A 112,900-nucleotide genomic window follows, 5' to 3' on the forward strand; every position below is an offset into this window, starting at 1 on the left:
TCAGCCCGGAGCTCAGCCAGCGCATCGAACAGGCGATCCGCGACATCGGCTACAAGCGCAATGCGATCGCGCGCAGCCTGAAGATGGGCACGACGCGCACCATCGGCTTGACGGTGCCGCACATTACCAACCCGTTCTTCACCGACGTCGTTTCGGTCATCCAGCAGGCATTCGACCGGGCCGGATATGCCGTCATGCTGTGCTGCACGGACGAGGATCTAAACACCCAGGACGACCAGATCAGGCTGCTGCTCGACCGCATGGTTGACGGGCTGATCGTGGCGCGTGTCGGCGACGGCGCGATCCTCAAGGCGATTGTCGATGACGCCAATGTGCCGGTCGTGCTTCTGGACCGTCTCTGCGAAGGCGTCGACACCGACGCCGTGGTCCTCGACAACCAGCGCGCGGTGTTCGACGCGATCACCTACCTGATCGATCTAGGCCACCGGCGCATCGGGTACATCACCGGAACATCGGATATTTCGCCCATGCATGACCGCATGGCGGGTTATCGCGAGGCGCTTCAGGCAGCCAATTTGCCGATAGCGGAGGAGCTGATCCGCTTCGGCAATTTCCATGAGATCGACGGCTACAACGCGACCATGCAACTGCTTTCGGCGCACGACCGGCCAAGCGCGATCTTCTCCGCCAACAACCCGATGGTGATCGGCACCATGAAGGCGATCCGCGATATCGGCCTGTCCTGCCCGGAAGACATTTCAGTCGCCTGCTTCGACGATTTTCGCTGGTCGGACGTGTTCCAGCCGCAGATGACCACCGTGGCGCAGCCGGTGCAGGCGATCGGCGAGCAGGCGGCCAATCTTCTGCTCGACCGGCTCGCCGGCAACCGGGAGGCGCCGCCGCGCAAGCTGGTGCTCAAGGGCCGTCTGATGATCCGTGATTCATGCCGGCCGCTGCGAGCGGTGGTGCAGAGCGTGAGCGCCTGACCGTCGCGTCCAGAATCAAGCGCCAAACGCCTCCGAACAAAGCTCGCGCAGCTTCGGAAACACGCCCTTGCCGCCCGTGATGACCAGCGCCCCGTCCAGCAGCACCGTCTGTGGATCGGGCTTCACCACCGTGCCCCCGGCCTCCTCGACCAGCAGCATGCCGGCCAGGCAATCCCAGGCGTTCATATGTTCCTCGACATAGCCAAGCAGCCGGCCGGAAGCCACGTAAGCGAGCATCAGGGCACCCGACGCGTTGCGGAAGAAAACGCCGCCTTGCGTCAGGATCATACGGACCAGCATAGCGACGTTTTCAGTATCGGCCCGGTTCGAAAATCCCGTCCCCACCGACCCTTCTTCGAGGCTGGTCGCCACGCTCGTCCTGATCGCTCTGCCGTTGACGAAGGCGCCGCCGCCGAGGCGGCCGTGGAAGGTCTCGCCTGTCGACGGCTCGTGGATGACGCCAACCACCGTCTCCCCGTCCTTGGCGCAAGCGATCACCACGCACCAGGCCGGGATGCCTCGCACGAAATTGGCGGTGCCATCGATCGGATCGATGACCCAGACGTGGCCGGTCGAACCCGCGACCGAGGCATGTTCCTCACCGACGATGCCATCTTGCGGATAGGCGGCGGCGACTGCCGCGCGTATGAACAGCTCGACTTCGCGGTCTGCTTGCGAGACCAGGTCCTGATGGCCCTTGCTCTCAATGGTCAGGTTTTCCAGGTCGCGGAAATATTTGAGCCCGAGCTCGCCGGCGCGCCGCGCCAGCTCGATTGCAAACTGCATGCGCGCGTCATGGTCATTCGTCACGGGGGTGCCCGATCTTCCTGAGGAATACCGGCCCATAGCAAAACGACGCCGTCTGCGACAGTGCCAGACAGCGGAAAGACGGTCACGCCGCTTGCAACAGCGATTTGTGGGCGTCAGCCAAAATCTCGAACGACCGCACCCGTGCCGCATGGTCGAAGATCTGCGCGGTGACCATCAGTTCGTCGGCGCCGGTGCGGCGCGCGAACGCGTCGATGCCTTCACGGACCGTTTCGGGAGAACCGACGACGGCGCAGGACAGCGCCTGGCCGAGCATGGTCTTCGCCATCGGATCGAGATCGCGATCATAGCCTTCGACCGGGGGCGGCAATTTACCGGGCCTTCCGGTGCGCAGGTTGACGAAAGCCTGCTGCAGCGATGTGAAAAGCAACCGCGCCTCGGCGTCGGTCGGTGCGGCAAAGACATTGAGGCCGAGCATGACGTGTGGCTTGTCGAGCTGTTCAGACGGCTGGAAGCGCGAGCGGTAGATGTCCAGCGCATAATCGAGCTCCGCCGGCGCGAAATGCGAGGCGAAGGCGTAGGGCAGGCCGAGCATGGCGGCAAGCTGGGCGCCATAAAGGCTGGAGCCGAGGATCCAGATCGGCACGTTCTGGCCCTCGCCTGGCACGGCGCGGATGCGCTGGCCTTCCTCGGCCGGCTGGAAATAGCCCGTCAGCTCGACGACATCCTGCGGGAAATTGTCGACACCGGCCTCGGGATTGCGGCGCAGTGCGCGCGCCGTTCCCATGTCTGTACCCGGCGCCCGGCCAAGGCCGAGATCGATGCGGCCCGGATGCAAGGCGGCCAGCGTGCCGAACTGCTCGGCAATCACCAGCGGCGCATGGTTGGGCAGCATGATGCCGCCGGCGCCGACGCGAATCGTCTTGGTGCCCCCGGCGACATGGGCGATGACGACGGCCGTCGCCGCGCTGGCGATGCCCGGCATATTATGATGCTCGGCCAGCCAGTAGCGTTTGTAGCCCAGACGCTCGGCATGACGGGCAAGATCGAGCGAATTGGCGAGCGAGTGCGAGGCATCACTGCCTTCGACGATCGGCGACAGGTCGAGAACGGAAAGGGCGGTCATGGGCGGAATCCTGTGTGGGAACCGCATGTAGGAAGCGGCCTGCGACGCCGCAAATTCAAAAAATTGATCAGCCCTTGGTGGATTCGGCGTCGGCCATCTCGTCCTCGTCCACCACCGCGGTATGCTGTGCGGCAAGAAAATTGCCGACATGGCTGAGCCCGTCGAAATGGTCGCAAAAGGCCTTGATGACGACCAGCAGCGGCACCGCCATCAGAGCGCCGACGAACCCCCAGAGCCAGGACCAGAAGGCGAGCGCGATGAGGATTGCCACGGCGTTGATCTCGAGGCGCCGGCCAACCACCGTAGGGGTCACGAACTGGCCTTCGATGATGTCGCATAGCAGCACGAAAGCCGGGGCCAGCAGCGCGTAGGAGATGGTGTCGAAACTGATCAACGCCATGATGGTGACGAGCAGGATCGTGATCAGCGCCCCGATATAGGGCAGGAAATTGAACAGGGCGGCGGCCACACCCCAGACCGACGGATTGGGCACCCCAAGCGCCCACAGGCCAAGAGCTATGACCGTGCCGAGACCGGCGTTGATGAGGGTGACGGTGAGCAGATAGTGCGAGATCTCGCGCTCGACGTCGTAGATGACGCGCAACGCCCGCTTCTTCTCGCTGAGGCTGGCGAAGGACTGGATGATCTTCTCATAAAACATGGTGCCCGAAGCGAGCAGGAACAAGGACAACACGAAGATGATGGTGAGGCTTGTTCCCGCCGACAGGAGATTGCTGGCGGCTGACGACAGAACGCCGGACTGCGCCACCGCCACCTTCTGGATGCCGGGTTCCTGCGATGTCTCGGTCAGCTGTTCGATCTGATGCGATATCTGCATGATCCTTTCGAAGGGCCGCCGCAATTGCGCCAGGCGCTCGGTCAGTTGCTGGCCGATCGACGAGGTGTTGTTGATGATATCGATGATCGGACCGCTGAGCAGATAGCCGGCGCTGGCGAAGACGCAGATCGACAGCACCACCAGCAGCGTCGCCGAAACCAGCTCGGGAATGCCGTGCCTGCGCAGCAGCCGGACAATCGGCGTCAGCGTCAACGCCAGAAGGAAGGCCAGGATCACCGGCATGAAGAAGGCGCGGGCGAAATACAGCGCATAGACGACCATCAGCAGAAAGATGCCGACGAGCAGCAAACGCACCATGTGCGTGTCCGCGCGCGCCGCGGCGCGCGGGTCTGGGCTTTCGGCGACGCCTGCGCTCAAGACAGTGGGTTCGGTTTTCATAGTCACCCCTCGAGCGGGCGTCCCTCCGCGCGGTTATTGCTTGCATGGAACGCGCAGTTCCGGACGCCGGTTCCATGAGCCGGCTTTGAACCTGGGCTGTTGGCGCTGGGGCTTGGCGGGGAACCAGACGGCAGCCGAGCCTACTGGTCTGACACAGGTCGGGCACATCGAACGGCTATCGGATGCTATCGAGACCGCGCCTTCGAAGGTCCAAGCCGTCCTGAGCCGGGACAAGCCCGGCCCGCAGCTCAGGCGACGGGCGCCGCTACCGCTGGTGCGGACTTCGCCGTTTCCTTGCGAACGATCGGCGCCACCTTGGTGCCGTAGAGTTCGATCGCCTTCATGATCTTGGCGTGCGGCATGGTGCCGATCGCCATCTGCAACAGGAAGCGGTCATTGTTGAAAATCCTGTGGTGGGCGACGATTTTTTCAGCCACCTGCTCGGGATTGCCGACGAACAGGGCGCCACCGGGACCACGCGACTGATCGAAATGCGCCCGCGATGTCGGGCCCCAGCCGCGCTCGCGGCCGATGCGGTTCATCACTTCCGCCTGCGGCCCGTAGAAATCGTCGGCCGCCTGCTCTGTCGTGTCGGCGATGAAGCCGTGCACGTTGATGCTGGTGGCGAGGCAGGCCGGGTCGCTACCGGCACGCCTGGCGGCCTCGCGGTAGAGATCGAACAGCGGCGCGAAGCGCGCCGGCTCGCCGCCAATGATGGCGAGCGCAAGCGGCAGGCCAAGCGCGCCGGCGCGGGCGGCAGATTGCGGCGTCCCACCAATGGCGATCCAGATCGGCAGTTTTTCTTGCAAGGGGCGCGGATAGACGCCGCGATCGTTGATCGGCGCGCGCAGATTGCCCGACCATGTGACCGTCGCCTGGTCGCGGATGGCAAGCAGGAGATCGAGCTTTTCAGCGAAGAGTTCGTCATAGTCCTCGAGATTGTAGCCGAACAGCGGGAAGGATTCGATGAACGAACCGCGTCCGGCCATGATCTCGGCACGGCCGCCCGACAGCAGATCGAGCGTCGCAAACTGCTGGAAGACGCGGACCGGATCGTCGGAGGAGAGCACGGTGACGGCGCTGGTCAGCCTGATGCGCTTCGAGCGCTCGGCAGCCGCGGCCAAAGCCACGGCCGGTGCGGATGCGGCATAGTCGGGCCGGTGATGTTCGCCGAGGCCAAAGACGTCGAGGCCAACCTGATCGGCGAGTTCAACCTCCTCGATCAGGTTGCGCAATCGCTCATGCGGACCAATGGCGCCCGGGCCGGGCTGCGGGCTGACGTCGGCGAAGGTGTAGAGACCGAGTTCCATCTCAATGCCATCCTGGTTCGGCGAATCGCGGTTCGCGAGGGGATTCAAAACGGCGCGGCGAATAGACCCGCCATGCCGGCTTCTGCTTCGCACCAGAGGTAGCGACCCGCCCACCGCGCCGCCAGAGGGCTGGACGGTGAACAGTGCATGTCGGTTTCGGCCCGAAAGGCGTCTCCTGCGCGCAACAGACCAGAATTTCATGGCTGGCATACCGTTTTGGCGCTTGAACTCTCGGTTTTCACGCGTATGTAAGCCTCGCGAATTGACTCTAGGGAAGTGGACTTGGCTATTTACAGGGAAAAAGACGTTTTCGAGCGGCGCAACGCCGCAAACGAGGCAAAGAAGGCGCTTCTCGAGCGCTTCAAGGCAAAGCCGGCCGCGGACGATCCCGCAGTGCTGGCACGGCAGGCAGAACGCAAGGCTATCCTCGCGGCCCGCGAAATCCGCGAGGCCGAGAAGGCCAGGCTGAAACAGGAAAAGCTGGCACGCGAAGCGGTCGAGAAGGCCGAGCGCGAGGCAGCAGCCGAAGCGGCACGCATCGCGGCCGAAGAGGCAGCACAGGCTGAAGCCAAGATTCGGGAAGCCGAAGAAAACGAGCGTATCGCCCGTTTTCTGGCCGACGAAGCCGAACGCAAGGCCAAGCGCGACGCGCGTTATGCGGCGCGCAAGCAGCGCACCGGCAGAACGCCTCCAGGCTTCTCCGCCCGCTAGCCTTCAGGTTACCGAAGCAATCTGCTTCGAGACTCAGGGTCGCCTCGCAGCGGCCCTGAAGGCGTTTGTCGTATGATCAGGCGGCGAACTTCAATCCCATGATACCGCAGACGATCAGCGCGATGCAGGCCAGCCTGATCGCAGTGGCGGGCTCGCCGAGCAGCCAGATGCCGAGCAGTGCCGTACCGACGGTGCCGATGCCGGTCCACACCGCATAGGCGGTGCCGACGGGAAGAGCTTTCAACGCCAGGCCGAGCAGAGTGAGGCTGACGATCATCGAGGCTACCGTAAGCACGGTCGGGACCAGCCTGGTGAATCCGTCGGTGTATTTGAGGCCGATCGCCCAACCGATCTCGAACAGGCCGGCGAAAAACAGCAAGATCCACGACATCGGGAACGCTCCATCAGCATCGGGCCGAAAAATAGCGTCCGGTTTTCGGACAATCCGATGCGCAATCAGCCAAGCACCAAGCCGGAAACGAAACCGGCTCTCGGGCGCTCGATGGACGGGTCGTCCCGGCCGAATTTCGGGGAGGTGCGGGGCCGCCCCCGCGCCACGCATATAGATCTGCCTAAACGTCCGATCAACAACCTGCCGGCGACACACTCGAATGCCGCCGGTGAAATCTCGCCGCGCCGGGGCTGCCGAGGCTTACTTTTCCTTGAGCCTCGTTGCCTTGACCGGCGGCGCCTTCAGGACCGGAGCGGGTACGGGCTTCTTGGCGTCCTTCTTCGGCTTGCGGGCTTCCTTGCCTGCCTTCATCGCACCTTTAGCCATGATTCGTTCCTCCAATTGCGGGAAGCGAAGTGAAACAAGAGAAACGCCGGTAAGCAAGGGGCTGTTTCCAGCTGGCTGCAGGGCGCGGATGGCTGTCAACCGGTTTCGTGGATCCGCACGGGCTCCACACGCAGGCGCGGCCTGACGGTCGATGGCCGTGCATCGCCGATAGCTATGGAGCTTCGGCGGGCGGGCCGCTAAGCTTCGCCTCATCGAGCAAGGCGAGAAAGCGATGGCGGGGCACGGCGGCTCTCGAAAGGTCATCTATGCGGCGCTGGCCGGCAATCTGGCCATCGCGGTAACCAAATTCGCCGCCGCTTTCTTCACCGGCAGCTCGGCGATGCTGTCGGAAGGCGTGCATTCGCTGGTCGATACCGGCAATGGCGGCCTGCTGCTCTACGGCATGCACCGTGCAGCACGCCCGGCCGACCGCACGCATCCGCTCGGTCACGGCCGCGAACTCTATTTCTGGAGCTTCATCGTCGCGCTTCTCGTCTTCGCGCTGGGCGCGGGCGTGTCGTTCTACGAGGGTATCATCCACATCATGGCGCCGGAACCGATCGCCAACGCCAAGGTCAACTACATCGTTCTCGGCCTGTCCTTCCTGTTCGAAGGCAGCTCCTGGCTGGTGGCGCTGAGGGAATTCCGCCGGCAGAAGGGCCAGCAGGGCTGGCTGCAAGCCGTGCAATCGAGCAAGGATCCAAGCGTCTACACCGTGCTCTTCGAGGACAGCGCCGCCCTTCTCGGCCTCGTCGTCGCCTTTGCCGGCATCTTGGCGGCGGAATTGCTTGAGATGCCGAAGCTCGACGGCGCCGCTTCGATCGGCATCGCGCTCATCCTCGGCGCGACGGCAATCTTCCTGGCACGCGAAAGCAAGGGCCTGCTGATCGGCGAGCCGGCATCGCCCGAGGTGCAGAGACAAGTGCTCGCCATCGTCCAGAAGGATCCTGCGGTGCAGCAGGCGAACGGCGTGCTGACCGTTCACATGGGACCGGAGGAGATCGTCGCCGCCCTGAGTATCGAGTTCGAGGATCACCTGACGGCGCCTGAAATCGAAGCCTGCGTCGAGCGCCTCGAGGCGCGGCTGAAAAACGAAATGCCGGAGATCGCCCGGCTGTTCGTCAAGCCGCAAACGACCGGCACCTGGGAAAAGCGTCGCAAGATCGTTGAAGCCGCGTCTGGAGACGAGCCGGACCGGGCCGGCTAAGATGCTGGTGAGACAGGAGGAGGAAGACGATGAAGATCGACGGCGGATGCCATTGCGGCGCCATTACCTACGAAGCGGAGGTCGACCCGGAAAACACCGGGATCTGCCACTGCACCGATTGCCAACAACTGACCGGAACGGCTTTTCGAGTGACTGTGGGCGCTCCGGAAGACCGCTACCGGATCACCAAGGGCGCGCCGAAGGTCTACATCAAGACCGGGTCCAGCGGCGCCAAACGCGCGCAGGGCTTTTGCGGCGAGTGCGGCTCGCATCTCTATGCCACATCGGTTGGAGATGGACCGAAGATTTATGGCATCCGGGTCGGCACGGCGCGGCAACGCGACGAGTTGGTTCCGCGACGACAGAGCTGGCACCGCTCGGCGCTGCATTGGCTGCCGGAATTTCAGGGCATGGCGACCATCGAGGAGCAGTAGCGCTCCTTCGGCCGAAATCAGTCGCCGTCCTCGACGACCCGCAGCCTGAGCTGTCCGGTCTTGGAATCGGCAACGCGCGTCGCCGTTTCGGTCTTGTCGCCGCGCGGCGGCTCGGCTTCGCTTTCGCCAAACTCCAGCGCCTCGATCTTCTGGCCGCGCTTGGTCACCTTCGACGTCGAGACGAGAATGTCGTCGATGTCCTTGGCCGACTGGCCGAAATGGACCTGCAATTTGCGCACCCGCTCGTCGACCCGCGCGACATCCTCCATCAGCCGGATCACTTCGCCCTGGATCAGGTGTGCCTGCTCGCGCATGCGGGCATCCTTGAGAATGGCCTGGATGACCTGGATCGACAGCATCAGCAGTGACGGCGAGACGATGACGACGCGGGAGCGGTGCGCCTTCTGGATGATCGCCTCGAAATTCTCGTGAATTTCGGCGAATACCGATTCCGACGGCACGAACATGAAGGCGGTATCCTGCGTCTCGCCCCGGAGCAGGTATTTTTCCGCGATATCGCGGATATGAACCTCGATGTCGCGCCGGAACGCCTGGGCGGCTACCTTCTGCAGGTCGGCGCCGTCGGCGGCGCGGATGGCGTTCCAGGCTTCCAGCGGAAACTTTGCGTCGATGGCGAGCGATGGCGCGCCGTTCGGCATCTTCACCAGGCAATCGGGCCGGCTGCCGTTCGACAGCGTCGCCTGAAATTCGTAGGCGCCGTGCGGCAGGCCGTCGGCGACGATCGCCTCCATGCGCGATTGGCCGAAGGCGCCGCGCGTCTGCTTGTTGGAGAGGATCGCCTGCAGCTGCACGACCTGGCCGGCGAGGGCCTGGATGTTGCCTTGCGCGGTGTCGATGACCGCCAGGCGCTCCTGCAGCCTGGCCAGGTTTTCATGCGTGGATTTGGTCTGCTCGGTCATGGTCTGGCCGATGCGGCCGGTCATGGCGTCCAGTCGCTGGCCGATCGACTGCGTCAGCTCCGCCTGCCGTGCCCCGAACACTTCGGCGATCGCCCCCATGCGGCCCTGCATCTCCGCCTGGCTTTGCAGAATGCCTGCCATCCGCGCCTCGGCGTCGCGGGCATGGTCGGCGGCTTCAGCGGCGGCGACGGCGCGCGCCTTGGCCGACCGCCACAGCGCGACGACAAGCGCCACGAACAGGCCGAGAAACAGCAAGGCGCCGAACGCCAAGGCATGGCCGAGCGTGATGGTGGTGGCGCCAAGCCGCGCGACAGGTTCGGAAAGGATGGTGCTCAGATCGTTCATGGGGACAGCATAGCCGATTCGCGCGGCCGGCACAGATCAAAACGTGAACGCCGTTCAAGCGCACCGGTTGACGCTTTTCGCTGGACGTCTTAGGTGGAACGCCATGCCGATCAAGCCGCTCATCATCCTTCCCGATCCCGTCCTGCGCCAGGTTTCCAAGCCGGTGGAGCGCGTCGATGCGCCTTTGCGCGAACTGGCCGACGACATGCTGGCGACCATGTATGACGCGCCCGGCATCGGGCTCGCGGCAATCCAGGTCGGCGAGCCGCTGCGCATGCTGGTCATCGATCTCGCCAAGGAAGACGAGACCCCGGCGCCGCACGTCTTCATCAACCCGGAAATCCTGGAAAGCGCCGACGCTCGATCGGTGTATGAGGAAGGCTGCCTGTCGATCCCGGATTACTACGCCGAGGTCGAACGCCCGGCCGCGGTTCGGGTCAAATATCTCGACCGCGACGGCAAATTGCAGGAGATGGAGGCCGAGGGCCTGATGGCGACCTGCCTGCAGCACGAGATCGACCACCTCAACGGCGTGCTGTTCATCGACCACATCTCGAAGCTGAAGCGCGACATGGTGGTGAAGAAGTTCAAGAAGCTCGCCAGGGACAAGGGGCCCGGCAAGTTGGTGGGATAGGGAGCAATGGCCGCCCAATCAGTCTTTCCGACGCCATGATTGCCGCGCTTTGTCTTGCCCATGACGCTGCGCTTGCGACTCGCAATGTTCGCGACTTTGAAGGCTTGACCTGAGGATCATAAACCCGTTTGAAGCGGATGCCTGAGCCGGCTCACGGCGGGGGCGCAAGACAGGATCCGAAGAAAATGCCTCTTCGCGTCATCTTCATGGGCACGCCGGAGTTTTCGGTGCCGACGCTGCGCGCGATCGCGGAAGCTGGCCATGATATCTCAGCCGTGTACACGCAGCCGCCGCGCGCCGCCGGACGGCGCGGCCTGGAATTGACGCCGTCGCCGGTGCAGCGCGAGGCGGAACGGCTGGGCGTCGAGGTGCGTACGCCGGCATCGCTCAGGGGCGAGGCCGAGCAGGCGGCATTGCGTGCCTTACAGGCCGATGTCGCCGTGGTCGTCGCTTACGGCCTGCTGCTGCCGAAGGCGGTTCTCGAGGCGCCCAGGCTTGGCTGCATCAACGGCCATGCATCGCTTCTGCCGCGCTGGCGCGGCGCCGCCCCCATCCAGCGCGCCATCATGGCCGGTGACCGCGAAACCGGCATGATGGTGATGCGCATGGATGAGGGCCTGGACACCGGCCCGGTGGGATTGGTTGCAAAATGCTCCATCGAACCCGATATGACGGCCGGCGATCTGCATGATCGATTGATGACCATTGGGGCCGCGCTGATTGTGGAAGCGCTGGCGGGACTGGAGGGAGACGCCCTGGCGTTTGCCGCACAAGCGGTGGAAGGGGTGACTTACGCCAGAAAGATCGATAAGTCCGAGACGCGCGTGGATTGGACACGGCCTGCGGTCGAGGTCCACAACCACATTCGCGGCCTGTCGCCCTTTCCCGGCGCTTGGTGCGAGGTTGAAATTGGCGGCCGCGTGGAACGGCTGAAACTGCTTCGCTCGACGCTTTCGCAAGGCATCGGCGAGTCGGGAGGAATTCTCGATGACCGGCTGACGGTCGCCTGCGGAACAGGCGCGGTCAGACTGGTCGAAGTTCAACGGGCGGGCGGAAGGCCCGCCGCCGCGTCGGAATTCCTGCGCGGGGCCAAGATCGAAAAAGGAACGAAGTTGTCATGAGCATGATGTCGATACGCGCGGCGACGCCGCGGGATCGCGAGGCCATCCGCCTCGTCGAGGAGCACGCTTTCGGCCAGCAGGCGGAGGCCGGGCTGGTCGACGCGCTGGTCACCGGCGGCGATGCCGTTGCCGAACTGGTGGCGGAAGAAGACGGACAGGTGGTCGGCCATATCCTGTTTTCGCGGCTGTTCGTCCAGAACGGCGGCAAGAGTTTTGCGGCCGTGGCGCTCGCGCCGTTGGCGGTCGAGCCCTCGTTCCACGGCAGCGGCATTGGCGGCGCGCTCATCCGCGAGGCGCATATCCGCCTCAGGGATGCCGGCGAGACGCTGGCCGTGGTGCTGGGCGATCCGGCCTATTACGGCCGTTTCGGCTACAGCCACGCTCGCGCCGAGAAGTTCGAGAGCAAATACCAGGGCGAAGCGCTGCAGGCGCTGGCTTGGGGCGACGCACCGCAGACCGGCAGACTGGTCTACGCCTCGGCGTTCACCGCGCTCGCCGCCTAGGCGCGCGCGCTCGTCTGCCATGCCGCGTTTTCGCCTCGACATCGAATATGACGGCAGCCTGTTCGCCGGCTGGCAGCACCAGGCGGATCAGCCTTCGGTGCAGCAGGCGATCGAGCAGGCGATCGAAAAATTCTGCGGCGAGGCGGTCCGGTTGCGGGCGGCCGGCCGCACCGATGCCGGCGTGCATGCGACCGCCCAGGTGGCACATGTCGACCTCGTCAAGGCGTGGCCCGACGACAAGGTGCGCGATGCCGTCAACGCCCATCTGCAGGCGGCCGGCGCGCGCATCGCCATCCTGAAGGCCACCATCGTCCCGGAGGACTTCGACGCGCGCTTTTCAGCCACCGGCCGACACTATCTCTACCGCATCCTCAACCGGCGCGCGCCGTCGGCGCTGGAAAAGGGCAAGATCTGGTGGGTGCCGAAGCGGCTCGACGCGGGCGCCATGCACGAGGCGGCGAAAATCCTGCTCGGCCGGCATGATTTCACCACCTTCCGCTCGACGCAGTGCCAGGCCAACAGCCCGATCAGAACGCTGGAGCGGCTCGATGTCAGCCGGACGGGTGACCTGATCGAGGTGCGGGCGTCGGCGCGCTCCTTCCTGCACAACCAGGTGCGCTCCATGGTCGGCTCGCTCAAGCGCGTCGGCGAAGGCGGCTGGACCGCCGCCGACCTCAAAACGGCACTCGATGCGCGCGACCGTGCAGCCTGCGGCCAGGTGGCGCCGCCCGACGGACTTTTCCTGGTTGGCGTCGACTATCCGGGCTAGAGAAAGAAAGCTCTATCCGGGCTAGAGAAAGCTCTATCCTGAGATGAGCCCGGAAAGACTCTGAGGCCCGACATCGTCCGGCACGCTGATGCCGAGCAGCATCTGAAGGCCGAACAGCACCACCAGCGACACGATGAACATGCCGACGAAAACCGCTGTGCCCACCGCCGCGCCCCTGCCGATCGTCGCATTGGTCATGCGCCAGGTCAGCACCATCGACAGCGCGAACAACAGCAGCGACACAAGGCTTGAAACCTGGCTTGCCGACGACAGGAAAAGCCTGGCCAGCGCCGAGGGCAGCATCAGCCAGGCGGTGATGGCCGAGGCCCAGTTGCTGGCAACGACGTAGTGGACGAAGCGGCCGCCAATGCCGGCGCGCGGCGCGATTAGCGCGAGCGCGACCAGCGGCAGTACCCAGGAGCCGATATCGACGGTCGCCAGACGCAACAGCATGCTGAAACGGCCCGCGAAGGCATCGGGATCGCCGATCTCATTGGCGATGCCGACCCAGCCGACGATCAGCGCGGGCGCCGCAACGACGATGGCGAAAAAGGAATTCCAGAAACCATCCGCCGACAGGTCGAGCAGGCGCAAGCCGTCGACCTTTCCCAGCATCAGCCGCCAGGCGCCGGTCAGCGAAGCTTGGGTTTCATCCGCCGAAAGCATGCTACTCAGTCCTGTCCGAACCAGTCTTCGATGAAGCGCTGGTAAATCTGCGTCAGCGTTTCGAGGTCGGCAATGGCAACGCGCTCGTCGACCATGTGCATGGTCTTGCCGACCAGGCCGAACTCGACCACCGGGCAGTAATCCTTGATGAAGCGCGCATCCGATGTGCCGCCGGAGGTGGAGAGCGCCGGCTGCTTGCCGACGACGGCCTTGATCGAACCGCCGAGCGTCTCGATCAGCCTGTCGTCACGGGTCAGAAAAACATGGCTCGGCCGGTCGCGCCAGACGAGATCGTAGTCGACCGGCGTTTTCTTGGCCTGCCGGTATTTCCTGCGCTTTGCCGCCTGGTCGAGTCGGTTGTGAATCTCGGCCTGCACGGTCTCCGCCGTCCAACTGTCGTTGAAGCGGATGTTGAAGGTAGCTAGCGCCTTGGCCGGGATGACATTGGTGGCCGGGTTGCCGACATCGATGGAGGTGACCTCCAGATTGGTCGGCTGGAAATCCCTGGTTCCCTTGTCGAAGACAGGATGCAGCAGGGCGTCGACCAGGCTCATCAGCCCGCGCACCGGATTGTCGGCAAGCTGCGGATAAGCGGCATGGCCTTGGCGGCCATTGACGGTGATGGCGCCGGAGATGGAGCCGCGACGGCCGATCTTGATCATGTCGCCCAGCGCGTCCGGGTTGGTTGGCTCGCCGACGATCGAGGCATCCCACTTCTCGCCCCTGGAAGCCGCCCATTCGAGCAGCTTGACCGTGCCGTTGATGGCCGGGCCTTCCTCGTCGCCGGTGATCAGCAGCGAGACCGAACCTTTTGGGCCGCCATTTGTTTCGACATGGCGCGCCACGGCAGCGATGAAGCAGGCAATGCCGCCCTTCATGTCGACGGCGCCCCGGCCATACATCTCGCCATTGGCGATCTCGGCGGCGAAAGGCGGATGCGTCCAGGCGGCTTCGTCGCCGACCGGCACCACGTCGGTATGACCGGCAAACATCAAATGGCGGCCGTTGCCGGAACGCCGTGCATAAAGGTTTTCGATATCGGGCGTGCCATCCTCGGAAAACACCGGCCGATCGACCAGGAAGCCGAGCGGTTTCAGCATTGTTTCCAGCGCGCTCAGCGCGCCGCCTTCGGCGGGCGTCACCGAAGCGCAACGGATAAGGGCGGCGAGGTTTTCGGCGGGATCGGTCGGCAGCGTCATGGCAAAAGCGATAGTCGAAAGCAGGGGGCCTGTCACGGCCAGACATGGCGACCAGCCCAATGGCCGGCGATACCGCCGACATTATGGTTTTCATGTCGTATAGTTGGTGCCGGTGCGGAGCGACGGGATGGTGGAAGCGGACAAGACGATCGTCATCGCGGGTGCCGGCAGCATCGGTTGCTATGCTGGCGGCTGCCTGGCGCTCGCCGGGCGCCGGCTTGTTCTGCTGGCCCGGCCCCGCATCAGGCGGCGTTGCGGCAAGGCGGAATGCGGATCACCGATCTCGAAGGCCGCGATCGCCCGATCAAGCCGGAGGCGCTTGTCGTCACCACCGACCCGGCCGTCGCCTTGCCGCAGGCGGATGTGATCCTGGTCACGGTCAAGAGCGGTGCGACCGAAGACGTGGCCGCGCTCATCAGGGCTCACGCTCGGCCCGACGCTGTTGTGGTCAGCCTGCAGAACGGCGTCGACAATGCCGACAGGCTGCGCGCCTGGCTTGACGGCCGAACGGTGCTGGCCGGCATGGTGCCGTTCAATGTCGTGCAATCGCCCGACGGCGAGTTGCCGCTGCGCATCCACCGCGCCAGCGACGGCAAGGTGATGGTGGAGGACGGCGCCGGGCTTGTGGGCCTTCTCGGTGTCGAAGGGCTTGCGGTCGAAGCCCATGGCGACATGAAGGCGGTGCTGTGGGGCAAGCTGCTGACGAATTTGAATAACGCGCTGGTGGCGCTCTCCGGTCTGCCGCTCGCAACCGAATTGTCCGATCGGCGCTGGCGGCTGATCCTGGCCGGCCAGATCGACGAGGCACTGGCCGCAATGAAGGCCTCCGGCATCGTGCCGGCACGGATCGCGGGCTTGCGGCCGGCACTGCTGCCGAAAATGCTTAGCTTGCCGGACTGGCTGTTCAGGCTGCTGGCGCGGCGCTTGCTGGCGATCGATCCTGAGGCGCGTTCGTCGATGTGGGACGATTTGCAGCGCGGCCGGCGAACGGAAATCGACGAATTGCAAGGCGCCATTCTGCGGCTGGCGGACCAAGCGGGCACGCCGGCGCCGACGATCAAACGGATCGCCGGCTTGGTGCGCGAGGCGGAAACGGGCAGGCATGGCTCGCCCGGCCTGACGCCGGAGCAGGTCAGCGCGCGGCCGGACGACCTTCGATCAGCGTGATCTTCTGCCAGATCTTGCGTGACAGGTTGGATGCCAGGTTCTCGATGTCGTTGACGCCGTCGATAACCACGTCGTCATTGACCGACTGGGCGAACAAGGCCGCGATCTTGCCGGTGATCGACAGCATTTCGGAGCAATAATCGAGGTAACGCGCCAGATCGGCGGGCTTGGTGATACGGGCCGGCGAATGCGTGGTCGGTTTGAAACTGGTGGAAAGAGCGGCCGGGTCCTTGGTCAGTTGGTGCATGTCGATGACGTGGATCAGCGATCGCAGGCCGTGCAACTGGCGAAAGACCTGCTTGCGCTTGATGCGCTCCTCGGAGCGGATCAAGGCGAGGAAGCCGACAATGGCGAGGATGAGCATGTTGAGCGAGGCTTCGATGCCTTGCACCGACTGGACGGCGTCACCGGGTTTGGAAATGCGGTCGAACGGCAGGACCGTGCCGACGAAGATGAACATCAGTGCGCCGGCGGCGACAGCGGCAATGACGAGGCCGCGCAACCACCAGATCGGCGCTTCCAGCGCCTTGGCGCCCTTTGCCAGATCGCGCGAAAGGGACACCAGCTCGGCGGCGACGCCGCGCAGGCCCGCCTCGGGAAAACGCTCGGCGACGCGTACCTCGAGCCGTTGCGCGGTCTCGATGATCAGTTCCGGATCGAGCGTGCGGTAGCGCATGGCGCCGGTCGCCCTCAGGGTTGGGCAGGCTCGTTGGTGCGCCGGCCATAGCGGTTGGGCCCAGGCTGCCCTGGAAACAGGCACAAGACAAGGAAGGCGACGATCGAGACGACCGGCACGAACAGGATGACCGCGGCGATACCCGGCTTGTCAAAATCATGCAGCCGCTTCACCGCCAGCGCGATGTTCGACCAAAGCGATGCGATGAAGGCGACGAAGAAGATGAACGACCACATGTTGCTCTCCGCCGAGCCTTCCGGCACCAGCGTGAAACGGTAGAGCGGAAAGGCCTGTATGATGGCGACGAGCAATCCGCCAAGAAAATAGGCCGCGCGACTGACGCGGCCCGATGTCTTGAAGAAAAGCCAAGTGAGATCCGGTCTGTCAGGCAAGCGGGTCCTGTCCATATTGATTGGCACCCCGGGTGCCTTCGAGAATGCCGAGTTCGACCAGCAGCCAGATGCCGCCGATAACGGGTACGAAGCCGATCAACGTCCACCAGCCCGACTTGTTGCGGTCGTGCCAGCGTTTGGCATAGAGGGCAATCGCGAAATAGATCGACGCCAGCGCAAACAGGATACCGAGGATGCCGATCTGGGCGCCGCTGGCCGTGGTGAAACGTGTGCCGAGGATCGCATCGAGAATGAACGCAACGACGCCGATAGCGAGGAATATGCCGATGCCGGCCCAGAACTTGGCGCGGTTGATGCGGCCGTCGAAACTTGTGAGCAGATATTTCCAGTCCATGTCACCCCTCCATATTGAACCAGCGCGACCGATTGTCGCGCCGGCGGAAGGTGCGCCCGCTTTGCGGAAAGATCAATCGCGCAACAATTCGTTGATCGAGGTCTTGGACCGGGTCTTGGCGTCGACGCGCTTGACGATGACGGCGCAATAGAGGCTGGGGCCCCAGTTTTCGCCCGGCACGTTCTTGCCCGGCATCGTGCCGGCGACGACGACGGAATTCGGCGGCACTTCGCCATAGAAAACCTCGCCGGTTGCGCGGTCGACGATCTTGGTCGACTGGCCGATGAAGACGCCCATGCCAAGCACCGAGCCTTCGCGCACGATGCAGCCTTCGACCACCTCCGAGCGGGCGCCGATGAAGCAATTGTCCTCGATGATGGTGGGGCCGGCCTGCATCGGCTCCAGCACGCCGCCGATGCCGACGCCGCCAGACAGATGCACGTTCTTGCCGATCTGGGCGCAGGAGCCGACCGACGCCCAGGTGTCGACCATGGTGCCCGAGTCGACATAGGCGCCGACATTGACGAAGGACGGCATCAGCACCGCGCCCGGCGCGACATAGGCGGAGCGGCGCACCACCGACGACGGCACGGCGCGGAAACCCGCCTTCTCGAAATCGACGGCGCTCCAGCCGTCGAATTTGGAAGGCACCTTGTCCCACCACACCGATTGGCCGGGGCCGCCCTTGATGATCTCCATCGGGTTCAGCCGGAAGGACAACAGCACCGCCTTCTTCAGCCACTGGTTGACATGCCATTTGCCGTCGGGCTGGCGCTCGGCGACGCGGGCGACGCCACGGTCGAGCAGGTCGAGCGCCGACTGGATGGCGTCTCGCGTCTCGCCGCGCGTCGCCGTCGAAATCGCGTCGCGTTCCGAGAAAGCCTTCTCGATGGTCTTTTCGAGGCTCGCCAGATCGGGTTTCGACATGATTTCGCTCCATTACCAAGCTGTTAAGGGCCTGAGCCTTAACCTGTCTAAAAGTCGCGCGGACCCTATGTTAAGGCTCAAAGGGGGTCAATCGCGTGTGCGTCACGGGACGGCGCAGTTAAGGGAATTGGACGGGTGGATTTGATGACTCCCATGGAAAAGGCGGGATGGACGCCGCTGCCGCACTCGGACGAGGATCTGGAGCGGTCGAAAAGCGTGCCGGACACGCCGCAGACGCGCGCCGAAACCTACCGGCTGGCGTGGAACGACCCCGACTTCATGACGCGGCGCGAACTGCGCGCGGTGCGCCTGCAGCTGGAACTCCTGAAACCGGAAATGATCCTGGCCGAACGCGGCATCCGTTCGACGGTGATCCTGTTCGGCGGCGCGCGCCTGCCCGAGCCCGGCGGCGAGGCCTGGGCGGCCAAGAACGAGACGCAGAAGAAGAACCTCGAGGAAAACAGCAAATATTACGAGGAGGCGCGCAAATTCGCCCGCCTCTGCTCGCAACAGTCGGCCACTTCATACTACCGGGAATATGTGGTGGTGACCGGCGGCGGGCCCGGCGTGATGGAGGCGGGAAATCGTGGCGCCGACGATGTCGGCGCACCCTCGATCGGCCTCAACATCGTCTTGCCGCATGAGCAGGCGCCGAACGCCTATGTGACGCCTGAGCTCTGTTTCAACTTCCACTATTTCGCTATCCGCAAGATGCACTTCGTCATGCGCGCCAAGGCGGTCGCGGTGTTTCCTGGTGGCTTCGGCACGATGGACGAGTTCTTCGAGACGCTGACCCTGATCCAGACCGGGCGCATGGAACGCGTGCCGGTGATCCTGTTCGGCAAATCGTTCTGGAAAAGGGCGATCGACCTCGACTTCCTCGCCGAACAGGGCACGATCAGCCCCGGCGACCAGGACATCATAGATTTCGTCGACACCGCCGACGAGGCATGGGGCATCATCAGCCAATTCTATAAGCTAGGTGAGTAGTGAGTAGTGAGTAGTGGAGACTGCAAGCGGCTCCTACTCACTACTCACTACTGCCTTATTCCCACAACTATCTCCGTCAGGAACTCGGCAAGATCGTCGGTGACGAAGTCGACGTCGTCTTCCTGGGCGGGATCACGTTCCCATATCTCGGAGAAGGTCGGTTCGAAATTGCGCGGCACCACCAGCACCGTGGTCATGCCAAGCGACTTCGGCACGGAAAGGTTGCGGGCGAGGTCCTCGAACATCACTGCATTGTGGCCGGTGACGGCGTGCAGCTCGGCGAACTTTTCATAGGTCTGACGCGCCGGCTTGGGATTGAGGCCGGCGGCGACGATGTCGAAGATGTCGTCGAAATGATCAAGGATGCCGAGCTGGCGGGCGGTGCGTTCGGCATGCCTGCGGTCGCCGTTGGTGAAGATGAACTTGCGGCCCGGAAGCTGGCGGATGGCGGTGCCGAGAACGGGATCCGGCACCAGCCACGAATAGTCGATGTCATGCACCTTTTCGAGAAAATCGTCGGGATCGATATTGTGGCGCGTCATCAGCCCGTTCAGCGTCGTGCCGTATTCCAGATAAAGCTCCTTCTGCAACTTGCGCGCCTCCTCGCGCGGCAGCGCCAGCAGTTCCCCGACATAGGCGGTCATCTTGACGTCGATCTGCGAAAACAGATTCGAATGATGCGGATAGAGCGTGTTGTCGAGGTCGAACACCCAGTCGGTGACATGAGCGAAACGGGCGGGATCAGGGAGCGTCGTCATGCGCTCCTTATCGCATGAAACGTCGGGACTGAAAGGAACTTTATCCACAACTTCTACGCGACGAGAGTGGCAGAAATGGCTTTAAGATTCAAATTTTAAGCATCCCGGAAAGGTGACATTCAGGGCTTGCTGGCACAGAGACAGTCCTGTGGGAGCCAGCGATGAACAGCATAATTCTGAAATCCGCCGCCATCGCTTTCGCCTCAGTCGCCGCCTCTCTCCTGCTGACGCTGATCATCGTTCCGGCCATGGGATTCCCGGTCAACCGGACGATCTGGTTGACCTCGACGCTTTGTCCGCTGGTGCTTGCATGGGCGGCCTGCGCCGGCACCGTCTGGCAGAGCGACAGGCTGAAAAACGCGCATCGCGAGCTTGCCCGCGCCCATGCCCAGCTTGCCGCCGCGCACCGCCGCCTGGCGGAAAAGGCAAGCCGCGACGACATGACCGGCATGCTCAACCGGGAGAGCTTCTTTGCAGCGCTCGACGGTTCGCGCCGCAAGTCCGATCGCGGCGCGCTGCTGATCATCGATGCCGACCACTTCAAGGCGGTCAACGACAGTTTTGGCCACCTGACCGGCGATGACGCGCTGCTGTTGATCGCCAGCGCCATTGAGCGCGGCGTGCGCGGCGGCGATGTGCTCGGCCGCATCGGCGGGGAGGAGTTCGGCGCGTTTCTCGTCGGCGCCACCGAACAGGAAGCCAAGCGCGTTGCCGAACGCATTCGCCGCGAAGTCGAGTTGATCCGCTTCCGGCCCGTCGACGAACGGACCATTCCGCTGACCGTCAGCATCGGCGGGACCGTCTGCGGCGAAGACGTCAACGTATCGGAGCTGATGCGGGCCGCGGACAGGCGCCTGTATCAAGCCAAGCATCGCGGGCGCAACCTGGCGATCCTCGACACCGATCTTTCCGAGGCGGCGTGAGGCTGGCCGATCCAGCGCACGCTCAATCCAGGGTCGCTAAGGGTTCTCTAACCCTGTTTGCATTCGGTTGTGCCGCTTGCACGCCGTTTTGGTGGGTTGCTGCCAAGCTTGGCACGATACTGGCGTCAGTCATTATGCGTGTGCCGTTTCGGGGAACAGTCGTTCCGGGAACGCCATGCGCCGATCGAGGCCCTTACCCGAGAGACCAGTCATGAGTTTCTTCATAAAAAACATATCGCGCCGCACGATCGTACAGGCGCTGATCGCACTGCCTGCCCTGTCCTTGTTCCGCAAGCTGCCTGATGCCGATCCTTCGCATGCCGGTCCATCCCGGGCCGGCCCATCCCGGGCCGACCCATCCAGAAACGACCCGGACGAGATCGTCGAGGTCAATGGCTGGATCCTGAAGCGCAGTGACCTGGCATGATCTTCGACAGCTACGAGGCGTATCGCGCCGCCGACTTCAAGCCCAGGGTCTGCATCCTCGGTTCCGGCCCGGCCGGCACCACCATTGCCCGCAAGCTTGGCGCCTCGGGCATTCCGGTGGTGGTGCTGGAGGCCGGTTCCAGGGACTTCAGCGACGAGTCGCAGGATTTCTACCGCGGCGCCACGGTCGGCGATTTCTATTTCGATCTCGACATCACAAGGCTGCGATACATGGGCGGCAGCTCCAACCACTGGGCCGGCTGGTGCCGTGTGCTCGACAAGCAGGACTTCGAGCCGAAGGCTTGGGTGCCGGATACCGGATGGCCTATCCGCCGCACCGACATCGAGCCGTATTTGCCGGAAGTGCGCGACATCCTCGACCTCCCCGACTTCCGCCCCGACATGCCGATCTCGGACGACATCCGCTGGGTGCAATTGATCAAGAGCCCGGCGGTGCGCTTTGCCGAAAAGTTCGGCGACGAACTCGACAAGAGCCGGAACATCGCCGTCGTGCTCAACACCTATGCCACCTCGCTCGCCGGCGACGGCAGGCGCGTGACGGGCGCCAGACTGTGGTCCGACGGGCAGGACGCCGGCTCGTTCAGCGCCGATTATTTCATCGTCTGCACCGGCGGGCTGGAGAATTCACGGCTGTTGCTTTGGTCGAACCAGCGCTCGAATGGCGGCGTGGTGCCGAACGCGACGGCGCTCGGCCGCTACTGGATGGAACACCCGACCTTCCAGGGCGGCAACGCCATCCTGTCAAACTATGGCGAGTTCGAGGTGGATGCCGTCAACGAGGCCTTCTTCTCGCCGACGCTTGCCGCGACGGAGCGCCTGCGGATCATGAATTTCGGGATCAGGCTGATCAAGACGCCTTATCCGGGTGTCAAGAACCTCATCGCCGATCTCGCCTGCACGGCGCCGAACATGGCCGAGTGGATGTCCTCCAAGCTCAGCCAGAACCTGCGCTGCGCGGCCCAGCTCTATGTCGCCTGGGAGCAGGCGCCGCTGGCCGCCAACCAGATCGACCTGTCAAAGACCGAAGTCGACCATGCCGGCGTGCCGCGCATCGAGCTGCACTGGCAGAAATCGGAACTGGAACGCCGCACCCTTCTCGAAGGACTGAGGCTGTTCGGCACGACGTTGATCGAGAAGAATCTCGGCCGCGTACGCATCGCCGACTGGATCATCAATGATCAGGACTATCCGACCGATGACGAGACCGCGGGCCACCACCATATGGGCGGCACGCGCATGGGTAGCGACGTCACCAAGAGCGTGGTCGACGCCAACTGCAAGGTGCATGGCATGGACAATCTCTATGTCGGCGGCTCATCGGTGTTCTGTACATCCGGTCAGGCCAACCCGACGACGACGATCACCGCGCTGGCCTGCCGGCTGGGGGAACACCTGAGCAAGGTGGTCGGCGCCTGACGGTTCCGCCGGCAAACTCGTCCGCATCGCCGCAACACGATGTTGGGCGATGCGAAATTCGCCAGCGTGGGTCAGACCGTCGCCGGATCGAGCGCCGGCTGGCCCTTGCGGCGGGCGACGATCGCCTCGAAATCAGCGGTCTGGAAGGCGTCGCGCAAGGCGTCGAAGGACGGCAGCACGAAATAGGCGCGCTGGAACTTGTCGATCTCGTAGCCGGTGCGCATCACCGTTTCCAGGTCGAAGGGCACATGGTGGGCGTCCTTGCCGTCGACGGCGAACTGCAATTCGGTGAAGGACGACATCAGGCCGGCGCCAAAGGCCTTCAGCGGCTGGCCGGCCTCCTGGATGAGGCCGTATTCGGCCGTGTACCAGTAGAGCCGGGTGATCATCTCGTCGCCGCCCAGCGCAATGATGTCGCCGGCCTTGCGGCCGTACATCTGCATGAAATCGGCGAACACCGGCTGCGACAGCACCGGCACGTGGCCGAAGAAATCGTGGAACATGTCCGGCTCGACGATGTAGTCGAGTTCCTGCCTCGTGCGCAGCCAGTTGGTGACGGGGAAGCGGCGGTTGGCGAGGTGGTCGAAGAACGGTGCGGCCGGAATGAGACCGGGCACGGCCACGATCTCCCAGCCGGTCAGCTCACGCAGCTTGGCGCTGACCTCGTCGAAGTCCGGGATGCGGTCCAGCAGGCCGAGCTTCTCGACACCGTCGAGGTAGGAGTGGTGGGCGAGCTTGCGCGTCAGTTTGGTCTGGCGGTCGCATAGCGTGCGCCACACCGCCTGTTCCTCGGCACTATAATCATAGCCTTGCGCCACGGTGAAATCGGCGCGGCAGACCGAATAGTCGCCGCGCAACCCTTGCGCCGCGCAGTCGCGGGCATATTCGGCAACGCTCATCGTCGTCATGGTTTTTCTCCTCGCAAATCATGAATGGCTGACGTGCAGCAAGACTAACCGGATTTGCCGAGGCAAATCGGTTTCGATGATGGCGCGAACGCGACATCTGGGATAATATTCACTCACAAAATAAATCAGGGGAGTGAAAATGCCTCAATTCGACGATTTCGAGATCAGGATGCTCGATGTGCTGCAACGCGACGGACGTAAGCCTGTGTCCGAACTGGCGCAGGAGGTGGGCCTGTCGACGACGCCTTGCGCGCGGCGTTTCGAGGCGTTGCAGGATGCCGGCATCATTAAGGGCTTTGCCGCCGTGATCAGCCGCCGCGCCGTCGGCCTGATGGTCGAGGTGTTCATCCAGGTTCGCCTTGTCAGCCATAGCGACGGTTCGCCCGAGAGCTTCATTGCCGCGGTGCAACGCATGGACGAGGTGTCGTCATGCTGGACGATGACCGGCGACCACGATTTCCTGCTGCATGTCATGGTGCCGTCGGTCGACGAACTCAACGCCTTCGTCATGCACCGGCTGATGCGGCTCGAGGGCGTGCGCGACGTCCATACGCAATTGGTGCTGCAGAACATCAAGGGACCCGGCCACGTGCCGCTTGGACATCTCAGGCGATGACATCGCTTCGCTTCGGCATTCCTGCCGAAAAGCAGCACGCAAACTGCTGAAACGGGCCAATCGGGCGTCCACATCGCCGGCCGGCATGCACGGACCAACCTCCCGGGGGTCCGCCATGGAAGGCCAGACGCTTGCCGAATTCTGGCTCGGGCCACAGGACGCGGAAGAGGAAATCGACGACCGGCGCGCAAGCCTGCCTGACCGGCCGGCGGCCGCTCAGGGCACGATCAGCGTGCCGGCGCCGTGTTCGGTGAACAGTTCGAGCAGCACCGAATGCGGCGTCTTGCCGTTGAGGATGACGACACCCTCGACGCCGCGCTCGATCGCCTCGATGCAGGTCTCTACCTTGGGGATCATGCCGCCCGAGACCGTGCCGTCCCGGATCAGCGCCCTGGCTTCGGCAACGGTCAGTTCGTCGATCAGCTTCTTGTTCTTGTCGAGCACGCCCGGCACGTCGGTCAGGAACAAAAGGCGCGAGGCCTTGCAGGCGCCGGCGATGGCGCCGGCGAAGGTGTCGGCATTGATGTTGTAGGTGTGGCCGTCGCGGCCCGGCGCCACCGGCGCCAGCACCGGGATCATTTCGGAGCGCGCCAGAAGGTCGAGCAGCGTGCGGTCGACCTCGACCGGCTCGCCGACGAAACCGAGATCGAGCACCCGCTCGATGTTGGAGTCCGGATCGATCATCGTCTTGCGGGCCTTTTCGGCGAAGACCATGTTGCCGTCCTTGCCGCACAGGCCGATCGCCCATTCGCCCTCGGCATTGATGAGAGCGACGATCTCCTTGTTGATCGAGCCGGCCAGCACCATCTCGACGATCTCGACCGTCTTCTGATCGGTGACGCGTAGGCCGCCCTCGAACTTCGATTCGATGCCCATCTTGGTCAGCATGGCGCCGATCTGCGGTCCGCCGCCATGGACGACGATCGGGTTGACGCCGGACTGCTTCAACAGCGCGATGTCGCGCGCGAAGGCCTTGCCGAGTTCGCTGTCGCCCATGGCGTGCCCGCCATATTTCACCACGACCGTCTTGTTCTCGTAGCGCTGCATGTAAGGCAGCGCCCTGGAAAGCAGGGCTGCCTGCATCTCGGCGGTGGCGGTTATTTCCGTCATCGGCGTGGTTCCCGGCTTTTGATTTTATGCATCTCGTTGTCCCAAAACCGCTAAGCACTTCTGGGCGACATGCACTTGGTAAGGACGGCGGCGTCTTAGCGGGAATTGACGCGCGCCGCAAATGGCTTTGCTGCCATATTCGAGCGCCTCACGACCTCGTCATCACGATGGCACCACCGGTGCCATCCCGGTGGCACCACCGGTGCCATCACGAGGGCACCATCAGCGGCGCCCTGCGGCCGAGCCATCCCGAGATCTTCTCCATCTGCGCGGCCAGCGACAGCAGTGTCTCCTCGTCGCCCGGGCGGCCGGCGGCCTGGATCCCGAGCGGCAGGCCGGCGTCGGTGACATGGACGGGCAGCGCGATCGACGGTTGGCCGCTGACATTCTGGATCGACGGCCAAGGGGTGAACCAAAGGCTCTTGTCCATCATCTGGCCGAAAAACGGCCTCAGCTTCAGCAGCGGCGTGAGGTGAAGCCTGTCGAGCAGGTTTTCGATGAGTTCATCGGCGCCTTTCGGATCCATGGCGCCGCAAGCCAGCGGCGGATGGGCGATGATCGGCATCAGCACGGCGTCATAGTGCGCGGTCTCTTCGATCACCCGCCGCGAGGCCCCGTGCAGCCGCTGCAACGCGGCATAGGTCTCGCCGGCCGAAACCAATTCACCCAATCTGCCGAGCACCCGCGTGGCGCGCTCGACGTCGCCGGTCACGGAACGGCCGACGCGCAGCGTTTCGGCCCGCATCGTGCCGGCGACGGCGGAAGCAACCGTCCTGCAGAAGTCGGCGACGAACTCGCGGCCGATGGAGGGCAGGTCGATTTCCTCGACCGTGTGGCCGCCCTCGCGGGCGAGCGCCACCGCCGTGTCGAGTGCTTTCAACGTCTCGGTCGAAATCGGCAGGCCGAGCGGCGATTTGCGGTACATGGCGAGCCTGAGCTTGCCGGGATCGCGCGCGGCGGCGGAAGCGAACGTCCCCTTCGGCGGCGGGGCGGCATAGGGCGACAGAATATCCGGACCATGAGTGAGATCGAGCAGCAGTGCGCAATCGCGCACCGAACGGGTGACCGCATGGTCGACGACCATGCCGTACCAGCTTTCGCTCACCAGGGGCGTCAGCGGGATTCGGCCCCGCGAGGTCTTGAGCCCGACAAGCCCGGTGCAGGCGGAAGGCACCCGGATCGAACCGCCGCCATCGGAGGCATGCGCCACCGGCACGACGCCGGCGGCGACCAGTGCCGCCGACCCTCCGGATGAGCCGCCGCTGGTGTGGCCGGTGTTCCACGGATTGCGGGTGATGCCGAAAGCCCTGGATTCGGTCATCAGCCGCAGCCCATGTTCCGGCGACGTCGAGGTGACGATCGGAATGAGCCCGGCGGCGAGATAGCGCTCGGTCATCACCGAATTGACGTCGGGTAGCCAAGCCGGAATGCGGCTGCCGCCATGCGTCGGCACGCCCTTGATGGCGATGCCGAGATCCTTGATGGCGAAGGGAACGCCGGCCAGCGGCAGCGAGCGGTCGATGCTCTTCGCCCGCGCCCGCGCGGCGTCATAGAGCGGCTGGGCGGTCGCATTGATTTCCGGCCTTGTGGCCTCGGCGCGCGCGATCGCCGCTTCGGTCAGCTCGATCGCGGACAGCTCGCCCTTGCGGACCAGCCCTGCGAGGCCGGTGGCGTCTTCTTGCCAAAGTATCCGTTCGACCGACATGCGCGTTCCCCCACTGCCGGCAAGCTAGCCAGTGGCGATTTCCTTGGCAATCAAAGGTTTGCGTGCGCGGGGCGACACCCGCGATGTTTGAGGTGCACAAGTCAATTTCCGCCGTTGCAAACACATTACAACAGCCTAATTTGCCTGGCCATGACGCCGCAGGACATCACCAAGCTGATCGTCCGGACCTCGATGAAGGATCGGGCCGCTTTCGATCTGCTCTACAGGCAGACCAGCGCGAAACTTTTCGGCGTGTGCCTTCGTGTATTGAACGACCGGGGAGACGCGGAAGAAGCGCTACAGGAAGTCTTCGTCAAGATATGGACGAAGGCCGACCGTTTTGCCGTCTCCGATCTCAGTCCGATCTCCTGGCTGGTGGCGATCGCGCGCAATCACGCGATCGATCGCGTGAGGGCGCGGCGCAAGCCTGCCGCCGATATCGACGCCGCGCTCGACGTGGCCGATCCGGCGCCGGGACCTGAAGCGATGGCGGTGTCGGGCGACGAATCCGAACGCATCCATCATTGTCTTGAGGAGTTGGAGCAGGACCGGGCGGCGGCCGTCCGGGGCGCCTATCTCAAGGGCGAAAGCTATGCCGAACTGGCGGAGCGCCACAGTGTGCCGCTGAACACGATGCGTACCTGGCTGCGCCGCAGCCTGATGAAACTGAGAGAATGCCTGGAAAGATGACGCTTGCAGAGGACAATGGACCGGAACGTGGAGGCGACGATTTGCTCGCCGCCGAATACGTTCTCGGCGTGCTGCCGGCGGACGAGCGGCAGCTTGCGTCCAGGCGCATCGACGCGGAAAGCGGTTTCGCGCGGCTTGTCGAAGGCTGGGAGGTTCATCTCTCGCCGCTGGCCGCCGCATATCCGGAAATCGAGCCCCCGGCTTCGGTGAAGCCGGCGATAGATCACCGGTTGTTTGCGTCAGGGGCGGCGACGCCCGCCGAATCGCGCGGTGGGCTGTGGTCGAGCCTCGCCTTCTGGCGCCGCCTTGCGGCGGCGGCGGTTGCCGCGCTGGCGATCTACATCGCCGTGCCCATTCTCAACCCGCCGGCCGTGCAGCCACAGACGCGCCTTGTCGCCTCGCTTGCCGCCGCCGGCTCCGACGTCAAATATCTCGCCATCTACGACGCCGCGCATCATGACGTCAGCCTGTCGCACGTTTCCGGCGAGCGCGCCGCCGGCAAGGACTTCGAACTGTGGATGATCGAAGGCAAGAATGCCCCGGTCTCGATGGGCGTCATCCCGGCCGGTACGACGGCACGTCTGGCGATTTCGCCGGCCGTGCAGGAAAAGCTCGCCATGGGCGCGGTGCTGGCCGTCAGCCTCGAACCGACAGGCGGTTCGCCGACCGGCCAGCCGACCGGGCCGGTGGTTGCCGCAGGCGATTTGAAGAGCATCTGAGCGACCGATCTCGCGCCAGCGATCAACAGAATATTTCAAGTCTATCCTCCGTTTGCCGTGACCTGTCGATTCTATGGCAGGAACATCCTGGCGCACAAAAAATCCGTCCAGCACCACGAAGGAACAAAAAACTGCGAACGTTCTGAAACTCTCGCTTTTGTGCTCCGTATCTCCTCGCGTCCCTAAAAATGGGAAGAGAAAAACCCGAGGAGTTTGACATCATGCGTAAATTCGCCACCCTTTTGCTTGCCGGTACGGTCGCCGTTTCAGCGCTTGCCACTGCGGCCTATGCCCAAAATCCGATGGTCGGCGGCGCCGCCATGTTCGCCAACAAGACCATCGTCGAGAACGCCGTCAACTCGAAGGACCACACAACGCTGGTCGCCGCTGTCAAGGCTGCCGGCCTGGTCGACACCTTGCAGGGCGCCGGTCCGTTCACCGTGTTCGCGCCGACCAACGAGGCCTTCGCCGCACTGCCCGCCGGCACCGTCGAGACGCTGCTCAAGCCCGAGAACAAGGACAAGCTCACCAAGATCCTGGCCTGCCATGTCATCGGCGCCAAGGCGATGGGAGCCGATGTGGCCGCCATGGCCAAGGCCGACGGCGGCGCGCATCAGGTCAAGACCGCCGGCGGCTGCGAATTGTCGCTCAAGGCCGAGGGCGGCAAGGTCACCGTCACCGACGAGAACGGCAATGTCGCCAATGTGACGATCGCCGATGTCGAACAATCCAACGGCGTCATCCACGTCATCGACAAGGTTCTCTTGCCCAAGATGTAACAAAGGGCCTGCCGCGGGCGAAGTTGCAGCAAGGGCTCTCGGTCGGTTGCAGGTCTCGCTCCCGTGATCCGCAACCGGCACGCGCTCCGCGCCGTTCAGATGTGGAACGGCGCGGAGTATCCGTTCCGGGAACTCACCCGTCACCGGCTTTTGATTTCCGACTGGCGGCATAGTTGGCTAAGAGACGACAGGAGGAACTGGTCATGAACCGTCGCGACTTTCTTTTGAGCGGCGCCGCGACGATCGGCATCGTCGGGGCCGCGGCGACAATGCTGCGGATGGGCAAACCTGAGGCCGCGCGGGCCGCCGAAAGATTCGAAGTCACCAAGACGGAGGCCGAGTGGAAGGCCATCTTGTCGCCGGCCGCCTTTGACGTTCTGCGCAAGGAAGGCACCGAATATCCCGGCACCAGCCCGCTTCTCAACGAACACCGCAAGGGCATCTTCGCCTGTGCCGGCTGCGACCTGCCGGTTTACCCGTCCGAGACGAAATTCGATTCCGGCACCGGCTGGCCGAGCTTCTGGCAAGAGATCGCCAATGGCATCGGCAAGACCGAGGACAGGTCGCTCGGCATGACCCGCATCGAGGTGCATTGCCGCCGCTGCGGCGGCCATCTCGGCCATGTCTTCGACGATGGCCCTGCGCCGACCGGCCTGCGCCACTGCATCAACGGCGTGGCGCTGACCTTCAAGCCCGCAACGGCCTGACAAGAACCGTTCACGGGAACGCAGGACCGCTCGATTTCCGACAGCCGCCGCCTTGGAATGAGGGTGTCTCGAGATTTCCACTGCGCTAGACTCCGCTTTGGCGATGTAGGATTATATTCTCACATCGGCGCGGATTTGTCAAGCCCATAATCGTCGTGGGACCAGATCCCGGCCGGAATACGAAAAACTCCGGGCTTGCGGCCCGGAGTTTTTGCGCGGTCAGAATTTTCGGGCGTGGACTGGAGGAACTTCCCGAAACCGCTGCCCACGTTTCCTTGTTTTGGCGCAATTCCGGACGGAAAACCGTTTCGCGGTTTTCCTGGAATTGCTTGGTGTCAGTGCCCGCCGCCGCCTCCGCCGCCGGCCGCGACCGGCTTGCGGATCAGCATGGTGAACAGGCCGAGCGTCGCGAACAGCACCGTCAGCATGTAGAACACGTCCATGAAGGACAGCAGCGCCGCCTGCTGATGGACCATGCCCGACAGCTTGGAGATCGCGGCGCTAGCGGCATCGAGGCCGGCGGTCTGCTCGAAATTGACCGTCATGTTCTGCAGCTTTTGCTGCGCGGCGGCACTGCCCCACTCCACATGTTCGGAGAGCCGGGCGTAGTGGAAGGCATTGCGGTCGATCAGCACGGTGTTGATGATGGCAAGGCCGACGGCGCCGCCAAGGTTGCGGGTGAGATTGAACAAGCCTGACGCATTCTTCAGCCGCTCGGGCGGCAAGGTGCCGAGCGCGATGTTGTTGATCGGCACCATGCACAGCATCATCGAACAGCCGCGCAGGATCTGCGGGATGAGCAGCTCGTAAAAGTCCCAGTCGGCGGTCAGATGCGTCATCCACCAGGTGCCGGTGGCGAAGCCGAAGAAGCCGATCATCATCATCAGGCGTGGATCCATCTTGTTCGACAGGATGCCCGAGATCGGCGCGGTGAAGAACATGGCCAGTCCGCTGACGAACAGCGCCTCGCCGATCATCATCGAATCGTAGCCGCGGATGCGCCCGAGGAAGACCGGATAGAGATAGGTCAGGCCATAGAGGCCGATGCCGATGACGAAGGAAAACAGCGAGCCGAAGGCGAAGTTGACGTTGCTGAAGGCCCGAAGGTCGACGATCGGTTCCTCGGCGGTGAAGACACGCCAGAAGAACAGCACCGCGCCAATAGTCATGATGACGGCGCAGATGAACACCGCCTGGTCCTGCAGCCAGTCATTGTTCGGCCCTTCCTCGAGCACATATTCCATGCAGCCCAGGAAGGCTGCCATGCCGGCGAGGCCCCACCAGTCGAATTTGCTGAACAGCTTGAGATTGGGCTTGTCGAAGTCGATCAGCGACCAGGCCGCGGTCGTCACCAGGATGCCGGGCACGACATTGACCAGGAACAGCCAGTGCCAGGACATGGCGTGGCTGATATAGCCGCCGACGGTCGGGCCGATGGTCGGCGCCAGGGTCGCGACAAGGCCGATCATCGGCGAAACGACGGCGCGGCGCGAGGGCGGGAAAATGGTGAAGGCGGCCGCGAACACGCTCGGGATCATGCCGCCGCCGATGAAGCCCTGGATGGCGCGGTAGACGATCATCTGATCGATGTTGGTGGCGGTCGCGGCGAGCGCGCTGGCCGCGGTGAAGCCGGCGGCCGAGACCGTGAACAGCACCCGCGTCGACAGCATCCGGCTGAGAAAGCCCGACAGCGGGATCATCACCACCTCGGCGATGAGGTAGGCGGTCTGCACCCACGGGATCTCGTCGGAACTGGCGCTCAGGCCCGCCTGGATCTCGGCCAGCGAGGCCGAGACGATCTGGATGTCCAGGATCGCCATGAACATGCCGAACACCATCGCCAGGAAAGCGATGACGCGCCGCGTCGAGATGGTCTCGGGGGCGGCCGGCCTCGCCGGCGGCGCTCCCGCGGTCAGGGTTGCTGTTGCCATGGCATTGCTCCCCGGCGTCCGATCAGTTCGACGACGCGACGGGTGCCGTGCGGCTGTCGACGTCGACGATGACGCTCAAGCCGGCGCGCAGCCTGCCGCTCTTCAGCACGTCGGCCGGCACGTCGATGCGGACCTGAACGCGCTGCACCACCTTGGTGAAGTTGCCGGTGGCGTTTTCGGGCGGCAGCAGCGAGAACACCGCTCCCGAAGCCGGCGCCAGCGACGAGACGGTGCCCTCGAAATCCTGGCCGCCGATCGCGTCGACCGAGATCTTGACCTTTTCGCCTGGCACGAGGCGGGCAAGTTGGGTCTCCTTGAAGTTGGCGACGATGTAGAGCTTGTCCATAGGCACGACGACGGCGAGCTTCTGGCCCGGGCTGACGAGATCGCCCTGTTCGACGGAACGGTTGCCGACGACGCCGTCATAGGGCGCCTTGAGCACGGTGAAGGAAAGGTCGCGGGCGGCCTTGTCGCGGGTGAGCTGCAGGGAGGCGAGCGTGCTTGCCGATTCGGCACGCTGCGCCTCGAGCACGCCGATGTTGGCCTGTGCGGCGGCGATCTGCGCGTCGGCGCCGACCAGGGCGGCATTGGCCTGGTCGAGCGCGGTCTGGGCATCGTCCAGCTGCGCCTGCGTGCCGACATGCGTCTTGAGCAGTTGCGCGGCGCGCTGCTGGGCGCGAGCGGCGTTGCCGGCGGCTGCCTGGTCGGCGACCTTCTGTGCCTGCGCCTGCTGCAGCGAAGCCTGCGCGGCCTTGGTCTGCGCGTCGATGCGGTCGAGCGTCTTCGACAGCGTGGCCATCTGCGCCTCGGCCTGGGCAACGGCTATCTTGTAATCGCCGCTATCGATCGTCAGCAGCGGGTCTCCAGCCTTGACCAGCTGGTTCTCGCTGACCTTGACCTGGTCGACATAACCGGAAATCTTGGGCGAAACGAACGCCATGTCGGCCTGGACATAGGCATCGTCGGTCGAGATCATGAAACGGCCCGTGGTCCAGTAATTATAGCCATACCAGGCGCCGGCGCCGAGCAGCGCGAGGCCGATGACCGGCAGCAGAAACGAACGTACGGAGCGCTTCTTCCTGGCCGGCGCCTCGACCGGCATAGCGACGGCAGGTTGGACAGGCACTTCCGGTGCTTCCGTTGCCGGGGCAACCTTGGCGGTGGGGAAGGGGCGGACTTCGGCTGACGTGGGCGCGTTCGAGGACATGACATCTCTCTAATTTAACAAAACTGAACCGTTCGGTTCGATCGAGCCGTTGACATAGCGCGGAAAGAGGACCATATCAAGAGCAATCGAACCGCTTGGTTCGAATTATTTCGAGGTGCGACTTTTATGGCCGAGACTACGCCCGACGCCGAAAACGATGCCTGCGGCGACCTGTTGGACAGCTTGCGCCGGGGCCGCCCCGCCGCCGGCCAGGACCCGGTCAAGCGCAGCCAGATCATCGAGGGCGCGCGTCGCGTGTTCATCGAGAAAGGCTTCGAGGCCGCGTCGATGAACGACATCACGCGCGAGGCGGGCGTTTCCAAGGGCACGATCTATGTCTATTTCGCCAACAAGGAAGAGCTGTTCGAAGCGCTGATCGAGGAAGAGCGCGGCACCATCTTCAAGAACATGTACGACGTGCTCGACAGGGCCGACGACCTTCGCGAGACGCTGGTGAAGTTCGGCAAGGTGCTCGCCATCAAGATCACCTCGGCCAAGGTCATCCAGGCGCAGCGCACGGTGATCGGCGCGGCCGACAGGATGCCCGAACTTGGCGCGCGTTTCTATGAGCGCGGGCCGCGGCGCGGCCATGACAAGATCGTGGCCTTTCTCAACACCGCCATCGAGCGCGGCGTGCTGCGGATCGATGATGTCGATCTCGCTGCCTACCAGTTCACGGATCTTTGCCTGGCCGGTCTTTTCCGCCAGTGCATTTTCGCCTACCGCACCAAGGCGCCCAGCCAGAATGAGATCGACCACATCGTCAGGTCCGGCGTCAGCATGTTCCTGAAGGCCTATGGCACCGAAAGCCTTGTCTCGGAAGAAAGCCACCAGACGATCGCTCTGGAGGCAAAGCGGTAACATAGCCGGTCATGCCTCGACCATAACGAGCGATCGGAGCGCCTCCCCATCCGCTGCATCTCTCGGCAGGCGTCGCGGCATGGATCCTAGGGTCTGCGCCGCGTCGCTACGCTCCTTGCTCCGCCCTAGGATGACGAGGCGTGGAGGGCCTGAGACTAATCGTAAGCGCTGGAGCTTGGCATCGGTGGATGCTTGGTATCAACGGAACTCGGTATCAATGGTCGTCGGCAACCTTCGAGATTAGCCGAACATCTCTCCCGTCGTCATCCACGGGCGGAGCAAGGAGCGAAGCGACGCGGCGCAGACCCGAGGATCCATGCCGCGACTTCAAACGACGACATGTATCAGCCGCCATTGGCGGCGAGCACGATTGCCGCGCGCAGCTCTTCGAGGCCCTCGGCCTTTTCCGACGACGTCGCCAGGACGAACGGAAACGCCGCCGGCCGCTTCTTGATTTTCTGCAACGTTTCCTCGATCAGCCGCGGCACGCCGGCGGCCTTTATCTTGTCGGTCTTGGTCAGCACGATCTGGTAGGATACCGCCGCCTTATCGAGCAGCGACAGCACCTCGTCGTCCTTAGCCTTGATGCCGTGGCGGGCGTCGATCAGCACATAGACCCGCTTCAGCGTGACCCGGCCCTTGAGATAGTCGAAGACCAGCTTGGTCCATTCGTCGACCTTCTCCTTGGGCGCGGTGGCGTAGCCGTAGCCCGGCATGTCGACCATCGCCATTGGCGGCAGGTCGGCGCCCTCGCCCGTAAATCCATCCGGCACGAAATAATTGAGCTCCTGCGTGCGCCCCGGCGTGTTGGAGGTGCGGGCCAGGCCCTTCTGGTTGACCAATGCGTTGATCAGCGACGATTTGCCCACGTTCGAGCGGCCGGCAAAGGCGATTTCCGGCGGCCCTTCCGGCGGCAGGAACTTCATTGCCGGCACGCCGCGGATGAAGATCCATCCACGCGTAAACAGGTCGATGCCGATCGCGGTGCTGTTCAAGGCGTTCAAGTTGCTGCCTCCAGAAGAGAAATATCGGCGCCTCTGATGGCGTCGAGGTTGCGGCTGACCTTGTCCGCGGGCCAGTCCCACCATGCCACCGAAAGCAGCCGCCTGATTGTCCTGTCGTCGAAACGCATCTTCACCACCTTGGCCGCATTGCCGGCGACGATCGCATAGGACGGAACATCGTGCGTGACCACCGATTTCGCGGCGATGATGGCGCCATGGCCGATTTGCACGCCGGGCAGAATGACCGCCTCCATGCCGATCCAGACATCGCTGCCGACCACGGTGTCGCCGCGCACTTCCCTCGACCATGTGGTCGGGTCGAAACCGTTCTCCCAACCATGGCCGAAAATGTTGAACGGATAGGTGGAAAAACCGGACATGGCGTGGTTGGCGCCGTTCATGATGAAGCGCACGCCCTCGGCAATGGCGCAGAACTTGCCGATGACCAGCCTGTCGCCGATGAAGGCGTAGTGGTGCAGCACGCATTTTTCGGCGAATTTGTCCGGCCCGTCCGGATCGTCATAATAGGTGAAATCGCCGATCTCGATATTCGGCGCGGTGACCAGCGGCTTCAGGAACCCAACGCGGGTATGCATCGGGATCGGGTGCTTGATGTTGGGGTTGGGTCCGTCCATGTCGGTTCGTCCAGGAATTGGGTCGGTTCGTCCAGGAATTGGTCGCCAGTTGCGTCGGATATCCGCACGCGTCGGTCAAAAATAGCGCGATCCGCCCTATAGCACCAATTGCCCGGCGAGCGAGCCTTTCCTGGGCGGCCAGGTCCTCTTATTGCCGCGGGCACGCCCCAGCAGCACCGGGCTTCACCTATCCGGCCAAGCCTGCCAGCGTCCCCAACCTGAGCCCAAACAAAAAGCCCCGAACGGGGCTTTTTGACGCAAGAAATGGCGTTTTATTCCGCTGGTGACGGTTTCTTGCGGAACAGCGCGACCAGATTGTCCCACAGCTCGATCTTGGCGCCCTGGCGCTTCATGATCACGCCTTGCTGGAGGATCGAAAGCGTGTTGTTCCAGGCCCAGTAGATGACGAGGCCGGCCGGAAAACCCGCCATCATGAAGGTGAAGATGACCGGCATCCAGGTGAAGATCGCGGCCTGGGTCGGGTCCGGCGGCGTCGGGTTCATGCGCATCTGCAAGAACATGGTGACGCCCATGATCAGTGGCCACACGCCGATCATCAGCATGTGCGGCAGCGTGACCGGAACGAGGCCGAACAGGTTGAAGATCGACGTCGGATCGGGTGCCGCAAGATCCTGGATCCAGCCGAAGAACGGCGCGTGCCGCATCTCGATGGTGATGTAGAGCACCTTGTAGAGCGAGAAGAAGACCGGGATCTGCAGCGCCACCGGCCAGCAGCCGGCAAGCGGATTGATCTTCTCGGTCTTGTACAGCTCCATCATCGCCTGCTGCTGCTTCATCTTGTCGTCCGCGTATTTCTCGCGGATCTCCAGCATCTTGGGCTGCACCTTCTTCATGTTCGCCATCGACGCGTAGGACTTGTTGGCGAGCGGGAAGAAAATGGCCTTGACGATAACGGTGGTGGCCAGGATCGCCAGGCCGAAATTGCCGAGGAATTTGTAGAGCGTATCGATCAGCCAGAACATCGGCTTGGTGATGAAGTGAAACCAGCCCCAGTCGATCAGGAGGTCGAACCGCTTGATATGGCGGTCTTCCGCATAGGCGTTGATCTTGGCTACTTCCTTGGCACCGGCGAAGATTTCGGTCTCGACGGTCGCCGACTGGCCGGCCTCGACATTGATCGGGTCGGTGAGGAAGTCGGACTGGTAGCGGTGGCGGCCGTCCTCGAAATAGGCATAGCGCGGCTGGAACGGCTGCTTCTCGGTCGGCACCAGCGTGACGGCCCAGTATTTGTCGGTGATGCCGAGCCAGCCGTCGGTCGATTTGCCCGGCTGGTACTGCTTGTCCTTCTCGACGGACGCGTATTTGTGCTCCTGCAGGCCTTCCGCGCCGGTGAAGCCGATCAGGCCCTCATGCAGCACATAGGTGCTGGCGACCGCCGGCTTGTCGTAGCGCGTGACGCGGCCGTAGTTGAACAGCGAAACCGCGCCGCTGCCGGAATTCTGCACCGTGTCCGAGACCGTGAACATATAGTCGTGGTCGACGGAGAAGGTGCGCTTGAAGGTCAGGCCCTTGTCATTGGTGTAGGTCAGCGTCACCGGCGTCGACGGGCTCAACGTCGGATTGCCCTCCACGCTCCACACCGTCTCCGAGCCCGGCACCGCACCGGTCTTGTCGTTGCCGACGAAGCCGATCTCGGCGAAATAGCCGGTGGGCAGCGCCTGCGGATTGAGCAGTTCGATCTCGGGCGAATTCTTGTCGACGGTTTCCGTGTAGTGCTTGAGCTTGAGGTCGTCGAGGCGCGCGCCGGTCAGGCTGATCGAGCCTTCGAGGCTCGGCGTGTCGATCTTGACGCGCTTCGAAGCCGCCAGCGCCTGATCGCGGCTGGCGGTGGTGACGGTTTCGCCGCCGGGCGCATTGGGAATGGCACCTGGAGCCGTGGTACCCGGCGCCGGCGTTCCCGCGCCCGGGTTGGTCGCCTCGGCCGTCTTCTTCTGTTCTTCCGTGCGCTGCTGTTCGACGCGCGCGGCCTCTCGCTGCTGCTCGACGCGCGGGTTCATGTAGAACACCTGCCACAAAGTCAGGATCAGCACCGACAGCGCGATGGTGATGAAGAAGTTCCGGTTGTTTTCCATCGAGAGCCCTTGGCCTATCGTGTTCCGCGAATTCGGCGGGAGAGTTCGGCCTTCAATTGGCCGAAGGGGGCGCGGAGCGCATCATCGCGCCCGACGATGACATAATCATTGCCGGGCATCATGTCATCGGCCGCATGGACGCGAACGGCTTCTTTCAGCCGCCGCCTGACGCGGTTGCGCACGACGGCGTTGCCGACCTTCTTGGTGACCGTGTAGCCGACGCGCGGCGCTCCGCCGTCGCCGCGGTCGAGAACCTCGACGAGGAAAAACCGCCCGCGGCGCTTTTCACCACGGCGGACGGCCAGGAATTCCGCGCGTTTCAGAAGCCGACTGGGGCTTTTCCCCTCTGGCTTGCCGGTTGCGGGCAACGATCTCGTCTCGCTTAGGCGCTGAGCCGCTTGCGGCCACGATTGCGGCGAGCTGCGACGACGCCGCGACCACCCTTGGTGGCCATGCGGGCACGAAAGCCGTGCCGGCGTTTGCGGACGAGTTTGGACGGTTGGTAGGTACGCTTCATTTGTTTTAATACCGCGGGGTGCGGCCCTTCTTGATTCTGTCACTCTGTAACAGGAGCTTAGCCGGGCCGGCTTTGGCGCGATCGAAACCGCGCCGGGACGAATGGCCCGAGCGTGTGCGGGCTTATAGAAAGAAGGGGTTTGGAAGTCAATCCGGCGTTGTCGTGCCGTAAACGCACGCGTTCCGGCACGAATTATCGCTTCCGACCAAGGATGAAATTGGCAAAAAAGCCGCGATCGCCTAATGTCGGCCGATCAAGTGATTGTGAAGACGGGACCGCATGAGCGAAGCCACGCAACCGGGGGAAGGGATCGGCACGGCGCCCGCCGCCGTCCGCACCGTGCCCTTGTCGCGCGGATTGTCGACGAAACTGCTGCTCTTGACCATTGTTTTCGTGCTGCTGGCCGAGGTGCTCATCTTCCTGCCCTGGATCGCGAGCTACCGGCTGAGCTGGCTCAAGGAGCGGCTGAGCACGGCCGCCGCCGTATCGATCGTCTTGGTGCAGGGCGAGCCGACCTCATTGTCGCGCGCGGCCCAGAACGACGTGCTGATGGCGATCGGCGCCAAGGCGATCGCGGTGCGCGACGGCGGCGTCTCCCGGCTGCTGGTGGTGGCCGACATGCCGCCGCAGGTCGATTCGCACATCGACCTCGCCAATGTCGGGATGATCAAGGGCATGACCGGCGCGCTGGACACGCTGTTCTTCGGCGGCGACCGGATGCTGCGCGTTTTCGGTCCGGTCGGCGACAGCGACAAGGAATTCGAGCTGATCATGCAGGACTACTCCCTGCGCAATGCCATGCTCATCTATTCGCGGAACGTCGCCTTCGTTTCGCTGCTGATCTCATTGTTCACCGCCATGCTGGTCTATGCGGCGATCGACCTCATCATGATCGGGCCGATCCGCGCGATGACGCGCTCGATGCTGTCCTTCTCCGAAGCTCCCGACGATCCCGGGCGCATCATCCACCCGGCCGCCCGCGCCGACGAGATCGGCGTCGCCGAGCGCGAGCTTTCGCAGATGCAGGTGCGGCTGCAAAAGATGCTTTCCGAGCAAAAGCACCTTGCCGACCTTGGCCTCGCCGTGTCGAAGATCAACCACGACATGCGCAACATCCTGGCCTCGGCACAGCTGATGTCGGACCGCCTGCGCCAGGTCAAGGACCCGACCGTGCAGGCCTTCGCGCCGAAACTTCTGCGCGCGCTCGACCGCGCGGTTTCCTATTCGGAAGGCGTGCTGGCCTATGGCCGCACGCAGGAGCCGCCGCCTTCGCGGCGCAGGGTGAGGCTGCGCCAGCTGGTCGAGGACGTGCACGGCCTGCTCGACATCGGACAAGGCATCGAGTTCGTCAACGCCGTCGAGACGACTTTCGAGGTCGATGCCGATTCCGACCAGTTGTTCCGGGTGCTCACCAATCTGTGCCGCAACGCGGTGCAGGCGATGGCGGCGGACAGCGAGAGCGCCCTTGTGCGGCGCCTGGCGGTGTCGGCCGAGCGCATGGGCAGCGTCAGCCGCATCGTCGTCACCGACACCGGCCCCGGCCTGCCGCCAAAGGCGCGCGAGAACCTGTTCGCGGCGTTCCGCGGTTCGGCCCGTAGCGGCGGCACCGGCCTTGGCCTGGCCATCGCCTATGAATTGATCCGGGCGCATGGCGGCACGGTGGAACTGGTCGAGAGCATAGGCGGACGCACCACATTCGCGGTCACCATTCCCGACCAGCCGGTGCGGCTCGATCAGGCCCGTGGCAATTTGCGCCGCCCGGCATGAGCTCCGGCGCTGGTTTCCAAAGGCCCCTGCCTCCCCGCCCAAGCCCTTCCCGGCCTTCCAGGTCCCGGTACTTTCCCATTCCCGGCTGAATTCAGGCGGTTCGAGCCGCCGGGGTCCGGGTTCGCCTCGCCGGATGAGGGATCTTGCGACAAAACTTTTGCCGGATCGGCTTGCTTTTCGCAAATTCAGTCGCTAGGGAACAGCTCACATCGCGGCCGGCCGTCAAGGACTGGACCGCGAGGTCATGAAAAGCATGGCCTGTTGCGCGCCCGTAGCTCAGCTGGATAGAGCACCAGACTACGAATCTGGGGGTCAGGAGTTCGAATCTCTTCGGGCGCGCCATTTCGGAATATGCTATCGCCGCCAAAATCAGCAGGTTCTTCGATTCACCAAGTCAAACTGTCGAATCGGCTCGGCGCATATTGTCGCCAAATTGGTCGGTCATATGGGAACTGTCAGTTCATGAGAGGTGAGAGTTCGAAGAAGGTCGGTCCAGTGTGCCGCCCGATCAGCATAGTCTGGTACGAGCGGCTCGCTGTCGCAGGGGTCGCTGCCGCTCTGGCATCCGCCGCCGCGGACGGGGCGACTCTCGCCAAGTATTACAGCCAGAACCCGATCTTCTATCCGATCTTGATCGCCTGCGTCTTTGCTGTGCAGTTGCTGTGGATCTGGCTGATCGCTCGCAAGCGACAGAATTGGGCCCGCTGGATCAGCCTCGTCGTGATGGTTCTCGGAATTCCAGCTGAAATCCTGGGTTTCGACGAACGCGTCCGGTTCAATGCAACCTCGGCAATCGTCTCTTACGCGGCATTCGTCATATGGTTGGCTGCCGTGTTGCTGCTCTTCCGCCGCGACGCCCGTGGGTGGTTCGCGGGCCAGCGCTTCGCACCGGACGCAGGTCAGCCGTCGTAAGAGACGGCTTTACCTGCATCTTTACCCGTATTTGTATCTTCGGTGCGCCTTCGGAAGAAAGATGCCCCATGCAGCCGCCTCGCTTACCTCGTTCGGGCAATGTCATCGAGTTCCGATTTCGATCCCATAATGCATCTCGGTAGACCTCGACGCGTTGCGCGAGCGCCCAAATGGTCCCGCCGATATGTCCATCAGCGCGCCGTCTCCTTGTGGTCGCGTGCCAGAGCCATCCAGATCGCGCGGGCAGCGTGCCCCATTTAGCTCAGCTCGGATCATATTCGGCGAATATTTCTCGCCCCATTCCGATAAATTCGACGATGTTGTCGTCGGATCCTCGACAAAGATGGTGCCGATGCCGAAGTCGAGCGGCTGCTCGATCCCACTTGACCTTCCAGCCGCTGGAACCCTTAGCGTTCCGGGGCGGTCATCCGGCGGGGCTTTCCAGTGAGGAGCAAAAGAATGCATCGACGCGGTTTTCTGGCGGCAGGCCTGGCGACGGTTCTGGCGAGCTCGCGCGCGCTGGCGCAGATGAAGATGGACGACACGTCGATGCCCGGCATGGACATGGGCGGCAATGCCGGCCACGACATGGGCGCGATGGCGCAAGACGCCGTTACCCTGCCGGATGGCCAGGCGTTGCGCGACCTGCCGCTGCTTGCCAACGAAACTGATAGACCTGGGCTGTTCAGGGCGAGGCTGACAGCGGAGCCGGCCGTCGCGAGATTTGCCGAGGGGCTCGACACGCCGATCCTCGCTTATAACGGCATGACCCCGGGGCCGCTGATCGAAGCCTTCGAGGGCGACCGTGTCGAGATCACCTTCGCCAACCGCATCGATGGCGAGGCGAGCACTATCCACTGGCACGGCATGCCGGTGCCGCCCGACCAGGACGGCAACCCGATGGATCCGGTCGCGAGCGGCACCGAGCGCGTCTACGCCTTCGATCTGCCGGAGGGCTGCGCGGGCTCCTATTGGTACCACCCGCATCCCCACAGAAGGACGGCGGAGCAGGTCTATCGTGGCCTTGCCGGTGCCTTCATCGTCAAGGCCAAAGCCGATCCCGTCCCGATCGAGTATGGCGACACGGTGCTGGTCTTCACCGATCTCAGGCTCGCCGCCGATGGCTCGATGCCCGGAAACGGCATGAGCGATCTGATGAATGGCCGCGTCGGCGACCACGTGCTGGTCAACGGCCAGAAGAATCCCAGGCTCGCCGTGGCGAAGGGCGCAAGGCGTCGCCTGCGCCTCTACAACGCCACCAATGCGCGCTTCCTGAAGCTCGCCTTCGACGGCGCGACGATGACGGTCATCGGGACGGATGGCGGGCTGCTCGCGGCGCCGGCCACGGCGGACGAGGTCCTGCTCAGCCCGGCGAGCGCATCGAGCTGATCGCATCCTTCAACAGGCCCGGCCCCGTCACCTTGTATACGCTCGATTACGACCGCGGCTGGATGGGCGCTGGCCGCCCGACCGATGCCGGGCTGACGCTGCTGACGGTCGATGTCTCTGAGGCGGAAGCCGATGGGATGCCGCCGCTACCGGCGCGGCTGCGCCCGATCGCACCGCTCGCCGCTCCTGCCCTCAGCCGGCGGCTGGTCTTGACGGAAACCATGGCGATGAACGCCACCGGCATGGAGATGGGCTTTCTGATCAACGGCAAGGCCTTTGACATGGCCCGCGTCGACATTGTCGCCAAGGTCGGTGAGACCGAACTTTGGGAGATCGTCAACCAGGCCGACATGGACCACCCGTTCCACGTCCACGGCACACAGTTCCAGGTGATCGAGCGCGAGCGCGACGGCATGGTCTTTGAGGCGCCCTACCTTGCCTGGAAGGACACCGTCAACGTAGCGCGCGGCGAGACGGTGCGGCTCCTGCTGCGCCAGGACCGCCCGGGACCGCGCATGTATCACTGCCACATCCTCGAGCATGAGCAGCTCGGCATGATGGGCGTACTCGACGTCGTGGCATGAAGGCCCTCAACGCGCCCGGGGCGGCCATGCTGGCGTTGGCCGGTTCGCTGACACTATCGTCGCCACAGGCCGTCGCCTCCGGCGATGGGATCGTGGCCGCGCGTCAGGCCTCCATGAAGGCGATGGCGTCGGCGGCAAAAGCCATCGCCGGGATGTTCGACGGCAAGCTTGCCTATGACGCCGCCGGATTCAAGACCGCGGCCAAGGCGCTCAGCGCCCGCACCGGCCCCGCCTTGATCGCGGAATTCCCTGCCGGCACCCTGGGCCCGCCGTCGGGCGCCAAAGCGGAGATCGAGCAGGCTCGGCCGGAGTTCGAGGCCCTCGCCAGCCACATCGACAAGCTTGCGAATACGTTGGCCGTGAAGGCCGAAGCGGCGCCTGCCCAGATCACCGGCGACATGCGCATGGGCGCGAAGGCGCCGATGGACGGCGGCAGCCTGCTCGGCAAGCGGCTGAGGGCAACGCAAGCAGATCCGGCCGGATTACCGGCGGAACATCTCCTGCACCTTATCCTCCAGGACTGCTCAAGCTGCCATTCCAAGTTCCGGCAACAGATCAAATGAGAATGGGGCGACGGCACCGGGCGCGGCCAGCGGAATCCATGTGCCGCCAAGCACAGGCTCGGCCAGATCACGAACTGGCTGGACTATGCTGCAATTCGGGGCTTCCGGCGTCCTACTCGGCCTATCGGCGGAGCCGCGAATCTGTGCTAAGCCGCCGCCCAACCAATTAAAGGACGACACCTGTGAGCGAACCGACCGTGGCCGAAGCGACCGAAAATATCTATGCCTCGCTCCGGGCGGACAATGCCGATATCGACGCACATATCGCGACGCTTAAGGCAGCGCTGACGCGAGAGGGTATAAAACAGGCGGTGTTCGATCCGACCAAATTAGCGCAAAGCAACCGCTCGGGCCGCAAGTTGATGCAGGCTTATTTTCGGCAGCGCGGCGTGAGCGTGAGGTTTTCGGACCAGTAGAACCGCGCCTGACCTCAAGCGCGCCGTTGCTCGGCCGGTCCGGTGGTTTGCCAACCAGAATCAGCAGGCCCGCATCGGGTCATACGCCGACGGAAAACCTCTAAAAGTGCCATATGTCCGGCTGCTTCCATAGATCGATCGGCGCTCGCCAAAGCCGGTAGCTAGCCGCCTGCTCGATCTGCTGGCTGACGGCCAGGTGGCCGTTGCCCGCAAAGAACGTCTGAAGACGCCTTCGGGCAAAAAGTTTCCGGCCTCTGGTGGTGTAGTTTCGAAGCGGCAGGCGGTGTGGGGCTATCCTGCATCCATTCCTGGACAGCGCGACGCCGATGCAAAACTGTTCCAGCGTATGCGCGCTTACGACACCAATCAGTTGCTCGATGGCGCGATAGGCGTCGGCCAGGGCGGGAAGAGCGGAGTTGTGGACGCCGAGGACCCCGCTGCTCCACATTGGCTCGTCGCCGGTCAGCATCTTGTCACCAAGCATGAAATGCCTGCCTTCGATCGCTCGATAAGGAACCTTTGGCCGTCCTTCCAATCTGTTCATTACGGAGTGTGACGGCGAAATCCGGTCGAAACAGCCCGACATGTCACCAACCGGGTACATGTCGGTATCCATGAGGAACAGGCGGTCGCAATGCTTGAGCAGGTCGACAAGGCCTGCCGCCTTTATGCCGAAACGATACCGGCCGCCGAAAGACATTTCGGTCATCCGGCTGGCCGTCAGCTCTACCGTCTGGATGGGATAGCCGTCGAAAACGCGCGTCCGATCGGTCAGAACCGTGACCTTCGCAGCCGGGCAATAATGCAGCAACCTCAGCGCGCTGAACAGCGCGCCGCGCGCGTATAACTCGTCATCGCCGAACGCGATATATCCGAAACTGTCGCCCATTTCCGCCCTGCAGGAGCACCGCACGCCTTGATTTCGCTTAAATCTGCAGGGGAGTCTATAAGCTATAACTTATACAGCTTGCCGAAATGTTCGAAGGCGATGATCGCCGATATCAGGATGCCTTGGCCAGGAAGTTCCGGTAGTCCGACTTGGCCTGCAAAAGGCGCAGCACATTGTTGCGCGATCCCCGTACATGGGCGCGTGCCAACGTGCCGGCGCGGCTGGCGTCGCCGGCACAGATCGCCTCGATAATCCCGGCATGCTCGTCGCGGGCGATCTTCCATTCGTCCAGCCACAGCAGCTCCGTCCAGACATAGTGCTGGCACTTGTCGAGGATGCCGCACAGCATGCCATGCAGCATGGCATTGCCGCTGATCTCGGCGATGACGCGGTGCAGGTCGATGCCGACCTCCAGCTCCTGGAATTTCTCCCTGGTGGTGCGCTCCGGGATGGCGGCCAGCCGCTCGCATTCGGCCAGCATGGCGCGCAGCCGCGCCTTGTCCTTCTCCGTCGCCGCGGCCGCCGCCAGTTCGGTCGCATGGCCGTCGAGCAGCTCGCGGATCTCGAAGGCCTCGCGAAACATGTTGATGTCGAACTCCGTGACGACATAACCCTGGCGCGGCCTGCCGGTGACGAGGCCATCGCGCTCGAGGCGGTTGAAAGCCTCGCGCACCGGCGTGCGGCTGACATTCAGCTTCACGGCGATGTCGTTCTCGGTGACGCGCGAGCCCGGCGGGATCTGACCGGTCACGATCATCGCCTTGAGCGATGAGTAGACCGAGTCGCGCAGCGTGTTTTTGGTTTCCTTGGCCAAGGTTCCGTTTCCCGTTCTCCGGGCTTTCGGCCGGAAGTAGATGTTTGCTCGATCGTATCTGTATTCAAAGCCGGCGCCATTTGCCACGTCTCGACGAGGCCGTTCCTGCATCCCTGTTGGATGCGTTCGCGACGCGCGCTCGATGGTGTTGACATCGCCGGTCCCGAAGCTACACTCAAAATTGTATACAAAATAGCATGCGAAATCAAAAAATCATGGGAACACCGGTCGGAGAGCCGAAAATGAACAGAACCAGAAGCGTTAGCATCGTTGCGATGGCGGGCCTCATGGCGTCGCTCGCGGCCCCCGCCATGGCGGGCGATACCATCACCGTCGCCTCTTGGGGCGGCACTTACCAGGAGGCGCAGACCAAGGCCTTCTTCAAGCCGGCCGCCGATGCGCTCGGCATCACCATCAAGGAAGACACCACCAACGGCCTCGACGACGTGCGGCTGCAGGTGACAGGCAATGCGGTGAAATGGGATATCACCGAGCTCGGCGCGGACGAATGCGCGCGCGGTTCGAAGGAAGGGCTGTTCGAAAAGCTCGATTACGCCGTGATCGACAAGAGCGGCATCAACCCGAAGCTTGTCCATGACGACTGGGTCGGCATTTCCTACACCTCGGTCGTGCTGATCTACCGGACCGATGTTTTTGGCGACAAAGGCCCCAAGAGATGGGCCGATTTCTGGAACGTGGAGAAATTTCCCGGACGGCGCGCGCTGAGCGGCAGCCAGGCGACCGAAACGCTGAGCGTCGCGGCACTCGCCGAAGGCATTCCGATCGACAAGGTCTATCCGGTCGATGTCGACGGCGCGCTGAAATCGGTCGACAAGATCCGCGGCCATGTCGACGCCTGGTGGACTTCCGGCGCCCAGGCCATGCAACTGGTGAAGGACGGCGAAGTCGACATGGCGAGCATCTGGAACGGCCGCGCCGGCACCTTGAAGAAGGAAGGCGCGCCGGTCAGCTTCTCGTTCGACCAGGGTGTTCTCACCGCCGACTGCATGATCATCCCCAAGGGCGCCAAGAACAAGGACGCGGCGATGAAGGCGCTGGCGATGTTCGTCAGCCCGCAATTGCAGGCCAATCTGCCGCTCTATGTCGACAATGGGCCGGTCAACGAAAAGGCCTTCGAGACCGGCAAGATCCCGCAGGAGCGGATCAGGGACATCAACTCGTCGCCCGAAAACGTCAAGAAACAGGTGCTGCAGGATGCCGGGTTCTGGCGCGACAATCTGGTCGAGGCGACGGAAAAGTTCGACAATCTGATTCAGCAATAGCCGCGGCCGGAACCAAACCACGGCAGGGCGTTAGCCGCCGCTTCGCCCTGCTGCCGCCCTGCCCTCAGGAGACGATGATCTTGTCCATTGCACCATCCGCGCTGCCGATCAGCATGCGCCGGATAGAGAAACGATTTGGCAGCGTCGCGGTGCTGCGCGACCTGAACCTCGATGTCGAGGCCGGCGAGTTCCTGACGCTGCTGGGGCCTTCCGGATCCGGAAAGACGACGCTGCTGATGATCCTGGCCGGGTTCGTCCGGGCCAATGCCGGCTCGATCAAGGTGGGCGCCGAAGAGATCATTACCACGCCGCCTCACAAGCGCAACATCGGCATGGTGTTCCAGAACTACGCACTGTTTCCGCACATGAACGTGTTTCACAACATCGCCTTTCCGCTGAAGCAGCGCGGCGTCGCGCCCGCCGAGACGGCCGAGCGTGTGGAGAAGGCGCTGGAGCTGGTGAAATTGCAGGGCCTGGGCGAGCGCCGGGTCGACCAACTCTCCGGCGGCCAGCGCCAGCGCGTGGCGCTGGCACGCGCCATCGTCTTCGAGCCGCGCATCGTGCTGATGGACGAACCCTTGTCGGCACTCGACAAGGGCTTGCGCGAACACATGCAGATCGAGCTGCGCGCCTTGCATCGCCGGCTTGGCATGACCACGGTCTATGTCACGCATGACCAACGCGAAGCCATCACCATGTCGGACCGTATCGCCGTCATGAATGGCGGGCGGATCGAACAGCTCGACCGGCCCGAGACCCTCTACGCCACGCCGCGCACGCGGTTCGTCGCCGGCTTCATCGGCGAATCGAATTTCGTTCCCGTCGAGTGCCGCAACGGTTCGGTCTGGTACGAGGACAGGCGCATCCACACGGCGGCGCCCGCACCCTCGTCGGGCCAGCACCTGATGGTGGTGCGGCCGGAAAAGCTGCGGCTGCTCGCAAATGCCGAACCGGCTAGCGGCGTCAATGTGCTCGACGCGACGCTCAGCGACGTCATCTATCAGGGCGACAGCTTCGTCTGCTACGCGGTGTTGCGCGATGGCCGCCAGCTGACGCTGCGCGACTATTGCCGCAGCGACGTGTTGGCGAAAATGCCGGCTCCCGGCCAGCCGGTCAGGCTCGGCCTCGATGCGCAGGACACCATCCTGGTGGCGGCCGACTGATGAGCGCGCAATCCGTCCTCATGGAGGAGACCGGCGGCCGTGCGGGTCAGGAGCTGAACACGCGGGCGCTGCACGCCGACGCCCGGCGCGAATCGCTGCGGCTGCTGGCGCTGCTGTCGCCAAGCCTGTTGCTCGTCTTCGCCATCGTCATCGTGCCGATCGGCTGGCTGTTCTGGCTGTCTCTGTTCGACGAAACCGGCGCCCTCAGCGCGGCCAACTATGCGCGCTTCTTCGAACAGGGCTCCTACATCAAGACCTTCGTCACCACCTTCAAGGTCGCCTTCATCGTCACCGGCGCCTGCGTCCTGCTCGGCTATCCCCTGGCCTACATGCTGTCGCAACTGCCGCGACGGGCGGCGTCGATCTGCCTGATTTTCGTCATCCTGCCGTTCTGGACGTCGGTGCTGGTGCGCACCTATGCCTGGCTGGTGATCCTGCAGCGCAAGGGCCTGATCAACAGCTGGCTGATGGACCTCGGGGTGATCAGCCAACCGCTATCCCTCGCCAACAATCTGTCGGGCGTCGTCATCGGCATGACGCATATATTGCTGCCGTTCCTGGTGCTGCCGCTTTATGCCTCGATGAAGACGATCGACACCGACTGCCTGCGCGCCGGGATGAATCTTGGCGCCGGTCCGACCGCGACCTTCCGGCAGATCTTCTTTCCGCTGTCGCTGCCGAGTCTTGCCTCGGGCGTGGTCATCGTCTTCGTGCTTTGCCTGGGTTTCTTCGTCACCCCGGCGCTGATGGGCGGCGGCAAGGTGATCATGTGGGCCATGCGCATGGAACAGACCACCAGCCTTTATTCCAACTGGGGCGCGGGCGCGGCACTTGGCGTCGTGCTGCTCGTGGTCACGCTGGCGCTTCTCGGCCTCTTCCAGTGGCTGCTCGGCGCGCGCGCTACCGGCGTGTGGAGTTCGCGATGAGCGAGGATGTCGGCCTGCCGATCTCGCATCGCCAACGGCTTTGGCTCTACGCGCTCGGTGGCCTCGTACTTCTGTTCCTGATCGCGCCGTCGATCATCATCGTCATCATGTCCTTCTCCGACTCGACACTGCTGCAATTCCCGCCGCAGCAATGGTCGCTGCGCTGGTACCAGACCTACTTCCAGTCGCTGGAGTGGCGCGACGCGACGATCGTCTCGGTCAAGGTGGCTGTCATGACAGTGCTCGTGGCGACGCCGCTGGGCACCGCCGCCGCCTATGCGATCAACAGGGGCACGCTGCGCTTCAACGGCACCATCAACGCGCTGCTGACGGCGTCGCTGATCGTCCCGGTGATCCTCATCGGCATCGGCACCTTCTTCCTCTATGCCCGCATCGGGCTCAACAACACACTGACCGGCCTGGTCATCGCGCATACGGTGCAAGCCCTGCCGCTGGTGGTGCTGACCGTGCTGTCGGGGTTGCGCTCCTACGACATGAACCAGGAGCGCGTCGCACGCAGCCTAGGTGCCGGACGCATCGCCGCGTTCTGGCAGGTGACCATGCCGCAGATCCGCTTCTCGATCGTTTCGGGCGCGCTGTTCGCCTTCATCACCTCTTTCGACGAGGTGGTGGTTTCGCTGTTCATATCGGGCGGCGAGACGACGACATTGACGCGCCGCATGTTCAATGCGCTGCGCGACCAGATCGACCCGACGATCGCCGCCATCTCGACTTGCCTGATCGTGCTGTCGATCATCCTTTTGTCGATTGCGCAGGTCTTCGGGCGGCGGCAATGATTTCATCCGACCAATTCGCTTCAAGTGAGAGGGGATATCCAGACAGAATGCGTGATTTCCAGTTTCCCGGCCGCTCGCCGGTTCGTGCCACGGAAGCGGTTGCCGCGACCTCGCATCCGCTTTCGACCCTTGCGGCCATCGACATGCTGCGCTCCGGCGGCAATGCCATGGATGCCGCTGTGTGCGCCGCCGCCGTGCAGGCCGTGGTCGAACCGCAGTCGACCGGCATCGGCGGCGATTGCTTCGTGCTTTACTGCCCGGCGGGGCAAGGCGACGTGCTGGCCTTCAACGGCTCCGGCCGCGCGCCTTCCAAAGCAACGGTCGACTGGTATCTCGAACGAGGCTTCGACCGCATCCCGTTGCAAGGCCCGCATGCGGTCACCGTCCCGGGCGCCGTCGACGCCTGGAGCCGCCTGCTCGAGGATCATGGCCGCAAGGGTCTTGCCGATGCGCTGGCGCCGGCTATTCATTACGCCGAGGACGGCTATGTCGTGCATGACCGCGTCGCCTTCGACTGGGCGGAACCGGAAACCGACCTTTCGGCCGACGAGCATGCCGCGCGCATCTTCCTGCCGGGCGGCAAGGCGCCGAAGGCTGGAGATGTCCATCGGCAGCCGGAACTCGCCGCCACCTTGCGCATCGTCGCCAGGCACGGCCGCGCCGGTTTCTACGAAGGCGCCGTCGCCGATGACATCGTGCGCCGGCTCAACGAACTGGGCGGGCTGCACTCGCACGAGGATTTCGCGGCGACCAAAGGCGATTATGTGACGCCGGTCAGCACCTCCTACGGCGGCTACGACATTCACCAGATGCCGCCGAACAATCAGGGCCTGACGGCGCTCTTGATGCTGAACGTGCTGTCGGGTTTCAAGCTTGGCGGGATCGACCCCAACGGTGCCGAACGCCTGCATCTCGAAATCGAGGCCGGGCGGCTGGCTTATCGCGATCGCGATCGCTACGTCGGCGACCGGGACCATGTTCCGGTGCCGGTGGAGCAGCTTCTGTCCGGCGCCTATGCCGACAGGCTGCGCGCCGAGATCGACCGCGACCACGCCATGACGCATCTGCCGCCCATGGAGTTGCCCGGCAGCGACACGGTCTACATTTCCATCGTCGACCGCGACCGCAACGCGGTCTCCTTCATCAACTCCACCTATTATTCCTTCGGCAGCGGCATCGTCAGTCCGAAAACCGGTATCGTGCTGCAGAACCGCGGCTCGAGCTTCCGCCTCGACCCGTCGCATCCAAACGCGATCGCGCCCGGCAAGCGACCGATGCACACGATCATGCCCGGCATGGCAACCAAGGGCGGCCGCGTGGTGATGCCGTTCGGCGTCATGGGAGGCGGCTACCAGCCGTTCGGACATGTGCATCTTTTGACCAACATGATCGACTTCGGCATGGACCCGCAGCAGGCGCTGGATGCGCCAAGGGTGTTCCATAATGACGGCATGGTGGAGGCCGAGCGCGGCGTTCCGGCCGAGGCGATCGAAGGCTTGCGCCGGCGCGGCCATCGCATCGCCGAGCCGCATCACCCGCTTGGCGGCGGGCAGGCGGTGCTGATCGACTGGGAGAGGGGAACGCTGACCGGCGCCTCCGATCCGCGCAAGGATGGGATGGCGCTGGGATATTGAGGTGGCTGGGGACTGCTTTCAAGGCGTTGGCGCTGCCCCTCATCCGCCCTTCGGGCGCCTTCTCCCCGTGAACGGGAGAAAGGAGATGGCGCAACCCGGCAGGGCAATGAGGGGCGGCGCCAGCGTCCACAATTGTCCGGGCGGAATCGTCCGCTGGACTTTCAAAAGCTGCCGTTTGAACCATAATCGGTGACCATGAGCACGAATTCAAAAGACCTCTCACGCCGTCTTGCCGCCGGCGCCGACGACGCCCCGGCGATCCTGGCACCCGAACGGACGACGCTCACCCATGGCGGGTTGCGCGATCTCATCGCGGCCACGGCGGCCGCCCTGCATGCGCGCGGCATCGGGCGGGGCGACAGGGTGGCCATCGTGCTGCCGAACGGGCCGGAGATGGCCACCGCCTTCGTCGCCGTGGCGGCAACCGCCTCGACGGCGCCGCTCAATCCGGCCTACCGGGCCGACGAGCTCGATTTCTATCTCACCGACATCGGCGCCAAGGCGGTCCTCGTTGCGGAAGACGAAACCGGACCCGCGGTGACGGTGGCCGAACGCCTCGGCATCGGTGTGCTCAGGCTTGTGGCGCAGCCCAACGAACCGGCGGGAAGTTTCACGATCGAGGGCTCGGCGATCGGTGCGCCGGCTGCGCCCGACATGGCGCGGGACAGCGACATCGCGCTTTTGCTGCACACGTCCGGCACCACGTCGCGGCCCAAGCTGGTGCCGCTCAGCCATGCCAACATCGCGGCCTCGGCCGTGCACATCGGCGCGACGCTTGGCCTGACGGCCGATGACCGCTGCCTCAACATCATGCCGCTGTTCCACATTCATGGCCTGATCGCGGCGGTGCTGTCGTCGCTGGCGTCAGGCGGCAGCATTTACTGCACGCCAGGCTTCAACGCGCTGCGCTTCTTCCAGTGGCTGGGAGAGGCGCGGCCAAGCTGGTACACGGCGGTGCCGACCATGCATCAGGCGATTCTGCCGCGCGCGGCACGCAATGCCGAGGTGCTGGCGGCGGCGCGTCTGCGCTTCATCCGCTCGTCCTCGGCGTCGCTGCCGGCGCAAGTCATGGCCGAACTCGAGGCGACCTTCGGCTGTCCGGTGATCGAGTCCTATGGGATGACCGAGGCCGCGCACCAGATGGCGTCGAACCGGCTGCCGCCAGACCGGCGCAAACCGGGCAGCGTCGGTGCCTCCGCCGGACCGGAAGTGGCTGTCATGGCGCCCGACGGGCGACTGCTCAAGGCCGGCGAGACCGGCGAGATCGTCATTCGTGGACCCAATGTGACAGCGGGTTACGAGAAGAACCCCGATGCCAACGCGACGGCCTTCGCGCATGGCTGGTTCCACACCGGCGACCAGGGCGTGCTCGACGAGGACGGCTATTTGCGCGTCACCGGCCGGCTCAAGGAGATCATCAACCGCGGCGGCGAAAAGATCTCGCCGCTCGAGATCGACGACGTGTTGATGGACCATCCGGCGGTGGCGCAAGTCGTCACCTTCGCCATGCCGCATGACAAGCTTGGCGAGGAGGTGGCGGCGGCAGTCGTGTTGCGCGAAGGCATGGTTGCCGACGAGACCGATATTCGCGCTTATGCCGCGATGCGGCTCGCCGACTTCAAGGTGCCGCGCAAGGTGCTGATCCTGGCCGAGATCCCCAAGGGCGCGACCGGCAAGCTGCAGCGCATCGGCCTGGCCGCCAAACTCGGGCTTTGACGATGAAGATCACCATTTTTGGCGCCGGTGCGATCGGTGGCTATCTCGCCGCCAAGCTTGCCCTGGCTGGCAGGACCGATCTGTCGGTCGTGGCGCGCGGCGCGCATCTGGAAGCGATCAGGGCAAATGGACTTCGCCTGATCGAAGACGGCCAGGAATCGGTGGCTGCCGTCCGCGCCGCGGCGGACGCCGAGGAGCTTGGCGTGCAGGACACCGTCGTGCTGGCGCTGAAGGCGCATTCGCTCACTCCCGCCCTCGACCAGATCGCACCATTGCTTGGACCGGAAACCGCTGTCGTCACCATGCAGAACGGCGTGCCGTGGTGGTATTTCCACAAATTGGGCGGGCCGCTCGAAGGCGTCAGGCTGAACGCGGTCGATCCCAACGGCGCGATCTGGCAGCGGATCGGGCCGCAACGCGTCATCGGCTCGGTCGTCTATCCCGCGGCCGAAGTCGACGCGCCTGGCCTCGTCCGCCATGTCGAGGGCAAACGTTTCTCGCTCGGCGAACCCTCCGGCGAGCGCAGCGAACGGGTCGTGAAACTGGCCGAGGAAATGGTCAAGGCCGGCCTGCAGGCGCCTGTGCGCGACGACATACGCAGCGAAATCTGGGTGAAGCTGTGGGGCAACCTCTCCTTCAACCCGATCTCGGCGCTGACCGGCAGCACGCTGGCAGCGATCGTCGCCGACGATGGCACCCGCACGCTTGCCCGCACCATGATGCTGGAAGCGCAGGCGATCGGCGAAAGCCTCGGCGTGCGTTTTCCCATAGCCGTCGACCGGCGCATCAAGGGCGCCGGCGATGTCGGCGAGCACAAGACCTCGATGCTGCAGGACCTGGAACGCGGCCGGCCGATGGAGATCGACGCGCTGGTAGGCGCGGTGCAGGAACTGGGGCGACTGACCGGGAATTCAACGCCGACGATCGATGGAGTGCTGGCGCTGGTAAGGCGGCTGGCGGTGGAGCGGGGATGTTACGGGTAAGGCAGTCCGTTTGGTCTCGACGCGCCGGCGGCGTACTGCGCCGAAGCGATCAAAGGCCGAAGCTGGGAACGACCCAAGGTTCCCCGATGTATCCCAAGCGCGGCTCGAGCTTTTCGTCTGCAGCGCCACGCCACACTGGCGATACGGTTCCTGTTGAACGGCAGTCCAGCCCTTTCCGCCCATTTAGAACCGTACGAGACAGATCGGCGCGTGGCGGAGCTATGATCTTTGTCAGTTTCTTCTCGTGCGCATCGGCGGCGGTGAATCCGGAAATCACGATGGCCGCGCACACAATAGCCGATCTCATCCTACATCTCCCATTACAGCACATCCCAGAAGAGGGGTGGTCCGCCCTTGCGGGCAGTGTCGTTGGGATGGGCGTTTGACCTCAGCCGGTCTTGAGGCGTCGGCTTGCCGGAGATCGTGGCGTTATATTAGCAATAGCGCAATTAGCTCTTTCGGCGTAGCACGGGGGCTCCTGGACCCTGGACGGGCCAGGCAGCCCGCCCCTCATCCCGCCACCAGATGCCCGCCGCCGACATCGCTCAGCACCAGCCTCCGCGGGCTTTCGCCAACCCTTCTCGTCGCGCTCGGGATCTCCTGGTCCAGCCTTGCGAACCGGCTCCTGCGCTGCGCCGGGTCGGGCACCGGCACGGCTTCGATCAGGCGTTTGGTGTAAGGATGGCGTGGGTTGGAAAAGACTTGGTCGCGCGTGCCCATCTCGACGATCTGGCCGAGATACATGACCGCGACGCGGTCGGAGATGTTTTCCACCACCGCCATGTCGTGCGAGATGAAAAGGTAGGCGACGCCGAATTCGCGCTGCAATTCCTTCAACAGGTCGAGCACGCGCGCCTGCACCGAGACATCGAGCGCCGAGACGCTTTCATCGGCGATGATCAGCTTAGGCCGCAGCGCAAGCGCCCGTGCGATACAGACGCGCTGGCGCTGCCCACCCGAGAATTCATGCGGATAAAGCTCCATCTGGACGGCCGACAGGCCGACGCGCTCGAACAACGATGCCACACGCTCCCTGCGCTCTTCTTTTGAAGCGATGCCATGGATGACGAGCGGCTCGGCGACGAGATCGCCAACGCGCATGCGCGGATCGAGCGAAGCGAAGGGGTCCTGGAAGATCATCTGGACGTCGCGGCGCACTGCCTTGCGCTCGTCACGGCCGAGACCGGACAGATTGCGCCCACCGATGACGATGCCGCCGCTGTAAGGCACAAGCCCGGCCAGCGCCTTGGCGGTGGTCGACTTGCCGCAACCGGACTCGCCAACCAGTGCCAGCGTCTCGTTGGGTGCGATCGAGAAGCTGACGCCCTCGACGGCATGAACTCTGGCGTTGACCCGGCCGAAGACGCCGCCGCGCAGGTCGAAGCGGACATGCAGGTCGTTGACCTCGGCGACATTGGCCGGCGTCGCCGTCTCGGCGTCCCTGGACTTCTGGCGGCCGACGCCGCTGCCGATGCGCGGCACGGCGGCCAGCAGCTCTCGGGTGTAATCGGCTTGCGGCCGGGCGAAAATGTCAGCGGTTTTCCCCTCCTCCACCATGCGGCCGTGCCGCATGATGATGACGCGGTCGGCCATTTCGGCGACCACGCCCATGTCGTGCGTGATCAGGATGACGCTGGTGCCGTGCTGGCGCTGCAGGTCGCGCAGCAGTTCCAGCACCTCGCCTTGCACGGTGACATCGAGCGCCGTCGTCGGCTCGTCGGCAATCAGCACGTCCGGTTCGAGAGCCAGCGCCATGGCGATCATCACACGCTGGCGCATGCCGCCCGACAGTTCGTGCGGAAACTGCTTTAGCCGGCTTTTCGCTTCCGAAATACGCACCGCTTTCAACGCCTCGATGGCACGCTGACGTGCCTGCGCCGGTGACAGGCTGGTGTGCGCCTCGATGGATTCGGTGAGCTGCCGACCGATCGACAGCACCGGATTGAGCGAGGTCATCGGCTCCTGGAAGATCGTGGCGATGCGGTCGCCGCGAATGCGGCGCATCCGGCGCTCGTCGAGCGCTGTGAGTTCCGTCTCACCAAGGTGGATCGCGCCTGAGGATATGCGGGCGGCAGGCTGCGGCAGCAATTGCATGATCGCCAGCGCGGTCATCGATTTGCCGGAGCCGGATTCGCCGGCAATGCAGAGCGTCTCGCCGCGTTTGAGCGTCAGCGACAGGTTGGAGACGACATCGCGCTCGCCATCCTCGCCACGCACGCTGACGGAGAGGTTGGCGATGTCGAGGATTATTTTGCCGGCTGAGGTCATTGCAGACGCAGACCTGCAGGGGATTTATTCTGTGGCGCCCCCCTCTGTCCTGCCGGACATCTCCCCCTCAAGGGGGGAGATCGGACTGCGCGCAGGATTTCGCAAACGACCCCCGCTTGAGGAATGGTGGCACGACGAAACAGCCAATCTCCCCCCTTGCGGGGGAGATGCCCGGTCCACCCTCCGCAGCAGCTGCGCTGCAGCTGCGGAGGACGGGCAGGGCAGAGGGGGGTGCCTTGGCGCAGACCTCTCATTCGAACACGCAGCGCGGGAAGTAGAACGACACCACCCAGTTCGGCAGGTCGACGATCTCGCTGATGCGGAGATCGCCGCAGACCGAGGCCAGCATATAGGCCTCGACGGGATCTATTCTGTAGCGGCCGGCGAGCAGGTCGACCATCTGCAGAACCGCCTCCCTGCCGCCGGCCATCAGGTCCGGGCCGATGCCGGTCGTCACCTCATAGCCCTTGCCGTCGAGATGGCGGGTCACCGGCCCTGATGTGGTGAAGCGCGGTGTCTTCAACCTGGCGTCCTTGACCAGGTCGAGCTTGAGCACCACGTCCATCGGGCTTTCGATCGCCGTGCCGCAGACCTCGCCGTCGCCTTGCGCGGCGTGCGTGTCGCCGACCGAAAACAGCGCGCCGGCCACTTCCACCGGCAGATACAGCGTTGTGCCGGCGGCGAGATCGCGGATATCGAGATTGCCGCCGACGCGCCTGGGCGGCACCACCGAATGATGGCCTAGCTCGCCCGGCGCGTTGCCAATGGTGCCGGCGAAAGGTTTCAGCGGCACGCGGGCGTTCTTGCCGAACAGCGCCGGCTCGAGCGATGCGGCGTCGTACTTCCAGATGTTGAGCGCCGGCTCCTTGAAGTCGTCGGAGAGCAGACCGAAACCCGGAATGTTCGCCGTCCAGCCGAAGCCGGACGGCTTGAACATCTCGATCGTCACCTTCAGCGCGTCGCCGGGCTCGGCACCCTCGACGAAGATCGGCCCGGTGACGGGATTGATGGTGGCGAAATCGAGCTTGGCGATGTCCTCAACCGTGCTGTCGGCGTTCAACTGGCCGCCGGAGGAATCGAGGCACTGGAACTCGATGGTCGAGCCGGGCGCCACCCATTCGGCCGGGGCAAACGAATTGTCCCAGCCGAAATGATGATGGCGCCCGTGGATGGTGTAGTCGCAGCTATTGCACATCTTTTACGTACACATTGTCGTAGTTGATCGGAATATGGACTGGGTCGACATAGAGATTGTCGGCGCCGCCCATACGGGCCGATTTCATGGTGAAGCGCTGCTCGTTGAAGACCGGCGCCCAGGGCGCGTCTTCCATTACCTTGTCGTAGATGGCGCTCCACATCTTGCTGCGCTCGGCGGCTTTCGCCGGGTCGACCACCGAATCGGCCTCGGCCGCCTTGGCATCGAGATCCTTGTTGCAATACCAGGACCAGTTCCAGCCGCCCGGCACCGCACCGGCGCAGCCGAGGATCGGGCCGTAGAAGTTGGACGGATCGGGGAAGTCGGCGATCCAGGCCATGCCGCCGGACCAGATCATAGGCGCGCCGGCCTTGTCGCCGCCGGCGGCGATGACGTTGGCCTGCGCCAGCGACTGGATGCTGGCCTTGATACCGATCGCGGCCAAATCCTGCTGGATCGCCTGGGCGATGCGCGGGTTGGGATCGGTGTTCATGGCAAACAGCTGCGTGTCGAAACCGTCGGCATGGCCGGCCTCGGCGAGCAGCGCCTTGGCCTTGGCGACGTCATAGGGATAGCCCTTGTATTCCTTGTCGTAGCCCGGCATCGACGGCGGCAGCGGCTGGTTCGCCGGCACGGCGCGGCCGTTGATGATCTGGATACTGCGCGCCTTGTTGATCGCCATGTTGACGGCTTGGCGCACCTTCACATTGTCGAACGGCGCCATCGTCGTGTTCATGGTGATGTAGCCGGTGTGCAGCTGGCCGCCTTCGACGACGCGCGCCTTCTGCTCGGGATCGGCCATCACCTCCTGGAACTTGGCCGGCGGAATGCCGTCGCCGGGCACGTCGATCTCGCCCTTCTGCAGGCGCAGCAGCGCCACGATCGGCTCCTGGCCGATCTCGAAGGTGATCTTGTCCAGATGCGGCAGGCCCTTGTGCCAATAGTCGGCGTTGCGCTCGAAGACGATGCGCTGGCCGAGCGTCCATTCGGCGAGCTTGAACGCGCCGGTGCCGACCGGATGCTTGCCGAAATCGGCGCCGTATTTCTCGACCTCTTCCTTGGGCACGACATGCGAGAAGTTGATCGCCATGACATGCAGGAAGGTGGCGTCGGGCCGGGTCAGTTCGAACTTGACCGTGTAGGGGTCGATAGCGGTGACGCCGGAGAGGCTTTCGGCCTTGCCCGCGACGACATCGTCATAGCCCTTGATCGAGCCGAAGAAGCCGGCGCCGGGGCTCTGCGTCTTGGGGTTGGTGACGCGGTCGAGCGAGTATTTCACATCATCGGCCGTCATTTCGCGGCCATTGTGGAATTTGACGCCATGGCGCAGCTTGAAGGTGAAGGTCTTGCCGTCGGGTGAAATTTCGTAGCTTTCGGCGAGGTCGGGCTTCAAATTGGTGGTGCCCGGCTCATAATCCATAAGCCCGTCGAACAGGCTCTTGATCATCGACCAGTTCTGCCAGTCATAGCCGATCGCCGGATCGAGGGTCGCGACATCGTCCTTGTAGGTGATGGTGATGGCGCCGCCCTGCTTGGCATTCGGATCGACGGCGTCTTCGGCGCGCGCGCTTGCCATGCCGAGCATCAGCGCCAGCGCCGATGCGGCCACGGTGGATGCCAGAAACTTTTTCATTTTCATGTTCCCTTTCTCTGTTTGTTTTTCATTTTCATCTGAGCTTGATGCGCGGATCGATGAAGGGCGCGATGATGTCGGCCAAGAGATTGCCGAGCACGATGGCGAAGGCCGACACCAGCGTGACGCCCATAATGATCGGGATGTCGACGCGCTGGATGGCCTGCCACGCCAACTGGCCGATGCCGGGCCAGCCGAACACGCTTTCGACGACGACGATGCCGCCCATGAAGATGCCGATATCGATGCCGATCATGGCGATGACCGGCAGGATGGCGTTGGGGAGCGCATGGCGGAACAGGATGGCGCGGCGCGCAAGGCCCTTGGCGCGGGCGGTGCGCACATAATCCTGGCGCAGCACGTCGATCATCGACGAGCGCATCATGCGCGCGTACCAGCCGGCGCCGAGAATGCCCATGGTGAGCGAGGGCAGCACCAGATGGCGCCAGCTGCCGTAGCCGCCGATCGGGAACCAGCTCAGCCGCACGGCGAAGACATAAAGCAGCAAGAGCCCGACGACGAATTGCGGCGCCGAGACGCCGACGAAGGAGGCGACCATCAAAGTCTGGTCGGTGGCGGTGCCACGCTTGACGGCGGCGATCAGGCCCATGCTGAGGCCAATCAGAAGTTCGCACAGGATGGCGCCGACCATCAGCAGCAGGCTGGCCGGCAGCCGCGAGACGATCAGTTCGGTCACCTCGGAGCGCTGGATGTAGGAGCGGCCGAGATCGCCGCTGACCAGCCTGGCCAGATAGTGCCAGTACTGGACAACGAAAGGCTGGTCCAAGCCGAGCTGCTGGCGGATGTTCTCGACCGTCTGAGGCGTCGCGCTGCGGCCGGCGATCTGCCGCACCGGATCGGCCGGCAGCAGATAGAGCAGCGCAAAGGTGATCAGCGAGACGCCGAGCAGGATGAGCAGCGACTGGATCAGGCGGCGGCCGAGATAGGCGATCATGCGCGGCCCCTTTGCGTCGGATCGAGAATGTCGCGCAGCGCATCGCCGATCAGGTTGAAGGCCAGCGCCAGCGCCAGGATCGCGGCACCGGGGAAGAACACCAGCCAGGGCGCGGCTTGGAAGTAGGTCTGGTTCTCGAAGATGATGTTGCCCCAGGAGGCGGTCGGCGGCTGCACGCCGATGCCGAGGAACGAGAGCGTTGCTTCCAGCAGCACCGTGGTCGAGATGCCGAGCGTGCCCCAGACGATGATCGTCGGCAAAAGATGCGGCAGGATGTGGCGGAACAGGATGCGCGGCGCGCTCGCCCCGATGGTCCGCTCGGCGTCGATGAACTCGCGTTCGGCCAGCGAAGAGGTTTCGGTGTAGATGACGCGGGCGGTCTGCACCCAGTTGACCAGGGCGATGACCATGGCGACGATCCACAGGCTGGGCTGGAAAACCGCCGCCAGGCAGATGGCGAGCAGCAGCGCTGGAAACGCCATCATCAGGTCGGTGAAGCGCATCAGCGCGCTGCCGACCCAGCCGCGGAAATAGCCTGCGGTAACGCCGACCAGCGTTCCTATGAATAGCGCCACGCCATTGGCGACGATGCCGATGATCAGCGAGGTGCGGGCACCATAAAGGATGCGGGTCAAGAGGTCGCGGCCGAGCAGGTCGGTGCCAAGCCAGAATTTTGCGTCGGGCGGCAAGGGCGAGCCTTCCAGCGTCAGCCCGTCGAACATCTGCTCATTGGGATCGTAGCCGGTCAGCCATGGCGCCAGGACAGCGCCGACGACGACGATGGCGACGATCACCAGGCCAAGCAGCGCCAGACGGCGCTTGACCAGCCGGCGCCAGACGCCGGCGCGCGGCTTGACCGGCATGCGCCCGGCGGCCGGGAGGTCAGGCGCGATGGGACTGGTCATCGCCGCCTTCTTCCCCGGTCATCGCCACGATCCGACGCGCTGCATCCTCGACGCTGATCTGCCAACCCATCGCCAGCGAGCGCAGCTGCGCATAGGCGCGGCCGTCATCGATGCCTTTCGAGAGTGCGGCCACCGCGCGCACGATGGTTTGCCGCTCGGCGACGCGCTGGCGAAGCGAGGCGATCTCGCCGGCCAGGTGTTTGCGCGCCTCGAAACTCTGCCGCGCGATCAGCAGCGCGCTGTAGACGCCGGCAGTGCCGACCGGCTTCAGCAGCTGCGCATCGGCCTTGTGCGACAGCGCCCATTCGATGCGGCCCGGCGCCTCCGAGCCGATCAGCGCCACCAGCGGCATCGGCGCCTCGCCCGGCTTCCAGGGGAATTGCTCGTCGAAGCCGAGATCGGCGTCGAAGAAGACGAAATCGGCGGCCAGCGCCTCGGGCGGCAGTTCCGGCCAGCAATCCAGCGTGATCAGGCCGATGGCCGACAATTGCCTGGTGATCGCCTGCACCGTCGGGTGCGGACGATGCAGGATGAACGCCCTGGCGCCGCCGAGATTGGGGATGCGTGGCGCCCTGGTCACGACACCACCCTCAGGCGCGGCCGGCCGAACGTCCTGGCGGGATCGTAGCGCGACAGATACGGGTCCGGCGCGACCTCGTGCTGCCGGCTGACGACCTCGAAGAAGCCGTCCGCGATCCGCCCGATGATCACCGGCAGCGTCGCGTGCTGGGAGCGGGCGTCGATGGCGATGGGGCCGAGCCGGGTTGAGAAGCGCCGCTCGGCGAAGGCCTTGGAAAATTCCGCCGGACCGGCGTCGGGATCGCGCGACAGCACGTCGGCCATCACTTGCACCGAGGCATAGGCGGAGGCTTCGAAGGACGAGGCGAAGGCGGCCGGCCGTGGTGCGAAATAAGGCCCGACCGACAAATGCCCTTTTCCGGATTCGCCGATGGCCGGCAGTTCGCCTTCGGTGAGATTGCAGGAGATGACAGGGCAGGTTTCTGGGCTGAAGGCCTGATCCTCGACGCCCAAGTCGCGATAGGCGGCCAGGAAGGCGTAGGACGAGGTGCCGATCAGATTGTTGAGAATGAAGTTCGGCCGCGTGGCGCGGATTTCGGCGATCAGCCGCGACACGTCGGTCTCGCCGATGCGCAGATAGCGCTCACCTAAAACTTTGCCGCCGGCATCCGCGATCAGGTCGCGCGCGACGCGGTTCATCTCCCAGCCCCAGATGTAATTCGAGCCGAGCAGGAAGCCATTGGCGCCGAAGCGGGGCACGACATGGGCCATCAACGGCACCAGATGCTGGTTGGGGCAAGCGTGCATGTAGACGACGTGCTCGTTGGCCTCGAAACCTTCATAAGGGCAAGCGTACCAGAGCATGCCGCCGGCTTTCTCCAGCACCGGGATCGTCTCCTTGCGGCTCCAGGAGGTGACGCAGCCGACGACATGGCGGGCGCTGCTGGTCTTGAAGATGTCCTCGCACAGCGTCGCGTAGCGATCGGCATTGCTTTGCGGATCGCGCTCGACCGGCACCAGCTCGATGCCATGGTTGCGGTCGGCGTTAATGTCTGCGATCGCGCGCATGGCGCCCATCCGGCACGCATCGGAGACGAGCTGATAACTCCCCGAGCGGGAATAGAGGATGCCGATCTCGATGCGCCGTTTCAAACAGATCCCCAAAATAATAATGCCCCGCAGCCGCCGCCGGAGGGCGAGGCATACGAGGCATTCTTGCCGCCCGGCGATCAGAGCCGGTATTTTTCCAATCGCTAGCCTATTCGGTACGGCCGGTCAGTCAAGCCCTCAAAGCGACAGCGCTTAAAGCTAGCCGCGTGCAACACGGTCGGCCATCGACGACTATTTGGCCGCGGGCCTTTGATTGCGTTGGCGGGCATAAGCCACGCAGGCGTCCACCGTGCTGACACAGAGCGCATCGCGGCTGTTCGGCATATTGTTGTCCCCGGCGTAGGCGACTTCGGCCACGCGGCCGTCGACCAAGCGAATTTGCGTGTTGCAATAGCCGCCGGGGGCGACATTGACGGAACCGCCTACCGCCGGGATCGCACCCAAGCCCAAGGTTGGAACCACGATGCTGAGATTGCCGCGCTGGACGGCGCGCTGATAGGTCCAGATCTGGCCAGACGGGCCAGCGTCCGCGGTGGCGGTCGGAAACCCCGCGCACATTCGAACGTCGGCTTCGCTGAGACCGACCATCTCCTTGCGCGCCGCCGCCGTCGTCGGGTCGATCTTGGCAATGCGCGACGTGTCGTCGGGAACGACGCAGGAAGACAGAACAACGACCGAGAGAACAGCAAGGGCAAGCTTTCGAATGCAGGAAAATGTCATGCCGATTTTGAATTTAGGTGGCGCCCGCCGTTCCTCTACCTAGGCGACCGGACGACCGGATCAACCCGTGCAGCTTCACGAAAAAGGTAGCCATGCTGCTGCATCATCTCCGGCAACCGGGGCCAACGTCCCCTGCGCAAGACGCGGGAAGCGCGCTAGGTGTCTGCGCGCCGGGGCTGCTCCAGCCTGTCATGTCCGAAGCGCTGTTCGGTGTCGTCATAGATGACGCGGCACTCGGGTGAGAGGGCGTCGATCAGAGCCGAGCCGGACGGCGCTACCGTCGGGCGACTCGGCCGCGGGGCCTCCGAGAATCCGACCTTCCTCTCGGGCACGGTTGCGGGCGGACCGGTGGCGTCCTGTGCTCGCTGCCGTGAAATTTTTGAGAGAATATTCCCGGCTTCGGCCAAGCCGAGAAACGCCGTTCTTTGATATGAGTGATAGAATTTCTGATGATGTGACCAAGGCTAGGTAAACCGCTTGGCCGCCACGACTTCACAACTGCAGAGATCAACAATGTCCGATTTCAAGAACACTTTGCCATCTTCCCTTTGGTCAGCCATCAACCGCCGCAGTGGCCTCGCTCTGCTGTTCGCATCGGCTGTCGCGATCGGCAGCCTGATGGCGCCCGGTGCGTCGTTCGCCGAAGACAAGAAGGCGATCAAGGTCGGCATCATCAGCGGCGAAGACGAGGATGTCTGGCGCGTCGTCGTCGCTCAGGCAGCCGAAAAGGGCCTGACCATCGAGACCGTGGTGTTCAACGACTACACCCAGCCCAACGAGGCGCTCGAGCGCGGCGAAATCGACGCCAATGCCTTCCAGCACCAGCCCTATCTCGACAACCAGATCAAGACGCAAGGCTACCATATCGTGCGCGTCGGCTATACCGGCGTCTGGCCGATCGGCCTTTACTCCAAGAAGTACACCAAGGTCGCCGACCTGCCAGAGGGCGCGGTCATCGGCGTTCCGAACGACCCGTCCAATGAAGGCCGGGCGCTGCGCGTGCTGCAGAACGAGGGCGTGATCAAACTCAAGGACGGCACCGGCATTCTCGCCACCACCGCCGACATCGCTGAGAACGCGAAGAAGGTCGAGATCAAGGAATTGGATGCGGGCATCGTCGGGCGGTCGGTCGAGGATCTCGACGCCGCCGTGGTCAACACCGACTGGGCGCTGAAAAGCGGCCTGACGCCGGAAAACCGCATCGCGCAGGAGCCGATCGCCGACAATCCCTACCGCAACTTCATCGCGGTGAAGGCCGGCAGCGAGAACGAGCCCTGGGTGAAGACGCTGGTTGCCTCCTACCAGAACGAGGCGGTGAAGGCCGAGTTCGACAAGGTTTACAAGGGGACCGGCCTCAGCGCCTACTGAGAAGGTCGGCGCCGGCAGGCGTCATCCATCATGGCGGTCCGCGCGCAAGGCGCGGGCCGCGTTCGCGTTTAGCGGATCATGAGAACAGGGCCGCGAATGAACCAGCATGTCACCGCAACCGCCGAGACCGCGGATTCTCCGAGCACGACGCCGCACGATGTGGTGCGCCTCGTCGAGCTGAGGCGCCGCTTCGGCGTCACGCCGGCACTCGATGGCGTCTCGCTGACCGTGCGCAAGGGCGAGATTCTCGGCATCATCGGCCGCAGCGGCGCCGGCAAATCGACGCTGATCCGCTGCCTGAACGGGCTGGAACGGCCGGATTCCGGCGAAGTGTTCATCGAGGGCCGCGAGATCAGCCGGCTCGGCGAGCGCGATTTGCAGCCGCTGCGGCGGCGCATCGGAATGATCTTCCAGCATTTCAACCTGCTGTCGGCCAAGACCGTAGAGGACAATGTGGCGCTGCCGCTCAAGATCGAGGGCCGCCCGAAGGCGGAGCGGTTGCAGCGCGCCGCTGAGTTGCTTGAACTGGTCGGACTGTCGGAGAAGGCAAAAGCATATCCGGCGTCGCTGTCGGGCGGACAGAAGCAGCGCGTCGGCATCGCCAGGGCGCTTGCCGCGCGGCCGGCGCTGCTGCTGTCGGACGAAGCGACCTCGGCGCTCGATCCGGAGACGACGCGGTCCATTCTCGCCTTGCTGAAAGACATCAACCGGCAGCTTGGCTTGACCATCCTGCTCATCACCCATGAAATGGAGGTGATCCGCTCGATCGCCGACCGGGTGGCGGTGATCGATGCAGGACGCATCGTCGAGGAAGGGCCGGTCTGGTCGGTATTCGCCGACCCGCGTTCCGGCATCACAAGGAGCCTGCTTGGTGCTATCCGGCCGCAACTGCCGGCCGAACTGGCCATCCGGCTGGTGCCGGCGGCCGGAGCTGAAACCATCCTGCGCGTCGACGTGGCCGGCGACGCAGCGCGTAGTCCGCTGCTGTCCGACCTTGCCGCTGCCGTGCCAGGCTCCTTCCGCCTTGTCCACGGCGGCATCGATCATGTCCAGCAGCAACCGGTCGGCACGCTCTTCCTGTCTGTCCCGGGCAGCGATGCAGATCACCTCGCTGAAGTAATCACATTCCTGAAGGCTCGCCAGGCGCGGGTGGAGGTGCTTGGCCATGTCGCCAGTTCTGTTTGAACTCCTGCTGCGTTCGATCTGGGAAACGGTGCTGGTGACGGCCGCATCCGGCCTGATCTCGCTCGTTTTCGGCCTGCCGCTTGGTCTCGCTTTGATTGCGACAGAGCGTGGCGGCATCGCCGAAAGCCTGTGGGTGAACCGCGTGCTCGGTGCCGTGATCAACGGCTTCCGCTCGGTGCCGTTCATCATCCTTCTGGTGGCGCTGATCCCGGTGACGCGGCTGATCGTCGGCACCTCGATCGGCACCTGGGCGGCCATCGTGCCGCTGTCGATCGCCGCTACGCCCTACTATGCGCGCATCGCCGAAGTGTCGCTGCGCGAGGTCGACCACGGGCTGATCGAAGCGGCGCGCGCCATGGGCGGCAACCGCTGGACGATCATCCGCGAGGTGCTGGTGCCCGAAGCGCTGCCCGGCATCGTCGCCGGCTTCACCGTGACGCTGGTGACGCTGATCGGCGCTTCGGCCATGGCGGGAGCCATCGGTGCCGGCGGGCTCGGCGACCTCGCCATCCGCTACGGCTATCAGCGGTTCGAGACGTCGGTGATGATTGCCGTGGTCATCGTGCTGATCATCCTGGTCTGCGGCATCCAGTGGGCCGGCGACCGCTTGGTGGCGAGGCTGGATCGGCGAGGATAGAGACTGGACCGGCGAGCTAGGCGATGATGTCTTCGATAAGAGCCTGCAGAGGCGCTTCGGAACCGCTGAAACTGTCGATCATGGCCTGGATTACGCGATCACGGTCGAGAATGTCTGCGTTGAACGTGAAGCCTGCATGCTCGGCAAGCATGGCGAGGAATGTGAGCTGGGTGCGCCCATTGCCTTCGCGAAACGGATGCACGGCATTGATTTCGGCGACGACGTGCGCCACGAGACTGGCAAACCGAGTGCTTTCAAGATCCGCCAGACGATCGGGGTTCCCGAGTTCGCGGAACACTCGGGCCATCTCGCTGGCGATGTGTTCGGGATAACAGAACCAGCTGCCGCCTTTGCCGATGCGAATACTGCGCACCTGACCGGCCCAGGCATATACGTCCTGAAACAGGTGCCTATGCAGGCTAAGGTAGTGCTGGAAGTCGAGTTCGCCCGCCGGCAAGGGCTCGTCGGCGCGAGTCAGGAACAGAGCGAGCTCGACCTCGTCAAGTTTGGCCTGATCTCGGATGTCCAGCAAATTGATGAGCACCGACGTGCCGGGGTAGCAGAGCGGATCGAACTCGGCAGCGTAGACCAACGTCTATTTCTTCTTGCGGATTTCTTCCTTAATGAGCGAACGCCGCTCATCGCCGGATAATCCGCGCCGCACACCTAGGCTGAGGACCTCTCTCATGCGGGGCGACAGCTTCATACCTTCCACCGCGCTGATCTTCTCGCCACGCGCGCTCGTCAGCACGAACTGGCCGGTCTTGGCCGAGCGGTTGATTCTGGAACCAGGAGATTTCATTTGGAAATCATATCATAACCCCGGAGGGGAGGCCAAAACGATTTCCGGGACAAGCAATGCCAGCCACGCAGCCTGGCTCCTTCCGGATCGAAAAGCGGGATCGGTGTCGCGAGCGACCGTTCTCACGCGGCCCCAAACATCTCCCTGGCTTGCTCTGCCGTGTAATAACCAAGCCTGACGTCCTGAGCTATCAATTCCGGGTCGCGCTCCAGCGGATCGCCGTAGCCACCGCCACCGGGCGTGCCGACACGCACGCGGTCGCCGGCCGTGAGCGCGATGTCCTGCTCCTTGGAGAGATGTGGCGGCACATGTTCCTCGCCGTTTCGGAAGACGGTCACGGTGTTCGGTGCGCCGTCCTTGCCGCCGAGCGCGCCTTGCGGGCCGAACCGGCCGTGGTCCATGACGAAAGAGGCGCGTGCATCGCCACGCAGGATCTCGACCTCATAGGCCAAGCCAAAGCCGCCGCGATGCTTGCCGGCCCCACCGGAGCCCTCGCGCAACGCATAGTGGCGGTAGAGCACCGGAAAAGCCTGTTCCATGATCTCGACCGGCGGCGACTTGGAGATGCCGATGGTCGAGCAGCCATTGGTCAGGCCGTCATGGTCCGCGTTACCGCCATAGCCGCCGCCGGAGATCTGGTACATGACGTAGTCGCGGCCGCGCGCCGGATCGTTGCCGCCGAGCGCGAAATTGCCGCTGGAACCGGCGGGCGCCGCCGTCACCTTGTCGGGCAATGCCTGCACCATGGCCGCGAACACCGCCTCGGCGATGCGCTGCGACACCTCCGCGGCGCAGCCGGAAACGGGCCGCGGATATTTGGCGTCGAGGAAGGTACCTTCCGGCCGCTTGACGACCAGGGGTTCAAACGCACCGGCGCTGATCGGCACATCCGGGAAAATATGGCGCATGGCGAGATAGACCGACGACAAGGTCGTCGCCAGCACGCTGTTCATCGGCCCGGCGCATGGCTTTGACGAGCCGGCAAAATCGAAGGTGAGCATGTCGCCCTCCTTCTCGATGGCGAGTGCGATGGTCAGCGGCTCGTTGACCACGCCGTCGGAATCGACAAACGCCTTCGAGCGGTAGGTGCCATCGGGGATCGCCGAGATGTGGGCGCGCATCTGTTCGGCGGCGCGGCGGCGCAATTCGGCGATCGCCTCCACAACTGTTTCGTCACCGTAACGATCCAGGATTCCGTCAAGCCGGTCCTGGCCGATCAGCAATGCGGCGGCCTGGGCGCGGATGTCGCCGATGCGCTGGTCGGCGACGCGGATGTTGGAACAGATGATGGCGTAGATTTCCGCGTCGAGCAGACCCTTCTTGAACAGTTTGACCGGCGGCAGCCGCAAGCCTTCCTGCTCGACCGCCGTTGCCGATGCGGAAAAACCGCCCGGCACCGAGCCGCCAATGTCGGGCCAATGGCCGGTGTTGGACAGCCAGCAGAAGATTTTTCCCGCGCGGTAGACCGGCATGACGAAGCGCACATCCATCAGATGGGTGCCGCCGAGATAGGGGTCGTTGACGATGTAGATATCGCCGGGTTCGGGCGCCAGGCAGCGGCCGTCGGCGATCATCTCGATCACCGTTTTGGTCGAGTATTGCATGACGCCCACGAAAACCGGCAGGCCTTGGCTGCCTTGCGCGATCAGCGAGCCGTCAACGGCGGAATAGATGCCGTCGGAGCGGTCGTTGGCCTCGGCGATGACCGGCGAGAAGGCGGCGCGGGAAAACGTCAGGTCCATCTCGTCGCAGACCTGCTGCAAGGCCGCCTGGAGAACCGAAAGCGTGATGGCGTCGAGCTTTGCCCCTTTTAAAGCTGGCATTGTCAGGCCTCGCCGATGTCGATGATGATGTTGCCGTCGACGTCCGAGCGGGCGCGGTCGCCGGGTTCGAGCACGGTGGTAGCGTCCATCTGTTCGAGGATCGCGGGCCCTTCGACGACCGCGTCGAGCGGAAGCTTTTCCCTGACATACACCGGTGTGTCGTGCCAGCGTCCGCTGTACCAGACCGGCCGGATCTCGCGCCGCGCCTCATCGAGCGTCGTTGCCCGCCCGGCCGGATCGATAAGCCGCGACAGATCGATCGCTGGCCTGACACCCGTCACGGACGTGTTCAGGTTGACCAGATTGGCGCGGATTTCCGGCAGCTCGACCTTGAAGCGGGCGAAATAGGCCTTTTCGAACAGGGCTTGCAACTCGTGCCGCGTTACCGACGAGGACGGCAGCGCCACATTGATGATGTGAGTCTGACCGACGAACTGCATGTCGGCGGAATGGGTGACACGGATCGTCTGCGGCTTCACCGCTTCCTTGCCGATCAGCTCCTCGCCTTCGTTTCGATGCCGTTCCAATACCGCGTGGAGTTGGGCTTCGTCGAGAACAGCCACCGGCTGGTTGACTGTGTTGACGAAATCATGGCGCAGATCGGCGACGACGCAGCCGAGCGCGTTGGTGATGCCGGGCCGGGCGGGTACCAACACCCGGGGCAGGCCGAGTTCGCGGGCCAGGGCGGTCGCATGCAGCGGCCCGGCACCGCCGAAGGCGAACAGCGCGAAATCGCGCGGATCATGGCCGCGCGACACCGAGACCATGCGGATGGCGCCGGCCATTTTCATGTTGCCCAGCCGCAGCACCGCACCGGCCGCCTCGACCCCGGACAGGCCGGTGGCCTTGCCTATCCTGTCCTCGAAGATACCGGTGACACGCTCGACGGTGACTGGATTTTCGACGGCAAGCAGCTTCTTCGGCGCCAGCCGGCCGAGCACCAGATTTGCGTCGGTGATGGTCGGCTCCAGGCCGCCGCGCCCGTAGCAGATCGGGCCGGGATTGGCGCCGGCGCTTTCCGGGCCGATCTGGATCAAGCCGGCGGCATCGACGCGGGCGATCGAACCGCCGCCGGCGCCGACCGTGTGCACCGCCACCATCGGCACGTGGATCGGCATCGCATATTCGATCTCGATCTCGTTCGATACCGCCGGTTCGGCGTTGCGGATCAGCGCCACGTCGGTCGAAGTGCCGCCCATGTCGTAGGTGACGAGATTTTCGAAGCCGGCACGCTTGCCGGTATAGGCGGCGGCGATAACGCCCGAGGCCGGACCGGACATGACCGTCTTGGCCGATTCCCGTGTGACGAAGCGGGCCGAGATCATGCCGCCATTGCCGTTCATGATCAGGAAGTCGCGTGCATAGCCCTTTGCCGCCAACTCCTTGCGCAGCCGCTCGACATAGCGTTCGAGGATCGGCTGCACCGACGCATTGACCGAAGCGGTGACGCCGCGCTCGAATTCGCGCGCCTCCGACAGCAGGGCATGGCCTGTCGTGATGTAGCCGTTCGGCCAGGCTTCGGCGGCGATTTCGGCGGCGCGCCGCTCATGCGTGGGGTTGGCGTAGGAATGCAGGAAATGGATGACGAGGGATTCGCAGCCGGCCGCGATCAGCGTCTTCACAGCCGCGCGCATTTCGGCCTCGTCGAGCGGCGTGCGAACGGCGCCCGATGCCTCGACGCGCTCCGACACTTCGAGCCTGAGATCGCGCGCGATGATCGGCACGAAGCTGCCGGTCATGCCATAGGCTTGGGGTCGCGTGCGCCGGCCGAGTTCGATCACGTCACGAAAGCCGCGCGTGGTGATCATGCCGGTTTTCGCCAGCCGGCGCTCGAGCACGGCATTGGTGGTCGTGGTCGTACCGTGCACGATGAGGTCGATGCCGGCGATGGCAAATCCGGTGGCGCCGAGTGCCGAAACGACGCCGAAAGCCTGGTTGTCGACCGTGGTCGGGGTTTTGGCGATGTGCACCTTGCCACCGTCCTTGCCATCGATCAGAAGCAGGTCGGTGAAAGTTCCGCCGACATCGATGCCGGCGACGACGCTGGCTTGAGAATCTGGCCGCCGCACCGAAAAATTCTCTTTCATTGTCGAAACCCGAAACGCTGAGACTACGGATATGTCACAGTTTGGAAAGGTGTTTTACGGTAGCGTCTTGACGCAAATATCGTTTGTATACTAATAAATTCCGGACACAAGAGCTTACCCGCTTCTCCAAGCTTCGAAGTGTGGGAACAGCGCGTCGGGACCTGACTGGTCCGGGCGCGCAGGAAAAGTTTGGCGCCCACGTCCGCAGCTGGCCACAAGGTTGGATTTGATGAACACCACATCCGCTCTCAACATCGCCGGCGCCCGCCCGCTGCAATTCCCAATACCGGCCAATGTCTATGCCGAGACCGTCGTCTCGGTGAAGCACTACACCGACCGGCTGTTCTCGTTCCGCATCACCCGCCCGCAGTCGCTGCGCTTCCGCTCCGGCGAGTTCGTCATGATCGGCCTGCCCAATGCCGAGAAGCCGGTGTACCGCGCCTATTCGGTTGCCAGCCCGGCCTGGGACGACGAGCTGGAATTCTTCTCGATCAAGGTGCCGGACGGCCCGCTGACCTCGGAGTTGCAGAAGATCCAGGTCGGCGACACCGTCATCATGCGCCAGAAATCGACCGGTACACTGGTGCTCGATGCGCTGACCCCGGCCAAGCGGCTGTTCATGATCTCGACCGGCACCGGCATCGCGCCTTTCGCCAGCCTGCTGCGCGACCCGGACACCTACGAAAAATTCGAGCAGGTGATCCTGACCCACACCTGCCGCGACATCGCAGAACTCACCTACGGCCAGGAACTGGTCGCGGCGCTCGAAAGCGATCCGTTGATCGGCGAGCTGACCGGTGGCCGCGTCACCCTCTACAATTCGACGACGCGCGAAGAGTCGCCGCGCATGGGCCGCATCACCGCGCTGATCGGCTCCGGCAAGTTCTACACCGATCTCGGCATCGACAAGCTCGATCCCGAGACGGACCGCATCATGATATGCGGCTCGATGCATATGCTCAAGGACGTCAAGGAGCTGGCCGAGAGCCTTGGTTTCAAGGAAGGCTCGCTCAGCCATCCGGCGACATTCGTGGTCGAGCGCGCTTTCGTCGGCTGAGACCAGCGCCTCGCTCAAAAACGAGTTTTGACCTTTCGGTCAAAAACTAGCTGCTTTCGCAGCCTTTTTCGGCTATCCCTCGCTTGAGGACTCGTGAAGCGTCAATTCACGGGCTATCTTCGGCGCACGTCGCTGAATGAAAGGGCAGGAGATGAGCAGCACAATCCGCGAAGCCGAGCTTGGCTCGTCCAAGGTGACGCCGCTGCCTGCGCGTGCCGCCGCCAACACCCCCATCCCGCTGGACCACCGCATCGCGCGCAACCCCGGCATGAAGCTCGACCTCGGCTTCATGGAATCGGTACGCAGCGTCAACCGCTCGGCGCTGGAACGGCGCGTCGCCAGCCTCACCAAGCGGCGCTCGATCAAGGCCGACAACCAGGCGGCCTGGCTGCTGCGCGCCGTCGCCTGCATGGATTTGACGACGCTGAACTCCAACGACACCGAGGAGCGCGTGCGCCGGCTCTGCGCCAAGGCGATCAACCCGTTCCGCCGCGACATCGTCGAGGGTCTCGGCATTTCCGGCGAAACCATCCGCCCGGCCGCGATCTGCGTCTACCACCCCTTCGTCGCCACCGCTGTCGACGCCGTGCGCGGCACCGGTATCCATGTCGCCGCCGTCTCCACAGCCTTCCCGCATGGCCTTGCGCCGCTCTCCACCCGCCTGCAGGAAATAGAGGCCTCCGTGAAGGACGGCGCCGACGAGATCGACGTCGTCATTCCACGCGGCCTGGTGTTCGGCGCCAAATGGCGCGAGCTCTACAATGAGATCGTCTCGATGCGTGCCGCCTGCGGCGACGCGCATCTGAAGGTCATTCTCGGCACCGGCGACCTCGCCACGCTGCGCAATGTCATGCTGGCCTCGATGGTGGCGATGATGGCGGGCGCCGACTTCATCAAGACCTCGACCGGCAAGGAGAGCGTCAACGCCACGCTGCCGGTTGGGCTGGCCATGGTGCGCGCCATCAGGGCCTATTTCGAGGAGACGGGTTATCTCATCGGCTTCAAACCCGCCGGCGGCATTTCAACCGCAAAAGCCTCGCTCGATTGGCTGGTGCTGATGAAGGAAGAGCTCGGCCGGCCGTGGCTGGAGCCGACCTTGTTCCGCTTCGGCGCGTCGAGCCTTCTGACCGACATCGAGCGGCAGCTCGAGCATCATCTGACCGGGCATTATTCGGCCAATCATCGCCACGCCATGGCGTGAGCGCCCCATCCCCCACCCCGATCGGCCTTGCCGATCGATCCCTCCCCACAAGCGGGAGGTGAAGGAGGCACCTGATGAACATCCTCGAACGCTATCACGCCATGGAATACGGCCCGGCGCCGGAGGCCCGCAACGAGGCGGATGCCTGGCTTGCCGCGTGCGATTTTTCCAAGGCACTGTTCATCGGCGGCGACTGGAAAGCCGCTTCCGGCGGCAAGACGTTCGATACCAGCGAACCGTCATCCGGCGGGCTGCTGGCCAAGGTCTCGGATGCCAACGCCGCCGATATCGATGCCGCGGTTTCGGCGGCTACCAAGGCGCTGCCGAAATGGTCGGCCTCTTCGGGCTACCAGCGCGCGAAAGTGCTTTACGCCATCGGCCGCGCCATGCAGCGCCACCAGCGCCTGTTCGCGGTGCTTGAGACAATCGACAATGGCAAGCCGATCCGCGAAAGCCGAGACATCGACGTGCCGCTGGCCATCCGCCATTTCATCCACCATGCCGGCTGGGCGCAGGCGCTGGACAGGGATTTCCCCGGCCACAAGGGCGTCGGCGTCGTCGGCCAGATCATTCCGTGGAATTTTCCGCTGCTGATGCTGGCCTGGAAGATCGCGCCGGCGCTCGCCGCCGGCTGCACGGTGATACTGAAACCGGCCGAGTTCACGCCGCTGACATCAATCCTGTTCGCCGAAATCTGTGAACGCGCCGGCGTGCCGAAAGGCGTCGTGAACATCGTGCAGGGCGGACCGGAAGCGGGCGCGGCCATCGTCAACCACCCCGGCATCCAGAAGATCGCCTTCACCGGTTCTTCGGAAGTGGGCAAGATCATCCGGAAAGCCACGGCTGGATCGGGCAAAAAACTGTCGCTGGAACTCGGCGGCAAGTCGGCCTTCGTCGTTTTCGAGGATGCCGATCTCGACAGCGCCGTCGAAGGCCTGGTCGATGGCATCTGGTTCAACCAGGGCCAGGTCTGCTGTGCGGGTTCGCGGCTGCTCGTGCAGGAAGGCATCGCCGAAGCCCTGATCGCCAAGGTCAAGGTCAGAATGAGCCGGCTGCGCGTCGGCAGTCCGCTCGACAAGAACACCGATATCGGCCCGCTGGTCGACTTGACGCAGCTCGACCGCGTCAAGGGCCTGGTCGCCGAAGGTGCCCGGCAGGGCGCGGTATGCTGGCAGCCGGATGCAGCACTGCCGTCTTCCGGCTATTATCACCTGCCGACGCTCGCTACTGGCGTTTCGCCGGCTAACATTCTTGCCCAGGAAGAGGTGTTCGGCCCGGTGCTCGCGACCATGACCTTCCGCAACACCGAGGAAGCGATCGAGCTCGCCAACAACACCCGCTACGGCTTGGCCGCCTCCGTGTGGAGCGAGAACGTCAATCTCGCTCTCCACGTTGCGCCGCAATTGAAGGCCGGCGTCGTCTGGATCAACGGCACCAACATGTTCGACGCCGCCTGCGGCTTCGGCGGCTACCGCGAGAGCGGTTTCGGTCGGGAAGGCGGGCGCGAGGGCATGTTCGAATATCTCTCGGCAAAACTGCCGCTCGGTCCGGCCATCAAGCCGGCGACGACATCCGCGCAGCCTGTCGAACAGGTCGACGGCGCGGCGATCGATCGCACGGCCAAACTTTTCATCGGCGGCAAGCAGGTACGGCCGGACGGCAACTATTCACTGGCGATCGCCACCGCGAAGGGCAAGCTCGCGGGCGAGGTCGGGCTCGGCAGTCGCAAGGACATCCGCGACGCCGTTTCAGCCGCCCGCGCCTGTAAGGCCTGGCCGGAAGCGACCGCCTACAACCGTTCCCAGGTGCTGTATTATCTGGCCGAGAACCTTTCCGGCCGTGCAAGCGAGTTCGCCGCTCGCCTCACGGAACTGACCGGCACCAGCGCCAAGGCGGCGCGCGACGAGGTTGAGCTGTCGATCGAACGGCTGTTCCTCTATGCAGGGCTTGCCGACAAGTTCGAGGGCCGCGTGCACCAGCCGCCGGCCCGTGCCGTGACACTGGCGCTGCACGAGCCGGTTGGCGTCGTCGGGATCGTCGCGCCCGATACATCGCCGCTGCTCGGCTTGATCTCGCTGGTCGTGCCGGCGCTGGCCATGGGCAACACGGTGATCGCCGTGCCCTCCGAGCGCTATCCGCTGCTGGCCACCGACCTCTATCAGGTCATCGAATATTCCGACGTGCCGGCCGGCGCCATCAACATCGTCACCGGCCGCACGGCGGAACTCGCCGGCGTACTGGCCAAGCACGACGATGTCGACGGGCTCTGGGTGTTTGCCGATGCCGAGACCTGCGCCAACGCGGAAGCCGAGTCCGTCGGCAACCTCAAGCGCGTCTGGAGCGGCAATGGCCGCAGCCTCGACTGGGCATCCGGCGAGGCGGCCGGCGATGCTTTCCTGCGGCGCGCCGTCGAGGTGAAAAACGTTTGGGTGCCTTACGGAGACTGAGCGTGTACGGTGTTGCCGCTATGGTGATCGCGTTCGGGCTTGACGCCTGGGAGCATGTTCTTTAACGAGAAAAAACATCTTTATCTGTGAACTGACGCGGCGCAGGCCGCATAGTGGCGCCTGACTGGCACATGACGCCCCGGCCGGCCGCCGATAACGCCAGATGACCCAGGAGGAGAAAAACATGGCGGATCTGGCAGGCAAGGTCGTTGTCGTCACGGCAGCGGCGCAAGGCATCGGCAAGGCGAGCGCGCTGACCTTCGCCAACGCTGGTGCCACCGTCTACGCCACCGACATCAATGAGACGCTGCTGGCGGAACTGGCCAAGGACTCCGGCATCCAGACCCGTAAGCTGGACGTGCTCAACGACGAGGCCGTCAACGCCGCCTTTGCCGAAATCGGTGCCGTCGACGTGCTGTTCAACTGCGCCGGTTTCGTCCACTCCGGCTCGATCCTCGAAATGAAGGATGCCGATCTCGATTTCGCCTTCAATCTCAATGTCCGCGCCATGATCCGCACGATCCGTGCCGTCCTGCCCGGCATGCTGGAGCGCGGCGACGGCGCGATCATCAACATGGCGTCGCTGGCCGGCTCGACCAAGGGCGTGCCGAACCGTTTCGCTTATGGCGTCACCAAGGCCGCGGTGGTCGGCCTGACCAAGGCAATCGCCGCCGATTATGTCGGCAAGGGCATACGCTGCAACGCCATCTGCCCCGGCACGGTCGAGAGCCCGTCGCTGGAGGACCGCATGCATGCGCAGGGCGATTATGAAGCGGCCCGCGCCGCCTTCATCGCCCGCCAGCCGATGGGCCGGCTCGGCACCCCGGAGGAAATCGCCGATCTCGCCGTCTATCTGGCCGGCGCCACCTATACGTCAGGGCAGGCTTATAATATCGACGGTGGCTGGTCGATCTGAACCAATCTGACTGAGGAGACATACCATGAAGCTGCTGCGCTATGGCGAGGCGGGAAGCGAACGCCCCGGCCTGCTCGATGCGGATGGAACGGTCCGTGATCTTACCGGCCACGTCGCCGACATCGGCGGCAAGGCGCTCGATCCGGCATCGCTGGCGACGCTGGCGAAGCTCGATCCGCAGTCGCTGCCGGCGGTTTCCGGCAAGCCCCGCATCGGCGCCTGCGTTGCCGGCACCGGCAAGTTCATCTGCATCGGCCTCAATTATTCCGACCACGCCGCCGAGACCGGCGCCACCGTGCCGCCGGAGCCCATCATCTTCATGAAGGCAAGCTCGGCGATCGTCGGGCCGGACGACGACGTGCTGATCCCGCGCGGCTCGGTGAAGACCGACTGGGAAGTCGAACTCGGCGTGGTCATCGGCAAGACGGCGAAGTATGTCAGCGAAGCCGATGCGATGGATTATGTCGCCGGCTATTGCGTGGCGCACGACGTCTCCGAACGCGCCTTCCAGGCCGAGCGGCAAGGCCAGTGGACCAAGGGCAAATCCTGCGACACGTTCGGTCCGATCGGCCCCTGGCTGGTGACCAAGGACGAGGTGGCCGACCCGCAGAACATCAAAATGTGGCTGACGGTCAACGGCAAGACCATGCAGAACGGCTCGACCAGGACCATGGTCTACGGCGTGGCGTATCTGGTATCCTATCTCAGCCAATTCATGTCGCTGCACCCCGGCGACATCATCTCCACCGGCACCCCGCCCGGTGTCGGGCTCGGCATGAAGCCGCCGGTGTTCTTGAAGGCGGGCGATGTTGTGGAACTCGGTATCGAAGGGCTCGGCCAGCAGAAGCAGACGTTTAGGGCTGACGCGTAGGCGCAACTTCTCCGTTCTCTCCTTGTGGTGCTCTGAAGGAGAGAAGACGGTTTCGCGCCCTTCTTCTACCCCGTCGATCGGGGGAGAGGTGGCGAGCGAAGCTCGACGGAGTGGGGGTCGACCTTGCTCCGTTGTTACGTCAAGCCGGGGCGATGCCTCGCCTAGATCGAGACCCTGTGGTGAGTTGCCAGCGGCGGCGCATTTGAGGACCGCCTTCCCCCACTCCGTCGCCGCTTCGCGGCGCCACCTCTCCCCCCTCCGGAGGGAGAGGAAGGGAGAAGCGCCGTGTATCTACTTCAGCACCCTTCCGTCCATCCCAAACCGATATGTCTTCGCCGGATCCGGCGTTGCGTAAAGCGTCGCGCCCGGCTCAGCATCATAGACGCCGAAAATCCGCACGGTGATCAGTCCGGCCTTCTCGCAGTCGAGATAGAGATTGGTGTCGGCGCCGAGATGCTCGGCGTGCACCACCGTGCCCTTCCAGGCGCCGGACTTCGGATCGACGGTCAGATGCTCCGGCCGCACGCCGATGGTCTTGGCCGTTTCGCCGAGACGGGCGCCGTCGACAAAATTCATCTTCGGCGAGCCGATGAACCCGGCGACAAATTCATTTGCCGGCGAATTGTAGAGCTCCATGGGCCCGCCGATCTGCTCGATCCGGCCGGCATTGAGCACGACGATCTTGTCGGCAAGCGTCATCGCCTCGACCTGGTCGTGGGTGACGTAGATCATTGTTGCCTTCAGGCGGCGATGCAGCTGGGCGATTTCCAGCCGCGTGTTGACGCGCAGCGCCGCGTCCAGGTTCGACAGTGGTTCGTCGAAGAGAAACAGCTTGGGCTCGCGCACCACCGCGCGGCCGATGGCGACGCGCTGGCGCTGGCCTCCCGAGAGTTCCGCCGGCCGCCTTTCCAGATAGGGCTCCAGCGACAGCATCGACGAGGCGATACCGATGCGGCGGTCGATCTCGGGCGCCGGAGTGCCGGCTTGCTTGAGGCCGAGGCCCATATTGTTCTTCACCGTCAGATGCGGGTAAAGCGCGTAGGTCTGGAACACCATGGCGATACCGCGTTTGGCCGGCGGCGTGGCGGACACATCCCCGCCATCGATGACCACCCGGCCCGAGGTCGAATCCTCCAGCCCGGCGATCACCCTGAGCAAGGTCGACTTGCCGCAGCCCGAGGGCCCGACGAAGACGACGAATTCGCCATCCGTCACTTCGAGGTCAATGCCCTTCAGCACCTCGACCGGACCGAAGGCCTTCTTCACATTCTCGATCTTCAGCGAGCCCACGGCGATCCTCCGGATTGGAATGTGGGCGCGAATGCACCCCCCTCTGGCCTGCCGGCCATCTCCCCCTCAAGGGGGGAGATTGGCAGCTTTGACGCCGCAGCGCTTTTTTCGACCTCGGTGATTGGCGAAGGCAGTGCCGACAGCTGATCTCCCCCCTTGAGGGGGAGATGGCCGGCAGGCCAGAGGGGGGCGCCGTAGAGCGCAATTCCCAAGAATAATTCCGCACTCACAACCGCACCGCCTTTCCGCTACGCACGCTCTCGTCGGCAGCGAGACAGACCGCGAGCGATTTCACCGCGTCGTCCATGTGCTTGGTGAGATCCATGTCCTCGCGGATCGCCTTGAGGACAAAAGCCTGTTCGAGGTCGCAGAGGTCCTGGTGGCCAGGTTCGCCTGCCATCGACAGCATTTCGTCGGCTTTGGTGAACTTGCCGTCCGCGCCGGTTGCCGCATTGTGCAGGCGGATGGTCGAGGTCTTGGTGTGGGTGTCGATATCGTCGGACTTGACGCCTTCCTTCATGACGATCGACACGCAGCCCTTCGGCGAGATGACGTCCTTCACGAAGAAGGCCGTCTCCGAAATCATCGGACCCCAGCCGGCTTCGTACCAGCCGACCGAACCGTCGTCGAACAGCACCTGCAGGTGGCCGTAATTGTACATCGACGGCGCGACGTCTTGCGTCAGCCGCACACCCATGCCGCGCACCTCGACAGGCTTGGCGTCGGTGATCTGCAGCATCACGTCCAGATAGTGAACGCCGCAATCGACGATCGGCGAGGTCGTCTGCATTAGCTGCTTGTGCGTCTCCCAGGTGGGGCCTGAGGATTGCTGGTTGAGGTTCATGCGAAAGACGTAAGGGCCGCCGAGCTTGCGCGCCTCGGCGATCAGCCTGATCCAGGACGGGTGATGGCGCAGGATGTAGCCGATCACCAGCTTCTTGCCGTTGGCGTTGGCCGCCGCGACGACGCGCTTGGCATCGGCCACCGTCGTTGCCAGCGGTTTTTCGACGAAGACATGGCAGCCGGCTTCGAACGCCTTCACCGCATAGTCGGCATGGCTGTCGGAATAGGTGGCGATGCAGGCGACATCGGGCTTTTCGTCGCGCAGGGTTTCGTCGAAGGAACGACGGATGCCATAGCCGGAGAGCCCTTCAGGCAACGGCACGTCGGAGCGGTTGACCAGGGCCGCGATCTCGAAGCCCGGATTGGTGTGGTAGGCCAGCGCATGGCTGCGCCCCATATTGCCGAGGCCGGCGACGACGACGCGAAGGGGACTTTGCGAACTCACTTGACGGCTCCCGACGTGATGCCGCGGATCAGTTGCCGCGAGAAGATGACGTAGAGGATCAGCACCGGCATGATCGCCAGCGACAGGGCGGCCAGGATGGCGTTCCAGTTGGTGACGAACTGGCCGAGGAACAATTGCGCGCCGAGCGTCACTGTCTTGGTCTCTTCCGACGGCGCCAGGATCAGCGGGAACCAGAGATCGTTCCAGATCGGGATCATGGTGAAGACGGCGACCGTCGCCATCGATGGCCGCACCAGCGGCAGCACCAGGCGGAAGAAGATCGTGTATTCTGAGAGCCCGTCGATGCGGCCGGCGTTCTTCAAATCGTCGGACACCTGCTTCATGAATTCCGACAGGATGAAGACGGCCAGCGGCAGGCCCTGCGCGGTGTAGACCAGGATCAGCGCCGTCAGCGTGTTGACCAGCCCGCTCGCCACCATCAATTGCAGGATGGCGACGGTGCCCAGCCGGATCGGGATCATGATGCCGAGCGCCAGGTAGAGCCCCATCAGCGAATTGCCGCGAAACCGGTATTCCGACAGGGCAAACGCGGCCATGGCGCCGAACAACAGCACGAAGAACAGGGAAGCGACGGTGACGACGAAGCTGTTCTGGAAATAGTGGATGAAATCGCCCTGGCCGATGACCGTGGTGTAGCCGATCAGGTCGAAAGTCCCGGGCGTCGGCGGCGTCAGCGGCGCGCCAAAAATGCCGGCGCGGGATTTAAACGAATTCATGATGACGAGGACCACCGGAAACAATGCGATCGCCGTATAGGTCAACAGGATCGCGTGGGCGCCGATGGTGCGGGGCAGGGAATGGGTCGCGGTGCTCATTGGGACGTCTCCTGATGAGGCGCCTTGCGGGGGAGATGGCCGGTCCACCCTCCGCAGCATCTGCGCTGCAGCTGCGGAGGACGGGCAGGCCAGAGGGGAGTATTCAGCCGTGACATCTCCGACCCTCAGAACTGGTAGCGACGCAGGCGCGTCTGCACGAGGAAGAGGTAGACGCAGACGCCGCCGAGGATGATCAGGAACATCATCGTCGCGATCGCAGCACCCATGTTGGGGTCGCCGACCTGCAGCTGGAAGCCGAAGAAGGCGCGGTAGAGGAAGGTGCCGAGAATGTCGGTCGAATAGTTCGGTCCGGCGAGCGCGCCTTGCGCGGTGTAGATCAGGTCGAAGGCGTTGAAATTGCCGACGAAGGTGAGGATCGAGATGATGCCGATCGACGGCAGGATCAGCGGCAGCTTGATCTTCCAGAACTGCGACAGGCCGGTGATGCCATCGCATTCGGCCGCCTCGATCACCTCTTCGGGGATCGACAGCAGAGCTGCGTAGATCAGCATCATAGGGATGCCGACGAACTGCCAAACCGAGATCAGGCTGAGCGCGGTTAGCGCATATTGCTCCTTGCCGAGCCAGGGCGTGAACAGGCTTTTGAGGCCGACCAGGTCCATCATATGCGGCGCCACGCCCCATAGCGGCGACAGGATCAGCTTCCAGGCGAAGCCGACGATGACGAAGGACAGGATGGTCGGCACGAAAATCGCCGTGCGATAGAAGGCCGCGAATCTCAGTCTTGGGCTGGACAGCAGAGCCGCCAGCATGACGCCGATCGGGTTCTGCACCAGCATGTGGATGATGAAGAACCAGACGTTGTTTCGTAGCGCGTTCCAGAAACCCACCGACCAGTTCGGATCGCCGAACAGCGTGCGAAAATTTGCCAGCCCGACGAAGACCTGGGACTGCTCGATGTTGCGGAACAGCGACAGCTGCAAAGTTCCTGCCAGCGGCAGGATCATGATCGCCGTATAGACGAGCACCGCCGGCGCCAGGAAGACGCCGATGTGCCAACGGAACGGTCTCTTCGGTCTGATATCTGTGGCCATGAGTTCGGTCCCCGCCGATCAGGTCTTGGAGAATACCGCTAAAGGCGCGGCGCCTCCCTCCCCCTTGAGGGGAGGGTGCCTCGCGAAGCGAGGCGGGTGGGGTCGGTCAAGGCAGCGCGCCATCGACATTTGACCGTGCTTCCCAGCAGCGATCAGGTCGCGGCCTGCCTCCACCGACCCCCTCTGTCGCCTTTGGCGACATCTCCCCCTCGAGGGGGGAGATAAGCAGCGCTCAGCCGGAGCTCTTACTTCGCCGGATGATACCAGCTGTCGAGACCGGTCTGCAGCTTCTTGGCGGCAGCTTCGGGCGTATCGGTGCCGTTGATGACGTTGGCCGATTCAACCCAGGTCTCGTTCTCGAGGTTCGGCGTGCCGCGCGACAGGATCTGATAGGTCGAGCGGATCGTCGACTTGCACTTGCCGCGCCAGGAGACGAATTCCTGCGCCAGCGGGTCTTCCATCTTCACCGGCGCGGAGTTCAGGCTGAAGAAGCCCGGCAGCGCGTTGGCGTAGATGGTGGCGAAATCCGGCGAGGCCACCCAGGACAGGAAGGTCTTGGCAGCATCGGCGTTTTTCGAAGCCGCGTTCAGGCCCATGCCGATATCGGTATGGTCGGAGATGTAGCAGGTGTCGCCGGCCTTCTCGACCGGCGGCGGGAAGGCGCCCATCTTGAACTGCGCCTGGGTGTTGAACAAGCCGATTTCCCATGAGCCGGCCGGGTAGATGGCGGCGCGGCCGAGCGTGAACAGGTTCTGGCTGTCCGGATAGGTCTGGGCTTCGAAGCCGTCGCCGAGATAAGGCTTCCACTTGGCCAGTTCCTCAAACGGCGCGACCCAGTCCTTGTCGGTCAGCTTCTGCTCGCCCTTGATCAGCGCGGCGCGGCCTTCCTCGCCCTTCCAGTAATTGGGGCCGATGTTCTGATAGCCCATGGTCGCGGCTTCCCAGAGATCCTTGGTGCCCATGGCCATCGGGATATAGGTGCCGTCGGCCTTGATCTTGTCGAGTGCCGCAAAGAACTCGTCGCGGGTCTGCGGCACCTTGATGCCGAGCTTGTCGAAGGCGTCCTTGTTGTAGATGAAGCCGTGGATGACCGAGGCCATCGGTACGCAGAAGCTCACCTTGCCGTCGTCGGTCTGCCAGGCGGACTTGGCCACCGGCGAGAAGTTCTCCATGCCGGGCAGCGCCGAGAGATCGGCGAGGTTGCCCTTCTTGTACAACTCAAGCGACTTGTCGAACGGGCGGCAGGTGATCAGGTCGCCCGCCGAGCCGGCGGCGAGCTTGGCGCCAAGTGCGGCATCATATTCAGTCGGAGCCGATGGCGCGAACACCACCTTGATGCCAGGGTTCTTGGCTTCGAAAGCCGGGATCAGCTTGTCCTTCCAGATGGCAAGGTCGTCGCCGCGCCAGCTCTCAATGTTGAGCGTTACGTCCTCGGCATAAGCCACCCCGGCGGAGCCGAGAATGCTGGTGCCCAGAAGCAGTGCCGTCAGTAGTTTCGTTGTCATGCTCAGTCTCCCTGTTGACCTTTTTCAGGTTCGGTTTTGATGAGAACGGTGGCTTTTGACCCCTTGCTCCCCTCGATCGCGGAAAGCGCCGGCCGCAATTTGTGGCCGGTTCCTTCCAGTAGTTTCTCAGCCGCATCGGCGCTGGCGGCGCCGGCGGCAAGCAAAATGGCGGTCTTGACGCCGCCGCCGCTCGTTTCGAGCAGCCGCGCCGCCTCGTCCTTGTCGTGCCCGGTAATGGCGGCGACGATGCGCGCCGCGCGGTCGCGCAGCTTGATGTTGTCGGCCATGAGGTTGACCATATAGCCGTCATGGACATGGCCGAGATGAACGGCGGTCAATGTCGACAGCATGTTGAGCGCGATCTTCTGCGCGGTGCCGGCGCCCATGCGTGTCGAACCGGCGATCAGCTCCGGCGGCGTTTCGAGCAGGATGGCGGTTTCGGCCTGGCGCAGCAGAAGCGAATCGCGGTTGTTGGCGATGGCGATGGTGGCGGCGCCCCGGCCGCGCGCTTCCTGGATGGCGCGCACCGCGTAGGGCGTCGTGCCGCTGGCGGAAATGGCGATAAGACAGTCGCCCTTGCCGATACCGGCGCTGGCTACGGCAGCCGCTGCCTCCTCGGTGTCATCCTCGGGTCCGCCGGCCAATGTCCTGAAAGCCTCGTCGCCGCCGGCGATCAGGATGGCGATGCGGTCGCGCCGGATGCCGAACGTGCCGGGCAGTTCCAACGCATCGGCAAGCGCCATCAGGCCCGAACTGCCGGCGGCCGCGTAGGCAAGCTTTCCGCCGTTGTTCAGGCTGCGGGCGATGATCTCGGCCGCTCCGGCGATGGAGGGGATAGCGGCGCGGACGACTTTCGCGGCTTCGACCTGCGCGTCGGCCAACGAAGCAAGGATGGTTTCCGGGGCCTGGATATCCAGTCCCTCGGCATTTCTGTGAAGCGCTTCGGTGCGCGTTTCGGCCATCCCGGTTCCTCCGATATCGGAACAATACCAAAAAAATACCACTTGTCCACACGCATTAAGGAATTCTCGAGCTGGAAACCGTCGAACTGGCAAAATGTGCAAAGTTTCCAATGAAATGCGGCTTAGTTCTCTTGAAACGGAAATTAACCCTTGGCTATTGGTATTTTATTGGTATTATCCGCCCGGAGGAGAAATCGCTTGAATTTCGTGCTCGGTATCGATGGCGGCGGCACCAGCTGCAGGGCCGCCCTGGCAACAGTGGACGGCACTGTCGTCGGCCGCGCCAAAAGCGGCGCGGCCAATATCCGCACCGACCTCACCGGCGCCCGGTCGAACATCGTCGAGGCTGCACGGCAGGCGTTCCTCGCCGCCGGGCAGGACCCGGACCTGGTCCCGCAAACCCCTGCCATTCTCGGCCTCGCCGGCGCCAATGTCGGCACCTACAGGCAACAGCTCGAAGCGATCCTGCCGTTCAGCATCAGCCGCGTCGAGACCGACGCCGAGATCGCCCTCGAAGGGGCGGTCGGCGCAGGCGACGGCGCCATGGCGATCCTCGGCACTGGCACTGCTTATATGGCGCGCAGAAACGGCAAGTCGCGCGCCATCGGCGGCTGGGGTTTTCAGGTCGGCGACCAAGGCAGTGGCGCCCGCATCGGCCGCGACCTGCTCGAACAGACGCTGCTCGCCTATGACGGCGTCCGCAAGGGTTCGCCGCTGACGCAGAGCATGCTCGCGGTTTTCCGCAACAATCCCGAGGACGTGGTCGAATTCACCACCAATGCCAAACCCGGCGATTTCGGCGGTTTCGCGCCCAAGGTGTTCGAGCATGCCGAAAAGGGCGACAGCGTCGCCAACTGGATCCTCGACCGTGCAATCGCCGACGTCGAAGCCGCGCTCGGCGCGCTGGACCTAGCGGACGACGCGCCGCTCTGTCTGCTCGGCGGGCTGGCGCCGCTTTATGCCCCGCGCCTGTCCCAGCGCCACCGGGCGCTGCTGAAGCCGCCGCTCGACGACGCGCTGGGCGGCGCCGTGCAGATGGCGGTCCGCCTTTTCGCGGGACCAGCGGAGGCGGCGCGATGAGCGATGCCGCCGACCAGATCTTCGCCACGCTGAAGCAGTCGTCGCAAAGCGGCGCGCCGCTCTATCTGCAGTTGCGCAAGAGCATCGAGGACGCGGTCAATCGTGGCCTGATCGGCCCGGGCGACGCACTGCCCTCCGAGCGTGACATCGCCACCAAGGCCGACATTTCGCGCGTCACCGTTCGCAAGGCGGTGCAGGATTTGGTCAAGGGCGGCATTCTTGTGCAGCGCCACGGCTCCGGCACGTTCGTGGCGCCACGCATGGAGCGCGTCGAGCAGTCGCTGTCGCGGCTGACCTCCTTCACCGAGGACATGGCGCGGCGCGGCATGGCCGTGCGTTCTGCCTGGCTCGACCGCGGCCTTTACGCGCCCTCGCCCGACGAAATGATGGTGCTCGGCCTGTCATCGAGCGAACTGGTGGCGCGGGTGGCGCGCCTGCGCATCGCCAACGACACGCCGCTGGCGATCGAGCGCGCCTCGCTATCGGCCAGCGTGCTGCCCGACCCGGCTGCCATAGGCTCCTCGCTCTATGCGGCGCTGGAATCGAACGGCAATCGGCCGGTGCGGGCTGTCCAGCGCATCTCCGCCGCCAATCTCGGCGACGACGATGCGCGCCTGCTTGAAGTCCCGCCAGGTATTGCCGGCCTGCACATCGAACGTATTTCCTATCTGGCGAGCGGCAAGGTGATCGAATTCACCCGCTCCATCTACAGGGGCGACGCCTATGATTTCGTCGCCGAATTGCGGCTGACAGCGCCGAGCGAAGAGGGCCGACCATGAGCACAGTGCCGACCATGTCGTCAGAGGCGACCGTGTCTACTGAGATGACCCATATGCGGCGCGAGATCGAGGAGATCCCGCAGGCTGTCGCCCGCCTGCTCGACGGCTCCGGCGTTGTGCTCTCCGAGGCCGGGCGCGGCATTCGCGAACGCGACCCGCAATTTGTGGTCACCGTGGCGCGCGGCTCGTCCGACCATGCCGCTACCTTCATGAAATATGCCGTCGAGCTGACCGCTGGCCTGGCTGTCGCTTCGGTCGGTCCGTCGATCGCTTCGATCTATGGCCGGAAGCTGAAGCTCGGCGGCTCGGCCTGCCTGGCGATCTCGCAATCGGGCAAGAGCCCCGACATCGTCGCCATGGCCGAGACCGCGCGGGCCGGTGGTGCGCTGACCATCGCCATCACTAACACCGCCGATTCGCCGCTGGCGCGCGCCTCGGACTATGCGATCGATATGCTGGCCGGGCCGGAGCGCAGCGTGGCGGCAACCAAGACCTTCATCAATTCCGCCGTAACCGGGCTCGCCCTGATGGCGCACGCCACCGGCGACGATGCGCTGCTCGCGGCGCTCGCCGGCTTGCCCGAGCATTTCGGCAAGGCGATCGCCTGCGACTGGATGGGCGTGCTGGCAGAGACGATCGAGAAGCAGAAATCGCTGTTCATCCTCGGCCGCGGCCCGTCCGCAGCGATGGCCAACGAGGCGGCGCTGAAATTCAAGGAAACCTGCGGCATACATGCCGAGGCATACAGTGCGGCCGAGGTCATGCATGGCCCGCTGGCGCTGATCGGCCCCGATTTTCCGGTGCTGGCGCTGGCCGCGCGCGACGCGTCCGAACCGTCGATCACCGAGGCCGCCGACAGCCTGGCGGCCAAGGGTGCGCCGGTGTTCGTGACCTCCGCACTTGCCAATCGCGCCGTACGCCTGCCGCATGTCGCCACGGGGCACCCGCTGACGGATCCGCTGACGCTGATCGTCTCCTTCTACATGTTCGTCGAGGCCTTTGCCCGCCATCGCGGCCTCGATCCGGACACGCCGCGCAATCTCCGCAAGGTGACGGAGACCGTATGAGCACCCGCTTTGCCCTGACTGGCGCCCGCATCTTCGATGGCGACGACTGGCATGAAGGCGCGGCACTTGTCGTGCGCGACGGCCTCGTCGAAGCCATCTTGCCCACAGGCGCCCTTGCTTCCGATATTCGCGTCGTCGATACTGGCGGCGGCATGCTGGCGCCGGGATTCCTCGACCTCCAGGTCAATGGCGGCGGCGGCGTCATGCTCAACGACCACCCCGACGTCGCCTCGATCGAAACCATCTGCCGCGCGCATGCGCCGTTCGGCACGACGGCGCTGCTGCCGACGCTGATCACCGACACGCCCGCCATCACCGCCGCCGCTGTCGCTGCCGGCGAAGCAGCGGCGCTGCGGAAGGTGCCGGGCTTCCTCGGCCTGCATCTCGAGGGCCCACATCTGTCGATCGCCCGCAAGGGCGCGCATGATCCGGCACTGATCCGGCCAATGACGGATGGCGACCAGGCTGTGCTTATGGCGACGCGGCAAAGGCTGCCGGTGCTGCTCACCACCATCGCACCGGAATCCGTCGAACCGGTGCGCGTCGCCGCACTCGCCAGGGCCGGAATCGTCGTCAGCCTTGGCCATTCCAACACCGGCTACGCCACGGCCGGCACCTTTGCCGAGGCCGGTGCATCGATGGTCACCCATTTGTTCAACGCGATGAGCCAGATCGGCAACCGGGAACCCGGGCTGGCGGGCGCGGCCATCGACATCGGCACATTTTCCGCCGGGCTCATCGCCGACGGCATCCATGTGGATCCCGCCACCATCAAGATCGCCCTGCGCGCCAAGCAGGGACCGGGCAAGATCGTGCTGGTCAGCGACGCCATGGCGACGATCGGCACCGACATGACTTCGTTCACGCTGAACGGCCGTACCATCTATCGCAAGGACGGCAGCCTTCGGCTTGCCGACGGCACGTTGGCGGGGGCGGATCTCGACATGATCTCGGCTGTTCGATACGTGCACCGGATTGTCGGACTGGATCTGTCGGAGGCATTGCGCATGGCCTCGCTCTATCCGGCGCAAGCGATCGGCCAGTCGCACCGGCTTGGACGCTTCGCCAACGGCACGGCGGCGGACATCGTTGCGCTGTCGGATAATCTCGACATCAAAAGCGTCTGGATCGGCGGCGACAAGGTCTTTGCGACCGGCTCCGAAAACGCTCGGTGAAGACCGGTCATGAATGACATCGATTGCGTCATCGCTGGCGCAGGTGTCGTCGGGCTCGCCATCGCCAGGGCGCTCGCCCAGTCGGGTCGCGCAGTGGTGGTGGTCGAGCAGGCCGGCTCGGAAGGCACCGGCACCAGCTCGCGCAATTCGGAAGTCATCCACGCCGGCATCTACTATGCGCCGGGAAGCCTGAAGGCCCGGCTCTGTGTCGAAGGACGCCAACGGCTTTATGCCTATTGCCGTGAGCACGGCGTCGCTCACGCGCGCACCGGCAAGCTGATCGTTGCGGTTGAGCCCGGCCAGTTGGATGGATTGCGGGCGATCCAGGACAACGCACGAAGTTGCGGGGTTGGCGACCTCGAACTGTTATCCCGTGGTGAGGCCGAGAGCCTCGAACCCGCGCTGCAATGCGCCGGCGCGTTGCTTTCACCATCGACCGGCATCGTCGACAGCCATGCGCTGATGCTGTCGTTGCGCGGCGATGCCGAAGCCGCTGGTGCATCCTTCGCCTTCCTCACCACTGTTGCCGGAGCTGCTGTTGAACCCGATGGGATCCGGATCGACACACAGGATGCCGATGGCGAGACCTATGCGTTGCAGGCCGGCGCCTTCATCAACGCCGCTGGCCTCTATGCGCAGGCCGTGGCTCGCCGGATCGAGGGGTTCCCGCAAGACCTCGTTCCACCGCTGTGGCTGGCGCGCGGCAACTATTTTGCGCTCTCGGGCCGGTCGCCCTTCTCGCGGCTGATTTATCCAGTGCCGGTCCATGGCGGGCTCGGCGTGCATCTGACCCTGGATCTTGCCGGCAGCGCGCGCTTCGGTCCGGATGTCGAATGGGTCGAAAGCGTGGACTACACCGTCGACCCAGGCCGCAGCGCCACCTTCTACGCGGCGATCCGACGCGACTGGCCCGATCTTGGCGACGGTGCCCTGCTTCCGGCCTATGCCGGCATCCGGCCAAAATTGTCCGGCCCCGGCCAGCCGGCGGCCGATTTCTCGATCCAGGGTCCAGCCGACCATGGTGCCGGCCGGATCGTCAACCTATTCGGCATCGAGAGCCCTGGGCTGACAGCGAGCCTAGCGATCGCCGATCATGTCGTCGAGCTGATATACCCTGGCTGAGCCAGGATTTGGCTGATGCCGGAGCGCCGCGTTCGCTAGAACTGTTCACCGTCTCACGAACGCCGAAACCGCTCTAACTCTTTGTTTTTACGCAGTACCGGGAAAACCGTTTCATATCTTTCCTGAATTGCTTCCCTAACCGGCCGTGTAGAGATCTTTATAGGCCTCGCGCAAAAGATTCTTCTGCACCTTCCCCATCGTGTTGCGCGGCAGTTCGTCGACGAAGATCACCTGCTTCGGATGCTTGTATTTTGCCACACGCCCGGCGATGGCGCCGAGGATCTCGGCAGCCGTTATCCGCGATGCCGGCGCGCGCACGACGACAGCCGTGACGCCTTCGCCGAAATCGGGATGGGCGACACCGATGACGGCGCTTTCCGAAACTCCGTCAAGCGCGTCGATCTCACTTTCGACTTCCTTCGGATAGATGTTGTAGCCGCCGGAAATGATCAGGTCCTTGCCGCGCCCGACGACGTGGATATAGCCGTCGCCGTCGACCATACCGAGATCGCCTGATATGAAGAAGCCGTCGGCGCGGAATTCCGCCTTGGTCTTCTCCGGCATGCGCCAATAACCAGCGAAAACATTCGGACCTTTCACTTCGATCATGCCGACCTCGCCCTCGGCAAGCGGTCGGCCCGTGTCTGGATCGGCGATACGCAACGCGACACCAGGCAAGGGGAAGCCGACCGTTCCGGCGCGCCGTTCACCGTCATAAGGGTTCGAGGTGTTCATGTTGGTCTCGGTCATGCCGTAGCGTTCCAGGATCGCGTGGCCGGTGCGCTCGCGCCAGGCCTTGTGCGTTTCGGCCAGCAGCGGCGCCGAGCCGGAAACGAACAGACGTATGGTTTTTGCCGCCTCGGCGTCGAGACCCTCCTGCTGCAACAGGCGCACATAGAAGGTTGGCACACCCATCAGGGCAGTGGCGCGCGGCAACAGCGAGACTATGCGGCCTGCGTCGAATTTCCGCTCGAACAGCATGGAAGCGCCTGCCATCAGGACGACGTTGGTGGCGACGAACAGGCCGTGGGTGTGGAAAATCGGCAGCGCGTGGATCAGCACGTCATCACTGGTGAAGCGCCAGTGATCGACCAGAACCCGCGCATTCGAGGCGAGATTCTCGTGGGTGAGCATGGCGCCTTTCGAACGGCCGGTCGTCCCCGACGTGTAGAGGATTGCCGCGAGATCATCCGGCCCGCGTGCCACATCAAGAAAACCCGCCGGCAGCCGCGAGGCGTGATCGGTCAGCGACCCCTCGCCGTCGCTGCCGAGCGTCACGGTGGCGGCGCCCGTCTTTTGCGCCAGCGCGGCGATGTCGGCTGCCCTTGCCGGATCGCAGACGACCAGCCGCGGTCCGGCGTCGCCGAAGAAGTACTCCAGTTCGGTCAGTGTGTAGGCGGTGTTGAGCGGCAGGAAGACGGCGCCGGCGCGCAGACAAGCGAGATAGAGCAGGACGGCCTCGGGGCTCTTCTCGACCTGCACGGCAACCCGGTCACCCGGTTCGACACCCAGCTGCAGAAGCGCGTGCGCCATCTGCGCCGATCGCGCCAGCATATCGCCATAGGTGAGCGAGCGGCCGTCATCGGTTTCCATCAACAGGCGGCCTGCCGCCGGCATCCGGGACCGGAAGGCGTCGAACAGATGGTTGCTCATGAAAGTCTTCCCGCAGTGACGGCGGCGAAGAGTTCGCGGTTCCTGACGATGTCGTCAAGACTGCAAACCGCGGTTAGACCTTATAGCAGAGACCATTTGCCGAAGTCGGCGGCGCCAATGCTCGGGATCGAGCGAATTCGAAGCCTGAAAAGCGATTGCCTTGCGGACGGTCCACGCCCAACTGCTATCGCCGCGCGCGTTCGGCCGGGGCGACAGCCTTTGAGTCTTCGTCCTGCCTTAAGCGCTCCAAGCACATGGCCGCGGTCAGCTGGTAATGCTCGATCAGCGCCTCCACGGCACCGTCGGCATTGCCGTCCAACGCACATTCGGCGATCAGCCGGTGTTCGCCGAAATCGTCGCGCGGGATGCCTTCGCCGTCATTGGCCATTTGCCGGTAGCGGTAGGCATGGTCGGAAAGCTGATCGCAAAATCCCTCCAGCCATTGCGACCGGCAGGCTGAAATCAAAACCCTATGGAATATGCGGTGCAACTTCTCCCAGTCCGGATTGAGCGATGACTGGTTCTGCGGCGAAAGACGTGAAGCCCGCCCCAGGCGATGCAACGCCAGCACCAGTTGTTCTTCCCATGCGGCGGTGCGGTGAGCAATCGATTCGCGCAGCGCCCGTTCCTCGAGCCAGCAGCGAGTGCGCGTCAGCTCTTCGAGCTCCGTCGCGCTAACCGGCATGATGAAAAAGCCACGCTGGTCGTGGCGGCCGAGAAGTCCCTCCGAGGCAAGGCGATTGAGGGCTTCCCGGACCGGAGAGGCACCGGCGCCATATTTGGAAACAACCCACTCGACCCGCAGCTTGCTTTCCGTTTCAAGAGCACCGCCGAGAAGATCGCCACGCAGTTGATGATAGACCGTGCTGGCAAGCGTGCTCTTGGAGTCCGTGCCGTCGCCGTTCAGATTGGCAGCTCCGTATGTCAAAGCGACTCCTTGTCCCCCATTCTCGTCTTGGGCAATTCGAGTCCGAAACAGAAGACCACGCCACTATACTTTAGCACAAAGAAATATACCAGCCCCTCCGACCGGTGCCACAAATCCGCGCGGCTGCAACCAGCGGAAACTTAGCATGTTTTGTATGCACGCAGGAACCACCCGCGTTTTGTGTGCTGCGCATGTATCTTCTCTATCGCGCGCCAAAATTACGACCAGCACAACCGAATCGGGCCCCGTTTCCAAGCTCGATGCTCTCGGTGGATCGAGCCTTAGCCGGCCTATTGGAACTGAAGCGGGATGACCGCGGCGCGTCAAAGCGTTTTCGTGGAAAACGGTGAACCGCTCCAACTTTTGTTTCCACGCAATTCCGGACGGAAAGCCGTTACAGACTTTTCTTGGAATTGCCCTAGCCAGTGGCCTTGTCGGCCGCCGTCCTGATCGCCTCGATGTTTGCCCGGTAGGCTTCGACGCTGCCGCCCTTGAAGATGGCGGCGCCGGCCACCAGCACATCGGCCCCGGCGGCGGTGACCAGCGGCGCGGTTTCCGCCGACACGCCACCGTCGATCTCGATGCGGATCGGCCGGTCGCCGATCAGCGCCTTGACCCGTCTCACCTTGTCGACGATCTCCGGAATGAAGGCTTGGCCGCCGAAACCCGGATTGACGGTCATGATCAGGATCAGGTCGAGGCGGTCGAGCACGTATTCGACGGCGCTTTCGGGCGTCGCCGGATTGAGCGACACACCGGCCTTCTTGCCGAGATTCCTGATCGTCTGCAGCGAGCGGTCGAGGTGCGGCCCGGCCTCGGCATGCACCGTCATACCGTCACAGCCGGCCTCGGCGAAGGCGGCCAGATAGGGATCGGCAGGCGCGATCATCAGATGGCAGTCGAAGAAGGCCTTCGTACGGTTGCGGATCGCCTTGATCACCGGCGGGCCGAAGGTGATGTTGGGCACGAAATGCCCGTCCATCACATCGAGATGGATCCAGTCGGCACCGGCCGCCAGCACCGCCTCGACCTCGTCGCCGAGCCGGGAAAAGTCGGACGCAAGCACCGATGGTGCGATCAAGGTCTTTTTGCTCATCCTGCGGCCTTTCCGAGCGCCTGTCATCCCGCCACTCTCAATCGACTGCCTAATGGGCAGCAGGAGACTTGTCGAGTGCGCAGGTACCTTGATCGGTCGACGCCCCGGCGGGGCTTGCCCGTGTTGCGCCGGCCCGGCCGCCCCGGACCCCAGCAAAAACCCGCCGGATTGCTCCGGCGGGTTTCTGGTTGGCGTCACATGGACGGTTACGGCTTGAAGGTCTGGATGTTTCTGGCCGGATCATCCTGCTGTTGCTGCTCGATCTGGGGTTTGCTCCTAGGCATAAGCTGCTGCAGAATGTTCGGGTTCAGCAAGTTCGGGTTGAACTCCAACGATGGCCGGCGGATCGGCCTGCAGTTGGGGTAGCGCCCGATCGTGCCTTCCGGGCAGCGCCGCTTGATGATCGGCTGGCATTGGCCATTGACCATCTGCGAGCCCGGTGCGCACTCCACCTGCTGCCTGCGGCATGCGCCGTCGATCACCTGCGTTCCACGCGGACAGACACACTCGCCGCGCTTGTTATGGACCTGGCCGCGTATGTCGCACTGTTCCAGTTCCGGCTTCTTCTGCCGGCAGGCGCCGTCCCGGATCTCCGTACCCCTCGGGCAGACGCAATTGTCGTCGGCGCCGTGGACCTGGCCGCGGATGGTGCACTGCTCCTGCTTCGGCCGGATCGGTCGGCAGGCATTGGCCCTGACTTCCGTACCTTTCGGGCAGACGCAGCCTCCGTCGGCGGTGTGGACCTGGCCCCGGATTGTGCACTGCTCGGGGTTGTCGGTCCTGACACATTTTCCGTTCTCAAGCCCGGTTCCACGTGGGCAGACGCAACGTCCATCCCCGGTCCGGATCTGGCCTTCGAGCAGCACGCAACGCTTCGGCTTGGGCTCGACGATGACGCCGCCGCCCGTGCACTGGCCGTTGCGGAAGGTGGTGCCTTCCGGGCAGACGCACCTGCCGGCACCGTTCATGACAAGACCTGCCGAGCATTGCTTCTTCACCTCATGCGTGATGGTGAAGGGGTGGCAGGCATAGGCCTTGCTGCGATCGCCCTGCCCGTTGGCCGCGTCGTGCGGCAGCACATCGCCGCCGCCTTGCACCCGCGTGTCGGGAGACAGGACGCCAACGCAGTTCTGGCCGCTGACATCGCCTTGCAGATTGGCCAGACGGCCGTCTTCGGGAATGACCACGGTGACATGATGCGTATGGCTTTCCCCGGCGCCGAGCGTCAGGTTGGCGATGCAGGACAGTGGCAAGGTAGCCGGCTCGGGCGAGCAGCCGAATGGCGGGTCGATCGAGGTAACGGCAACACTATCCAGCCGGCCCAGCCCTTCCACGCCGATCGCATCACCGATACGGACCGGGCCGGAGAAGGGGCTCGTCCCGTCATTGGTTATGGTGATGTCGAACGAACAGGGCTGGCCGAGCCGGCATTCGCGATCGCCGGTCTTTTCCACGCGGATGGTCGAAGGGGCCCCGCCCTTGGCGCAGGCCTGGCCGATCGGATAGACGACGTCGTCTCCGGGTGCTGGCCCATAGGAGCCGCGCGCGCAGTTCTCGAACTCGCCATTGGCCCGGACCGTCACGTCGAAGTGGCGGCTGGTTCCAGGTGTCATGGCGGCACCGGGTATCTGGCAGGACAGCGCGTTGGCCGGGACCGGTCCGCACGCCCATTCCGCGCCGTCTGATGTGACGGTCTGGATCTGGACGGGTGCGCCGCCGGCCACCAGCGAGGCGGCGTCGTTGACCCGCACCGGACCGGTAGGGGCAGCCGTGCCGGCGTTGATCACCGTGATGCGGCAGGAGACCAGCGCGGCCCCTGCAAGCGAGCCGCTGCACAGCTTGGTGATGCGCAAGGCCGGCTTGCCGCCATTGGGATGGCGAATGCGTTCCTTGGCACAGGCTTTGTTGTTGGTGAGGTCGTCTTCACCAGGGATGGCCTTCACCTCGGCGCAGTTTTCCACCGTGTCCAACCGATAGCCGGCCGGCATGACCGCCTTGACTACGATCGACGTCGAGGCGCCAGGAGGCAGCGATATCCCAGCGTTGTCGCAGCGGAACCGGCCGGGACCGTTCGGTCCGCATGTCCATGGCGGGCTCGGCCCGAAGGTCGAGGTGGCCGGCGCGCCGCCGGGATAGGTGTCGATCACCGTCAGCGGCCCGTTATAGGTCCCGGTGCCGTTGTTGATGACGTCTATCACGAAACTGCAAACGCCGTCGGCCGTGCAGATCTCGGCGCGGGCGTGCTTCTTGAGGATCAGATCGACCTTCTTGTCGACCGGCGGCCGGCAGTCCGGGTTGCGGTCGCCGCGCCGGCAGACCGGGATCGAGGCGCAGCCGCGGTCGTTGGACTGGCTGCCGAACAGCGGCTTGCCGCTGGCCGCGTAGTCATAGGCGGCGCAATTGCGCAACACGCTGCCTTGCCAGCCGCCTGCCGGCTTGAAGCCGAGCTTGAGGTCGACAAAGGCCCCCGGATTGAGCGTTGTCACCGGATAGGTGCATGTCATCGGGGTGGTGCCAGGCACGCAGGCCCAAGGCGGATTGGGCCCTGAACTCAGCGTCGAGCCGGCCGGCAGCGTCACCTCGTCGAGCACGATCTTGCCGTGATAGGCACCGGTGCCGACATTGGTGACCCTGATGGTGAAATCGCAGCCGCCGGCCATCGTGCAGCGCGCGACATCGGCGCGTTTTTCGACCTTGAGGTCCGGCTCCTTATCCTTGGGCGGGCACCTCTGGTCGCGCGGGATGACGATGTCGATGGTCTGCGTGCAGCACAGGCCCCAGCCCTCCTTCGGCCCGGCATAGGTGTCGATGCCGGTGACGACGAGGTGGATGACGTCGCCGGGCGATGCGCCGGCGATCTTCCAGTTGAGCACGCCGCCGCCCGCCGGCACCTTCTGGGTGTCGGGGATGATGATGATGCCGGGCGTGGTGGTCGAAAGCTGCACCCATTTGCCGCCCATCTCGGGGCCGACCGGCATGTGGTAGATGAAGGCGCCGCCGCCGGGCACGCAATCGACCGTGCCGCGTTCCACCTTGAAGCATTCCTTGCCGGGAGGAGGCGGTGGCGGGTTGCACTTGGTCAAATCGATGCGGATCGAGGTCTTCTCGCCGGTGAGGATGTTGCCGTCATCCGGCTTGCCCGGATCCTGCGATGGGATAATGATCCCGGTGCCGGGTCCGGCGGTCACCTTGATCAGACCCTGGTTGTCGACGATCGTCGGCGAGGGAAACGCCGCATGATCGATCTTGGCCGTGATCCTGAAGGTGATGTCCCGCTCGTTCGGCGCACCGACGCCGTCGAGATCGGAAGCGGAAATCCGGAAGTCGGAAACTTCAGCTGTATCGTTGGGGTTCGCCGAACTGCTGATCGTGGCGCCCGGTAGAGGACCGCCGGACGAATTCGTGCCGTCGCCGGACACATTCACGTTGACGATCTCAAGGCCGTGCGGAAGCTGGTCCTTGAAGTCGATCTTGACCTTGTTCAGTCTGCCCGCGAGGTCGGCAAAGCCTTGCGGATCGCCGCGCAAGCCGAAGCTCAGCGAATAAACGACATAATCGCAGCCGCGCTGGCCGCCCGTCTTGATAAAGAAGGGCACCACGCGCCCGGGCTCCGGATTGATGACGCGCGGATTGTCGAATTGCAATGGCTGCACATCCGGGCTGGTGGCCTGGATGTTCTGGGCGGCGATTGCCGGCAGTGCGGGCGCGAGAGCGACCGCGATACCGGCCGCCATCAGCCAGCGCGCGCCGCGCCTGGCGTATGACAGGGGTTTCATGATCGTCTCCACGACGGTTTCTTGCGAGCGAGCTGCGAGCGAGGATTGGGCAAGGATGTTCATCTTTGCCTCCTCAACGTTCGCAGCTGACGGCTGGGGTTCTGAGCGGCAAGGTCATCTTGCAGCAAGGGTAATAGCCACCCTTGTCCTTGTCGGACTTCCTGTAGAAGCAGAGCCCGACATCGACCCGATCGCCCGGATAGTGGCCAGTGATGCCGATCGTGTAGGGTTGGCCGGGCGCATGCGTCAGGGGTGAGGTCACCCCGACGCCTGGCGTCCTGGACTTTGTCTCGATCGAGGGCTGGGCCTTGAGCGAATCGCCGCCGAAGCCGGCATGGTCATGGAGATAGAGATCGGCCTCGAGGCCGTGCGGCGTGCAGAAATACCGCACGTCCTCTACGTCGAGGCACGGGGGCAGATTGCCGGGCGGTGGAAAGTCCGGCGGGTAGAAGGGTGGCAAATAGCTGCCCGGGATTTCTTCATAATAGCCGGCGCGACCCTCGCAGGGGCGCCAGACGGCGACATCGCCGACATGGCCTTCCACTTCGGGGTCCTCGAAATAGCCGTCGAAGTCGACAAACCAGGAACCGAAGGGCGGCACATTGGCCGGCTTTACCAGTTCCTTGGGCGTGATCTGGACGCCGTGCACCGCCAGCGGCCCGCCGGCGGCGAGCTGTTCGGCAAGCATCGGGTTGTCGCGCAGCTTGTCGCCTGACTTGACCAGCGTCTGGGTACAAACCGAGGTGTCGAGATTGCCGTCCGCGTCATAGCCATATTGCAGGTCGAGACCGCCGGCCGACTGCCTGAAACCCTGCGGGAAGCCGACGGCATATTCCTGCGGCACTTCCACCCAGACCGATTCCGTCGCCGGATCGTCCGGGCTCTCGCGCCAGTAGCGGATGACCTCGCCCTTGCCGGAATCGGCGAACTGGCTGTAGTCGTAGCGGTTCTCGACCGGGCCGCGCTGGGCCAGGTACATGAAGCCGCTATTGTCGAAGGCGATATCGGTGACGGCGTAGTCCTTGTCGGCCTTGACCGTCAGTTCCCAGCGCGGGTCGCCGGCAAAGCTGCCGTCGCGGGCAATGCCCACCGACCAGATTTCCGCCTTTTCGCCGACCGAATAGTAGAGCCTGCCGCCGTGATAGGAGACGGCCCAGACGCGGCGCTCGTCCTGCGTGTAACCCCAGCCGTCGGGGTCCTCGCTATCGAAGGCCGCGCCCTGGATGTCCATCACCGCGCCATCGTCGGCGACCGGAGCCAGCCCATGCGTCGGGCGTCCGACAACACCATGGTCGAAGCCGTCGATCAGCGTGCCGTTGGCGTCGATGCGCTGGATGAGTCCGGTGTCGAGGTCCGAGGCGAAGAACTGGCGGTGGATGGGATCGAAGCCGAGATTGCCGAGGCCGAGACCGCTATTGGTGTCGAGGTCGGCGAATTTGGAGACCTGGCCGGTGATGCCATCGATCTTCCAGATGGTGCCCGGTCCGCCGCCGTTTTCGGTGCCGAACTGACCCTCCATGAAGGTGGCGCCGGCCACGCCCCGGCGCTGCCGCTCCGGCCTGCCGTCGTCGTCGGCATCCGGCGTGACGATACGGATACCGTGCAGCGAGGTCGCGCCGGCATAGAGGTTGGGAATGCCCGACGGGACGCCGTCGCGCACGCCGTCATCATAGGTGACGCCAAACACCTGGCCGATCTGTCCGGCCGTCACCTCGAAGGGCGGCGGCGTGAAGACGAGCTGACCCGACGCCGGGCCGCCAAGATGCGAAACGTCGAACACGCGCAAGGTGGCGCGCGTGGTGTCGATGAAGGTTTCGTCGACCGGATCGACGCCGGGCGGCAGGCCCTGGTCGAAATCGGGAATGATGGTGCCGGAAAATCCGGTCACCGCCATCGAGCCGGGATAGATGATCTGGGTTTCCTGCGCCAGGGCAGCGCCGCCAAGCCACAGGCTGGTGGCGAGTGCCAGTGCCAGCAGACCGCCTGCACGCGCGGTGCGGCACAGGCCGACGTCAAGAGAAGACACGGACGTGCCGCGGACGCGAGACATCAAGCTACCCCCGTTAGCCCCGGGAGAAACATCCGGCGTCGCCGCGCAAATCAGAGCAAGGCGCGGTGATCCGGCACGTTCTTCCCTGATCGAATTGTCTGCTTTCCTCGCAGTCACGATACGCTTGCTCTTACCTACGGTCAACGGAATCAGCGGAAAGCCCAGCGCATCGACCCCGTCCCGAAGGCGGTGGCCGCGCCGAGCTTCTGCTGTTCCCGGAGACCGCGGAGTCTCAGGGTTGCTGGTCATGGGGGCTTCCTTTCCGGGCCGCACCATGCGGCACCTGGACGTCAGTCGCAGGCTGAGGTGGAAAGGTTCATGGAAGCCTTGCGCAGAATGCTTGCGCGCGATGCTGCCTGTTCTTATATACGCGCCAAGCCGTTCGGTGCCGGGATGCCGGTTGCCGGAACGGGATTTCTTGTGAACAGGGGCTTTCGTCGGAACGCCTTACCGGGTCCTGAGAGCCTGCTTAGCGGAGAGACTAGAAAAATGGCAAAAGTAATCGGTATCGATCTCGGCACCACCAACTCCTGCATCGCCATCATGGATGGCAAGGAGCCCAAGGTGATCGAGAATGCGGAAGGCGCGCGCACGACGCCTTCCATCGTCGCCATCAGCGGCGACAGCGAACGTCTCGTCGGCCAGCCGGCCAAGCGCCAGGCGGTCACAAATCCAGAAAATACCATCTTCGCGGTCAAGCGGCTGATCGGCCGCCGCTATGACGATCCGGTGACGGAGAAGGACAAGAAGCTTGTCCCCTACAAGATCGTCAAGGGCGACAATGGCGATGCCTGGGTCGAAGCCGGCGGCAAGAAGCAGTCGCCCAGCCAGATCTCGGCGATGATCCTGCAGAAGATGAAGGAAACGGCGGAAGCCTATCTCGGCGAGAAGGTCGAGAAGGCGGTCATCACCGTTCCGGCCTATTTCAACGACGCCCAGCGCCAGGCCACCAAGGACGCCGGCAAGATCGCCGGCCTCGAAGTGCTGCGCATCATCAACGAGCCGACCGCGGCCGCACTTGCCTACGGCCTCGACAAGAAGGAAGGCAAGACCATTGCAGTCTATGACCTTGGCGGCGGCACGTTCGACATTTCGGTGCTCGAGATCGGCGACGGCGTGTTCGAGGTGAAGTCGACCAATGGCGATACCTTCCTCGGCGGCGAGGATTTCGACATGCGCCTGGTCGAGTATCTGGCGGCCGAGTTCAAGAAGGAACAGGGCATCGACCTGAAGAACGACAAGCTCGCCCTGCAGCGCCTCAAGGAGGCGGCTGAAAAGGCCAAGATCGAGCTGTCGTCCACGACGCAGACCGAAATCAACCTGCCCTTCATCACCGCCGACGCGACCGGGCCGAAGCACCTGACGCTGAAGCTGACGCGCGCCAAGTTCGAAAGCCTGGTCGAAGACCTCGTCCAGCGCACCATCGATCCCTGCAAGGCGGCGCTCAAGGATGCCGGCCTGAAGGCCGGCGAGATCGACGAAGTGGTGCTGGTCGGCGGCATGACCCGCATGCCCAAGATCCAGGAAATCGTGAAGCAGTTCTTCGGCAAGGAGCCGCACAAGGGCGTCAACCCGGATGAGGTCGTCGCACTCGGCGCCGCCATCCAGGCCGGTGTGCTGCAGGGCGACGTCAAGGACGTGCTGCTGCTCGACGTGACCCCGCTGTCGCTCGGCATCGAGACCCTGGGCGGCGTGTTTACGCGACTGATCGAGCGCAACACGACGATTCCGACCAAGAAGAGCCAGGTGTTCTCGACGGCGGAGGATTCGCAGTCGGCCGTGACCATCCGGGTCTTCCAGGGTGAGCGCGAAATGGCCGCCGACAACAAGGCGCTCGGCCAGTTCGACCTGGTCGGCATTCCGCCGGCCCCGCGGGGCGTGCCGCAGATCGAGGTCACATTCGACATCGACGCCAACGGCATCGTCAACGTTTCGGCCAAGGACAAGGGCACCGGCAAGGAGCATCAGATCCGCATCCAGGCATCGGGTGGTCTTTCGGACGCCGACATCGAGAAGATGGTCAAGGACGCCGAAGCCAATGCCGAGACCGACAAGAAGCGGCGCGCGGTGGTCGAGGCCCGCAACCAGGCCGAGGCGCTGGTGCATTCTTCCGAGAAGTCGCTGAAGGAATATGGCGACAAGGTCTCGGAAGCCGACCGCACCGCAATCGCCGATGCGATCGCGGCACTGAAGACCGCGGCCGAAGGCGACGACGCGGCCGATATCGAAGCCAAGTCGCAGGCGCTTGCCGAAGTTTCGATGAAGCTCGGCCAGGCCATGTACGAGGCCTCGCAGAAAGAAGCCGCGGAAGCCGACGCCAAGGCGGATGCCGCCAAGGACAGCGACGTGGTCGATGCCGATTTCGAGGAAATCGACGAGGACGACGACAAGAAGAAATCGGCCTGAGCCGTTTGACGGCAGGATAATGCGGAAAGCCCGGCATCAGGCCGGGCTTTTTTGCAACCCCTTGCAGAAAAAGCGCGGGTCTTCCCGAAAAAACACGCACAAACCCGCGTCGCCACTGGCATCGCGGCTTCATCGCACCTAAATCGAAACGGCAATGCCGGCAAACGACGCAACAATGCTTGAAGACATTGAGCATCCGGACAGCGGGAAAAAATGAAAGCTGATTTCTACGAGACGCTGGGCGTGCAAAAGGGCGCCGACGAGAAGGAGCTCAAGAGCGCTTTCCGCAAGCTCGCCATGCAGTTCCACCCCGACCGCAATCCCGGCGATCATTCCTGCGAACACAAGTTCAAGGAAATCAACGAAGCCTACGAAACGTTGAAGGACCCGCAGAAGCGCGCGGCTTACGACCGTTTCGGCCATGCGGCATTCGAACAGGGTGGCATGAATGGCGGCGCACAAGGCTTTGGCGCCGGCGGTTTCGCCGACATCTTCGAGGACATTTTCGGCGACATGATGGGCGGGCGCCAGCGCCGCTCTTCCGGCGGCCGAGAGCGCGGCGCCGACCTGCGCTACAATATGGAAATCTCGCTGGAGGAAGCGTTTGCCGGCAAGACCGCGCAGATCCGCGTGCCGGCCTCGATCTCCTGCTCGGAATGCTCAGGCACCGGCGCCAAGCCGGGCACCCAGCCCGTCACCTGCTCGATGTGCAACGGCCATGGCAAGGTGCGCGCCACGCAAGGTTTCTTCTCCATCGAGCGCACCTGCCCGCAATGCCAGGGCCGCGGCCAGACGATCAAGGATCCGTGCCCGAAATGCGCCGGTCAGGGCCGCGTCACCGAGGAACGCTCGCTGTCGGTCAACATCCCGGCCGGCATCGAGGACGGCACCCGCATCCGTCTTGCCAATGAGGGCGAAGCCGGACTGCGGGGCGGTCCCTCGGGCGATCTCTATATTTTCCTGGCGGTCAAGCCGCACGAGTTTTTCCAGCGCGACGGCGCCGATCTCTACTGCAAGGTGCCGATCTCGATGACGACGGCCGCTCTTGGCGGCTCGTTCGAGGTGACGACGCTGGATGGCACCCAGACCAAGGTGAAGGTGCCGGAAGGCACCCAGAACGGGCGCCAGTTCCGTCTCAAGGGCAAGGGCATGCCGGTGCTGCGTCAGCCCAACATCGGCGACCTCTACATCCAGACCGCGGTCGAGACTCCGCAGAACCTTTCGCGCCGCCAGCGCGAACTGCTGGAGGAGTTCGAGCAGCTCTCTTCGCAGGACAATTCACCCCAATCGAGTGGCTTTTTCGCCCGCATGAAGGATTTCTTCGAATCTTTCGGCGAGCGTTGACAACAAGACGCTAGTGCATGGCGCGTGAACCCGTGAAACGCGCCGCTCCGAGGTACGACGCAATCTATCTTATCCACGACATGCTTGCTGCCGTGCCTTGCCTTGCGGCAACCAGGTGTTAAGTAACTTGCGGGGAGTGCTGAGGAGAGCTTGCATGACACGGGGTCCCGGACTGCGGAAGGCGCTCGCCGAAAAGTTCGACGACGAGCTCAAATTCTTCAAAGGCTGGATCGACAAGCCGAAGACGGTCGGTTCGATCGTGCCGACCAGTTCGATCACCGCCCGCAAGATGGCCTCGATCGTCGACCCGAAGTCCGGCCTGCCGGTGCTTGAGGTCGGTCCCGGCACCGGCGTCATCACCCGCGCCATCCTCGCCCAGGGCGTACGGCCCGAAAACCTCTATGCGGTCGAATATTCCACGGATTTCGTGCGCCATCTGCGCGGCCTCTATCCCGGCGTCAACGTCATCGAGGGCGATGCCTTCAATCTCAACGCCACGCTTGGCGAAAAGAGCGGGATGATCTTCGATTCCGTCGTCTCCGGCGTGCCGCTGCTCAACTTCCCGGTCGCCCAGCGCATCGCTTATATCGAAAGCCTGCTCGACCGCATTCCGGCCGGCCGGCCGATCGTGCAGCTGACCTACGGCCCAATGTCGCCGATCCCGCCCGGTCGCGGCGACTACAGCGTCGAGCATTTCCATTTCGTCATCCGCAACATCCCGCCGACGCAGTTGTGGATTTATCGCCGCGGAGCACATTAGTTCCTCGCCGCAGACGTTTTGACGGGCGTCGTGCGCTGACGGACCGCATGCCTTGGCGGCCAGGGAAACCGCCCCTCGCTTCCTGCGCTTTTTCGGGACTGTGCGTTGATTTGCTCGAACCTTGGCTGTACCTGTCCGGGAACAAGGGTGGCCAATGGCAGTGATCCCGAAAATCCTCGTCTTCGCCGGCTCGGTGCGCAATGGCGCCTTTAGCGGCAGGACCGCTGATGTGGCACAGAAGGAGATCGCGATTCAGGGCGCCGAGGCGACCCGCATCTCGCTTGGCGACTATCCGCTGCCGATCCTCGACGAGGACGTCGAAAAGGACACGGGCGTACCCGAAAACGCCCATAAGCTTGCCCGGCTGATTGCCGCCCATGACGGGCTGCTGATCGCCACGCCGGAATATAACGGCTCCATTCCGCCGCTGCTCAAGAACACGATCGACTGGGTGAGCCGCGTGCGCAGGGATGGCGGCCGGCCTGTCAGGCCGCTCGCCGGCAAGGTGGCCGGCCTCTGCTCATCCTCCAGCGGGCACTTTGCCGGCATTCGCTGCATCAACCATCTGCGCGCCGTGCTGGTGCGTTGCCAGATGGAGGTGGTGACGCCGGAGTGCTCGGTGCCCGAAGGCGGCAACGCCTTCGACGGGGACGGCAATTTCCGTGACGAAAGACTGCAAAAATCGATGGAGCACCTATGCCGCACGCTGATCGAAACCTCGCGCATGCTGTCCACCCGGATCGAGGTGTGACCGGCGGAACGATGCAGGCCCAATCCATGCAGGAGAGATTGATCGTCGGCCTCGACGTGCCGACCGTGAGGGAGGCCGAGCAGGCGGTGCGCGAACTCGACGGCGTCGTCTCCTTCTACAAGATCGGCTACCAGCTGGCCTTCGCCGGCGGGCTCGATTTCGCCCGCGAACTGGCCAGCGGCGGGACGAAGATCTTCCTCGACATGAAGCTGCTGGACATCGACCACACGGTGGCCAAGGGCGTCGAGAACATCGTCAAGATGGGCATGACCATGCTGACCATCCACGCCTACCCCAAGGCGATGCTGGCGGCGGTGGAAGCGGCCCGGGGCAGCGATCTTTGCCTGCTCGCCGTCAGCGTGCTGACCTCGATGGACGAACAGGACGTGATCGACGCGGGCTATGAATACGACCCGCACACGCTGGTGCTGAGGCGCTCCGAACAGGCGCTGCATGCCGGCATGGGCGGCATCGTCTGCTCGGCGGTGGAGGCAGAAGCAGTGCGCCGGATCGTCGGGCCTGACTTGGCGGTGGTGACACCGGGCATACGGCCCACGGGCAGCGACCATGGCGACCAGAAGCGCGTGGTGACACCGGGCCAGGCGATCCGAAACGGCTCCAGCCACCTCGTCGTCGGCCGGCCGATCGTCGCTGCGGCAAACAAGCGCGAAGCGGCCGAGGCGATCCTCGACGAAATGCGCTCGGCCTGATTTCCCAGGAACAAACTCGGAGAGAAAACATGCCCAAGGGATATTGGATCGCCCGCGTCGATGTGCGCGACCCGGAAGGCTACAAAGACTATGTCGCCGCCGCCAAACCCGCCTTCGAGCGCTTCGGCGCGAAATTCCTAGCCCGTGGCGGCGCGCACGAAAAGGCCGAGGGGCCTGGCCGCGCACGCAACGTCATCATCGAGTTCGAATCGCTAGCGGCAGCCCATGACTGCTACCACTCGCCGGAGTACCAGCGCGCGGCCGCCATCCGCCAGAAGGTCGCCGACGGCGAGATCGTGCTGGTCGAAGGCGCCTGAGCCGGCATGGCGCTTCAGACGAAGTCCTGAAGGTTCGCGTCCCGTATCTTGGCTCCGCCAAGCAGAGCCCCGATCAGCTGGTGCTTGAGGGCCAGGCACTGCGAGCGGGCAAGCTTCACGATGCCGGGAATGTCGTTCTTCTCGCAGGCCTCCAGCAGCTGCTTCTGTTGTTCGACGATCATCGGCATGAAGTCTCGCGACTTGAAGCCGAGATGGAGAGCCCGCTCCGACTGATCGAGAATCTGGCTGAGGAGCTGCGCCAGCCGCAGGTTTCCGGAGAGTTCGGCGATCGCCAGGCGAAAGGCCCGATCGGCGGCAAGGAATGCGACAGGGCTGCGCAGCGTTTCGGGTTTCAGCACCTTTCTTGCCGCCAGCCTGATCTCATCCAGCTCGCGCTCGGTAATACCTGCAGCGGCTGCCCTGAACACTTCGGGTTCGATCAGGCTGCGGACGTCGAAGATCTCATTGACGTCGCGCAAGGTCAGCGTCGTGATGACATAGCCGCGGCGCGGCTCGCTACGGACCAACCCTTCCTGCATGAGGCGGGCGAGCGCCGAGCGGATCGTCGCCTTCTTGATTCCGTAACGGGCCTCGATCTGTTTCTCGGTCAGCCCTTCGCCAGGCGAGAGGACGCAGGCGACGATATCGCTCTTCAATTGTTCGTAAGCCTGCTCGCTGCGCAGCACGTCCGCCGTCGACAGCGCCGTTGTCCCGGACGCGGGCGATCTGGATGGCGTCGCTTTCGTGGATTTCATGGCTCTCTCGCTTCGGCCGGCGCCAGCTTGGGTCACCTGGTTGACGTCCGCATCGGCATTGGCTAGCGTTAATCATCCTAGATATCGCGGCTGAGCATCTCAGATAGGAACCGTGGCATGCCTCTATCAACCGACTCCCCTCTCTACCCCGCCATCAACGATATCGTCAACGCGGCGGCGGGTCCCGATCCCTTCGGCCGGGTCAAGGTAGTGCTCGGGGACTATACGGACCGCTTCCATGCGCTCGGCAGGCTCGTTCACGAGGAGGAAGAGGACGAACTGCTGCTGCACGCCAGTCCGAACCTGACCATCTACCACATCACGCTGTCGCCCGGCGTGCAGTATCCGCCGCACAATCACTTGATGGATGCGTTGATCGGCATCTACAGCGGCGGCGAGACCAATTTCATCTACCCGCTCGCCGAGGACCAGATCGAGGCGCCGGAACGGCAGGACTTCACCGCACCCGCGCTGGTGCATATGTCTTCCAGCACCATTCACTCGGTTGCGAATACCGGCAGTGCCCGCTCTGGAGCCCTGCATGTTTATCTGGGTGACCTGCCAGCCACCAGCCGCCAGTTGTGGAGCCTGGCCGACAACCGGCCGGAGCCTTTCGACAACGACCGCTACATGGCCGGCGCGCGACCCATCCGGCAGTCGACCGACGGATAACCCCGTCCGAGCAATCGGCAAGAAGGAACCGGTTGGCGGTTGACATGCAGGCATTTACCTGCGTATTGTCACCTCACGATGAACGAGTGAGGCCGATGGACGCTGACAAGGTCTTCAAGGCGCTGGGCGACCCGACACGCAGAAGGCTGCTGGACCTTCTCTGCGAGAAGAATGGACAGACGCTCGGCCAGCTTTGCGAAAATCTGGACATGGCCAGGCAATCCGCCACCCAGCACCTCGACCTGCTGGAGGCGGCCAATCTGGTGAGCACGGTCAAGCGTGGCCGTGAAAAACTGCACTTCATCAATCCAGTGCCGCTGCACGAAGTCTACGAGCGGTGGGTGCGAAAATTCGAACGGCAGCGGCTCAGTCTGCTGCACGACCTGAAACAAGAACTCGAAGGAGAGGACCAATGACCAAAGAGACGACAAGCTTTGTCTACGTGACCTATATTCGCTCGACGCCGCAGAAGGTGTTCGAGGCCATCATCAAGCCCGATGTCGCAAGGCGCTATTGGGGCCACGAGAACGTCTCCGACTGGAAGGCGGGATCGAAATGGGAACATATCCGCGCCAACGACGAGCGCACCGTCGAACTCGTCGGCGAGGTCGTCGAGATTTCGCCGCCGACCCGCCTCGTCATCACCTGGGCGAACGCCTCGCAGGCCGACGACCCGTCGAAATACAGCCGGGTCACGTTCGGCATCGAGGAATACGACACCATGGTGCGGCTGACCGTCACCCATGACGAACTCGAAGCCGGCAGCGGCATGGCGAAAGGCATCAGCCAAGGCTGGCCGGCCGTGCTGTCCAGCATGAAATCCTTCCTCGAAACCGGCAGCGGCATCGACATCTTCGCCAAGCCGAAATCGGCCTGACTTCAGCGGAGAACGACAATGACCAGGCGTTATAGCGGCGGATGCGCATGCGGTGCGATCCGCTATGAAACAAGCAGCGAACCCATCTTCGAGAACCACTGCCAATGCCGGGAATGCCAGAAGCGAAGCGGCACGGGCCACGGCTCCTATCTGACCTTCCCGCAGCGGGCCGATGTGGCAATCACGGGCGAGGCAACCACCTGGCGGGTGGCAGGCGACAGCGGTAACGAAAAGATCCACGCCTTCTGTCCGACCTGTGGAACGCCGGTCTACCTGACGCAAGTCGCAATGCCCGAACTGATAGCGGTCCACGCGACCAGCCTCGACGACCCTGGCCAGTTCAATCCGCAGGTGGTCACATACGCCATCCGCGGCCATGCCTGGGACATGATCGATCCATCATTAAAGACCTTCGACCGCATGCCACACGGATAGCTTCACCGGAACGTCGAAGCATCGCGATGCTACGGGTTCGCTTGGCGTCGCGCCGTTAGAAGCGACGGCCCGGGCCGGTCATCCGGTTCGCCGCGGTTTCCGCGATGGCGTCGGCAAGCCCCAGCCCCCACTGCGACCTGCAATAGGCGCGGAAATCGAAGCAAGGCAGGCCGGGGCAGACCTCGAATTCTATGAGGTGGACCGTGTCGTCGGCCTCGACGCGCAGATCGATGGAGAAGACGTCACGCAGGCCGAGACCGCTCATCAGCCGCTCGGCGATTGCGCGAATCCTGGCGTCGGCGGCCGGCTGGCTGTCGGCAACCGCGACGACCTCCGGTTCGGCGTAGCGGCCCGCCGCCTTCGCCGCCTCACCGGTATCGCCATAGAGCGCCAGGCTGTCCGCCATGGTCTGGAAATCGCTGCCTGAATCGACAAAGGCCACGCCAAGCGCTTCGACGCCGTTCTCCGGCGTCAGTCCGAGGAAGCTCGCGCGCACATTGCGGCCGGCGACATAGGGCTGGACGACGACGTCGTCGCGATAGGCGACGAAAACACGGCGGCTGAGCTCCAGCGCGTGGCCGAGATCGCCGCAGCGCGAATCGGGCCAGATGCCGATCTTGGCGCCGAGCCGGTTCGGCTTGACGAACCAGCCGGCGGCCGAAGCCGGCGGCTCGACCAGCCATTGGCCGTCCCTGGCAAGGCCGGCGGGCGGCGCCGGCAGGCCGAGCGCGCCGAGCACGGCGCCGGAGCGGAACTTGTCCTGGCAGAGCGCGAACAGCGTTTCGTCGGCGCCGACCGTTCTGAACCCGCCCAGTCTCGCCAAAGCGGGTGCCGCGCCGCCGCGGAAATAGGCGACGCCGTCGGTCAGCGTCCAGACCAGCGTCGTGCCGGGGTCCTCGCCGTCGAGCAACCTTGCGGCTTCGTCCAGCGCGACCGGCGCGAAAGACAGGCCGCGCGCCAGGCAGGCACCGGCAAGCGCGTCGAATTCGTGCGCGAGGTCGGTCGACTGCGCCAGATAGGAAGCGATTTCGGCGGCGCGCTCCGGGGGATAGCCGTCGGCGACCAGGCGGTCGAAACAGGCTTTTTCCGGCTCATGGACGAGGATCAGTTTCGGCGCTTTGCTCGGCATGGTGTGAACGGTTTCCATCGTGGGCTGCCTACCATCGCACGGCGACGGCAATCGGCTCCCGCGAAACCGACACGGTGCGGGCGCCTGCGTGACAGCATCTCAAGGCAAATTTAACGCAGGCCATCAACTGTTGAAGCCAGCGCCGCCCCTCATCGCCCTGCCCGTCCTCCGCAGCAGCTGCGCTGCAGCTGCGGAGGGTGGACCGGGCACTTCTCCCCGTAGGTGACGGGGAGAAGGAGGTCGGCCGCGAAGCCGGCGTTCTTCCTGGAGCGCTGGAGGTATGCTCAGGCGATCAGCACGCGCGGCTCGAAGCGGCCGTTGACGGGGATATCGAGCAGGAAGGTCATGCCGCCTTGCAGGTCGAGCAGCCGCTGCTTTTCGTTCTTGCCCGACCAGGCGGAGGTGACCGCCAGCCGGTCGGCGTTCTTTCCGACAAAGGCGGGGCAGGAGGGCTGCGTCACCGGCATGGCGACGGTGCGGACGAGCTTGCCGTCGGGTGCATAGGCTTCGACGACGCTGCCGCCCCAGCAGGCGTTCCACAGGATGCCGTCGCGGTCGAGAACGGAACCGTCGATATAGCCCTTGGCCGAACGGTGATCGACGAACACCTTCGGCTCGCCGCTGGGCAGGCCCGTCGCCGGGTCGCAGTCGACGCGCATCAAAAGGCCGGTCGAGGTATCTGTGTAATGAGCGGTTGCGCCGTCTTCGGTAAAGCAGATGGAATTCGACACAGTGATGTCCGAGAACAGTTTGCGCAGCTCTCCCTTGAAGAACCAATAGATCGACCCGGCGCCCTTTTCTTCCTTCTTGCCCATCGTGCCCGCCCACAGGGCGCCGCAGGGGTGGACGCGGGAATCATTGGAGCGGGTGACCGGATTGTCGGCCTCGATCGGTGTGTGCAGCGTCATCTTGCCGGTCGCGACATCGCGGACATAGAGGCCTGTCTCGGCGGCGATCAACTGGCGTTTTTCGTCGATGATGGCGATGGCGCTCGCCATCCGGCCGAGATCGTGGGCGGTCGTCGCGCCGCCTGACAGCCGCTTTTCCAGAAGCTGTCCATTGACGATGTCGAACCAGTACAGAGTGTCCGTGGCAGGATCGTAGCTCGGCCCTTCGCCGAGCTGGCAGACGTGATCGGAAAGAACCGAAACGATCGCTTCGCTCATCATGCTTCTCCGAACGCCGCGTCCCAGGCCGCGACCGCAGCGTGCGCGCGCGCCGCCACCTCGTCGACGCTCATCCCCGGCTTGAACAGGCTGGAGCCGAGACCGAACACCGTCACGCCCACCGCCTTGTAGCCGGCAAAGTCCTTTTCCGAAACGCCCCCGACCGCGCCGACCAGGGTCTGCGCCGGCAGTACCGCGCGGATCGCGGAAATGCCGCCCGCGCCGAGCACGCTCGCCGGGAAGAATTTCAAGGCCGAGGCGCCAAGCCGGATCGCCTGGAAAGCTTCGGTGGGCGTGAACACGCCGGGCATGGTGACCATGCCGTATTCCGTGGCACGGCCCATCACCCCGGCATCGATGTTGGGGCTGACCAGCAGCCGGCCACCGGCCTTGTGCAAGCCGTCGACATCGGCCGGCGTCAGCACCGTGCCGGCGCCGATCAGAGCTGTCGTGGGAAGCGCTTCGACGATCCTGGCGATCGACGAGAACGGCTCCGGCGAGTTGAGCGGCACTTCGATCGCCTCGATTCCGGCGTCGAACAACGCCTGGCCCATGGCGATCGCTTCAACCGGCTTGAGGCCGCGCAGGATGGCGACAAGCCCCCGTTTGAGCTTCGGGAAGGCTGCTGTCTGGGTCATGCCAAGGCTCCACTTCTCGCAATCATGCCGTTCTCGCGCGCGGCTTCGATGAGCCCGGCGCGCACCGCTTCGTCGGCGTCGACGCTGCGCACGTCGAGAACGGCGATGCCAAGCGCAACCTGATAGAGCGCGGCGAGCGCGCCTGAGGCGATCAGCACCACGGATGCCGCGCCGGCGCCATGACGGCGCCTGGCCGAGGCGATCTCGCCACCGATCAGCAGGCCGGACAGGCAAGCGGCGGCATCGTCGGCCTTCAGGTCCTGAAGCAGGCCGGCGGCACGAATGGAAAACAGCCGCGACGTGACATCGCCGCCATCCGCCAACGCGATTTCGCACCAGCGCCGGAAGAACGGATTGTCCGGAGTGACCGGTTTGGGATGTTCGCCTAGCGAATGGCGCAGGATCGAGTGCCCGGCAAGCACCGAGAACAGCTCGCCGGTCGGCCATGTGCCGAAGCCGGCAACGGCGCCGTCCTCGACCAGCACCCATTTCGAATGGGTGCCGGGCATGCAGACCAGCTGGCGTCCCTTGGCCGGCAGGCCGGCGCCGGCAAGCTGCGTTTCCTCGCCCCGCATGACGTCGGGCGCATCGGCCAGGCGCTGGGCAAGGCCGGGTACGATGCGGATATCGCGGCTCTGGCCGGGCACCCGGGCCGCACCGCCCAAAATGGCGCCGATCGGTGCCGGCACGCCGACATAGGGCGCCTCCAGCCAGCCCTGTCGCGAGCCGGCCATGCCGCAGATGATGACCGGCAGTGCCTCCGGCGCGGCCAGAGCCTTCAGATGATCTTCGAGAAGCGTCGAAAAACCCTTCTGCTGCGCGGTGATCAGGCCGTCATCGCCACGGCGTTCGGCAAGGACTTTGCCACTCTTGTCGACAAGCCAGACCCGCATGCGGGTCGTGCCCCAATCGACGGCGGCTACCGCGGGCGCGTTGCCGGCAAACCCTGGGCTCACAGGAAACCTCCATCGACGATCAGCATCTGCGCGGTCAGCATGCGCGAGGCGTCCGACGCCAGGAACAGCACGGTGCCGACCATGTCGTCCGGATGCATGACGTCCTTGATGCATTGCTTGGCGACATGGGCGGCAAGCCCCTGTTCGGTCACCCAGCGGTCTTTCTGCCGTTCGGTGATCACCCAGCCGGGCGCGACGGCGTTGACACGGATGCGGTCGGGCCCAAGCTTGCCGGCCAGCCCTTTGGTGAGGCCGAGTATGCCGGCCTTGGCGGCGGTGTAGGCCGGCATGTCGGGGTGGTTGATGAGATAGGAAGTCGAGGTGAAATTGATGATCGAGCCACCGCCGGCTCGCTTCATGCCCGGTGCGACGGCCTGCGCGGTGAAGAAATGCGGGCGCAGATTGACCGCCTGGTTGTTGTCCCAGAATTCGACCGTCACGTCCTCGACGGCGTGGCGTTCATCCCAAGCGGCATTGTTGACCAGCACGGTCACGTCGCCATGCGCCTCCGCCGCCCTGGCGACCGAGGCCCGCAGCGCTTCGACATCACGCAGGTCGGTCTTGAGATAGAGCGGCCGG

108 protein-coding genes, 1 tRNA gene and 3 pseudogenes (2 of these 112 running past the window's edge) are annotated in these 112,900 nt (G+C 64.1%); 57 read left to right on the top strand and 55 right to left on the bottom strand.

The features are described 5' to 3' along the window. Positions 1–947 carry the 3' portion of a LacI family DNA-binding transcriptional regulator gene (locus NKI49_RS10065; protein ID WP_352603489.1) on the top strand. The gene continues 73 nt to the left of window position 1, outside the view, so only the last 947 of its 1,020 coding nucleotides appear in the window; the start codon falls outside the window, past its left edge; the stop codon is at positions 945–947. 15 nt (positions 948–962) lie between these two features. Here NKI49_RS10065 and NKI49_RS10070 read toward each other — a convergent pair whose 3' ends face one another. The 4 genes from NKI49_RS10070 to NKI49_RS10085 form a co-directional block, all read right to left on the bottom strand. Beyond that, complete coding sequence (locus tag NKI49_RS10070) at positions 963–1,733, bottom strand: inositol monophosphatase family protein (protein WP_502899533.1); 771 nt, start codon at positions 1,731–1,733, stop codon at positions 963–965. 106 nt (positions 1,734–1,839) lie between these two features. Continuing rightward, positions 1,840–2,841, bottom strand: a complete 1,002-nt coding sequence (locus NKI49_RS10075) for an LLM class flavin-dependent oxidoreductase (protein WP_352603485.1) — start codon at positions 2,839–2,841, stop codon at positions 1,840–1,842. A gap of 67 nt (positions 2,842–2,908) precedes the next feature. Continuing rightward, positions 2,909–4,078: an AI-2E family transporter gene (locus tag NKI49_RS10080; RefSeq protein WP_352695618.1), complete on the bottom strand. Its 1,170-nt coding sequence runs from the start codon at positions 4,076–4,078 to the stop codon at positions 2,909–2,911. Positions 4,079–4,326: 248 nt separating this feature from the next. Then, positions 4,327–5,388: an LLM class flavin-dependent oxidoreductase gene (locus tag NKI49_RS10085; RefSeq protein ID WP_352603481.1), complete on the bottom strand. Its 1,062-nt coding sequence runs from the start codon at positions 5,386–5,388 to the stop codon at positions 4,327–4,329. 282 nt (positions 5,389–5,670) lie between these two features. Here NKI49_RS10085 and NKI49_RS10090 point away from each other — a divergent pair, with 282 nt between their 5' ends. After that, positions 5,671–6,099: a DUF6481 family protein gene (locus tag NKI49_RS10090; RefSeq protein WP_352603479.1), complete on the top strand. Its 429-nt coding sequence runs from the start codon at positions 5,671–5,673 to the stop codon at positions 6,097–6,099. 76 nt (positions 6,100–6,175) lie between these two features. Here NKI49_RS10090 and sugE read toward each other — a convergent pair whose 3' ends face one another. Both sugE and NKI49_RS10100 read right to left on the bottom strand, forming a co-directional pair. Further along, entirely contained in the window at positions 6,176–6,490 is a 315-nt protein-coding gene (gene sugE / locus NKI49_RS10095; RefSeq protein WP_027028310.1) for a quaternary ammonium compound efflux SMR transporter SugE, read from the bottom strand. 261 nt (positions 6,491–6,751) lie between these two features. Next, the gene (locus NKI49_RS10100; RefSeq protein WP_352603477.1) at positions 6,752–6,877 is read right to left on the bottom strand and encodes a hypothetical protein; all 126 of its coding nucleotides are present in this window, start codon (positions 6,875–6,877) and stop codon (positions 6,752–6,754) included. A gap of 232 nt (positions 6,878–7,109) precedes the next feature. Between NKI49_RS10100 and NKI49_RS10105 the strand changes: the two genes are divergently transcribed. Together NKI49_RS10105 and NKI49_RS10110 are read left to right on the top strand one after the other, a co-directional pair. Continuing rightward, complete coding sequence (locus NKI49_RS10105) at positions 7,110–8,084, top strand: cation diffusion facilitator family transporter (RefSeq protein ID WP_352603475.1); 975 nt, start codon at positions 7,110–7,112, stop codon at positions 8,082–8,084. Positions 8,085–8,113: 29 nt separating this feature from the next. Next, positions 8,114–8,518: a GFA family protein gene (locus NKI49_RS10110; protein WP_352603473.1), complete on the top strand. Its 405-nt coding sequence runs from the start codon at positions 8,114–8,116 to the stop codon at positions 8,516–8,518. 17 nt (positions 8,519–8,535) lie between these two features. Here the strand turns inward: NKI49_RS10110 and NKI49_RS10115 are convergent, their stop codons facing one another. Further along, on the bottom strand, positions 8,536–9,783 hold the full coding sequence (locus NKI49_RS10115) for a DNA recombination protein RmuC (protein ID WP_352603471.1): 1,248 nt from the start codon (positions 9,781–9,783) through the stop codon (positions 8,536–8,538). A gap of 103 nt (positions 9,784–9,886) precedes the next feature. Here NKI49_RS10115 and def point away from each other — a divergent pair, with 103 nt between their 5' ends. From def to truA, 5 genes and pseudogenes are all read left to right on the top strand, one after another. Next, positions 9,887–10,417 (top strand): peptide deformylase, encoded by a 531-nt coding sequence (gene def / locus NKI49_RS10120; protein WP_352603469.1) that lies wholly within the window; start codon positions 9,887–9,889, stop codon positions 10,415–10,417. A gap of 8 nt (positions 10,418–10,425) precedes the next feature. Further along, positions 10,426–10,562: pseudogene (locus NKI49_RS10125) on the top strand (type II toxin-antitoxin system VapC family toxin); the annotation flags it as partial. Positions 10,563–10,602: 40 nt separating this feature from the next. Then, the gene (fmt, locus tag NKI49_RS10130; protein ID WP_352603467.1) at positions 10,603–11,538 is read left to right on the top strand and encodes a methionyl-tRNA formyltransferase; all 936 of its coding nucleotides are present in this window, start codon (positions 10,603–10,605) and stop codon (positions 11,536–11,538) included. After that, entirely contained in the window at positions 11,535–12,041 is a 507-nt protein-coding gene (locus NKI49_RS10135; protein ID WP_027028316.1) for a GNAT family N-acetyltransferase, read from the top strand. The genes fmt and NKI49_RS10135 overlap by 4 nt, the downstream gene beginning before the upstream one ends. Positions 12,042–12,060: 19 nt before the next feature. Next, complete coding sequence (gene truA / locus NKI49_RS10140; RefSeq protein ID WP_352603465.1) at positions 12,061–12,810, top strand: tRNA pseudouridine(38-40) synthase TruA; 750 nt, start codon at positions 12,061–12,063, stop codon at positions 12,808–12,810. 33 nt (positions 12,811–12,843) lie between these two features. Here truA and NKI49_RS10145 read toward each other — a convergent pair whose 3' ends face one another. Next, positions 12,844–13,476 carry a transporter gene (locus tag NKI49_RS10145; protein WP_352603463.1) on the bottom strand — a complete coding sequence of 211 codons (633 nt, stop codon included), beginning with the start codon at positions 13,474–13,476 and terminating at the stop codon, positions 12,844–12,846. A gap of 5 nt (positions 13,477–13,481) precedes the next feature. Beyond that, positions 13,482–14,675, bottom strand: a complete 1,194-nt coding sequence (dapE, locus tag NKI49_RS10150; protein WP_352603461.1) for a succinyl-diaminopimelate desuccinylase — start codon at positions 14,673–14,675, stop codon at positions 13,482–13,484. Between the two features lie 177 nt (positions 14,676–14,852). Between dapE and NKI49_RS10155 the strand changes: the two are divergent. Continuing rightward, positions 14,853–15,722 (top strand): annotated as a pseudogene (locus NKI49_RS10155) (2-dehydropantoate 2-reductase); the annotation flags it as partial. 10 nt (positions 15,723–15,732) lie between these two features. Here the strand turns inward: NKI49_RS10155 and NKI49_RS10160 are convergent. From NKI49_RS10160 to dapD, 4 genes and pseudogenes are all read right to left on the bottom strand, one after another. Further along, positions 15,733–16,518 (bottom strand): annotated as a pseudogene (locus NKI49_RS10160) (hypothetical protein). A 14-nt stretch (positions 16,519–16,532) separates the two neighbouring features. Beyond that, complete coding sequence (locus NKI49_RS10165) at positions 16,533–16,925, bottom strand: DUF805 domain-containing protein (RefSeq protein ID WP_081689702.1); 393 nt, start codon at positions 16,923–16,925, stop codon at positions 16,533–16,535. Beyond that, positions 16,903–17,265: a DUF805 domain-containing protein gene (locus NKI49_RS10170; RefSeq protein WP_352603459.1), complete on the bottom strand. Its 363-nt coding sequence runs from the start codon at positions 17,263–17,265 to the stop codon at positions 16,903–16,905. Before NKI49_RS10170 ends, NKI49_RS10165 begins: the two co-directional genes overlap by 23 nt. 72 nt (positions 17,266–17,337) lie before the next feature. Then, positions 17,338–18,192, bottom strand: coding sequence for a 2,3,4,5-tetrahydropyridine-2,6-dicarboxylate N-succinyltransferase (gene dapD, locus NKI49_RS10175; RefSeq protein WP_352603457.1), 855 nt, complete (start codon positions 18,190–18,192; stop codon positions 17,338–17,340). A 144-nt stretch (positions 18,193–18,336) separates the two neighbouring features. Between dapD and NKI49_RS10180 the strand changes: the two genes are divergently transcribed. Continuing rightward, positions 18,337–19,182 (top strand): LOG family protein, encoded by an 846-nt coding sequence (locus NKI49_RS10180; RefSeq protein WP_352603455.1) that lies wholly within the window; start codon positions 18,337–18,339, stop codon positions 19,180–19,182. A 47-nt stretch (positions 19,183–19,229) separates the two neighbouring features. Here NKI49_RS10180 and NKI49_RS10185 read toward each other — a convergent pair whose 3' ends face one another. Next, the gene (locus tag NKI49_RS10185; RefSeq protein WP_352603453.1) at positions 19,230–19,940 is read right to left on the bottom strand and encodes a pyrimidine 5'-nucleotidase; all 711 of its coding nucleotides are present in this window, start codon (positions 19,938–19,940) and stop codon (positions 19,230–19,232) included. A 161-nt stretch (positions 19,941–20,101) separates the two neighbouring features. Between NKI49_RS10185 and NKI49_RS10190 the strand changes: the two genes are divergently transcribed. The 3 genes from NKI49_RS10190 (at position 20,102) to NKI49_RS10200 (ending at position 22,726) form a co-directional block, all read left to right on the top strand. Further along, the gene (locus tag NKI49_RS10190) at positions 20,102–20,863 is read left to right on the top strand and encodes a GGDEF domain-containing protein (RefSeq protein ID WP_352603451.1); all 762 of its coding nucleotides are present in this window, start codon (positions 20,102–20,104) and stop codon (positions 20,861–20,863) included. A 211-nt stretch (positions 20,864–21,074) separates the two neighbouring features. Continuing rightward, entirely contained in the window at positions 21,075–21,290 is a 216-nt protein-coding gene (locus tag NKI49_RS10195; protein ID WP_352603449.1) for a hypothetical protein, read from the top strand. Continuing rightward, complete coding sequence (locus NKI49_RS10200; RefSeq protein WP_352603447.1) at positions 21,287–22,726, top strand: GMC oxidoreductase; 1,440 nt, start codon at positions 21,287–21,289, stop codon at positions 22,724–22,726. The genes NKI49_RS10195 and NKI49_RS10200 overlap by 4 nt, the downstream gene beginning before the upstream one ends. 71 nt (positions 22,727–22,797) lie before the next feature. Here the strand turns inward: NKI49_RS10200 and phhA are convergent, their stop codons facing one another. Next, positions 22,798–23,634, bottom strand: a complete 837-nt coding sequence (phhA, locus tag NKI49_RS10205) for a phenylalanine 4-monooxygenase (RefSeq protein WP_352603445.1) — start codon at positions 23,632–23,634, stop codon at positions 22,798–22,800. Positions 23,635–23,773: 139 nt separating this feature from the next. On the opposite strand from phhA, the gene NKI49_RS10210 reads away from it, so the two are divergent. Beyond that, the gene (locus NKI49_RS10210) at positions 23,774–24,250 is read left to right on the top strand and encodes an Lrp/AsnC family transcriptional regulator (RefSeq protein WP_352603443.1); all 477 of its coding nucleotides are present in this window, start codon (positions 23,774–23,776) and stop codon (positions 24,248–24,250) included. Between the two features lie 216 nt (positions 24,251–24,466). On the opposite strand, the gene argB is transcribed toward NKI49_RS10210, so the two are convergent. Beyond that, positions 24,467–25,360: an acetylglutamate kinase gene (gene argB / locus NKI49_RS10215; RefSeq protein WP_352603441.1), complete on the bottom strand. Its 894-nt coding sequence runs from the start codon at positions 25,358–25,360 to the stop codon at positions 24,467–24,469. A 208-nt stretch (positions 25,361–25,568) separates the two neighbouring features. Continuing rightward, positions 25,569–27,065, bottom strand: a complete 1,497-nt coding sequence (locus NKI49_RS10220; protein WP_352695620.1) for an amidase — start codon at positions 27,063–27,065, stop codon at positions 25,569–25,571. Between the two features lie 150 nt (positions 27,066–27,215). Between NKI49_RS10220 and NKI49_RS10225 the strand changes: the two genes are divergently transcribed. The 4 genes from NKI49_RS10225 (at position 27,216) to msrB (ending at position 29,960) form a co-directional block, all read left to right on the top strand. Continuing rightward, positions 27,216–27,755: a sigma-70 family RNA polymerase sigma factor gene (locus NKI49_RS10225; protein ID WP_352603503.1), complete on the top strand. Its 540-nt coding sequence runs from the start codon at positions 27,216–27,218 to the stop codon at positions 27,753–27,755. Then, positions 27,752–28,474 (top strand): anti-sigma factor, encoded by a 723-nt coding sequence (locus NKI49_RS10230; RefSeq protein ID WP_352603501.1) that lies wholly within the window; start codon positions 27,752–27,754, stop codon positions 28,472–28,474. Before NKI49_RS10225 ends, NKI49_RS10230 begins: the two co-directional genes overlap by 4 nt. Positions 28,475–28,695: 221 nt before the next feature. Continuing rightward, positions 28,696–29,253: a fasciclin domain-containing protein gene (locus tag NKI49_RS10235; RefSeq protein ID WP_352603437.1), complete on the top strand. Its 558-nt coding sequence runs from the start codon at positions 28,696–28,698 to the stop codon at positions 29,251–29,253. Between the two features lie 203 nt (positions 29,254–29,456). Next, entirely contained in the window at positions 29,457–29,960 is a 504-nt protein-coding gene (gene msrB, locus NKI49_RS10240) for a peptide-methionine (R)-S-oxide reductase MsrB (protein ID WP_352603435.1), read from the top strand. A 335-nt stretch (positions 29,961–30,295) separates the two neighbouring features. Here msrB and NKI49_RS10245 read toward each other — a convergent pair whose 3' ends face one another. Next, a complete protein-coding gene (locus tag NKI49_RS10245; RefSeq protein WP_352603433.1) occupies positions 30,296–31,891 on the bottom strand; it encodes a DHA2 family efflux MFS transporter permease subunit in 1,596 nt (531 codons plus the stop codon). Between the two features lie 22 nt (positions 31,892–31,913). Beyond that, the gene (locus NKI49_RS10250) at positions 31,914–33,098 is read right to left on the bottom strand and encodes an HlyD family secretion protein (RefSeq protein ID WP_352695622.1); all 1,185 of its coding nucleotides are present in this window, start codon (positions 33,096–33,098) and stop codon (positions 31,914–31,916) included. 126 nt (positions 33,099–33,224) lie between these two features. On the opposite strand from NKI49_RS10250, the gene NKI49_RS10255 reads away from it, so the two are divergent. Then, entirely contained in the window at positions 33,225–33,959 is a 735-nt protein-coding gene (locus NKI49_RS10255; protein WP_352603431.1) for a TetR/AcrR family transcriptional regulator, read from the top strand. Positions 33,960–34,303: 344 nt separating this feature from the next. On the opposite strand, the gene yihA is transcribed toward NKI49_RS10255, so the two are convergent. From yihA to rpmH, 5 genes are all read right to left on the bottom strand, one after another. After that, on the bottom strand, positions 34,304–34,963 hold the full coding sequence (yihA, locus tag NKI49_RS10260) for a ribosome biogenesis GTP-binding protein YihA/YsxC (protein ID WP_352603429.1): 660 nt from the start codon (positions 34,961–34,963) through the stop codon (positions 34,304–34,306). Next, positions 34,960–35,598 (bottom strand): CatB-related O-acetyltransferase, encoded by a 639-nt coding sequence (locus NKI49_RS10265; RefSeq protein ID WP_352603427.1) that lies wholly within the window; start codon positions 35,596–35,598, stop codon positions 34,960–34,962. Before NKI49_RS10265 ends, yihA begins: the two co-directional genes overlap by 4 nt. A 272-nt stretch (positions 35,599–35,870) precedes the next feature. Next, positions 35,871–37,691, bottom strand: a complete 1,821-nt coding sequence (gene yidC, locus NKI49_RS10270; RefSeq protein WP_352603425.1) for a membrane protein insertase YidC — start codon at positions 37,689–37,691, stop codon at positions 35,871–35,873. A gap of 14 nt (positions 37,692–37,705) precedes the next feature. Then, on the bottom strand, positions 37,706–38,059 hold the full coding sequence (gene rnpA, locus NKI49_RS10275; RefSeq protein ID WP_352603423.1) for a ribonuclease P protein component: 354 nt from the start codon (positions 38,057–38,059) through the stop codon (positions 37,706–37,708). 14 nt (positions 38,060–38,073) lie between these two features. Continuing rightward, positions 38,074–38,208: a 50S ribosomal protein L34 gene (gene rpmH, locus NKI49_RS10280; protein ID WP_008833937.1), complete on the bottom strand. Its 135-nt coding sequence runs from the start codon at positions 38,206–38,208 to the stop codon at positions 38,074–38,076. A gap of 279 nt (positions 38,209–38,487) precedes the next feature. Here rpmH and NKI49_RS10285 point away from each other — a divergent pair, with 279 nt between their 5' ends. The 7 genes from NKI49_RS10285 to NKI49_RS10315 all read left to right on the top strand — a co-directional run bounded on the left by NKI49_RS10285 (position 38,488) and on the right by NKI49_RS10315 (position 43,839). After that, complete coding sequence (locus NKI49_RS10285) at positions 38,488–39,975, top strand: ATP-binding protein (RefSeq protein ID WP_352603421.1); 1,488 nt, start codon at positions 38,488–38,490, stop codon at positions 39,973–39,975. Between the two features lie 265 nt (positions 39,976–40,240). After that, positions 40,241–40,317 (top strand) — tRNA-Arg (locus tag NKI49_RS10290). A gap of 153 nt (positions 40,318–40,470) precedes the next feature. Continuing rightward, positions 40,471–40,887: a hypothetical protein gene (locus NKI49_RS10295; RefSeq protein WP_352603419.1), complete on the top strand. Its 417-nt coding sequence runs from the start codon at positions 40,471–40,473 to the stop codon at positions 40,885–40,887. 459 nt (positions 40,888–41,346) lie between these two features. Beyond that, complete coding sequence (locus tag NKI49_RS10300) at positions 41,347–42,276, top strand: multicopper oxidase family protein (protein WP_352603417.1); 930 nt, start codon at positions 41,347–41,349, stop codon at positions 42,274–42,276. A 32-nt stretch (positions 42,277–42,308) separates the two neighbouring features. Further along, the gene (locus tag NKI49_RS10305; protein ID WP_352603415.1) at positions 42,309–42,860 is read left to right on the top strand and encodes a multicopper oxidase domain-containing protein; all 552 of its coding nucleotides are present in this window, start codon (positions 42,309–42,311) and stop codon (positions 42,858–42,860) included. Then, positions 42,857–43,423, top strand: a complete 567-nt coding sequence (locus tag NKI49_RS10310) for a cytochrome c (RefSeq protein ID WP_352603413.1) — start codon at positions 42,857–42,859, stop codon at positions 43,421–43,423. The genes NKI49_RS10305 and NKI49_RS10310 overlap by 4 nt, the downstream gene beginning before the upstream one ends. A gap of 182 nt (positions 43,424–43,605) precedes the next feature. Then, positions 43,606–43,839 carry a hypothetical protein gene (locus tag NKI49_RS10315; RefSeq protein ID WP_352603411.1) on the top strand — a complete coding sequence of 78 codons (234 nt, stop codon included), beginning with the start codon at positions 43,606–43,608 and terminating at the stop codon, positions 43,837–43,839. Between the two features lie 100 nt (positions 43,840–43,939). Here NKI49_RS10315 and NKI49_RS10320 read toward each other — a convergent pair whose 3' ends face one another. After that, a complete protein-coding gene (locus NKI49_RS10320; protein WP_352603409.1) occupies positions 43,940–44,728 on the bottom strand; it encodes a hypothetical protein in 789 nt (262 codons plus the stop codon). A 112-nt stretch (positions 44,729–44,840) separates the two neighbouring features. Continuing rightward, positions 44,841–45,542, bottom strand: a complete 702-nt coding sequence (locus tag NKI49_RS10325; protein ID WP_352603407.1) for a GntR family transcriptional regulator — start codon at positions 45,540–45,542, stop codon at positions 44,841–44,843. 242 nt (positions 45,543–45,784) lie between these two features. Here NKI49_RS10325 and NKI49_RS10330 point away from each other — a divergent pair, with 242 nt between their 5' ends. The 7 genes from NKI49_RS10330 (at position 45,785) to NKI49_RS10360 (ending at position 54,044) form a co-directional block, all read left to right on the top strand. After that, positions 45,785–46,825 (top strand): ABC transporter substrate-binding protein, encoded by a 1,041-nt coding sequence (locus tag NKI49_RS10330; protein WP_352603405.1) that lies wholly within the window; start codon positions 45,785–45,787, stop codon positions 46,823–46,825. 80 nt (positions 46,826–46,905) lie between these two features. Continuing rightward, positions 46,906–47,988, top strand: a complete 1,083-nt coding sequence (locus tag NKI49_RS10335) for an ABC transporter ATP-binding protein (RefSeq protein ID WP_352603403.1) — start codon at positions 46,906–46,908, stop codon at positions 47,986–47,988. Next, positions 47,988–48,914 carry an ABC transporter permease gene (locus NKI49_RS10340; RefSeq protein ID WP_352603401.1) on the top strand — a complete coding sequence of 309 codons (927 nt, stop codon included), beginning with the start codon at positions 47,988–47,990 and terminating at the stop codon, positions 48,912–48,914. Before NKI49_RS10335 ends, NKI49_RS10340 begins: the two co-directional genes overlap by 1 nt. Continuing rightward, a complete protein-coding gene (locus tag NKI49_RS10345) occupies positions 48,911–49,711 on the top strand; it encodes an ABC transporter permease (protein ID WP_352603399.1) in 801 nt (266 codons plus the stop codon). Before NKI49_RS10340 ends, NKI49_RS10345 begins: the two co-directional genes overlap by 4 nt. Positions 49,712–49,758: 47 nt before the next feature. Further along, entirely contained in the window at positions 49,759–51,345 is a 1,587-nt protein-coding gene (gene ggt, locus NKI49_RS10350) for a gamma-glutamyltransferase (RefSeq protein WP_352603397.1), read from the top strand. A 195-nt stretch (positions 51,346–51,540) separates the two neighbouring features. Beyond that, the gene (locus tag NKI49_RS10355; protein WP_352603396.1) at positions 51,541–53,061 is read left to right on the top strand and encodes an acyl--CoA ligase; all 1,521 of its coding nucleotides are present in this window, start codon (positions 51,541–51,543) and stop codon (positions 53,059–53,061) included. Between the two features lie 2 nt (positions 53,062–53,063). Further along, on the top strand, positions 53,064–54,044 hold the full coding sequence (locus NKI49_RS10360) for a 2-dehydropantoate 2-reductase (protein WP_352695624.1): 981 nt from the start codon (positions 53,064–53,066) through the stop codon (positions 54,042–54,044). 510 nt (positions 54,045–54,554) lie between these two features. Here the strand turns inward: NKI49_RS10360 and NKI49_RS10365 are convergent. From NKI49_RS10365 to NKI49_RS10400, 8 genes are all read right to left on the bottom strand, one after another. Next, on the bottom strand, positions 54,555–56,312 hold the full coding sequence (locus NKI49_RS10365) for an ABC transporter ATP-binding protein (protein WP_352603392.1): 1,758 nt from the start codon (positions 56,310–56,312) through the stop codon (positions 54,555–54,557). Between the two features lie 250 nt (positions 56,313–56,562). Next, positions 56,563–57,507, bottom strand: coding sequence for an acetamidase/formamidase family protein (locus tag NKI49_RS10370; protein ID WP_352603390.1), 945 nt, complete (start codon positions 57,505–57,507; stop codon positions 56,563–56,565). After that, positions 57,497–59,140: an ABC transporter substrate-binding protein gene (locus NKI49_RS10375; RefSeq protein WP_352603388.1), complete on the bottom strand. Its 1,644-nt coding sequence runs from the start codon at positions 59,138–59,140 to the stop codon at positions 57,497–57,499. Before NKI49_RS10375 ends, NKI49_RS10370 begins: the two co-directional genes overlap by 11 nt. 34 nt (positions 59,141–59,174) lie before the next feature. Beyond that, positions 59,175–60,095 carry an ABC transporter permease gene (locus NKI49_RS10380; RefSeq protein ID WP_352603386.1) on the bottom strand — a complete coding sequence of 307 codons (921 nt, stop codon included), beginning with the start codon at positions 60,093–60,095 and terminating at the stop codon, positions 59,175–59,177. Next, positions 60,092–60,958, bottom strand: a complete 867-nt coding sequence (locus tag NKI49_RS10385; RefSeq protein ID WP_352603499.1) for an ABC transporter permease — start codon at positions 60,956–60,958, stop codon at positions 60,092–60,094. Before NKI49_RS10385 ends, NKI49_RS10380 begins: the two co-directional genes overlap by 4 nt. A gap of 19 nt (positions 60,959–60,977) precedes the next feature. Further along, positions 60,978–61,580, bottom strand: a complete 603-nt coding sequence (locus NKI49_RS10390; RefSeq protein ID WP_352603384.1) for an ANTAR domain-containing response regulator — start codon at positions 61,578–61,580, stop codon at positions 60,978–60,980. Continuing rightward, positions 61,577–62,671 (bottom strand): transporter substrate-binding protein, encoded by a 1,095-nt coding sequence (locus NKI49_RS10395; RefSeq protein WP_352603382.1) that lies wholly within the window; start codon positions 62,669–62,671, stop codon positions 61,577–61,579. Before NKI49_RS10395 ends, NKI49_RS10390 begins: the two co-directional genes overlap by 4 nt. Positions 62,672–62,860: 189 nt before the next feature. Then, a complete protein-coding gene (locus NKI49_RS10400; RefSeq protein WP_352603380.1) occupies positions 62,861–63,349 on the bottom strand; it encodes a hypothetical protein in 489 nt (162 codons plus the stop codon). Between the two features lie 513 nt (positions 63,350–63,862). Here NKI49_RS10400 and NKI49_RS10405 point away from each other — a divergent pair. The 3 genes from NKI49_RS10405 (at position 63,863) to NKI49_RS10415 (ending at position 66,539) form a co-directional block, all read left to right on the top strand. Then, the gene (locus NKI49_RS10405; protein ID WP_352603378.1) at positions 63,863–64,717 is read left to right on the top strand and encodes a MetQ/NlpA family lipoprotein; all 855 of its coding nucleotides are present in this window, start codon (positions 63,863–63,865) and stop codon (positions 64,715–64,717) included. A 96-nt stretch (positions 64,718–64,813) separates the two neighbouring features. Next, positions 64,814–65,902 (top strand): methionine ABC transporter ATP-binding protein, encoded by a 1,089-nt coding sequence (locus tag NKI49_RS10410; RefSeq protein ID WP_352603376.1) that lies wholly within the window; start codon positions 64,814–64,816, stop codon positions 65,900–65,902. Next, positions 65,883–66,539, top strand: coding sequence for a methionine ABC transporter permease (locus tag NKI49_RS10415; RefSeq protein ID WP_352603373.1), 657 nt, complete (start codon positions 65,883–65,885; stop codon positions 66,537–66,539). The genes NKI49_RS10410 and NKI49_RS10415 overlap by 20 nt, the downstream gene beginning before the upstream one ends. 16 nt (positions 66,540–66,555) lie before the next feature. Here NKI49_RS10415 and NKI49_RS10420 read toward each other — a convergent pair whose 3' ends face one another. The 4 genes from NKI49_RS10420 to NKI49_RS10435 all read right to left on the bottom strand — a co-directional run bounded on the left by NKI49_RS10420 (position 66,556) and on the right by NKI49_RS10435 (position 71,251). Further along, entirely contained in the window at positions 66,556–67,131 is a 576-nt protein-coding gene (locus NKI49_RS10420; protein WP_352603371.1) for a Fic/DOC family protein, read from the bottom strand. A gap of 3 nt (positions 67,132–67,134) precedes the next feature. After that, a complete protein-coding gene (locus tag NKI49_RS10425; protein WP_352603369.1) occupies positions 67,135–67,341 on the bottom strand; it encodes a hypothetical protein in 207 nt (68 codons plus the stop codon). 122 nt (positions 67,342–67,463) lie between these two features. Further along, on the bottom strand, positions 67,464–69,164 hold the full coding sequence (locus tag NKI49_RS10430; protein ID WP_352603367.1) for a hydantoinase B/oxoprolinase family protein: 1,701 nt from the start codon (positions 69,162–69,164) through the stop codon (positions 67,464–67,466). A gap of 2 nt (positions 69,165–69,166) precedes the next feature. Next, the gene (locus NKI49_RS10435; protein ID WP_352603365.1) at positions 69,167–71,251 is read right to left on the bottom strand and encodes a hydantoinase/oxoprolinase family protein; all 2,085 of its coding nucleotides are present in this window, start codon (positions 71,249–71,251) and stop codon (positions 69,167–69,169) included. Positions 71,252–71,480: 229 nt separating this feature from the next. On the opposite strand from NKI49_RS10435, the gene NKI49_RS10440 reads away from it, so the two are divergent. The 5 genes from NKI49_RS10440 (at position 71,481) to NKI49_RS10460 (ending at position 77,743) form a co-directional block, all read left to right on the top strand. Next, positions 71,481–72,308, top strand: a complete 828-nt coding sequence (locus tag NKI49_RS10440; protein WP_352603363.1) for a ferredoxin--NADP reductase — start codon at positions 71,481–71,483, stop codon at positions 72,306–72,308. A gap of 151 nt (positions 72,309–72,459) precedes the next feature. Further along, on the top strand, positions 72,460–73,509 hold the full coding sequence (gene deoC, locus NKI49_RS10445) for a deoxyribose-phosphate aldolase (protein WP_352603362.1): 1,050 nt from the start codon (positions 72,460–72,462) through the stop codon (positions 73,507–73,509). Positions 73,510–73,583: 74 nt separating this feature from the next. Beyond that, entirely contained in the window at positions 73,584–75,956 is a 2,373-nt protein-coding gene (locus tag NKI49_RS10450; RefSeq protein ID WP_352603361.1) for an aldehyde dehydrogenase family protein, read from the top strand. A 184-nt stretch (positions 75,957–76,140) separates the two neighbouring features. Continuing rightward, positions 76,141–76,872, top strand: coding sequence for an SDR family oxidoreductase (locus NKI49_RS10455; protein ID WP_352603359.1), 732 nt, complete (start codon positions 76,141–76,143; stop codon positions 76,870–76,872). A 25-nt stretch (positions 76,873–76,897) separates the two neighbouring features. After that, positions 76,898–77,743 carry a fumarylacetoacetate hydrolase family protein gene (locus NKI49_RS10460; protein WP_352603357.1) on the top strand — a complete coding sequence of 282 codons (846 nt, stop codon included), beginning with the start codon at positions 76,898–76,900 and terminating at the stop codon, positions 77,741–77,743. Between the two features lie 291 nt (positions 77,744–78,034). Here NKI49_RS10460 and NKI49_RS10465 read toward each other — a convergent pair whose 3' ends face one another. The 6 genes from NKI49_RS10465 to NKI49_RS10490 form a co-directional block, all read right to left on the bottom strand. Continuing rightward, complete coding sequence (locus tag NKI49_RS10465) at positions 78,035–79,033, bottom strand: ABC transporter ATP-binding protein (protein ID WP_352603355.1); 999 nt, start codon at positions 79,031–79,033, stop codon at positions 78,035–78,037. Positions 79,034–79,259: 226 nt separating this feature from the next. Continuing rightward, positions 79,260–80,321: a Gfo/Idh/MocA family protein gene (locus NKI49_RS10470; protein ID WP_352603353.1), complete on the bottom strand. Its 1,062-nt coding sequence runs from the start codon at positions 80,319–80,321 to the stop codon at positions 79,260–79,262. Then, complete coding sequence (locus NKI49_RS10475; protein WP_352603351.1) at positions 80,318–81,157, bottom strand: carbohydrate ABC transporter permease; 840 nt, start codon at positions 81,155–81,157, stop codon at positions 80,318–80,320. The genes NKI49_RS10470 and NKI49_RS10475 overlap by 4 nt, the downstream gene beginning before the upstream one ends. A gap of 125 nt (positions 81,158–81,282) precedes the next feature. Further along, positions 81,283–82,212, bottom strand: a complete 930-nt coding sequence (locus NKI49_RS10480) for a carbohydrate ABC transporter permease (protein WP_352603349.1) — start codon at positions 82,210–82,212, stop codon at positions 81,283–81,285. Between the two features lie 245 nt (positions 82,213–82,457). Further along, entirely contained in the window at positions 82,458–83,717 is a 1,260-nt protein-coding gene (locus NKI49_RS10485) for an ABC transporter substrate-binding protein (RefSeq protein WP_352603347.1), read from the bottom strand. Positions 83,718–83,719: 2 nt separating this feature from the next. Next, positions 83,720–84,679, bottom strand: a complete 960-nt coding sequence (locus NKI49_RS10490) for an N-acetylmuramic acid 6-phosphate etherase (protein ID WP_352603346.1) — start codon at positions 84,677–84,679, stop codon at positions 83,720–83,722. Positions 84,680–84,877: 198 nt separating this feature from the next. Between NKI49_RS10490 and NKI49_RS10495 the strand changes: the two genes are divergently transcribed. Genes NKI49_RS10495 through NKI49_RS10515 form a run of 5 tightly spaced genes read left to right on the top strand, consistent with a single transcriptional unit; the run spans position 84,878 to position 89,902 of the window. Beyond that, entirely contained in the window at positions 84,878–85,759 is an 882-nt protein-coding gene (locus NKI49_RS10495) for a glucosamine kinase nucleotide-binding domain-containing protein (RefSeq protein WP_352603344.1), read from the top strand. Then, positions 85,756–86,538: a GntR family transcriptional regulator gene (locus NKI49_RS10500; RefSeq protein ID WP_352603342.1), complete on the top strand. Its 783-nt coding sequence runs from the start codon at positions 85,756–85,758 to the stop codon at positions 86,536–86,538. Before NKI49_RS10495 ends, NKI49_RS10500 begins: the two co-directional genes overlap by 4 nt. A gap of 53 nt (positions 86,539–86,591) precedes the next feature. Further along, on the top strand, positions 86,592–87,605 hold the full coding sequence (locus tag NKI49_RS10505; protein WP_352603497.1) for an SIS domain-containing protein: 1,014 nt from the start codon (positions 86,592–86,594) through the stop codon (positions 87,603–87,605). After that, on the top strand, positions 87,602–88,780 hold the full coding sequence (gene nagA / locus NKI49_RS10510) for an N-acetylglucosamine-6-phosphate deacetylase (RefSeq protein ID WP_352603340.1): 1,179 nt from the start codon (positions 87,602–87,604) through the stop codon (positions 88,778–88,780). The genes NKI49_RS10505 and nagA overlap by 4 nt, the downstream gene beginning before the upstream one ends. A gap of 9 nt (positions 88,781–88,789) precedes the next feature. Continuing rightward, the gene (locus NKI49_RS10515; protein WP_352603338.1) at positions 88,790–89,902 is read left to right on the top strand and encodes an NAD(P)/FAD-dependent oxidoreductase; all 1,113 of its coding nucleotides are present in this window, start codon (positions 88,790–88,792) and stop codon (positions 89,900–89,902) included. 135 nt (positions 89,903–90,037) lie between these two features. Here the strand turns inward: NKI49_RS10515 and NKI49_RS10520 are convergent, their stop codons facing one another. The 5 genes from NKI49_RS10520 to NKI49_RS10540 all read right to left on the bottom strand — a co-directional run bounded on the left by NKI49_RS10520 (position 90,038) and on the right by NKI49_RS10540 (position 99,681). Next, positions 90,038–91,555 carry a malonate--CoA ligase gene (locus tag NKI49_RS10520; RefSeq protein WP_352603336.1) on the bottom strand — a complete coding sequence of 506 codons (1,518 nt, stop codon included), beginning with the start codon at positions 91,553–91,555 and terminating at the stop codon, positions 90,038–90,040. Positions 91,556–91,739: 184 nt separating this feature from the next. Continuing rightward, positions 91,740–92,483: a GntR family transcriptional regulator gene (locus NKI49_RS10525; RefSeq protein WP_352603335.1), complete on the bottom strand. Its 744-nt coding sequence runs from the start codon at positions 92,481–92,483 to the stop codon at positions 91,740–91,742. Between the two features lie 418 nt (positions 92,484–92,901). Then, positions 92,902–93,579 carry a ribulose-phosphate 3-epimerase gene (gene rpe / locus NKI49_RS10530; RefSeq protein WP_352603333.1) on the bottom strand — a complete coding sequence of 226 codons (678 nt, stop codon included), beginning with the start codon at positions 93,577–93,579 and terminating at the stop codon, positions 92,902–92,904. 206 nt (positions 93,580–93,785) lie between these two features. Beyond that, positions 93,786–97,418, bottom strand: a complete 3,633-nt coding sequence (locus NKI49_RS10535) for a DUF7929 domain-containing protein (RefSeq protein ID WP_352603331.1) — start codon at positions 97,416–97,418, stop codon at positions 93,786–93,788. Positions 97,419–97,428: 10 nt separating this feature from the next. Beyond that, positions 97,429–99,681 (bottom strand): hypothetical protein, encoded by a 2,253-nt coding sequence (locus tag NKI49_RS10540; protein ID WP_352603329.1) that lies wholly within the window; start codon positions 99,679–99,681, stop codon positions 97,429–97,431. Positions 99,682–99,894: 213 nt separating this feature from the next. Here NKI49_RS10540 and dnaK point away from each other — a divergent pair, with 213 nt between their 5' ends. From dnaK to NKI49_RS10570, 6 genes are all read left to right on the top strand, one after another. Continuing rightward, positions 99,895–101,811, top strand: coding sequence for a molecular chaperone DnaK (dnaK, locus tag NKI49_RS10545; protein ID WP_352603327.1), 1,917 nt, complete (start codon positions 99,895–99,897; stop codon positions 101,809–101,811). A 213-nt stretch (positions 101,812–102,024) separates the two neighbouring features. Further along, a complete protein-coding gene (gene dnaJ, locus NKI49_RS10550) occupies positions 102,025–103,155 on the top strand; it encodes a molecular chaperone DnaJ (protein WP_027027784.1) in 1,131 nt (376 codons plus the stop codon). Positions 103,156–103,309: 154 nt separating this feature from the next. Beyond that, positions 103,310–103,915: a phospholipid N-methyltransferase PmtA gene (gene pmtA / locus NKI49_RS10555; protein ID WP_352603325.1), complete on the top strand. Its 606-nt coding sequence runs from the start codon at positions 103,310–103,312 to the stop codon at positions 103,913–103,915. Positions 103,916–104,069: 154 nt separating this feature from the next. After that, entirely contained in the window at positions 104,070–104,666 is a 597-nt protein-coding gene (locus NKI49_RS10560; RefSeq protein WP_352603323.1) for an NADPH-dependent FMN reductase, read from the top strand. A gap of 11 nt (positions 104,667–104,677) precedes the next feature. Continuing rightward, positions 104,678–105,376 carry an orotidine-5'-phosphate decarboxylase gene (gene pyrF, locus NKI49_RS10565; protein WP_502899534.1) on the top strand — a complete coding sequence of 233 codons (699 nt, stop codon included), beginning with the start codon at positions 104,678–104,680 and terminating at the stop codon, positions 105,374–105,376. 29 nt (positions 105,377–105,405) lie between these two features. Continuing rightward, a complete protein-coding gene (locus tag NKI49_RS10570; RefSeq protein WP_352603319.1) occupies positions 105,406–105,693 on the top strand; it encodes a DUF1330 domain-containing protein in 288 nt (95 codons plus the stop codon). A gap of 14 nt (positions 105,694–105,707) precedes the next feature. Here NKI49_RS10570 and NKI49_RS10575 read toward each other — a convergent pair whose 3' ends face one another. Further along, the gene (locus NKI49_RS10575; RefSeq protein WP_352603317.1) at positions 105,708–106,448 is read right to left on the bottom strand and encodes a GntR family transcriptional regulator; all 741 of its coding nucleotides are present in this window, start codon (positions 106,446–106,448) and stop codon (positions 105,708–105,710) included. A 117-nt stretch (positions 106,449–106,565) separates the two neighbouring features. Between NKI49_RS10575 and NKI49_RS10580 the strand changes: the two genes are divergently transcribed. From NKI49_RS10580 to NKI49_RS10595, 4 genes are all read left to right on the top strand, one after another. Then, positions 106,566–107,120, top strand: coding sequence for an autotransporter (locus tag NKI49_RS10580; RefSeq protein WP_352603315.1), 555 nt, complete (start codon positions 106,566–106,568; stop codon positions 107,118–107,120). Positions 107,121–107,215: 95 nt separating this feature from the next. Beyond that, positions 107,216–107,536, top strand: coding sequence for an ArsR/SmtB family transcription factor (locus tag NKI49_RS10585; protein ID WP_352603313.1), 321 nt, complete (start codon positions 107,216–107,218; stop codon positions 107,534–107,536). After that, positions 107,533–107,997: an SRPBCC family protein gene (locus tag NKI49_RS10590; RefSeq protein WP_352603311.1), complete on the top strand. Its 465-nt coding sequence runs from the start codon at positions 107,533–107,535 to the stop codon at positions 107,995–107,997. Before NKI49_RS10585 ends, NKI49_RS10590 begins: the two co-directional genes overlap by 4 nt. An 18-nt stretch (positions 107,998–108,015) precedes the next feature. Next, positions 108,016–108,432, top strand: a complete 417-nt coding sequence (locus NKI49_RS10595) for a GFA family protein (RefSeq protein ID WP_352603309.1) — start codon at positions 108,016–108,018, stop codon at positions 108,430–108,432. 55 nt (positions 108,433–108,487) lie between these two features. Here the strand turns inward: NKI49_RS10595 and NKI49_RS10600 are convergent, their stop codons facing one another. From NKI49_RS10600 to NKI49_RS10620, 5 genes are all read right to left on the bottom strand, one after another. Continuing rightward, positions 108,488–109,561, bottom strand: a complete 1,074-nt coding sequence (locus tag NKI49_RS10600; protein WP_352603307.1) for a D-alanine--D-alanine ligase family protein — start codon at positions 109,559–109,561, stop codon at positions 108,488–108,490. A gap of 284 nt (positions 109,562–109,845) precedes the next feature. Then, positions 109,846–110,727 carry an SMP-30/gluconolactonase/LRE family protein gene (locus tag NKI49_RS10605; RefSeq protein WP_352603305.1) on the bottom strand — a complete coding sequence of 294 codons (882 nt, stop codon included), beginning with the start codon at positions 110,725–110,727 and terminating at the stop codon, positions 109,846–109,848. After that, positions 110,727–111,365, bottom strand: coding sequence for a 2-dehydro-3-deoxy-6-phosphogalactonate aldolase (locus tag NKI49_RS10610; RefSeq protein ID WP_352603303.1), 639 nt, complete (start codon positions 111,363–111,365; stop codon positions 110,727–110,729). The genes NKI49_RS10605 and NKI49_RS10610 overlap by 1 nt, the downstream gene beginning before the upstream one ends. Continuing rightward, a complete protein-coding gene (locus tag NKI49_RS10615; RefSeq protein ID WP_352603301.1) occupies positions 111,362–112,321 on the bottom strand; it encodes a 2-dehydro-3-deoxygalactonokinase in 960 nt (319 codons plus the stop codon). Before NKI49_RS10615 ends, NKI49_RS10610 begins: the two co-directional genes overlap by 4 nt. Next, positions 112,318–112,900 carry the 3' portion of an SDR family NAD(P)-dependent oxidoreductase gene (locus NKI49_RS10620; protein WP_352603298.1) on the bottom strand. The gene runs 185 nt beyond the window's last position, so the window shows 583 of its 768 coding nt (coding positions 186–768); its start codon lies off the right edge, out of view; it ends in the stop codon at positions 112,318–112,320. Before NKI49_RS10620 ends, NKI49_RS10615 begins: the two co-directional genes overlap by 4 nt.

This window comes from Mesorhizobium sp. M0587 (genome assembly GCF_040320945.1).
In the GTDB taxonomy this organism is placed as follows: Bacteria; Pseudomonadota; Alphaproteobacteria; order Rhizobiales; family Rhizobiaceae; genus Mesorhizobium.

Coding starts and splice junctions, on each gene's coding strand:
- NKI49_RS10070 (WP_502899533.1), bottom strand. CDS start 1,733: ATGCAGTTTGCAATCGAGCTGGCGCGGCGCGCCGGCGAGCTCGGGCTC.
- NKI49_RS10075 (WP_352603485.1), bottom strand. CDS start 2,841: ATGACCGCCCTTTCCGTTCTCGACCTGTCGCCGATCGTCGAAGGCAGT.
- NKI49_RS10080 (WP_352695618.1), bottom strand. CDS start 4,078: ATGAAAACCGAACCCACTGTCTTGAGCGCAGGCGTCGCCGAAAGCCCA.
- NKI49_RS10085 (WP_352603481.1), bottom strand. CDS start 5,388: ATGGAACTCGGTCTCTACACCTTCGCCGACGTCAGCCCGCAGCCCGGC.
- sugE (WP_027028310.1), bottom strand. CDS start 6,490: ATGTCGTGGATCTTGCTGTTTTTCGCCGGCCTGTTCGAGATCGGTTGG.
- NKI49_RS10100 (WP_352603477.1), bottom strand. CDS start 6,877: ATGGCTAAAGGTGCGATGAAGGCAGGCAAGGAAGCCCGCAAGCCGAAG.
- NKI49_RS10105 (WP_352603475.1), top strand. CDS start 7,110: ATGGCGGGGCACGGCGGCTCTCGAAAGGTCATCTATGCGGCGCTGGCC.
- NKI49_RS10110 (WP_352603473.1), top strand. CDS start 8,114: ATGAAGATCGACGGCGGATGCCATTGCGGCGCCATTACCTACGAAGCG.
- NKI49_RS10115 (WP_352603471.1), bottom strand. CDS start 9,783: ATGAACGATCTGAGCACCATCCTTTCCGAACCTGTCGCGCGGCTTGGC.
- def (WP_352603469.1), top strand. CDS start 9,887: ATGCCGATCAAGCCGCTCATCATCCTTCCCGATCCCGTCCTGCGCCAG.
- fmt (WP_352603467.1), top strand. CDS start 10,603: ATGCCTCTTCGCGTCATCTTCATGGGCACGCCGGAGTTTTCGGTGCCG.
- NKI49_RS10135 (WP_027028316.1), top strand. CDS start 11,535: ATGAGCATGATGTCGATACGCGCGGCGACGCCGCGGGATCGCGAGGCC.
- truA (WP_352603465.1), top strand. CDS start 12,061: ATGCCGCGTTTTCGCCTCGACATCGAATATGACGGCAGCCTGTTCGCC.
- NKI49_RS10145 (WP_352603463.1), bottom strand. CDS start 13,476: ATGCTTTCGGCGGATGAAACCCAAGCTTCGCTGACCGGCGCCTGGCGG.
- dapE (WP_352603461.1), bottom strand. CDS start 14,675: ATGACGCTGCCGACCGATCCCGCCGAAAACCTCGCCGCCCTTATCCGT.
- NKI49_RS10165 (WP_081689702.1), bottom strand. CDS start 16,925: ATGGACAGGACCCGCTTGCCTGACAGACCGGATCTCACTTGGCTTTTC.
- NKI49_RS10170 (WP_352603459.1), bottom strand. CDS start 17,265: ATGGACTGGAAATATCTGCTCACAAGTTTCGACGGCCGCATCAACCGC.
- dapD (WP_352603457.1), bottom strand. CDS start 18,192: ATGTCGAAACCCGATCTGGCGAGCCTCGAAAAGACCATCGAGAAGGCT.
- NKI49_RS10180 (WP_352603455.1), top strand. CDS start 18,337: ATGACTCCCATGGAAAAGGCGGGATGGACGCCGCTGCCGCACTCGGAC.
- NKI49_RS10185 (WP_352603453.1), bottom strand. CDS start 19,940: ATGACGACGCTCCCTGATCCCGCCCGTTTCGCTCATGTCACCGACTGG.
- NKI49_RS10190 (WP_352603451.1), top strand. CDS start 20,102: ATGAACAGCATAATTCTGAAATCCGCCGCCATCGCTTTCGCCTCAGTC.
- NKI49_RS10195 (WP_352603449.1), top strand. CDS start 21,075: ATGAGTTTCTTCATAAAAAACATATCGCGCCGCACGATCGTACAGGCG.
- NKI49_RS10200 (WP_352603447.1), top strand. CDS start 21,287: ATGATCTTCGACAGCTACGAGGCGTATCGCGCCGCCGACTTCAAGCCC.
- phhA (WP_352603445.1), bottom strand. CDS start 23,634: ATGACGACGATGAGCGTTGCCGAATATGCCCGCGACTGCGCGGCGCAA.
- NKI49_RS10210 (WP_352603443.1), top strand. CDS start 23,774: ATGCCTCAATTCGACGATTTCGAGATCAGGATGCTCGATGTGCTGCAA.
- argB (WP_352603441.1), bottom strand. CDS start 25,360: ATGACGGAAATAACCGCCACCGCCGAGATGCAGGCAGCCCTGCTTTCC.
- NKI49_RS10220 (WP_352695620.1), bottom strand. CDS start 27,065: ATGTCGGTCGAACGGATACTTTGGCAAGAAGACGCCACCGGCCTCGCA.
- NKI49_RS10225 (WP_352603503.1), top strand. CDS start 27,216: ATGACGCCGCAGGACATCACCAAGCTGATCGTCCGGACCTCGATGAAG.
- NKI49_RS10230 (WP_352603501.1), top strand. CDS start 27,752: ATGACGCTTGCAGAGGACAATGGACCGGAACGTGGAGGCGACGATTTG.
- NKI49_RS10235 (WP_352603437.1), top strand. CDS start 28,696: ATGCGTAAATTCGCCACCCTTTTGCTTGCCGGTACGGTCGCCGTTTCA.
- msrB (WP_352603435.1), top strand. CDS start 29,457: ATGAACCGTCGCGACTTTCTTTTGAGCGGCGCCGCGACGATCGGCATC.
- NKI49_RS10245 (WP_352603433.1), bottom strand. CDS start 31,891: ATGGCAACAGCAACCCTGACCGCGGGAGCGCCGCCGGCGAGGCCGGCC.
- NKI49_RS10250 (WP_352695622.1), bottom strand. CDS start 33,098: ATGTCCTCGAACGCGCCCACGTCAGCCGAAGTCCGCCCCTTCCCCACC.
- NKI49_RS10255 (WP_352603431.1), top strand. CDS start 33,225: ATGGCCGAGACTACGCCCGACGCCGAAAACGATGCCTGCGGCGACCTG.
- NKI49_RS10265 (WP_352603427.1), bottom strand. CDS start 35,598: ATGGACGGACCCAACCCCAACATCAAGCACCCGATCCCGATGCATACC.
- yidC (WP_352603425.1), bottom strand. CDS start 37,691: ATGGAAAACAACCGGAACTTCTTCATCACCATCGCGCTGTCGGTGCTG.
- rpmH (WP_008833937.1), bottom strand. CDS start 38,208: ATGAAGCGTACCTACCAACCGTCCAAACTCGTCCGCAAACGCCGGCAC.
- NKI49_RS10285 (WP_352603421.1), top strand. CDS start 38,488: ATGAGCGAAGCCACGCAACCGGGGGAAGGGATCGGCACGGCGCCCGCC.
- NKI49_RS10300 (WP_352603417.1), top strand. CDS start 41,347: ATGCATCGACGCGGTTTTCTGGCGGCAGGCCTGGCGACGGTTCTGGCG.
- NKI49_RS10310 (WP_352603413.1), top strand. CDS start 42,857: ATGAAGGCCCTCAACGCGCCCGGGGCGGCCATGCTGGCGTTGGCCGGT.
- NKI49_RS10320 (WP_352603409.1), bottom strand. CDS start 44,728: ATGGGCGACAGTTTCGGATATATCGCGTTCGGCGATGACGAGTTATAC.
- NKI49_RS10330 (WP_352603405.1), top strand. CDS start 45,785: ATGAACAGAACCAGAAGCGTTAGCATCGTTGCGATGGCGGGCCTCATG.
- NKI49_RS10340 (WP_352603401.1), top strand. CDS start 47,988: ATGAGCGCGCAATCCGTCCTCATGGAGGAGACCGGCGGCCGTGCGGGT.
- NKI49_RS10345 (WP_352603399.1), top strand. CDS start 48,911: ATGAGCGAGGATGTCGGCCTGCCGATCTCGCATCGCCAACGGCTTTGG.
- ggt (WP_352603397.1), top strand. CDS start 49,759: ATGCGTGATTTCCAGTTTCCCGGCCGCTCGCCGGTTCGTGCCACGGAA.
- NKI49_RS10355 (WP_352603396.1), top strand. CDS start 51,541: ATGAGCACGAATTCAAAAGACCTCTCACGCCGTCTTGCCGCCGGCGCC.
- NKI49_RS10360 (WP_352695624.1), top strand. CDS start 53,064: ATGAAGATCACCATTTTTGGCGCCGGTGCGATCGGTGGCTATCTCGCC.
- NKI49_RS10365 (WP_352603392.1), bottom strand. CDS start 56,312: ATGACCTCAGCCGGCAAAATAATCCTCGACATCGCCAACCTCTCCGTC.
- NKI49_RS10370 (WP_352603390.1), bottom strand. CDS start 57,507: ATGTGCAATAGCTGCGACTACACCATCCACGGGCGCCATCATCATTTC.
- NKI49_RS10375 (WP_352603388.1), bottom strand. CDS start 59,140: ATGAAAAAGTTTCTGGCATCCACCGTGGCCGCATCGGCGCTGGCGCTG.
- NKI49_RS10380 (WP_352603386.1), bottom strand. CDS start 60,095: ATGATCGCCTATCTCGGCCGCCGCCTGATCCAGTCGCTGCTCATCCTG.
- NKI49_RS10385 (WP_352603499.1), bottom strand. CDS start 60,958: ATGCCGGTCAAGCCGCGCGCCGGCGTCTGGCGCCGGCTGGTCAAGCGC.
- NKI49_RS10400 (WP_352603380.1), bottom strand. CDS start 63,349: ATGACATTTTCCTGCATTCGAAAGCTTGCCCTTGCTGTTCTCTCGGTC.
- NKI49_RS10405 (WP_352603378.1), top strand. CDS start 63,863: ATGTCCGATTTCAAGAACACTTTGCCATCTTCCCTTTGGTCAGCCATC.
- NKI49_RS10410 (WP_352603376.1), top strand. CDS start 64,814: ATGAACCAGCATGTCACCGCAACCGCCGAGACCGCGGATTCTCCGAGC.
- NKI49_RS10415 (WP_352603373.1), top strand. CDS start 65,883: ATGTCGCCAGTTCTGTTTGAACTCCTGCTGCGTTCGATCTGGGAAACG.
- NKI49_RS10425 (WP_352603369.1), bottom strand. CDS start 67,341: ATGAAATCTCCTGGTTCCAGAATCAACCGCTCGGCCAAGACCGGCCAG.
- NKI49_RS10430 (WP_352603367.1), bottom strand. CDS start 69,164: ATGCCAGCTTTAAAAGGGGCAAAGCTCGACGCCATCACGCTTTCGGTT.
- NKI49_RS10435 (WP_352603365.1), bottom strand. CDS start 71,251: ATGAAAGAGAATTTTTCGGTGCGGCGGCCAGATTCTCAAGCCAGCGTC.
- NKI49_RS10440 (WP_352603363.1), top strand. CDS start 71,481: ATGAACACCACATCCGCTCTCAACATCGCCGGCGCCCGCCCGCTGCAA.
- deoC (WP_352603362.1), top strand. CDS start 72,460: ATGAGCAGCACAATCCGCGAAGCCGAGCTTGGCTCGTCCAAGGTGACG.
- NKI49_RS10450 (WP_352603361.1), top strand. CDS start 73,584: ATGAACATCCTCGAACGCTATCACGCCATGGAATACGGCCCGGCGCCG.
- NKI49_RS10455 (WP_352603359.1), top strand. CDS start 76,141: ATGGCGGATCTGGCAGGCAAGGTCGTTGTCGTCACGGCAGCGGCGCAA.
- NKI49_RS10460 (WP_352603357.1), top strand. CDS start 76,898: ATGAAGCTGCTGCGCTATGGCGAGGCGGGAAGCGAACGCCCCGGCCTG.
- NKI49_RS10475 (WP_352603351.1), bottom strand. CDS start 81,157: ATGAGCACCGCGACCCATTCCCTGCCCCGCACCATCGGCGCCCACGCG.
- NKI49_RS10480 (WP_352603349.1), bottom strand. CDS start 82,212: ATGGCCACAGATATCAGACCGAAGAGACCGTTCCGTTGGCACATCGGC.
- NKI49_RS10485 (WP_352603347.1), bottom strand. CDS start 83,717: ATGACAACGAAACTACTGACGGCACTGCTTCTGGGCACCAGCATTCTC.
- NKI49_RS10490 (WP_352603346.1), bottom strand. CDS start 84,679: ATGGCCGAAACGCGCACCGAAGCGCTTCACAGAAATGCCGAGGGACTG.
- NKI49_RS10500 (WP_352603342.1), top strand. CDS start 85,756: ATGAGCGATGCCGCCGACCAGATCTTCGCCACGCTGAAGCAGTCGTCG.
- NKI49_RS10505 (WP_352603497.1), top strand. CDS start 86,592: ATGCGGCGCGAGATCGAGGAGATCCCGCAGGCTGTCGCCCGCCTGCTC.
- nagA (WP_352603340.1), top strand. CDS start 87,602: ATGAGCACCCGCTTTGCCCTGACTGGCGCCCGCATCTTCGATGGCGAC.
- NKI49_RS10515 (WP_352603338.1), top strand. CDS start 88,790: ATGAATGACATCGATTGCGTCATCGCTGGCGCAGGTGTCGTCGGGCTC.
- NKI49_RS10520 (WP_352603336.1), bottom strand. CDS start 91,555: ATGAGCAACCATCTGTTCGACGCCTTCCGGTCCCGGATGCCGGCGGCA.
- rpe (WP_352603333.1), bottom strand. CDS start 93,579: ATGAGCAAAAAGACCTTGATCGCACCATCGGTGCTTGCGTCCGACTTT.
- NKI49_RS10535 (WP_352603331.1), bottom strand. CDS start 97,418: ATGAACATCCTTGCCCAATCCTCGCTCGCAGCTCGCTCGCAAGAAACC.
- NKI49_RS10540 (WP_352603329.1), bottom strand. CDS start 99,681: ATGGTGCGGCCCGGAAAGGAAGCCCCCATGACCAGCAACCCTGAGACT.
- dnaK (WP_352603327.1), top strand. CDS start 99,895: ATGGCAAAAGTAATCGGTATCGATCTCGGCACCACCAACTCCTGCATC.
- dnaJ (WP_027027784.1), top strand. CDS start 102,025: ATGAAAGCTGATTTCTACGAGACGCTGGGCGTGCAAAAGGGCGCCGAC.
- pmtA (WP_352603325.1), top strand. CDS start 103,310: ATGACACGGGGTCCCGGACTGCGGAAGGCGCTCGCCGAAAAGTTCGAC.
- NKI49_RS10560 (WP_352603323.1), top strand. CDS start 104,070: ATGGCAGTGATCCCGAAAATCCTCGTCTTCGCCGGCTCGGTGCGCAAT.
- pyrF (WP_502899534.1), top strand. CDS start 104,678: ATGCAGGCCCAATCCATGCAGGAGAGATTGATCGTCGGCCTCGACGTG.
- NKI49_RS10570 (WP_352603319.1), top strand. CDS start 105,406: ATGCCCAAGGGATATTGGATCGCCCGCGTCGATGTGCGCGACCCGGAA.
- NKI49_RS10575 (WP_352603317.1), bottom strand. CDS start 106,448: ATGAAATCCACGAAAGCGACGCCATCCAGATCGCCCGCGTCCGGGACA.
- NKI49_RS10580 (WP_352603315.1), top strand. CDS start 106,566: ATGCCTCTATCAACCGACTCCCCTCTCTACCCCGCCATCAACGATATC.
- NKI49_RS10585 (WP_352603313.1), top strand. CDS start 107,216: ATGGACGCTGACAAGGTCTTCAAGGCGCTGGGCGACCCGACACGCAGA.
- NKI49_RS10590 (WP_352603311.1), top strand. CDS start 107,533: ATGACCAAAGAGACGACAAGCTTTGTCTACGTGACCTATATTCGCTCG.
- NKI49_RS10595 (WP_352603309.1), top strand. CDS start 108,016: ATGACCAGGCGTTATAGCGGCGGATGCGCATGCGGTGCGATCCGCTAT.
- NKI49_RS10600 (WP_352603307.1), bottom strand. CDS start 109,561: ATGCCGAGCAAAGCGCCGAAACTGATCCTCGTCCATGAGCCGGAAAAA.
- NKI49_RS10605 (WP_352603305.1), bottom strand. CDS start 110,727: ATGAGCGAAGCGATCGTTTCGGTTCTTTCCGATCACGTCTGCCAGCTC.
- NKI49_RS10610 (WP_352603303.1), bottom strand. CDS start 111,365: ATGACCCAGACAGCAGCCTTCCCGAAGCTCAAACGGGGGCTTGTCGCC.